Origin of the sequence: Inquilinus limosus, assembly GCF_051487185.1 — a bacterium.
In the GTDB taxonomy this organism is placed as follows: Bacteria; Pseudomonadota; Alphaproteobacteria; order DSM-16000; family Inquilinaceae; genus Inquilinus; species Inquilinus limosus_F.
The window spans coordinates 1-109,958 of record NZ_JAHVDK010000014.1; the positions used below are offsets into that span (position 1 = coordinate 1).

Annotated in this window: 117 protein-coding genes (1 of these 117 running past the window's edge); 69 read left to right on the top strand and 48 right to left on the bottom strand. The window is 69.3% G+C overall.

The window, feature by feature from the left end:
* Window positions 1-1,554: calcium-binding protein (locus KXR53_RS17015; RefSeq protein WP_437376431.1), on the bottom strand; the 1,554-nt coding region annotated here is incomplete at its 3' end.
* A gap of 781 nt (window positions 1,555-2,335) precedes the next feature.
* Window positions 2,336-2,509 carry a hypothetical protein gene (locus KXR53_RS17020; RefSeq protein ID WP_437376614.1) on the bottom strand — a complete coding sequence of 58 codons (174 nt, stop codon included), beginning with the start codon at window positions 2,507-2,509 and terminating at the stop codon, window positions 2,336-2,338.
* Window positions 2,510-2,679: 170 nt separating this feature from the next.
* Here KXR53_RS17020 and KXR53_RS17025 point away from each other — a divergent pair, with 170 nt between their 5' ends.
* Window positions 2,680-3,135, top strand: a complete 456-nt coding sequence (locus KXR53_RS17025) for a VOC family protein (RefSeq protein WP_437376432.1) — start codon at window positions 2,680-2,682, stop codon at window positions 3,133-3,135.
* 265 nt (window positions 3,136-3,400) lie between these two features.
* Here KXR53_RS17025 and KXR53_RS17030 read toward each other — a convergent pair whose 3' ends face one another.
* Window positions 3,401-3,979: a LexA family transcriptional regulator gene (locus tag KXR53_RS17030; RefSeq protein ID WP_437376433.1), complete on the bottom strand. Its 579-nt coding sequence runs from the start codon at window positions 3,977-3,979 to the stop codon at window positions 3,401-3,403.
* Window positions 3,980-4,259: 280 nt separating this feature from the next.
* On the opposite strand from KXR53_RS17030, the gene KXR53_RS17035 reads away from it, so the two are divergent.
* Window positions 4,260-4,592: a hypothetical protein gene (locus tag KXR53_RS17035; RefSeq protein WP_437376434.1), complete on the top strand. Its 333-nt coding sequence runs from the start codon at window positions 4,260-4,262 to the stop codon at window positions 4,590-4,592.
* Window positions 4,592-5,104 carry a hypothetical protein gene (locus KXR53_RS17040; protein ID WP_437376435.1) on the top strand — a complete coding sequence of 171 codons (513 nt, stop codon included), beginning with the start codon at window positions 4,592-4,594 and terminating at the stop codon, window positions 5,102-5,104. Before KXR53_RS17035 ends, KXR53_RS17040 begins: the two co-directional genes overlap by 1 nt.
* A 7-nt stretch (window positions 5,105-5,111) precedes the next feature.
* On the opposite strand, the gene KXR53_RS17045 is transcribed toward KXR53_RS17040, so the two are convergent.
* Window positions 5,112-5,405: a hypothetical protein gene (locus KXR53_RS17045; protein ID WP_437376436.1), complete on the bottom strand. Its 294-nt coding sequence runs from the start codon at window positions 5,403-5,405 to the stop codon at window positions 5,112-5,114.
* Between the two features lie 129 nt (window positions 5,406-5,534).
* Between KXR53_RS17045 and KXR53_RS17050 the strand changes: the two genes are divergently transcribed.
* From KXR53_RS17050 to KXR53_RS17065, 4 genes are all read left to right on the top strand, one after another.
* Window positions 5,535-6,143: a DUF6456 domain-containing protein gene (locus KXR53_RS17050; protein WP_437376437.1), complete on the top strand. Its 609-nt coding sequence runs from the start codon at window positions 5,535-5,537 to the stop codon at window positions 6,141-6,143.
* A gap of 57 nt (window positions 6,144-6,200) precedes the next feature.
* Complete coding sequence (locus KXR53_RS17055; RefSeq protein WP_437376438.1) at window positions 6,201-6,641, top strand: hypothetical protein; 441 nt, start codon at window positions 6,201-6,203, stop codon at window positions 6,639-6,641.
* Between the two features lie 230 nt (window positions 6,642-6,871).
* Complete coding sequence (locus tag KXR53_RS17060) at window positions 6,872-7,585, top strand: phage terminase large subunit (protein ID WP_437376439.1); 714 nt, start codon at window positions 6,872-6,874, stop codon at window positions 7,583-7,585.
* A complete protein-coding gene (locus KXR53_RS17065) occupies window positions 7,512-8,450 on the top strand; it encodes a PBSX family phage terminase large subunit (RefSeq protein ID WP_437376440.1) in 939 nt (312 codons plus the stop codon). The genes KXR53_RS17060 and KXR53_RS17065 overlap by 74 nt, the downstream gene beginning before the upstream one ends.
* Window positions 8,451-8,472: 22 nt before the next feature.
* Here KXR53_RS17065 and KXR53_RS17070 read toward each other — a convergent pair whose 3' ends face one another.
* Window positions 8,473-9,723, bottom strand: a complete 1,251-nt coding sequence (locus KXR53_RS17070) for an acyltransferase family protein (RefSeq protein WP_437376441.1) — start codon at window positions 9,721-9,723, stop codon at window positions 8,473-8,475.
* Window positions 9,724-10,155: 432 nt separating this feature from the next.
* Between KXR53_RS17070 and KXR53_RS17075 the strand changes: the two genes are divergently transcribed.
* The 13 genes from KXR53_RS17075 (at window position 10,156) to KXR53_RS17135 (ending at window position 17,278) form a co-directional block, all read left to right on the top strand.
* Window positions 10,156-11,454, top strand: a complete 1,299-nt coding sequence (locus KXR53_RS17075) for a DUF1073 domain-containing protein (RefSeq protein ID WP_437376442.1) — start codon at window positions 10,156-10,158, stop codon at window positions 11,452-11,454.
* Between the two features lie 115 nt (window positions 11,455-11,569).
* The gene (locus tag KXR53_RS17080) at window positions 11,570-12,580 is read left to right on the top strand and encodes a DUF2213 domain-containing protein (protein ID WP_437376443.1); all 1,011 of its coding nucleotides are present in this window, start codon (window positions 11,570-11,572) and stop codon (window positions 12,578-12,580) included.
* Between the two features lie 34 nt (window positions 12,581-12,614).
* The gene (locus KXR53_RS17085; RefSeq protein ID WP_437376444.1) at window positions 12,615-13,088 is read left to right on the top strand and encodes a structural cement protein Gp24; all 474 of its coding nucleotides are present in this window, start codon (window positions 12,615-12,617) and stop codon (window positions 13,086-13,088) included.
* Between the two features lie 41 nt (window positions 13,089-13,129).
* Window positions 13,130-14,083: a DUF2184 domain-containing protein gene (locus KXR53_RS17090; RefSeq protein ID WP_437376445.1), complete on the top strand. Its 954-nt coding sequence runs from the start codon at window positions 13,130-13,132 to the stop codon at window positions 14,081-14,083.
* A gap of 18 nt (window positions 14,084-14,101) precedes the next feature.
* Complete coding sequence (locus KXR53_RS17095) at window positions 14,102-14,407, top strand: hypothetical protein (protein WP_437376446.1); 306 nt, start codon at window positions 14,102-14,104, stop codon at window positions 14,405-14,407.
* A gap of 2 nt (window positions 14,408-14,409) precedes the next feature.
* Entirely contained in the window at window positions 14,410-14,778 is a 369-nt protein-coding gene (locus tag KXR53_RS17100) for a DUF4054 domain-containing protein (protein WP_437376447.1), read from the top strand.
* A gap of 2 nt (window positions 14,779-14,780) precedes the next feature.
* On the top strand, window positions 14,781-15,134 hold the full coding sequence (locus tag KXR53_RS17105) for a hypothetical protein (protein ID WP_437376448.1): 354 nt from the start codon (window positions 14,781-14,783) through the stop codon (window positions 15,132-15,134).
* Entirely contained in the window at window positions 15,131-15,538 is a 408-nt protein-coding gene (locus KXR53_RS17110) for an HK97-gp10 family putative phage morphogenesis protein (protein ID WP_437376449.1), read from the top strand. Before KXR53_RS17105 ends, KXR53_RS17110 begins: the two co-directional genes overlap by 4 nt.
* Before the next feature lie 22 nt (window positions 15,539-15,560).
* A complete protein-coding gene (locus tag KXR53_RS17115; RefSeq protein WP_437376450.1) occupies window positions 15,561-15,734 on the top strand; it encodes a hypothetical protein in 174 nt (57 codons plus the stop codon).
* The gene (locus KXR53_RS17120; protein WP_437376451.1) at window positions 15,721-16,134 is read left to right on the top strand and encodes a DUF3168 domain-containing protein; all 414 of its coding nucleotides are present in this window, start codon (window positions 15,721-15,723) and stop codon (window positions 16,132-16,134) included. Before KXR53_RS17115 ends, KXR53_RS17120 begins: the two co-directional genes overlap by 14 nt.
* Window positions 16,135-16,215: 81 nt before the next feature.
* Window positions 16,216-16,665, top strand: coding sequence for a phage tail tube protein (locus tag KXR53_RS17125; protein ID WP_437362237.1), 450 nt, complete (start codon window positions 16,216-16,218; stop codon window positions 16,663-16,665).
* Window positions 16,665-17,135, top strand: coding sequence for a gene transfer agent family protein (locus tag KXR53_RS17130; RefSeq protein WP_437376452.1), 471 nt, complete (start codon window positions 16,665-16,667; stop codon window positions 17,133-17,135). The genes KXR53_RS17125 and KXR53_RS17130 overlap by 1 nt, the downstream gene beginning before the upstream one ends.
* Window positions 17,132-17,278, top strand: coding sequence for a hypothetical protein (locus KXR53_RS17135; RefSeq protein ID WP_437376453.1), 147 nt, complete (start codon window positions 17,132-17,134; stop codon window positions 17,276-17,278). The genes KXR53_RS17130 and KXR53_RS17135 overlap by 4 nt, the downstream gene beginning before the upstream one ends.
* A 34-nt stretch (window positions 17,279-17,312) precedes the next feature.
* On the opposite strand, the gene KXR53_RS17140 is transcribed toward KXR53_RS17135, so the two are convergent.
* Window positions 17,313-17,684: a hypothetical protein gene (locus tag KXR53_RS17140; RefSeq protein WP_437376454.1), complete on the bottom strand. Its 372-nt coding sequence runs from the start codon at window positions 17,682-17,684 to the stop codon at window positions 17,313-17,315.
* A gap of 204 nt (window positions 17,685-17,888) precedes the next feature.
* Here KXR53_RS17140 and KXR53_RS17145 point away from each other — a divergent pair, with 204 nt between their 5' ends.
* The 6 genes from KXR53_RS17145 to KXR53_RS17170 are packed head-to-tail and all read left to right on the top strand — an operon-like array spanning window position 17,889 to window position 27,138.
* Complete coding sequence (locus KXR53_RS17145; RefSeq protein ID WP_437376455.1) at window positions 17,889-19,790, top strand: hypothetical protein; 1,902 nt, start codon at window positions 17,889-17,891, stop codon at window positions 19,788-19,790.
* Window positions 19,787-20,452: a hypothetical protein gene (locus tag KXR53_RS17150; protein WP_437376456.1), complete on the top strand. Its 666-nt coding sequence runs from the start codon at window positions 19,787-19,789 to the stop codon at window positions 20,450-20,452. The genes KXR53_RS17145 and KXR53_RS17150 overlap by 4 nt, the downstream gene beginning before the upstream one ends.
* Window positions 20,452-21,057, top strand: coding sequence for a hypothetical protein (locus tag KXR53_RS17155; protein WP_437376457.1), 606 nt, complete (start codon window positions 20,452-20,454; stop codon window positions 21,055-21,057). Before KXR53_RS17150 ends, KXR53_RS17155 begins: the two co-directional genes overlap by 1 nt.
* Window positions 21,042-21,443, top strand: coding sequence for a DUF6950 family protein (locus KXR53_RS17160; protein ID WP_437376458.1), 402 nt, complete (start codon window positions 21,042-21,044; stop codon window positions 21,441-21,443). Before KXR53_RS17155 ends, KXR53_RS17160 begins: the two co-directional genes overlap by 16 nt.
* The gene (locus KXR53_RS17165) at window positions 21,443-24,754 is read left to right on the top strand and encodes a phage tail protein (protein ID WP_437376459.1); all 3,312 of its coding nucleotides are present in this window, start codon (window positions 21,443-21,445) and stop codon (window positions 24,752-24,754) included. Before KXR53_RS17160 ends, KXR53_RS17165 begins: the two co-directional genes overlap by 1 nt.
* 50 nt (window positions 24,755-24,804) lie before the next feature.
* Window positions 24,805-27,138 carry a hypothetical protein gene (locus KXR53_RS17170; RefSeq protein ID WP_437376460.1) on the top strand — a complete coding sequence of 778 codons (2,334 nt, stop codon included), beginning with the start codon at window positions 24,805-24,807 and terminating at the stop codon, window positions 27,136-27,138.
* A 47-nt stretch (window positions 27,139-27,185) separates the two neighbouring features.
* On the opposite strand, the gene KXR53_RS17175 is transcribed toward KXR53_RS17170, so the two are convergent.
* From KXR53_RS17175 to KXR53_RS17185, 3 genes are all read right to left on the bottom strand, one after another.
* On the bottom strand, window positions 27,186-27,989 hold the full coding sequence (locus KXR53_RS17175; protein ID WP_437376461.1) for a class I SAM-dependent methyltransferase: 804 nt from the start codon (window positions 27,987-27,989) through the stop codon (window positions 27,186-27,188).
* A gap of 63 nt (window positions 27,990-28,052) precedes the next feature.
* Window positions 28,053-29,153, bottom strand: coding sequence for an acyltransferase family protein (locus KXR53_RS17180; protein WP_437376462.1), 1,101 nt, complete (start codon window positions 29,151-29,153; stop codon window positions 28,053-28,055).
* Window positions 29,150-30,604: an O-antigen polymerase gene (locus tag KXR53_RS17185; protein ID WP_437376463.1), complete on the bottom strand. Its 1,455-nt coding sequence runs from the start codon at window positions 30,602-30,604 to the stop codon at window positions 29,150-29,152. The genes KXR53_RS17180 and KXR53_RS17185 overlap by 4 nt, the downstream gene beginning before the upstream one ends.
* A 382-nt stretch (window positions 30,605-30,986) precedes the next feature.
* Here KXR53_RS17185 and KXR53_RS17190 point away from each other — a divergent pair, with 382 nt between their 5' ends.
* Both KXR53_RS17190 and KXR53_RS17195 read left to right on the top strand, forming a co-directional pair.
* Window positions 30,987-31,664, top strand: coding sequence for a hypothetical protein (locus tag KXR53_RS17190; RefSeq protein WP_437376464.1), 678 nt, complete (start codon window positions 30,987-30,989; stop codon window positions 31,662-31,664).
* Window positions 31,661-31,921: a hypothetical protein gene (locus tag KXR53_RS17195; RefSeq protein ID WP_437376465.1), complete on the top strand. Its 261-nt coding sequence runs from the start codon at window positions 31,661-31,663 to the stop codon at window positions 31,919-31,921. The genes KXR53_RS17190 and KXR53_RS17195 overlap by 4 nt, the downstream gene beginning before the upstream one ends.
* A 129-nt stretch (window positions 31,922-32,050) precedes the next feature.
* On the opposite strand, the gene KXR53_RS17200 is transcribed toward KXR53_RS17195, so the two are convergent.
* Both KXR53_RS17200 and KXR53_RS17205 read right to left on the bottom strand, forming a co-directional pair.
* The gene (locus KXR53_RS17200) at window positions 32,051-33,226 is read right to left on the bottom strand and encodes an acyltransferase family protein (RefSeq protein WP_437376466.1); all 1,176 of its coding nucleotides are present in this window, start codon (window positions 33,224-33,226) and stop codon (window positions 32,051-32,053) included.
* Window positions 33,227-33,368: 142 nt separating this feature from the next.
* Window positions 33,369-34,223, bottom strand: coding sequence for a pirin family protein (locus KXR53_RS17205; protein WP_437376467.1), 855 nt, complete (start codon window positions 34,221-34,223; stop codon window positions 33,369-33,371).
* A gap of 116 nt (window positions 34,224-34,339) precedes the next feature.
* On the opposite strand from KXR53_RS17205, the gene KXR53_RS17210 reads away from it, so the two are divergent.
* From KXR53_RS17210 to KXR53_RS17225, 4 genes are all read left to right on the top strand, one after another.
* The gene (locus KXR53_RS17210) at window positions 34,340-35,290 is read left to right on the top strand and encodes a LysR family transcriptional regulator (RefSeq protein ID WP_437376468.1); all 951 of its coding nucleotides are present in this window, start codon (window positions 34,340-34,342) and stop codon (window positions 35,288-35,290) included.
* A gap of 67 nt (window positions 35,291-35,357) precedes the next feature.
* Complete coding sequence (locus tag KXR53_RS17215; RefSeq protein ID WP_437376469.1) at window positions 35,358-36,053, top strand: pirin family protein; 696 nt, start codon at window positions 35,358-35,360, stop codon at window positions 36,051-36,053.
* 120 nt (window positions 36,054-36,173) lie between these two features.
* On the top strand, window positions 36,174-36,383 hold the full coding sequence (locus tag KXR53_RS17220) for a hypothetical protein (protein ID WP_437376470.1): 210 nt from the start codon (window positions 36,174-36,176) through the stop codon (window positions 36,381-36,383).
* A 79-nt stretch (window positions 36,384-36,462) separates the two neighbouring features.
* Window positions 36,463-37,470, top strand: coding sequence for a GlxA family transcriptional regulator (locus tag KXR53_RS17225; RefSeq protein WP_437376471.1), 1,008 nt, complete (start codon window positions 36,463-36,465; stop codon window positions 37,468-37,470).
* A gap of 3 nt (window positions 37,471-37,473) precedes the next feature.
* On the opposite strand, the gene KXR53_RS17230 is transcribed toward KXR53_RS17225, so the two are convergent.
* The 7 genes from KXR53_RS17230 to KXR53_RS17260 form a co-directional block, all read right to left on the bottom strand.
* Window positions 37,474-38,313 (bottom strand): hypothetical protein, encoded by an 840-nt coding sequence (locus tag KXR53_RS17230; RefSeq protein WP_437376472.1) that lies wholly within the window; start codon window positions 38,311-38,313, stop codon window positions 37,474-37,476.
* Window positions 38,314-38,407: 94 nt separating this feature from the next.
* Entirely contained in the window at window positions 38,408-39,034 is a 627-nt protein-coding gene (locus tag KXR53_RS17235; protein ID WP_437376473.1) for an NUDIX domain-containing protein, read from the bottom strand.
* Window positions 39,021-39,722: a Crp/Fnr family transcriptional regulator gene (locus KXR53_RS17240; protein ID WP_437376474.1), complete on the bottom strand. Its 702-nt coding sequence runs from the start codon at window positions 39,720-39,722 to the stop codon at window positions 39,021-39,023. Before KXR53_RS17240 ends, KXR53_RS17235 begins: the two co-directional genes overlap by 14 nt.
* Window positions 39,723-39,795: 73 nt before the next feature.
* Window positions 39,796-40,941, bottom strand: a complete 1,146-nt coding sequence (locus KXR53_RS17245; protein ID WP_437376475.1) for an acyltransferase family protein — start codon at window positions 40,939-40,941, stop codon at window positions 39,796-39,798.
* 84 nt (window positions 40,942-41,025) lie between these two features.
* Window positions 41,026-41,523 carry an isoprenylcysteine carboxyl methyltransferase family protein gene (locus KXR53_RS17250; RefSeq protein WP_437376476.1) on the bottom strand — a complete coding sequence of 166 codons (498 nt, stop codon included), beginning with the start codon at window positions 41,521-41,523 and terminating at the stop codon, window positions 41,026-41,028.
* Window positions 41,523-42,554 (bottom strand): type III polyketide synthase, encoded by a 1,032-nt coding sequence (locus tag KXR53_RS17255; protein ID WP_437376477.1) that lies wholly within the window; start codon window positions 42,552-42,554, stop codon window positions 41,523-41,525. The genes KXR53_RS17250 and KXR53_RS17255 overlap by 1 nt, the downstream gene beginning before the upstream one ends.
* A gap of 105 nt (window positions 42,555-42,659) precedes the next feature.
* Entirely contained in the window at window positions 42,660-43,853 is a 1,194-nt protein-coding gene (locus KXR53_RS17260; protein ID WP_437376478.1) for an MFS transporter, read from the bottom strand.
* Between the two features lie 46 nt (window positions 43,854-43,899).
* On the opposite strand from KXR53_RS17260, the gene KXR53_RS17265 reads away from it, so the two are divergent.
* A complete protein-coding gene (locus KXR53_RS17265) occupies window positions 43,900-44,397 on the top strand; it encodes an Lrp/AsnC family transcriptional regulator (RefSeq protein ID WP_437376479.1) in 498 nt (165 codons plus the stop codon).
* Here KXR53_RS17265 and KXR53_RS17270 read toward each other — a convergent pair.
* Window positions 44,394-44,789, bottom strand: a complete 396-nt coding sequence (locus KXR53_RS17270) for a winged helix-turn-helix transcriptional regulator (RefSeq protein WP_437376480.1) — start codon at window positions 44,787-44,789, stop codon at window positions 44,394-44,396. The two genes, KXR53_RS17265 and KXR53_RS17270, sit on opposite strands and share 4 nt — an antisense overlap.
* 98 nt (window positions 44,790-44,887) lie before the next feature.
* On the opposite strand from KXR53_RS17270, the gene KXR53_RS17275 reads away from it, so the two are divergent.
* Window positions 44,888-45,868: a quinone oxidoreductase family protein gene (locus KXR53_RS17275; protein WP_437376481.1), complete on the top strand. Its 981-nt coding sequence runs from the start codon at window positions 44,888-44,890 to the stop codon at window positions 45,866-45,868.
* Between the two features lie 6 nt (window positions 45,869-45,874).
* Here the strand turns inward: KXR53_RS17275 and KXR53_RS17280 are convergent, their stop codons facing one another.
* Complete coding sequence (locus KXR53_RS17280) at window positions 45,875-46,450, bottom strand: dihydrofolate reductase family protein (RefSeq protein ID WP_437376482.1); 576 nt, start codon at window positions 46,448-46,450, stop codon at window positions 45,875-45,877.
* A 100-nt stretch (window positions 46,451-46,550) separates the two neighbouring features.
* Between KXR53_RS17280 and KXR53_RS17285 the strand changes: the two genes are divergently transcribed.
* Together KXR53_RS17285 and KXR53_RS17290 are read left to right on the top strand one after the other, a co-directional pair.
* Window positions 46,551-47,045, top strand: coding sequence for a winged helix-turn-helix transcriptional regulator (locus KXR53_RS17285; protein WP_437376483.1), 495 nt, complete (start codon window positions 46,551-46,553; stop codon window positions 47,043-47,045).
* 96 nt (window positions 47,046-47,141) lie between these two features.
* Window positions 47,142-47,618 carry an SRPBCC family protein gene (locus KXR53_RS17290; protein ID WP_437376484.1) on the top strand — a complete coding sequence of 159 codons (477 nt, stop codon included), beginning with the start codon at window positions 47,142-47,144 and terminating at the stop codon, window positions 47,616-47,618.
* A gap of 135 nt (window positions 47,619-47,753) precedes the next feature.
* Here the strand turns inward: KXR53_RS17290 and KXR53_RS17295 are convergent, their stop codons facing one another.
* The 6 genes from KXR53_RS17295 to KXR53_RS17320 form a co-directional block, all read right to left on the bottom strand.
* On the bottom strand, window positions 47,754-48,491 hold the full coding sequence (locus KXR53_RS17295; RefSeq protein WP_437376485.1) for a GNAT family N-acetyltransferase: 738 nt from the start codon (window positions 48,489-48,491) through the stop codon (window positions 47,754-47,756).
* Window positions 48,492-48,576: 85 nt separating this feature from the next.
* Window positions 48,577-49,842 (bottom strand): ABC transporter substrate-binding protein, encoded by a 1,266-nt coding sequence (locus tag KXR53_RS17300; RefSeq protein WP_437376486.1) that lies wholly within the window; start codon window positions 49,840-49,842, stop codon window positions 48,577-48,579.
* A 29-nt stretch (window positions 49,843-49,871) separates the two neighbouring features.
* Window positions 49,872-50,708 (bottom strand): carbohydrate ABC transporter permease, encoded by an 837-nt coding sequence (locus KXR53_RS17305; RefSeq protein ID WP_437376487.1) that lies wholly within the window; start codon window positions 50,706-50,708, stop codon window positions 49,872-49,874.
* On the bottom strand, window positions 50,705-51,631 hold the full coding sequence (locus KXR53_RS17310) for a carbohydrate ABC transporter permease (RefSeq protein WP_437376488.1): 927 nt from the start codon (window positions 51,629-51,631) through the stop codon (window positions 50,705-50,707). Before KXR53_RS17310 ends, KXR53_RS17305 begins: the two co-directional genes overlap by 4 nt.
* Window positions 51,624-52,778: an ABC transporter ATP-binding protein gene (locus tag KXR53_RS17315; RefSeq protein WP_437376489.1), complete on the bottom strand. Its 1,155-nt coding sequence runs from the start codon at window positions 52,776-52,778 to the stop codon at window positions 51,624-51,626. The genes KXR53_RS17310 and KXR53_RS17315 overlap by 8 nt, the downstream gene beginning before the upstream one ends.
* Window positions 52,775-53,602: a metallophosphoesterase family protein gene (locus tag KXR53_RS17320; protein ID WP_437376490.1), complete on the bottom strand. Its 828-nt coding sequence runs from the start codon at window positions 53,600-53,602 to the stop codon at window positions 52,775-52,777. Before KXR53_RS17320 ends, KXR53_RS17315 begins: the two co-directional genes overlap by 4 nt.
* A gap of 285 nt (window positions 53,603-53,887) precedes the next feature.
* Between KXR53_RS17320 and KXR53_RS17325 the strand changes: the two genes are divergently transcribed.
* Window positions 53,888-56,062: an FUSC family protein gene (locus KXR53_RS17325; protein ID WP_437376491.1), complete on the top strand. Its 2,175-nt coding sequence runs from the start codon at window positions 53,888-53,890 to the stop codon at window positions 56,060-56,062.
* A gap of 62 nt (window positions 56,063-56,124) precedes the next feature.
* Window positions 56,125-56,493 (top strand): GFA family protein, encoded by a 369-nt coding sequence (locus KXR53_RS17330; RefSeq protein WP_437376492.1) that lies wholly within the window; start codon window positions 56,125-56,127, stop codon window positions 56,491-56,493.
* On the opposite strand, the gene KXR53_RS17335 is transcribed toward KXR53_RS17330, so the two are convergent.
* Window positions 56,494-56,877, bottom strand: coding sequence for an ankyrin repeat domain-containing protein (locus KXR53_RS17335; RefSeq protein WP_437376493.1), 384 nt, complete (start codon window positions 56,875-56,877; stop codon window positions 56,494-56,496).
* 31 nt (window positions 56,878-56,908) lie between these two features.
* Window positions 56,909-58,369 (bottom strand): DEAD/DEAH box helicase family protein, encoded by a 1,461-nt coding sequence (locus KXR53_RS17340; RefSeq protein WP_437376494.1) that lies wholly within the window; start codon window positions 58,367-58,369, stop codon window positions 56,909-56,911.
* Between the two features lie 207 nt (window positions 58,370-58,576).
* On the opposite strand from KXR53_RS17340, the gene KXR53_RS17345 reads away from it, so the two are divergent.
* Entirely contained in the window at window positions 58,577-59,728 is a 1,152-nt protein-coding gene (locus KXR53_RS17345) for a porin (RefSeq protein ID WP_437376495.1), read from the top strand.
* 54 nt (window positions 59,729-59,782) lie between these two features.
* Here the strand turns inward: KXR53_RS17345 and KXR53_RS17350 are convergent, their stop codons facing one another.
* Window positions 59,783-61,195, bottom strand: a complete 1,413-nt coding sequence (locus tag KXR53_RS17350) for an Nramp family divalent metal transporter (protein WP_437376496.1) — start codon at window positions 61,193-61,195, stop codon at window positions 59,783-59,785.
* Between the two features lie 200 nt (window positions 61,196-61,395).
* On the opposite strand from KXR53_RS17350, the gene KXR53_RS17355 reads away from it, so the two are divergent.
* From KXR53_RS17355 to KXR53_RS17365, 3 genes are all read left to right on the top strand, one after another.
* Window positions 61,396-62,781 (top strand): NfeD family protein, encoded by a 1,386-nt coding sequence (locus tag KXR53_RS17355; RefSeq protein ID WP_437376497.1) that lies wholly within the window; start codon window positions 61,396-61,398, stop codon window positions 62,779-62,781.
* Window positions 62,778-63,545 (top strand): slipin family protein, encoded by a 768-nt coding sequence (locus tag KXR53_RS17360; RefSeq protein ID WP_437376498.1) that lies wholly within the window; start codon window positions 62,778-62,780, stop codon window positions 63,543-63,545. Before KXR53_RS17355 ends, KXR53_RS17360 begins: the two co-directional genes overlap by 4 nt.
* Window positions 63,546-63,824: 279 nt before the next feature.
* Window positions 63,825-64,085 (top strand): hypothetical protein, encoded by a 261-nt coding sequence (locus KXR53_RS17365; RefSeq protein ID WP_437376499.1) that lies wholly within the window; start codon window positions 63,825-63,827, stop codon window positions 64,083-64,085.
* A 17-nt stretch (window positions 64,086-64,102) separates the two neighbouring features.
* Here the strand turns inward: KXR53_RS17365 and recG are convergent, their stop codons facing one another.
* Window positions 64,103-66,184, bottom strand: a complete 2,082-nt coding sequence (gene recG / locus KXR53_RS17370; protein WP_437376500.1) for an ATP-dependent DNA helicase RecG — start codon at window positions 66,182-66,184, stop codon at window positions 64,103-64,105.
* 46 nt (window positions 66,185-66,230) lie between these two features.
* Between recG and KXR53_RS17375 the strand changes: the two genes are divergently transcribed.
* From KXR53_RS17375 to KXR53_RS17390, 4 genes are read left to right on the top strand one after another with little or no spacing between them, the layout of a single operon-like run.
* Window positions 66,231-66,518, top strand: coding sequence for a succinate dehydrogenase assembly factor 2 (locus KXR53_RS17375; RefSeq protein ID WP_437376501.1), 288 nt, complete (start codon window positions 66,231-66,233; stop codon window positions 66,516-66,518).
* Window positions 66,515-70,000 carry a transcription-repair coupling factor gene (gene mfd, locus KXR53_RS17380; protein WP_437376502.1) on the top strand — a complete coding sequence of 1,162 codons (3,486 nt, stop codon included), beginning with the start codon at window positions 66,515-66,517 and terminating at the stop codon, window positions 69,998-70,000. Before KXR53_RS17375 ends, mfd begins: the two co-directional genes overlap by 4 nt.
* Window positions 70,001-70,059: 59 nt before the next feature.
* Window positions 70,060-70,350, top strand: coding sequence for a type II toxin-antitoxin system ParD family antitoxin (locus tag KXR53_RS17385; RefSeq protein ID WP_437376503.1), 291 nt, complete (start codon window positions 70,060-70,062; stop codon window positions 70,348-70,350).
* Between the two features lie 6 nt (window positions 70,351-70,356).
* Window positions 70,357-70,725 carry a type II toxin-antitoxin system RelE/ParE family toxin gene (locus KXR53_RS17390; RefSeq protein WP_437376504.1) on the top strand — a complete coding sequence of 123 codons (369 nt, stop codon included), beginning with the start codon at window positions 70,357-70,359 and terminating at the stop codon, window positions 70,723-70,725.
* 4 nt (window positions 70,726-70,729) lie between these two features.
* Here the strand turns inward: KXR53_RS17390 and KXR53_RS17395 are convergent, their stop codons facing one another.
* From KXR53_RS17395 to KXR53_RS17405, 3 genes are read right to left on the bottom strand one after another with little or no spacing between them, the layout of a single operon-like run.
* Window positions 70,730-71,386 carry a DsbA family oxidoreductase gene (locus tag KXR53_RS17395; RefSeq protein ID WP_437376505.1) on the bottom strand — a complete coding sequence of 219 codons (657 nt, stop codon included), beginning with the start codon at window positions 71,384-71,386 and terminating at the stop codon, window positions 70,730-70,732.
* On the bottom strand, window positions 71,387-71,629 hold the full coding sequence (locus KXR53_RS17400; protein ID WP_437376506.1) for a hypothetical protein: 243 nt from the start codon (window positions 71,627-71,629) through the stop codon (window positions 71,387-71,389). It lies immediately after the preceding gene.
* A gap of 8 nt (window positions 71,630-71,637) precedes the next feature.
* A complete protein-coding gene (locus KXR53_RS17405; protein ID WP_437376507.1) occupies window positions 71,638-72,129 on the bottom strand; it encodes a hypothetical protein in 492 nt (163 codons plus the stop codon).
* A gap of 195 nt (window positions 72,130-72,324) precedes the next feature.
* On the opposite strand from KXR53_RS17405, the gene KXR53_RS17410 reads away from it, so the two are divergent.
* The 8 genes from KXR53_RS17410 to KXR53_RS17445 all read left to right on the top strand — a co-directional run bounded on the left by KXR53_RS17410 (window position 72,325) and on the right by KXR53_RS17445 (window position 79,419).
* Window positions 72,325-73,029, top strand: coding sequence for a corrinoid protein (locus tag KXR53_RS17410; RefSeq protein ID WP_437376508.1), 705 nt, complete (start codon window positions 72,325-72,327; stop codon window positions 73,027-73,029).
* Window positions 73,030-73,046: 17 nt separating this feature from the next.
* Window positions 73,047-73,658 carry a DUF1638 domain-containing protein gene (locus tag KXR53_RS17415; protein ID WP_437376509.1) on the top strand — a complete coding sequence of 204 codons (612 nt, stop codon included), beginning with the start codon at window positions 73,047-73,049 and terminating at the stop codon, window positions 73,656-73,658.
* Window positions 73,659-73,681: 23 nt separating this feature from the next.
* Complete coding sequence (locus KXR53_RS17420) at window positions 73,682-73,984, top strand: virulence factor (protein WP_437376510.1); 303 nt, start codon at window positions 73,682-73,684, stop codon at window positions 73,982-73,984.
* 72 nt (window positions 73,985-74,056) lie between these two features.
* Window positions 74,057-74,962 (top strand): polysaccharide deacetylase family protein, encoded by a 906-nt coding sequence (locus tag KXR53_RS17425; RefSeq protein WP_437376511.1) that lies wholly within the window; start codon window positions 74,057-74,059, stop codon window positions 74,960-74,962.
* Window positions 74,963-74,980: 18 nt separating this feature from the next.
* On the top strand, window positions 74,981-75,286 hold the full coding sequence (locus KXR53_RS17430) for a hypothetical protein (protein WP_437376512.1): 306 nt from the start codon (window positions 74,981-74,983) through the stop codon (window positions 75,284-75,286).
* A gap of 1 nt (window position 75,287) precedes the next feature.
* On the top strand, window positions 75,288-76,247 hold the full coding sequence (locus KXR53_RS17435; RefSeq protein ID WP_437376513.1) for a CobW family GTP-binding protein: 960 nt from the start codon (window positions 75,288-75,290) through the stop codon (window positions 76,245-76,247).
* A gap of 157 nt (window positions 76,248-76,404) precedes the next feature.
* Entirely contained in the window at window positions 76,405-77,316 is a 912-nt protein-coding gene (locus tag KXR53_RS17440; RefSeq protein WP_437376514.1) for a methyltetrahydrofolate cobalamin methyltransferase, read from the top strand.
* Between the two features lie 57 nt (window positions 77,317-77,373).
* Window positions 77,374-79,419 carry an ASKHA domain-containing protein gene (locus KXR53_RS17445; RefSeq protein ID WP_437376515.1) on the top strand — a complete coding sequence of 682 codons (2,046 nt, stop codon included), beginning with the start codon at window positions 77,374-77,376 and terminating at the stop codon, window positions 79,417-79,419.
* Between the two features lie 8 nt (window positions 79,420-79,427).
* On the opposite strand, the gene KXR53_RS17450 is transcribed toward KXR53_RS17445, so the two are convergent.
* The 3 genes from KXR53_RS17450 to KXR53_RS17460 form a co-directional block, all read right to left on the bottom strand.
* Window positions 79,428-81,107 (bottom strand): ABC transporter permease, encoded by a 1,680-nt coding sequence (locus tag KXR53_RS17450; RefSeq protein WP_437376516.1) that lies wholly within the window; start codon window positions 81,105-81,107, stop codon window positions 79,428-79,430.
* Between the two features lie 44 nt (window positions 81,108-81,151).
* Window positions 81,152-82,177 (bottom strand): Fe(3+) ABC transporter substrate-binding protein, encoded by a 1,026-nt coding sequence (locus KXR53_RS17455; protein ID WP_437376517.1) that lies wholly within the window; start codon window positions 82,175-82,177, stop codon window positions 81,152-81,154.
* A 127-nt stretch (window positions 82,178-82,304) separates the two neighbouring features.
* The gene (locus tag KXR53_RS17460) at window positions 82,305-83,339 is read right to left on the bottom strand and encodes an ABC transporter ATP-binding protein (RefSeq protein WP_437376518.1); all 1,035 of its coding nucleotides are present in this window, start codon (window positions 83,337-83,339) and stop codon (window positions 82,305-82,307) included.
* A gap of 180 nt (window positions 83,340-83,519) precedes the next feature.
* Here KXR53_RS17460 and KXR53_RS17465 point away from each other — a divergent pair, with 180 nt between their 5' ends.
* Window positions 83,520-84,191: a carbonic anhydrase gene (locus KXR53_RS17465; protein WP_437376519.1), complete on the top strand. Its 672-nt coding sequence runs from the start codon at window positions 83,520-83,522 to the stop codon at window positions 84,189-84,191.
* 3 nt (window positions 84,192-84,194) lie between these two features.
* Here the strand turns inward: KXR53_RS17465 and KXR53_RS17470 are convergent, their stop codons facing one another.
* Window positions 84,195-85,085 carry an EamA family transporter gene (locus KXR53_RS17470; RefSeq protein WP_437376520.1) on the bottom strand — a complete coding sequence of 297 codons (891 nt, stop codon included), beginning with the start codon at window positions 85,083-85,085 and terminating at the stop codon, window positions 84,195-84,197.
* A gap of 125 nt (window positions 85,086-85,210) precedes the next feature.
* Between KXR53_RS17470 and KXR53_RS17475 the strand changes: the two genes are divergently transcribed.
* Window positions 85,211-86,092 carry a LysR substrate-binding domain-containing protein gene (locus KXR53_RS17475; RefSeq protein WP_437376521.1) on the top strand — a complete coding sequence of 294 codons (882 nt, stop codon included), beginning with the start codon at window positions 85,211-85,213 and terminating at the stop codon, window positions 86,090-86,092.
* 42 nt (window positions 86,093-86,134) lie between these two features.
* Here the strand turns inward: KXR53_RS17475 and KXR53_RS17480 are convergent, their stop codons facing one another.
* Window positions 86,135-87,439: an aminotransferase class I/II-fold pyridoxal phosphate-dependent enzyme gene (locus KXR53_RS17480; protein WP_437376522.1), complete on the bottom strand. Its 1,305-nt coding sequence runs from the start codon at window positions 87,437-87,439 to the stop codon at window positions 86,135-86,137.
* A 227-nt stretch (window positions 87,440-87,666) separates the two neighbouring features.
* Here KXR53_RS17480 and KXR53_RS17485 point away from each other — a divergent pair, with 227 nt between their 5' ends.
* The 4 genes from KXR53_RS17485 to KXR53_RS17500 all read left to right on the top strand — a co-directional run bounded on the left by KXR53_RS17485 (window position 87,667) and on the right by KXR53_RS17500 (window position 90,730).
* Window positions 87,667-88,203, top strand: a complete 537-nt coding sequence (locus KXR53_RS17485) for an RNA polymerase sigma factor (protein WP_437376523.1) — start codon at window positions 87,667-87,669, stop codon at window positions 88,201-88,203.
* The gene (locus tag KXR53_RS17490) at window positions 88,172-88,819 is read left to right on the top strand and encodes an anti-sigma factor family protein (RefSeq protein ID WP_437376524.1); all 648 of its coding nucleotides are present in this window, start codon (window positions 88,172-88,174) and stop codon (window positions 88,817-88,819) included. The genes KXR53_RS17485 and KXR53_RS17490 overlap by 32 nt, the downstream gene beginning before the upstream one ends.
* Window positions 88,816-90,210, top strand: a complete 1,395-nt coding sequence (locus KXR53_RS17495) for a S8 family serine peptidase (RefSeq protein WP_437376525.1) — start codon at window positions 88,816-88,818, stop codon at window positions 90,208-90,210. The genes KXR53_RS17490 and KXR53_RS17495 overlap by 4 nt, the downstream gene beginning before the upstream one ends.
* A gap of 295 nt (window positions 90,211-90,505) precedes the next feature.
* Window positions 90,506-90,730: a hypothetical protein gene (locus KXR53_RS17500; protein WP_437376526.1), complete on the top strand. Its 225-nt coding sequence runs from the start codon at window positions 90,506-90,508 to the stop codon at window positions 90,728-90,730.
* A gap of 47 nt (window positions 90,731-90,777) precedes the next feature.
* Here KXR53_RS17500 and KXR53_RS17505 read toward each other — a convergent pair whose 3' ends face one another.
* Window positions 90,778-91,902, bottom strand: a complete 1,125-nt coding sequence (locus KXR53_RS17505; RefSeq protein WP_437376527.1) for a 2OG-Fe(II) oxygenase — start codon at window positions 91,900-91,902, stop codon at window positions 90,778-90,780.
* A gap of 190 nt (window positions 91,903-92,092) precedes the next feature.
* Here KXR53_RS17505 and KXR53_RS17510 point away from each other — a divergent pair, with 190 nt between their 5' ends.
* Window positions 92,093-93,622: a trimethylamine methyltransferase family protein gene (locus tag KXR53_RS17510; protein WP_437376528.1), complete on the top strand. Its 1,530-nt coding sequence runs from the start codon at window positions 92,093-92,095 to the stop codon at window positions 93,620-93,622.
* Here the strand turns inward: KXR53_RS17510 and mbfA are convergent.
* Entirely contained in the window at window positions 93,619-94,575 is a 957-nt protein-coding gene (gene mbfA / locus KXR53_RS17515) for an iron exporter MbfA (RefSeq protein ID WP_437376529.1), read from the bottom strand. The genes KXR53_RS17510 and mbfA overlap by 4 nt on opposite strands.
* A 208-nt stretch (window positions 94,576-94,783) precedes the next feature.
* Between mbfA and bmt the strand changes: the two genes are divergently transcribed.
* Together bmt and KXR53_RS17525 are read left to right on the top strand one after the other, a co-directional pair.
* Complete coding sequence (bmt, locus tag KXR53_RS17520; RefSeq protein ID WP_437376530.1) at window positions 94,784-95,800, top strand: betaine--homocysteine S-methyltransferase; 1,017 nt, start codon at window positions 94,784-94,786, stop codon at window positions 95,798-95,800.
* A gap of 311 nt (window positions 95,801-96,111) precedes the next feature.
* Window positions 96,112-97,029, top strand: coding sequence for a manganese catalase family protein (locus tag KXR53_RS17525; RefSeq protein ID WP_437376531.1), 918 nt, complete (start codon window positions 96,112-96,114; stop codon window positions 97,027-97,029).
* 21 nt (window positions 97,030-97,050) lie between these two features.
* Here KXR53_RS17525 and KXR53_RS17530 read toward each other — a convergent pair whose 3' ends face one another.
* The gene (locus tag KXR53_RS17530) at window positions 97,051-97,704 is read right to left on the bottom strand and encodes a GntR family transcriptional regulator (RefSeq protein WP_437376532.1); all 654 of its coding nucleotides are present in this window, start codon (window positions 97,702-97,704) and stop codon (window positions 97,051-97,053) included.
* 123 nt (window positions 97,705-97,827) lie between these two features.
* Here KXR53_RS17530 and KXR53_RS17535 point away from each other — a divergent pair, with 123 nt between their 5' ends.
* The gene (locus KXR53_RS17535; protein ID WP_437376533.1) at window positions 97,828-98,385 is read left to right on the top strand and encodes a biotin transporter BioY; all 558 of its coding nucleotides are present in this window, start codon (window positions 97,828-97,830) and stop codon (window positions 98,383-98,385) included.
* Window positions 98,382-99,383: a biotin synthase BioB gene (gene bioB / locus KXR53_RS17540; RefSeq protein WP_437376534.1), complete on the top strand. Its 1,002-nt coding sequence runs from the start codon at window positions 98,382-98,384 to the stop codon at window positions 99,381-99,383. Before KXR53_RS17535 ends, bioB begins: the two co-directional genes overlap by 4 nt.
* Before the next feature lie 3 nt (window positions 99,384-99,386).
* Here bioB and KXR53_RS17545 read toward each other — a convergent pair whose 3' ends face one another.
* From KXR53_RS17545 to lgt, 5 genes are all read right to left on the bottom strand, one after another.
* Window positions 99,387-100,439 carry a hypothetical protein gene (locus tag KXR53_RS17545; RefSeq protein WP_437376535.1) on the bottom strand — a complete coding sequence of 351 codons (1,053 nt, stop codon included), beginning with the start codon at window positions 100,437-100,439 and terminating at the stop codon, window positions 99,387-99,389.
* A 64-nt stretch (window positions 100,440-100,503) separates the two neighbouring features.
* On the bottom strand, window positions 100,504-101,436 hold the full coding sequence (locus tag KXR53_RS17550) for a ribose-phosphate pyrophosphokinase (protein WP_437376536.1): 933 nt from the start codon (window positions 101,434-101,436) through the stop codon (window positions 100,504-100,506).
* 187 nt (window positions 101,437-101,623) lie between these two features.
* Window positions 101,624-102,400 (bottom strand): peptidoglycan editing factor PgeF, encoded by a 777-nt coding sequence (gene pgeF / locus KXR53_RS17555; protein WP_437376537.1) that lies wholly within the window; start codon window positions 102,398-102,400, stop codon window positions 101,624-101,626.
* Between the two features lie 52 nt (window positions 102,401-102,452).
* A complete protein-coding gene (locus KXR53_RS17560; protein WP_437376538.1) occupies window positions 102,453-103,535 on the bottom strand; it encodes a class I SAM-dependent methyltransferase in 1,083 nt (360 codons plus the stop codon).
* Window positions 103,532-104,365 (bottom strand): prolipoprotein diacylglyceryl transferase, encoded by an 834-nt coding sequence (gene lgt, locus KXR53_RS17565; protein ID WP_437376539.1) that lies wholly within the window; start codon window positions 104,363-104,365, stop codon window positions 103,532-103,534. Before lgt ends, KXR53_RS17560 begins: the two co-directional genes overlap by 4 nt.
* A 120-nt stretch (window positions 104,366-104,485) precedes the next feature.
* On the opposite strand from lgt, the gene KXR53_RS17570 reads away from it, so the two are divergent.
* Together KXR53_RS17570 and KXR53_RS17575 are read left to right on the top strand one after the other, a co-directional pair.
* Window positions 104,486-104,866, top strand: coding sequence for an accessory factor UbiK family protein (locus KXR53_RS17570; protein ID WP_437376540.1), 381 nt, complete (start codon window positions 104,486-104,488; stop codon window positions 104,864-104,866).
* Window positions 104,867-105,048: 182 nt separating this feature from the next.
* Entirely contained in the window at window positions 105,049-105,558 is a 510-nt protein-coding gene (locus tag KXR53_RS17575; RefSeq protein ID WP_026870167.1) for a YbjN domain-containing protein, read from the top strand.
* 330 nt (window positions 105,559-105,888) lie between these two features.
* Here the strand turns inward: KXR53_RS17575 and KXR53_RS17580 are convergent, their stop codons facing one another.
* A complete protein-coding gene (locus tag KXR53_RS17580) occupies window positions 105,889-106,824 on the bottom strand; it encodes a hypothetical protein (protein WP_437376541.1) in 936 nt (311 codons plus the stop codon).
* A gap of 416 nt (window positions 106,825-107,240) precedes the next feature.
* On the opposite strand from KXR53_RS17580, the gene KXR53_RS17585 reads away from it, so the two are divergent.
* Window positions 107,241-108,809 carry a hypothetical protein gene (locus tag KXR53_RS17585; RefSeq protein ID WP_437376542.1) on the top strand — a complete coding sequence of 523 codons (1,569 nt, stop codon included), beginning with the start codon at window positions 107,241-107,243 and terminating at the stop codon, window positions 108,807-108,809.
* Between the two features lie 251 nt (window positions 108,810-109,060).
* The gene (locus KXR53_RS17590; protein WP_437376543.1) at window positions 109,061-109,801 is read left to right on the top strand and encodes a class I SAM-dependent methyltransferase; all 741 of its coding nucleotides are present in this window, start codon (window positions 109,061-109,063) and stop codon (window positions 109,799-109,801) included.
* A gap of 38 nt (window positions 109,802-109,839) precedes the next feature.
* Here the strand turns inward: KXR53_RS17590 and KXR53_RS17595 are convergent, their stop codons facing one another.
* On the bottom strand, window positions 109,840-109,958 hold the 3' portion of the coding sequence (locus tag KXR53_RS17595) for a hypothetical protein (RefSeq protein WP_437376544.1). Its footprint extends 208 nt past the window's final position; 119 of the gene's 327 nt are visible here — the last part of the coding sequence; the start codon falls outside the window, past its right edge — the gene reads right to left on this strand; it ends in the stop codon at window positions 109,840-109,842.

Genomic DNA, 109,958 nt, shown 5'->3' on the forward strand with positions numbered 1-109,958 from the left:
GCTGCCATAGACGAAGCGGTCGGCGCCGGCGCCGCCGGTGAGCGTGTCCTTGCCGCCGGAGCCGGTGAGCACATCGTTGCCGTTCCAGCCCTGCAGGGTGTTGGCACCGCTGTGGCCGACCAGGCTGTCATTGCCCTGGCTGCCGGAGACGTTCTCGATCCCGACCAGCATGTCACCCTGCGCCTCGCCACCGCTGCCGGTGCCGGCGACCAGGCTGACCACGACTCCGGCCGAGCCGGTGAAGTAGCTGGCGGTGTCGGTGCCGGCGCCGCCGTCGAGATAGTCGGCCCCGGCGCCGCCGCGAAGCACATCGTTGCCGTCGCCGCCATAGAGCCCGTCGTCGCCGTTGAGGCCGTTGAGCACGTCGTCGCCGCCGAGGCCGTTGATCTCGTCGCCGACGAGGTCGTGGCCGTAGAGCGTGTCGGCGTCCTCATCACCGGTCACCACCCCGTCGCGCGGGTCGATGATCTGGGTCCGGAGCTCGCTGGGGCCCCGCCAGACCACCACCAGCCGGCCGTCGGCCAGCGCCGAGATGTGGGGGTAGAACTCGCCGCTCGCGCCGTCGGTGGTGGTGTTGACGGTGAACTGCGTGCCGACGCGCGCGCCGAAGGCGTCGAAGCGCTGGCCGACGATGTTATAGTCGCCGCTGTTGACGCCCAGGGAGGAATCGGACCAGACGGCGACGAAGCCGCCGTCCGGCAGGGCCACCAAGTCGGGAAAGGCCTGATGGTTCTTGAACATCGAATTGACCACGAACTCGTTGCCGACCTGCCCCCCGGCGCTGTCGTAGATCTGGGCGTGGATGCTGACGCCCTGCCGGTCCTGCAGCGCGGTCGAGAATTCGTACCAGGCGATGACGAAGCCGCCATTGGCCAGGCCGATCACCACGGCCGGGTGGTCGGCCGACGCGGCGACGCCGGGCGTGTTGTTGACCTGGAGCGAGGCGGTGACGGGGTCGCCGTCCGCCTCGAACACGCGATACCGGTAGTTGTTGCCGCCATTGTGGTCGACCCAGGTGACGACATAGCGATTGGCGCCAGGGATCTCGGCGATGGAGGGCGCCTCCTGGGTGCCGGCCGTCGCATCGTCATTGACGATGGTGTTGCCGATCCTGATGTCGCCGCTGGCCTGGAAGACGAAGCGGATGCCGCCGCTTTCGGACGAGGTGATCGCCCCCTGGCTCTCCTCGACGGCGGGGTCGATGAAGCCCTGCCCGACTTGGAAGGCGCCGTCGGCCGCATAGTGGCTCACCCAGGCATTGCCGCTGCCGTTGGCACTGGTGAAGGTAATGGAGAAACCGCCATCCGATCGCGCCGCCACCTGCGGCTCGGAATAGACCGTGCCGGGCCCGTCGCTGCCGACCACGATCTGGGCGCCGACGGGCTTGCCGAGCGCGTCGAAGCGCTGGGCCAGCACCTGCCGAGGCGTGCTGGTATCTTCCCACACCACGACATAGCCGCCGTCGGCGAGTCCGGCGACATCGAACCCTCGCACCGCGCTGGCGCCGGCCGTGATCCCGACGACCTGCTCGCTGCCCCATTTCCGCACCGGCATGATGACCCCTCCTTGCTCCGGTATCCGCAGGCCCGGCGCTGCGCCCGGCCTGGCGGAGCAAGCCTGCCTCGCAACGGCGCCGGCGACATCTCCCAAACGGGAGGGCGGGCCGGTCAGAAAAAACGCATAACATCGTATTTTCGATAATAATTGTAGCGACCTGCAGGAGAACAGCTCGTCCGGATCGCTTCGCCACGCCCCTTCGGGGCTCACCATGACGAGTCAACGTCTCGGGCGGCTGGTATCAGAAAGCGCACACATCCGGGTGCAAAAGCGGCCCGCGCTTGATCCAGAGCGCGCGCCCGCTTCCCCGACATGCGCCTGGAGATCGATGCCCGCCGGCAGGCGAGCCCAATCCTGCGGATTCATCACCTCGCCACCGGCGACGATGGTGCCGGACACCAGCAGAAGCTCCAGACCGTGGGAGTTTTCGGAGCGGGCGACGCAAGTGCTGGCCACCCGGGGCCATTCTCATGGCGAGCGCGCAAGGCGATCCCGCGATCTTCGATCAGGCGACTGCCGGTCTGATACCGACGAGCGCATGAAAGGATCGTCATTGCGAGGGCAGCGAAGCAGTACAGGGCCGCAAAAGCGGCGGCACGGATTGCTTCGTCGGCTTCGCCTCCTCGCAATGACGGTTCTCTTGCACGGGAGTCCGATCGCAGGCTCGCCGGTCGGGTGTTGATCCCTGGGGCGAAGGGGGCCATCCAGGATCGTGTCCCATCCCGTGATGTAGCTTCGGCGGTATGGTCACCGCGATCTCCGGCTGGAGCCGGATCGGTCAGGCGGCGAGGATGGGCAGGCTGACGAGGGGATCATCGCCCAAGGCTGAGACGCTTTCCCGGGTCATGTAGCGGCAGCGCTGGACGGCCCATTCGTCGTTCTGCTCGAGCAGCAGATCGGCGTCGGCGCTCTTCTCCGTCAGCCCGAGGAGGGCCATCATGTCGTCGGCCATCTTCGGTCCTCGGTCTTGGGGTCGAGTCCGCAAACCCGACCCTACCGAAGACCGCGGATGACCACCGCTGCGCCGCTCGCTCGCTACGGCGCCATGTGGAAGGCGCGCGTCGCGAGCGGCTCCGCTACCGTCCAGCAGCTAGACCATCACCAGGGACACGACCGAAATCCATGACTAAAAGCAAATTGCTGCGAATGCACAATGTCGGCATCGTGGTGGAATCTCTCGATGATGCCATCTCTTTTTTCACCGAGCTTGGCCTGACGCTTGAGGGGCGAGCCATGATTGAAGGAGAATGGGCCGGACGCGTCACTGGACTGGGTAATCAGCGCGTCGAGATCGCCATGATGGTCACTCCCGACGGCCACAGCCGCCTCGAGCTCTCGCGTTTTCTCACTCCGTCTGTCGTCGCCGATCACCGGAACGCCCCGGTGAACGCCCTCGGCTACCTGCGTGCTATGTTCACAGTGAGCGACATCGACGAAACACTCACCAGACTCCGCAAGCACGGTGCGCAGCTCGTCGGCGAAGTGGTTCAGTACGAGGACTCGTATCGGCTCTGCTACATCCGCGGCCCCGAAGGACTTCTCATCGGACTGGCAGAACCACTCGGCAGTAATCGGTAACGGTCAAGGGAGAACCCCGCCCACGTCGGTGGGTGGGGTTCGTGCACGCATGGGAAGGGAGGATCGTGTCCCATCCCGTGATGCAGCTTCGGCGGCGTGGTCACCGCGATCTCCGGCTGGAGCCGGATCGGTCAGGCGGTGCCGCTGGATGGCCACGCCCCTTCGGGGCTCGCCATGACGGTCAACGTTTCGGGCCGCTGGTATCACACCAGCGCATTTCCAAACGGTCTCTTGCAGCCCGGTGAAGAGAGGGCAGGGCCGGCGGTCAGTCCCGCCTGACCCATTTCACCGGCACCACCCATTCGATCACCACATCCTCCATCGGCGGGGCGTTGTAGCTGTCGAGGGTGAAGTAGCCGGGGCTGGAGCCGCGGCGCAGCACCTTGACGAAGGTGCGGCCGTCGGCCAGGCGGACCACGACCTCGCGCCCGATCAGGCTGGCCGGGTCGCCGGTGGCGTCGGCGCGGCGATAGTAGATCGTCTCGCGCTCGAGATAGCGCGGGAACATCGAATCGCCCTCGACGATCACCGCCACCGTCGCATCGTCGGCGCCGGGCGGGGCCTCGACCTCGTCGATCTGCTCGGACGAGGCGTCGCCGTCGAACAGATGCACCTCGGCCCCGGCGCCGACCTTGCCGACCAGCCGCACGGTGCGGGGCGTGCCCATCACCTCCAGCTCGCTGGTGCCGAAGGCCTCGGCCGCCAGCCGGATATAGTCGGCGGTCAGCCGGCGCTCGCCGCGCTCGAGCTTGATGAACTGGCCGCGCGAGACGCCCATGGCCTCCGCCGCCTGCTCATGCGTCCAGCCCCGGGCCTGACGCAGCTGTTTCAGTCCGTTCCCCATTCCGGGGATCATAAGTGATCGAGATTGGCTTGTCATTCCCCATTATGGGGAAAATTGAGTTGACTTAATTCCCCGGAATGGGGAATATTCTCTTCATGTATCGAACCCATTTCAAGCCGTCCGGAGGCTGAGCCGGATGATTCCTCGGCTTCTCGACATTTTGGCCCTGCTGACTCTGCTGGGCCTGACCGCGGCGCTGCTGCGGCTCAGTGGCGCCGGCTGATCCCCTCCGCAACGGACCGTGGCGGCCCGGCTGACCGCTCCCCCTCGGAGTCTCGCAATGTCCTTTGCATCCGCGCTTGCCGGCCCGATGGCCGGCCTCGCCCTCGCTGTGTTCGCCGTCCTGCCGACCCCGGCCGCCGCCCAGGCCGAGAGCCCCTGCGCCCCTTACGAGATCATCGCCGCGGCGCTGAGCGAGCGCTATCACGAGGCTCCGGTCGCGCGGATGCTGTCCGACCGCGGCTTCGTTATCGAGATCCTAGCCTCGGCCGACGGCGCCAGCTTCACGGTTCTCGGCATCCAGGCCGGCGGCGGCGCCTGCGTGCTGGCGACCGGATCCGGCTTCGCCTTGGTCAACCCGGCGGCGGAGCCGGTGCCGGGGACCGACGCCTGATGTGCGACGACTTTCCGATTCCGCTGAGCGACCGGACCCGGTCGCTGTTCGCCGTCATCGCCGCCGCGGCGGCGGAGGGGGCGCAGACGCCCTCGGCCGCCGAGCTGACAGCGGCGCTGCAGGCCGCCGGCCACCGGATCGGCCACAATCCGGGCCTGATCAGCTACGAGCTGGGGCGGCTGGAACGCGCCGGGCGGATCACCGTCATCGGCCGCGGCCGCCGCCGCGTCTTCGAGGTCGCCGGCACCGGCCAGCGCACGGCGCGGCGCCCGCGCCGGTTGAGCCCGGAGCAGATCCTGGATCTGTCCGAGGCCCAGTCCCGGCGGCTGGCCGAGCGCGCGAGCTGGCCGCGGCCGACGAAGGCGAGCGCCGCCAGCTATGATGCCGCCGTGCGGCGCCGCGAATTCGCCCGGCATGAACACCCTGAGCCGCGCGGCCCGTTCGTCCGGATCGGCCCGCCGCCACCACATTCGCCGGCCGGCTGCGCCGCGGCGATGATGGCGCTCTGGTAACACAATCTCAGATGCGGGCGGCGGCCCGGCCGCGGAAATAGGCGTCGCGGAAGGCCGCGAAATCGCGGCGGAACTGCTCCAGCCCATAGGGCTCGGGCGGCTCCACCGGCGCCCGGTGGGTGATCGCGGCCATCACGCAGTCATGAATCCGGCCCAGGCTGCCGCCGTCGCGCGCGATCCGCATGGCGCGGGCGATCCACCCCACCTCCAGCTCGGAGGGGCGGTAACCCTCCTGCCAGTTGAGGAGGTAGATGCGCAGCCAGGCGTGGATCGCCTCCGCCTGCCGTGGGGACTCCGACATGCAACCTCCGGGGCTGCTCCCTCTAGAGCAAGCGGGCGACCCCGGAAGTTGTTCCAGGCCGAGAAGATGGCGGCGGGCGGGCTGCCCGCGCCCGTCATCGCGGCATTCCGAGACCAGCAGAGGGGAATGATGACGCGACACAGGAACGGGCGCGGCAGGACGATCGCGGCCGGGCGGGGCGCCGCCTTGCGGGAGACGCCGGAGCGGGCCCGGCATGCGGCGGGAATCATCGACCGGCCGACCGGCACCGCGATCGGCGCCCCGGTCGGGCGCCTGGTGCAGTCGCCGATCGACCGGCTGGCCGCCCGCGGCACGATCAGCCCGCGCATGCATTCGGCCGGGCAGCGGCTGCGCAGCCAGTTCGAGATCGGCGTCCTTGGCGTGCAGGACCGCGATGGCGAGCTGCCGCCCGGGATCCGCGGCACCGGCATGGTGTTGACCCCAGGCGAGGTGCAGCTCGAAGCGCTGCGAGCCTACAAGGCGGCGCTGCGCTGCCTCGGACCCCATGTCGGAGCGGTGGTCGAGGCGGTGTGCTGCCATGAGCAGGACGTGTCCGCCGTCGCCGCCAGGCAGGGCCGCAGCCGCGAGAAGGTGATGGGCGTGCTGGAGGACGGGCTGAAGACGCTGGCCGACCACTATCGCCTGACCGGCCGTGACGACCCGCCCCCGGGGAGGGGGGTGAGTCGCGAGATGTTCGGCACCGCCGCCGGCAACGCCCGGCGGATCCGCGATGGGTGACGGATCGTTTTTCCGGGCTCGCGTGTTGATTCGACGCAACAGCGCGGAGTGCGGGCCTTGACCAACGGTTTCGGCTTTGCCCGGGCGATGTTCGTGACGGTCGCTGTCGCGGCGTCCGCGCCGCTCGTCGCCGCGTGCCAGCCGGATGGCTACGGCTATGGCGGCTACCCCAGTTACTACTACGGGTCGGGGTATGGCTGGTATGACGATGACGACTACTATTACCGCGACCGATACCGCCGTTACCGCTATCGCGACTGGGACGACGACGACCGCGACCGGTTTCGCCGCCACCGCCGGGATCGGGACGATGACGACGACGATGATCGGCGCCGCTGGCGCCGGGATCGAGACGACGGGCGCACCGACGTCCAGCGGCTCTTCCGGATCCCGCAGTCGTCGGGCGATCGGGATCGTGGTGATCGGGACCGCGGCAGCAGGGGCCGTGGTAACGGGGGCAGCAACCCAGTCAAGCGACTCTTCCAGATTCCGCAGTAATCCGAGCAGCTGACGCCGGCTCGACCTCGTCCGCTCAGGCCCGCCCCGCAACGCCGCGGCGGGCCGTTTCATGCCGAGCAGGCGCCACCGCCCTTCGATGTTCGCTTTTTGTTCTTGACGCGATGCCGCGTCGCGTGGCATAGTTCAGGCACAGTCAGACAGTTGCGCCCGCCCGGCACCGCCGCGGCGGGCGCTTTCGTTCCGATCCCCCGAGTGGAGCGCGATGCGGCATGGCACGGAGTCGGTTGAAGCTGAACTGGAAGCAACGCCGCTTCGTCCGCCACTTGCTCGACTGCGGCAACGGCGCCGAAGCGGCGCGCCGGGCGAAATACATGAACCGCGCGAGCAAGGATTGCGCCGCGAAGCTGCTGAAGAGGCCCTGGCTCCTGGTCTTCGCCCTTCGCTTGGAAGAGCGGCGGCGGCTGCGCCGGCGGCCCGTGGCGGCGAACGCGGTCAAGACGCTGTCGAACAAGATCCCGGTCGTCCTCGACGGCCGCGGGGATGGCAAGCCGAACCCCGAGGAGCAGGCGGAGCTGCTGCGGCATAGGGAGCGGCTGCAGCGCCTGCCGCCCGAGCCCGAGATCCGGCCCGCGCTGCGGGCGCCGGCCCCGCCGCCGCTGGAGCTGGCGCCGGCGTTCCGGGATCTGCTGAAGCCGTCCCGTTACAAGGCCGTCCATGGCGGGCGCGGGTCCGGCAAGTCGCATGTCTTCGCCGAGCTGCTGGTGCGCCGTTGCGTCGACAGGCCGATCCGGGCGGTGTGCATCCGCGAGGTGCAGCGGTCGCTCGACCAGTCGGTCAAGCGGCTGATCGAGGACAAGATTCAGGCGCTGGGCCTGGGCCCCGTCTTCACCGTCCAGGCCGACAGGATTCTTGGTCCGGGGGGACGGCCGGATCATCTTCCAGGGCATGCAGAACCACACGGCCGAGAGCATCAAGTCGCTTGAGGGCTACGACATCGCCTGGGTCGAGGAGGCACAGTCGCTGTCGGCCCGCAGCCTGGAGCTGCTGCGCCCGACCATCCGCAAGAAGGGGTCGGAGCTGTGGTTCTCCTGGAACCCGGTGCGGCCGGAGGACCCGATCGACCAGCTGTTCCGCGGCGGCCCGACGCCGCCCGACACCGTGCTGATCGAGGCCAACTGGACGGAGAACCCGCACTTCCCGGATGTCTTGAAGGCGGAGATGGAGTGGGACCGCGCCCGCGACCCGGACAAGTACCAGCATGTCTGGCTGGGCGGCTATCGGCGGGTCAGCGAGGCGCGGGTGTTCCGCAACTGGCGGATCGAGGCGTTCGAGACGCCGGCCGACGCCCGCTTCCTGTTCGGCGCCGACTGGGGCTTCGCCCGCGACCCGACGGTGCTGCTGCGCTGCTTCGTGCAGGGGCGGACGCTGTTCGTCGACCACGAGGCCTACCGCGTCGGCTGCGAGATCGACCGCACCCCGGCCCTGTTCGACACCGTGCCGGGGTCGCGGCGCGGCCCGATCATCGCCGATAGCGCCCGGCCGGAGACCATCAGCTACATGCAGCGCCACGGCTTCGGCTGCATCCGGCCCGCGGCCAAAGGCGCCGGGTCGGTCGAGGACGGCATCGAGTTCCTGAAGAGCCACGACATCCTGGTGCATCCGCGCTGCCGGCACCTGATCGACGAGCTGGCGCTGTTCAGCTACCGCACCGACCCGAAGACCGGCGAGATCCTGTCGCAGCTGGAGGACCGCGAGAACCACGCCATCGACGCCCTGCGCTATGCCCTCGAGGGACAAAGGCGCAAGCAATACGGCACCTATGACAGCAGCCTGAGATGGGTCGGATGAAGACCGCCGGGACGACGGCCCGCTACGGGCTGGTCGCGCCGCGCAGGTCGTCCACGGCCCGGGCCCAGCCCGCCAGCCGGGACCGCACCTGCCGCCCCAGCGCGATTCCCGGCGCCTCGACCCAGCGATAGGTCACGGCCGAGGCGGCAACGAGCAGCAGCGCGCACAGGCCGCCGACCAGCCAGTACCGGACCGGGTCGGCCATGGCGAAGCCCCGGACCGGCGGCAGCGCGAAGACGAGGGTCAGCACAAGGCCCTGCAGTAGATAAATGCTGTAGCTGATCTCGCTCATGCGCCGGGCGGGGCGCGTCGACAGCAGGCCGAACAGGGTGCAGCCGTCGCAGATCAGGTAAAAGAAGACCGACAGCAGGATGATCTGGACCGGGCCGATCATGTCGCCGAAAGCCAGGAACACCGTGCCCAGGCACGCCACGGCCAGCAGCGAGGCCGCCCGTTCGGGCGCGCGCGGCCGGGTCTCGCGCCGGACCAGGCATGCCGTCGCCATGCCGGAGAAGAATGCAGCGAGGATCGTGGCCAGGGTGGCAATCAGCAGCCCCGGCGTCGGATGGGCGAACGAGATGTCGGCCGACCAGGACGCGATCGCCAGGACGACCAGGCAGAGCAGGAGGCCGCCGCCGGCGAACCGCTGGGGTCGGGCCCCGCGGGCGACGCCGGCCATCAGCCGCAACGACCCGTAGAACAGCCATTCGACGAAGATCGTCCAGGTCACCCCCGCCAGGATCAGCCCGGTGCGGGGATAGCCGTTGACGTCGGGCTGCAGCGGGACGATGCCGAACGCCAGCCATTGCAGCACGGCCGCCGCGACGGTCCAGGCCGGCTCCCGGAGCGTGAACCCGGTCCGCCAGGCGACGATGACGAGCATCAGGCCGGCGGCCAGGAGATACATCGGACCGATGCGGAAGAGGCGGCCGATATAGAGTGCCGTCCAGTCCGGGCGGCCTTTGCCGTCGAGCAGCTTCCCCCAGAACAGGAAGCCCGTGATCATGAAGAAGAGCATGACGCCGGCCTGTCCGAGCAGGGTGTAGAAGCCCGAAGCCGGCAGCTCCCAGAGTCCCGTCTCGATGTACCGGTGGGTGATGACCAGGTGGTGCGCGAAGACGCTCATCGCGAGGAAGCCCCGCAGCCCGTCGAGCGTCGCCGTCCTCCGGTCGTGCCAGAGGGGCTTGTCCGCGGCCCGGAAGATCGGGGTCGCCAGCACCAGCCAGACCGCGGCCATGAGAACGAAATACGGCCACACGGAGAAGATGCCCATCTGCGCCCCCCGGGGACGATCCCGCGCTGCCGGAAACACAGGCGGCGAAAGCCGCCGCCCGTCTAGCTGCAAGATCATGCAGGTCGGCGGCGTCGCGCCCGGGGCCGGCCTGGTCGGACCGGCGCGACTTCGGGGGTTCGCAATGCCGGGAGCTTCCGTCCGCGGTATTGTGTTCGCTTTTTGTTCTTGACGCGATACCGCGTCGCGTGGCATAGTTCAGGCATCGTCAGATAGTTGCGCCCGCCCGGCACCGCCGCGGCGGGATTTTCATGCGCAGCCGCCGTCGGCCCGCAGCCCCTCCCGCGAGGGAAGGGGCTCGTTTTCTTCGGCCGGCGCCGGCCCTCGCGGCCATTCAGAGACCATACCGAAGAGATCTCCCGCAGGCGGGAGAGGCGAAACGACAGCCGGGCCGATGGCCCCGGGAGGCCGGACTTGATCCTGGACACGCTGACCAACCTCGTCGCCGGGCTGTTCACCCCCAAGGACAAGCTGGCGCATGACCGATTCGTTCTGGTCGCGCAGGATCGCGGGCAGCTCGACGCCGCCTATCGCGGCGACTGGATCGCCCGCAAGGTGATCGACGTGCCGCCCTTCGACATGACCCGGGAATGGCGGCGATGGCACGCCGCGCCGGAGCAGATCGCGGCGATCGAGGCGGAGGAGGCGCGGCTGGGCGTCCAGCGCAAGGTGGCGCGGGCGCTGCGCCTGGCCCGGCTGTATGGCGGCGCGGCGCTGGTGCTGGGCGCGGGCGACGATGATCCGGCCCGGCCGCTGCCGGCGCTCGGGCGCGGGGCCTTGCGCTATCTGCACGTCATGCACCGCTGGGAGATCGCGCCCGGCGAGATCGACCGCGACGTGCTGTCGCCCGGCTTTGGCGAGCCCGGCTGGTACCAGGTGGCGTCGGCCGGCAGGGCGGGGCAGGGCGGCGTGCGCCTGCATCCGAGCCGGGTGGTGCGCCTGGTCGGCGCCGAGCTGCCGGACGGGGCCGGCGGCGACGGCTGGGGCGACAGCGTGCTGCAGGCGGTGACGGATGCGATCCGCCAGGCCGGCCTGGCCGCCCAGGGCGTGGCGGCGCTGCTGCACGAGGCCAAGCTCGACGTCATCCGCATCCCGCACCTGACCCAGAACCTGGCCGAGGCCGACTATGCGGCCCGGCTGGTCGAGCGCTTCACCCTGGCGAACACGATGAAGGGGTTGGTGAACGCCCTGGTCATCGACAAGGAGGAGGAGTGGGACCGCAAGCAGCTGAGCTTCGCCCAGCTGCCCGAGGTCATGCAGCAATATCTGCAGATCGCCGCCGGCGCCGCCGACATCCCGGCCACCCGCCTGCTGGGCCAGGCCCCGGCCGGGCTGAACGCCACCGGCGAGAGCGACATCCGCAACTACTACGACCGGATTGCGGCGGAGCAGCGGGTGACGCTGGCGCCCGCGCTGCGCCGGCTGGACGAGGCGCTGATCCTGAGCGCGCTCGGCATCCGGCCGCCGGAGGTGCGGTACGAGTGGGCGCCGTTGTGGCAGCTCGGGGCGGGCGAGGCGGCGACGATCGCCAAGACCAAGGCCGAGACCAGCTCGGTCTACGCCGCGGCCGGGCTGATCCCGCCCGAGGTGCTGGCCCAGGCGGTGCGTGACCAGCTGGTCGAGGACGGCACATATCCCGGCATCGAGGCGGCGTATGGCGCGGCACCCCCTCCCCCCAACCCCCTCCCGCGAGGGGAGGGGGAGAGTTCTTGATCTGAGACGTAGGTCGGGCTCGCGGCGCGAACCCGACGTCGCGCGGCCACTAGGACGAATGTTGGGTTCGCCTGCCGCGAACCCAACCTACGACTGCTCATCACGAGGAAACTCAATGCTCATCACCGACACCGTGGCGCTGGTCGGCGACCGGCGCACCACGCAGGACGGCTATCTGGTCGCGGCCGCCCGCATCGCCCGCACCGGCGTCCAGACCTACAGCGGCGCCGAGATGGGCCGGCCGGAGCTCGCCTCCGTCCGGGTCTGGCGACCGGAGGAGGAGGTGTTCGCCGCCGACGCCATGGCGTCGATGGCGCACCGGCCGGTCACGCTCGACCACCCGGCCGAGCCGGTCACGGCCGCCAACTGGAAGGCCCATGCCGTCGGCCAGGTCGGCGGCGAGGTGGCGCGGGACGGCGACTATCTCCGCGTGCCGCTGGTGCTGATGGACCGCGCCGCGATCGACGCCGTCACCGCCGGCAAGCGGCAGCTCAGCGTCGGCTATTCCGCCGAGATCGACTGGACTCCCGGCGCCACGCCGGCGGGCGAGCCCTATGACGCCGTGCAGCGCCGGATCCGCGCCAACCACCTGGCGGTGGTCGACGCCGCCCGCGCCGGCCCGGCCTGCCGCATCGGCGACGCCGGGGGCGCCGCGCCCACGGCGCCGGCCGCACCTGCCGACGACGTCGCGGCGTTGCGGGCCGCGCTCGAGGCCCGGGACGGCGAGATCGCCGCCCTGACCGCGCGGTTGCGCGACTCAGAGATGACCCCGGCCCGGCTGGACGAGGCCGTCGCCGCCCGCGCCCGGCTGCTCGCGGAGGCCCGACGGATTGCCGGCGACGATCTCGCGGTCGAGGGCCGTGGCGAAGCCGAGATCCGCCGCGCCGCGGTGGCGTCCCGGATCGGCGACGCCGCCCGGGAGATGGGCGACGCGGCGATCGAGGGCGCCTTCCGGGTGCTGGCCGCGGCCGCCCCGTCCGGCCCGTCGCGGCCCGACCCGCTGCGCCAGGCCCTGGCCGGCCGGCCGGTCCCGGGCGACGCGCGCGCCGAGGCGCTGCGCCGGCGCGACACCCGCCTGACCGGGGCTTGGCGAGCCGCCAGTTCCACCGCTTCCACCGCGGCCTGACCGCCGCCAGCCATCAAGGAAAGGAGTGACGGACATGGCCGTCGCGCAGAACAGCTACAGCGAGACCATCCGCCCGGCCGTGGCCGGCATGGTCGCCAACCTGACCAACGCCGATGCCGACAGCCGCATCGTCGAGACCGCGTCCGGCATCGGCTTCGGCTTGGCCGTCGGCCAGGGCGCCGGCGCCAAGGGCGCGGTGCTCGGGGCCTCGGCGGCCGCCGGCTTCGTCGGCATCTCGATCCGCGACGTCGCGCTCGACCCGCGGGACGGCGATGTCTACCGGCAGGGCGCCACCATCGCCGTGCTGACCGAGGGCGACATCTGGGTCACAGCCGGCAGCGCCGTCGCCCCGGGCGACAATGTCGTGTTCGAGGCCGCGACCGGCGTCCTGTCCAGCCTGCCGGGCGACGCCACCCATTTCGCCATCGCCGGCGCCCGCTGGATGACCGGCGCCGCCAGCGGCGGCCTGGCCGTCGTCCGGCTCGGCGGTGCCCTGCCGTCGGCTTGACCGCCGGCTTCCGATTGCCCAGCCCTTTCAAGGAGCCTTCCATGTTCGCATTCGACGCTCAGCAGGCGCTGGGCTTCCTCGTCTCCCAGACCAGCCAGATCGAGGCGCAGGTCTACGAGATCCAGTATCCCGACATCCAGTATCCGGCGCTGGTGCCGGTCGACACCTCGGCCAATCCCTGGGCCAAGAGCGTCACCTTCTTCTCCACCGACCGGGTCGGCCAAGCCGAGTGGGTCAGCCACCTGGCCAAGGACATCCCGCTGGCGGATGTCGAGCGCGCCCAGAGCGAGCATGCGATCGAGATGGCGGCTATCGGCTACCGTTACACCCTGCAGGAGCTGGGCCAGGCGATGATGGTGCCGGGCACCAACCTGTCGGCGGACCGGGCCGCGGCCGCCGTGCGCGCCTATGAGGAGTTCATGGACGGCCTCGCCCTGCGCGGCGTGCCGCCGAGCGGCAGCGCCAAGGGCTGGGCCGGCCTGATCAACGACCCGAACGTCACCGCGGGCCTCGTGGCCAATGACGGCGCCGGGGCGTCCACCCGCTGGGCGGACAAGACGCCGGACCAGATCCTGCGCGACCTGAACGAGCTGCTGACCGGCGTCTACCAGGAATCGCTGACGGTGGAGCTGGCGGACACGCTGCTGCTGCCGATCGACCGGTTCACCTATCTGGCCGAGACGCCGCGCAGCGGTTCGAGCGACCTGACCATCCTCGAATATCTGCGCCGCAGCAACACCTACACCGCGATCACCGGCGCGCCGCTGACCATCCGCGCCGTGCGCGGGCTGGCGGATGCCGGGTCGGGCGGCACCGCGCGCATGGTCGCCTATCGCCGCGATCCCCAGGTGGTGAAGCTGCACCTGCCGATGCCGCATCAGTTCCTGGAACCCTCCCGATCCGGGCCGCTGGCCTTCGACATCCCGGGCATCTTCCGCACCGGCGGGGTCGAGATCCGGCGGCCGAAGGCGTTCCGCTACGGCGACGGTATTTAATCAGGGGAGGGCTCGGCCATGCGCATCGCCAACATCTCGCCGGGGCCGCGCTTCCTCTATGCCCAGGGCCGGGCTCGGCTGATCGAGCCGGGCGAGGCGGTCGAGCTCGAGCTGACCGAGGCCGAGGCGGCCAATGCCCGGCGGCAGGTCGAGGCCGGGCTGCTGGCCTGGGGCGACGAGCCGCCCCGGGCCGCCGGGCCGAGGGCGGTGCATCGGGGGTTCGGCCGGTTCCACATCGTCGGACCCGACGGCGAGGAGCTGGCCGGCCCGCTGCGCAAGGAGCAGGTCGCGACGGAGCTGGCGCGGCTGGGGCAGGGAGGCTGACGATGGATGGTCCGACCCCCGCCGAGCTCAAGGCCCGTTTCCCGGGCTTCGCCGCCGTCGCCGACGCCGTGCTGCAGACGGCGCTGGACGAGGCGGCGCTGCAGGTCGGCGACAACTGGGCGAGCGCAGCCGATGTCCGGCTCGGCCGGCTGCTGCTCGCCGCCCATATCCTGACCCTGGACGGGCAAGGCAGCGGCGCCGAGGCGGCGGCCGTCGCCGCCGGCGGGTTCCGGCGGATGCGCAGCGGCGCGCTGGAGCTGGAGCGGCCCGACACCACCGATGGCAGCCCGGGCGCGCTGGACTCGACCGGCTACGGCCGCCGCTTCCTGGAGCTGATGCGGCGGAACGTCCCAGCCGTGACGGTGGTGTAGCCATGTCCCTGCTCGACAGCACCCTCCGGGCGGTGTTCGGTGCCGCCTTCGCGCCGCTGCTGCTCGACGGCACGCTGCATGTCGCGGCCAAGGATGCGGATGGCCAAGTGATCCTGCCGCCGGCCTTCGCCGATGTCCCGGTCAAGGGCCACCGCGACGATGCCGGTGATCGGCAGCGGACCGACTGGGGGATCCCGGGCCAGGCGGTACGTCTCATCGTACTGCAGGCAGGCGTGGTCTCGGAGCCGACGCTCGACGACGAGATCACGCTGGCCGGAGGCCGCTGGCGGATCAGCTCGATCGAGCGCGACCCGGCCGGCGCCGCCTGGATCGTGACCGGAGTGCCGGCGCGATGACGCGGGTCACCGGCGTCGACCGCCATCTCCGGCGCCTGAGGCAGGCGGGCAAGGCCGTCCGCCGGGAGGCCGGCAAGGCAGTGGCCGCGGCAGCGGAGCTGGTCGCGGCAGAGGCCGTGGCCAGCATCGCCGTCGGCTCGGCGAGCGGGCCGGATCACATCCCGTCCGCGCCGGGCGAGCCGCCGAACGCCGACACCGGCCGGCTGGACGGCAACATCACCGCCGTACGGCGCAGCGAGCTGGCCGCCGATGTGGTCTCGGCCGCGCCCTATGCCGCCGACCTCGAATTCGGCACCTCGCGCATGGCGGCCCGCCCGTATCTGCGGCCAGCGACCGCGAAGAAGCGGGGAGAGGCAGTCGAGCTGATCCTCCAGGCCATCCGCCGGGCCCGGGCGGAGGGATGAGGCCTGCATGGGAGTCCGAAGCATGCCCTGGATCCATTTCATCGCCGATTTCGACTTCAGGCCCTCGCGCCGGGTCGTCCTGGCCTATCGGGCGGGAACGACGCTGCTGGTTCCGACCGCCGCGGCCGAGGCCGTGGAGGCCGCTGGCGCCGGCCGGCGCGTGCCCAAGCCGAAGGACAGCCATGAGCGGCCGTGACCTGTCCGGCCCGCTGCGCCGCGCCGTGACGGCGGCGCTGCAGGCCGATCCCGGCGTGGCCGCCCTGGTCGGCGGCCGGGTCTACGACTACGTCTCCGCAGCCCCGGCCTATCCCTTCCTGCGCTGTGCCGCCGTCATCGCCCAGCCCTGGGAGGCGACCGGCGGGGTGCGTGGCAGCCTGATCCGGCTGCAGGTCGATTCCTTCACTAAAGGCTATGGCCGCGCCTCGGCCGAGCCGCTGGCGGCGACCGTCGTCAGGGCTTTGGACGAGGCCGACCTCGTGCTTCCCGACGGCTTCCTGGTGTCGCTGCAGTGGCGGCAGACCCGCCTGCTCGACGACCCGGCGGAGCAGGGCGTCGTCCATTGCGTGATCGAGTTCGAGTGCATCGCGGCCGAGTGACGCCGCCCCTTTTCGCCCCTGCCGCTTCCGGCATGACCGGCCCCGCCAGCGAGCGGGGTCTTTTCATTCGAGGAGATCCCGATGGCCCAGGCCAAGACCTTCCGCTTTTCCGACGTCATGATCCTGCTCGGTGACGGTGCCGTTCCGACCGAGACCTTCGCCGCGCCCTGCGGCCTGACCGAGCTGGGCATGACCATCGCCAGCGACACCAATGAGAGCGTGATCCCGGATTGCGACAACCCGGACGATCCCGCCTGGAAGATCACCGACATCACCGCCCTGCAGATGACGCTGAGCGGCCAGGGCGTGCTGGACCGCAACGCCCGCAAGACCTGGGAGGACTGGGCCTTCTCCGGCGCCGAGAAGACCGTCCGCTGGGTCTATGACGTCACCGCGGCGGATTTCGGCGGCTATTACCAGGCGCCAGCGATCCTGACCAGCTACCAGGTCACCGCCCAGCGCGGGCAGCGGGCGACGGTGCAGATCGCCATCACGCTCAACGGCAAGCCGGCCTGGACGGCGGTGGCCTGATGTCGGGGCAGCCGAACATTGCCGCCGAGGTCGAGCTGACCTGGGCGGACGGGACCTATCTCTTCGCCCTCAAGCTGAAGCAGATCGAGGAGCTGCAGCGGCTGTGCGGCGCCGGCCTCGGCGAGATCGCCCAGCGCCTCCTGGTCCAGCGGCGCTGGTACGCCGCCGACGTGGTCGAGACCATCCGGCTCGGCTTGATCGGCGGCGGCCTGCCGGCGGTGCGGGCGCGGGAGCTGGTCGATACCTATGTCGACGGCCGCCCGCTGGCCGACCCGCGCGACCCGGCCAATCCGCTGGCGACGGCACAGGCCGTGATCATGGCCGCCTATTTCGGCGTCGCCGAGGCGACGGAGGAGCCGGAGGGAAAAGCCGAGGCCGCGGCGGACGACGGGACGGATGGATCGACGTCGCGGCTTTCTACGGCCAGGGCCTCGCGGTCGGCATCCCGCCGCCCGAAATCGGCCGAATGAGCCTGGCCGAGTTCCTGCTGGCCGGCCGGTCCTATGCCCGAATCGTGGATCCGGCCGGCGCCCCGGCCGCGGCGCCGCCATCCGACGACGCCTTCGACGAGATGCTGGCCCGGGCGCGGGAGAACGGATTCCTGGCCGGGTAGAAGGGGTTTCTCCGGCGCCGTCCGGCAGGCCCGTTCAGGAACAGAGTTCCTGGATCACGATGGAGGCGTCTTCATGCACCTTCGGGTCGGTTTCGCCGGTCAGCGCGTCGGCGATACCGCTCACCTCCTCGGCCACCCTTCGGAGACTCGCGAGATCTTCCTCCTTGAGGTCCGGGTATTGCATCTTCAGGCGCGTGACGGCGGCGAGAATGACCAGATTCTGGTGCAACAGCGTCTTGACCTGTTCCATCCCTCTCTTCTGGTACGTCAGTGCTTCGAGGAACGAGTCCGTGAGCGTCCTGCATTGCTGCGGACCGATCGTAGCGGCGGATGACGGCGAGGCGACCACTGTCGAGAGGATGGCCAGAGCCGGCAGAATCGCGTACCGCCAGGAAAAATTGTTCATCCTGAATTTTCTCCCCCCAAAATAGAATCAGACTGTCCCATATTCCCGTTTGGGGGTCGAGTCCGCTTTCGGCCGGCCCGGCGGGTAAGGCGACGGGCCAAGCTGCCCTGATCCCGTCGCGAAGCGCATCCCGATCCTCAATCGACCTTCAGCCTCCCACACGTCCCGGCCGGATGTCGAGCCGGGTTCACTTCGAGGTGTCCGATGGCCGTCACCGTTGATCAGATCAGCGTCGAGATCACAGCCGTCGTCGGCCAGTACAACCAAGCGATGATTCAGGTCGCCGCCGTCACCACCCGCAACATGGCGGCGGCCGAGGGTGCTGCGAAGAAGGGCTCCGCCGGAATCGAGAAGGCCCTGGAGGCGGTCGCCGCCCGGGTGCCGGGGCTGGTCAAGGGGTTGATCGAGGGGGAGAACGCGCTGCAGCTGTTCCTGGGGGAAGCGGCGCAGTTGCTGCCGATCTTCGGGCCGTGGGGCACCGTCCTGGCTGCCGCCGCCGACGTGCTGAGCGCTCTGATTGAGAGGTTCGATCTGTTCGGCGAGAGCGCTGAGGAGGCGGTGAGCCGCGCGACGCGTGGCTTCGACAAGGTGCGCGAGAGCCTCCGCGGGGTCCTGGACGACATGGAGGTTGCGGGCCTCGGCTTCGATGACCTCGCACAGAAGTCCAAGGACGCTATGGATCGGGCGAAGACCGAGGCCGACAACACGGCAAATGCCATTGCCGCCATCCAGAAGGAGATCGCCGGCGCCGGCTTCGGGATCCGCGGAGGCGCCATCGGCGAGCGCATCCGGGCCTACGGCGGCGAAGCGGCTGATCGGAAGATCCTGTCGCTTCTGGAGGAGATCGAATCCAAGGCGCCGATTTCGGCGCAGCGGCTGGGAGAGATCCGCCAGCGGCTGAGCGAGTTGGGGGCCCAGGTTCTGTCCGGCAAGGACGATGTAGAGGTCCTGACAAGCGCGATCGATCAAAACAAAGACAAGGTCTTCGACCTGGAGAAGTGGCTCGGCACGCTTCTCAGAACGATGGAGCGGCTTCAGTCGATGCAGAACGGCGCGACCGAAGCCGCGTACGGCTTCGGTCGCGGCTTGGAGTATGCGGCCGACCGTGCGGGATTCCTGCGCAACGCGGTCGATGCGCTGGCCGAGGTCCGCGCCTCCATGCTGCCGAAGGGCGGGCTGTCCTTCGGCGGCCAGTCGGCGACTTTCGCGACCACCGATCTGCAGACGGCGCTCGCGGATCTCGCGGGCCGGGGCCTGGGGACCGACAATCCGGGCGCTTTCGGGATCCCGCCGCGCTCCGACGCAGGCGGCCTTCGCCCTAAGGCGCAACGGAAGGAGGAGCAGAAGGAGCAGGACCGGCAGGCCGACCAACTCGACGCCGACCACACGAGAGCCGAGCAGCTGACCAAGAGCGTGATGACGGCGCAGGAGAAGTACAATGAGAGCCTGGCCGAATACAACCGCCTGCGCGACGAAGGATTCATCGGCGAAGAAGCCTATCTGCGCCTCCGCCGCGACCTCAACGCCGAGAACAACGGCTATGTCGAGGGCATCCAGGCGATCGGACAGGCGATCGAGGGCGGCATCCAGGGCGCGACCAGCTTCTCCGACGCCCTGCTGAAGATCGGAACCTCGCTGGCCCAGCTGATCGCCCAGGCCGCGCTCTTCGGCCAGGGGCCGCTCGGCAAGCTGTTCGACAGCCTGTTCGGCACCAGTGGCGGCATCTTCAACCTGGCCGGCGCCATCACCGGCTCGCTCGGCGGCGGTCTCGTGCAGCCGGCGGGATCGCCCATCGCCGTGCCGATTCCCGGACGGCCGCCCGGGATGGCTTCGGGCGGCCAAGCGCTTCCCGGCCGCATCTACGAGGTCGGCGAGACCGGCCGCGAGTGGTTCGCGCCGTCGGTGCCGGGGCAGGTGATCCCGAACAGCGTCATCAAGGCGGCGGCCGGCGGCGGCACCGGGTCCGGCCCGCCGATCACCTTCAACATCAGCCTGGCCGGCGCCAATGGCGACCGGACCATCGCCGAGATCGCCGCCGGGGCGGTGAAGAAGGGGCTGCAGCAGGTGCCCGAGATCAACCGCCAACATCGGATCCGCTTCGCATGATCATCTACGACTGGCCGACGATCCTGGTGGCGAATGCGGAGATGTTCCGGATCGACGCCCGCACCCGCTCCGGCGGCGAGACGATCACCGGCCGCGAGCAGGCGGTGTCGTCCGGCCTCGGCCGTTGGATCGCGCGGCTGACCGTGCCGCTGCACACGCCCGCCAAGATCCGGGCCATGCGGTCGCTGCTGGCGAAGCTCGAAGGGCGGACCAACGGCGTGCGCGTCGGGCCCTGCGACTGCCGCAACGGCAACCGGATCATCCCGATCGTCGGCGACATCCCCTATAGCGATCAGGCCCCCCACACCGACGGCGCCGGCTTCAGCCAGGGGGGCATCGCGCCGACCATTGCGGAGCCGGCAGCCGCCGGCGCGCTCCATGTCGCGATCCTCAACGGCTCGACGCAACTGCCGGTGCTAGAGGGCTCGTTCATCGGGGTCGGCGGCTACCTCTACGTGGTCGTCGGCGTGACGCCGCAGCCGGACGAAACGACCGAGCTGGATATCCGGCCGAAGCTGCGCACGCCGGTCGCGGCGGGCGACGCCGTCGAGTGGTGCCGTGCCCGGGCGCCGATGCGGCTGGTGACGGACGACAGCGGTGAATTCGAGCTGCAGCTGGCCCGCATGGGCACCGCGACGCTCGACCTCGTGGAGGTGTGGTGATGCCGCTCTTCCCCGGCACGATCGCCACCCAGGCGCGGGGGCAGCAGGTCGACTGCGCCCTGTTCGTCACCTTCGAGTTCAAGTCCGGGCCGATGCGGGTCTGGGAGGGCGACGGCCCGCTGGACCGCGGCGGCTTCACCTGGCGCGGCATGGGCCACCGGCAGGACGGGATGGGCAACCCGCTGCAGTCGATCGAGGGGCTGGAGCAGGCGATCAACGGCACCGCGCCGCAGATGACCCTGACCCTGTCGGGCGTCGACAGCACGGTGGTGACCGCCGCGAAGAAGGACGCGGATGCCGACGAGATCGAAGGCCGCAACCTCATCATCTCGATCGGCTTCTTCCAGCGCAGCGCGACCGCCTGGGAGCCGCTGGACAACCTGATTCCGCTGGGCACCTGGGTCATGCAGAAGCCGAGCTTCGCCGCCACCGGCCCGACCCTGCGCACCATCACGCTGCCCTGCGAGACGCTGTTCGCACAGCGCAGCCGGGCGCCGTTCGGCATGCTGACCGACCGCGATCAGCAGCGGCGCTATCCCGGCGACAAGGCGCTGGAGTTCATCCCGAAGATGGTCGACCGGACCGAGACATGGCCCCGCTTCTGACCGCGCTGGCGATTCATTGCCGGGTCGGCGCCTCGAGCGCCTTCGCCTGGGGCCGGATGGACTGCACCTGCTGGGTGGCGGACTGGGTGCTGGCCCGCACCGGCCGTGACGCCATGGCGGCGTGGCGCGGGCGCTACCGCAGCCGGCTGGGCTATCGCCGGCTGCTGCGGCACGAGCCGGAGGGCCTGATCGGCGCCGCGGCCCGCGGCCTCGCCGCCATCGGCGCCCGGCCGATCGATCCGGCCGAGGCCGGACCCGGAGACGTCGGCGTCGTCGACACCACCGACGGCCCGGCCATGGCGATCCGCGGCCAGCTCGGCTGGCTGGCCAAGACCGGTGACGGGCTGTGGCGCTGCCCGGCCGCGACGATGGCGTGGAGGATCTGATGCCGCAGGCGATACCCTTCGTTGTCGCCGTCGCCGGCGCCGCAGCCTCGGCCGGCGCCGTCACCGCTGCGGCGGCAACCACCGGCGTGTTCCTCGGGCTCGGCGTCGCGGCGTGGACTGCCATCGGCATCGGCGTGTCGATCGTCGGCACGTTGGCGCAGACCCTGCTGGCGCCACAGCCGCCGAGGCCGAAGTTCCAGGACGGCAGCCAGACCATAAAGCAGGCGGTGCCGCCGCGGGTGCGCTGCTATGGCCGCTATCGGCTGGGCGGAGCCTATATCGAATACAACAGCAACAATGATCAGGGCGGCCTCAACACCATCCTCTGCCACTGCGCTCATGAGGTCGACGGCAGCGGCCCGACCCCAACGCAGCCCGATCGGGGGCCGAACCCCGAAGAGCATTGGCTGAACGACAAGCGAGTCGAGCGTCGCGCAAGCAACGGGGGCATCATCACCAGCCCCTATTCCAAGTACCGGGCCGGCGACGCCTCGTCCGTCTACGTCACCAATTACCTTGGGACCGCCGGCCAGGAAATTACGGTCCCGATCGACACATGGACTCCGTCCGACCATCCCGGCAAGGGTCTTTGCTGCACCTATATCGGCTACAGCGACCTGAAGGCGGAAGAGCAGCAGGAGGTGTTCCCGAACGGGCCGCCGGCCTATCGCGCCACGCTGCGCGGCGCCAAGATCTTCGACCCGCGCCTGCAGGGGACCGATCCCGGCGACCAGCGCATCGACGATGAGGCGACCTGGACGTGGTCGGACAACGCGGCGCTGGTGATCCTGGACTACCTGACGCGCACCGAACCCGGCTGGGCACCGGACGCCAACGGCAACCTGGTTTTCATGCCCATCCCGGTCGGCTTCGGCTTCGACATCGACGAGCGCATCGACCTGGACAGCTTCATCGTGGCGGCGAATCTCTGCGACCAGGTCATTCCCCGAAAGCCGCACGAGCCGCCCTATCCAGACGAGCGTCGCTGGCGGATCTGGGGCGCCTATGAGCTGACCGAGGACCGCAAGTCGGTGCTGTCCGACCTGCTCGACGCCTGCGGCGGCCGGCTGACCCAGGGCCCGGACGGCAGGCTGGGCCTGACCGTCGGCTCGCCGAATCCGGCCGTCGGCGTGACGATCACCGATGACCAGATCCTGGAATACGACTTCTCTACCGGCAAGGCTGCCATCGAGCGCATCAACGAGGTGCGCGCCACCTATGTCAGCCAGGACCAGGACTGGACCGAGGTCGAGGCCGGCATCCAGCAGGACCAGGCCTCGATCGAGCGCAACGGCATCGAGACCAGCCAGATCAAGCTGCGCTTCGTGCCCTCCGAAGGCCAGGCGCAGCGGATCGCCCGGGCCACGCTGAAGCGCGGCAATCCGAGCTGGGCCGGGCGCATCCGCGGCACGCTGGCGCTGCTCGACGCCTGGGGCGAACGCTGGGTGCGGCTGCAGCTCGCCGAGCTCGGCATCGACCAGATCTTCGAGATCACGTCGATGCGGCTGGACCGCACCACCATGTCGGTGGAGGCGGAGGTGACCAGCTATGACGGCTGGTGGGACTGGAACCCGTTGAAGGACGAGGCCGACCCGGCGCCGATCCCGAAGGAGGACGAGGCCGAGGAGGACATGCCGGAGCCGACCGGCATCACCATCACCATCGATCATCGGGCGATCAACGGCCAGACCTATGCCGCCGTCGGCGTCATCTCGTGGGATCCGCCGCCGCGCAGCGTGTTCGTCGGCCAGGCACGGTATCGGCCGAAAACGCCGCTGAGCTCGCCATGGATACTGCTCACGGCCGAGCAGGACGCCAACCGGGTGGAGACCGGCGCACTGGCTGACGGTCAGATCTACGAGGGGCAGGTGCGCTTTCTCGGGCCGCGCCGGACGGCGGGCCCCTGGGTGCCGAGAGATCCGGATGATGAGGAGAACCCGGACCGTCCGGTCGAGTTCACCGCGGTGGCGGACCCGATCGCGCCGCCCCCGCCGACCGGCCTGACCGCGCAGGCCGGCGCGCCCGGCTCCGGCCAGGTGACGGTGACGGCCACGGCGCCGGACTCGCCGAAGCACGCCGCCATGCGCTTCTGGCGCAACAGCAGCGACAGCTTCGCCGGGGCGGTGCAGGTGGCGGGGCCGTATTACGGGGGCGCCGGGTTGCCGCGCAGCACCGTGGACACGCCCGGCCTGGGCGATTGGTGGTACTTCGCGACCGCGGAGAACTGGTCGGGCGTGCGCAGCGCGCCGACCGACGGCGTGATGGCCGAACTGGCGCCGGCGGCGCCGGTGATCACCGACCCGTCCGGCCCGACCCCGACCTATGACCGGCGACCGCCGGTAAGCGGCAACGGCGCGGTGGCGGGCGCGCTGATCAAGCTCTACGCCAACGCGGTGCTGGTTGGCACCGGCACGGCGGCCGGGGACGGCACCTGGACCGTGACGCCCTCGACCGATCTCGGCCTCGGCGCGAACGCGATGACGGCGACCCAGACCGCCGGCGGCAACGAGAGCGTGGCGTCGGGCTCGGTGACGATCACGGTCAACCCGATCGACGCCGACGCCTGGGCCTATATCGCGGCGATGACGGTGCGGCCGAGCCGTGCCCGGCAGACGCTGATCAAGGCGCTGGTCGAGGCGCTGAAGGCCGCAGGCGTCTGGACCAAGCTGGACTGCCTCTATCTGCTGGCCGCGCATCACCAGCAGGCCTCTCGGCTGAACGCGAAGGCGCCGGGCAGCTTCGTGCTGACGGCGACGACGGCCGGCTCGACCGCGCCGGTCTTCACCGCCGACCGCGGCTGGCAGGGCGGCGGCGCCGGCATCACGGCGGGCGGTTACCTGGCCAGCACCTTCAATGCGACGGTGGGCACCAACCAACTGCAGCAGGACAGCAGCCACCTGGCGGTCTGGGTGCATCAGGCGTCCACGGCGGATGCGGTCGGCACCTATCGGGAGGCTGGCGGCGGCCAGATGCTGATCGCCTGCAAAAGCTCCACGGCCGTGCTGTGGACGATGAACATGAGCGCGAGCGCGGACGCCCCGGCGCAGACGGGCGACGGCACGGGCTTCTACGCCCACAGCCGTCAGGCGTCGACGGGCTACACCTCGTATCAGGGTGAGAGCAGCAACGCCGTCACGCGCGCGTCGGCGGCCCCGGCCGCCGGCGCGTTCCATGTGCTGCGCGGCGGCTCCGGCTTCTCGAACGCCCGCGTCTCGGCCGCCTGCTGGGGCGGTGGGCTGAGCGGCGCCGAGGTCGCCGCCCTGCGCGACGCGCTGCACGACTATCTCGCGGCAATCGGCGCCGCCTCCTGATCCCTGCCGCCGCGGCGGCCTCAACGACAATCTGATGGAGTGACGCGGTCATGGCGATTCCGACCGTCGACCAGGTATGGGCCGACTTCAATGCCGACGGCTCGGTGAAGGAGCCGAACAAGCAGGATATCCGCCGCCTGCTGCGCTTCATCCAGGCCATCGCCGAGGCCAGCGGGATGAAGACCTATCCCAACAAGGCGGTGATGGACGCCGACACGACGCAGCCCGACGGTAAGCCGGCGCTGCTCTGGGCCGACCCGGTCGAGGCGAACAACTACCCGACGGTGTGGGTGTGGGATGATGGGGCCAACCAGTGGATTTCTGGGGTCGACCGGATCGAGCCGATCCGGGAGCAGCAGATTGTTGATGGCCTTCGGCTCGCCGAGCTGGCGCAGGAGACGACGCCGCTCAATTTCGGGGATAGCGGCCAGTTCCGGGTGATCAACACCATCATCACCAACCCCGATACGCGCTACACGTGGTCGATCTCGAATGGGAAGCTGACATTCACTCAGAACTTTGCGGGCCTCCTTCTGATCGGCTTCTTGACACGCTTCCAGGCTGTCAAATCGCGCTCGATCGTCGTTGAATACGAGCCAACATTGGCCGATGCGGTGACGGGATTCGGCGTTTGCTTCAACCCGTCCTCTGGGGATCAGATCGACGCGAACAACTTCGTCGGCTTCGTCTGGCGGCAGACCGGTGTGGTCCAGGCTCTCCGGCAGGATGGATCGACCGTCGCGCCCTACGGCAGCAATGGCATTGTCGATGGCAACACGACTGGCGCGACCTTTGTGGCGGGCGACCGGCTGAAATGGCTCGTTCGCGTCGATGCGGACGGGACGACCGGCGCGTTCACCCGCTGGAAGAACGACCAGTTCGTGTCGAGCTTCACCGTCACAGGTCTTCCGGTGGGTTGGCTCGGCGCTGTGGCGCGGCAGCAAGGGGCGGCCGGGGCGGGCGCGTTCGGACCTGTCCTGGCCGGGGTGATCGAGCCGTTCCCGCGGCGCTTTTACATCGATCCCTCGGTGGGGCAGCCTGGGGGCGTCGGCACCGAAAAGTCGCCGTTCAAGGACTGGACCGAGGGAATCAACTACGTCAATGAGAGCGGTAGGCGAGTGGATATCGCGCTGCGCGGCGGCTTCTATGCGACGCCCCCGGAGATCCGGCCCGGTCGCTTCGACTCCGTTTCCATTCGTGGCGACCAGGGCCGACGCCCCATCATTCGTCCGGGCACCCTGCTGACCAGCGGATGGACGGCCACCCCGGGCTATGCCGATGTGTACGAACGGCCGCATGTCTGGCAAGGGATCATCAACAGCGCGGATGCCTCCGGCGGCTTCGTCGACCTGTCTCAGCCCGACGGCTGGTGGGGCTTCACGATCTACAACCGTATGCCTCCTCTCGGCACCACCCTCGCGGATTTGGCCGCGAAGCCCGCGGGTGAAGGCTGGTACTGGATCTCGGCAGCGGATAAGAAGGAGTACATCCGCACAAAGAACAAGCTGAATCCCAATGGCCTCAGCCTGTTCCGGGCCGAATGGCTAGCCGGCGTCAATCTGATGTCGCCGGCGGCGGCTGATGTTGCCGCGATGGACATCTACATTTCGGGGCTAGAGATCGCATTTCCCTACGGCCATGGCATCCTGGCCGGTCGCACGCGAGGCACGATCGAGGATTGCGACATCTACGGCGCCATGGTGCTCAACGCCGTGTCACCGAATATGATGTCGGGTGCCATCGCCAACGTTCGGGGCTGGCGGTGCTGGAACGATGGCATCAACCACACCGACCCGGCTGACTTCCAGCCGCCCAACCCGACGCCAGACCGCGTCGTCCGGCTTCGCGTGTTCGACTGTGAAATGACCGACATGGTGATCGGCGACGGCTTGTCGAATCACCAGGACCAGGATGTCTCCATTTTCGGCGGCACCTACGCCCGGAACGGTAAGTGCGGCATCGTGCCGGTCGGCAGCGCGACGATCGTCGGGGCGAAGGTCTGGGGCAACGCCGCGGAGGGGATCGGCGTCGTGGTGACCAACGCAGCGGGCGCGAAATCGTCGGTGGTCTCCGTCAGGGGTTGCTACCTTTGGGATAACGCCGTGGGGTACAGCGCGGTAACCCCCGATGTGAATGGCGACGGCAGCCAGAACACGGCGATGATCGAGATCTTGGGCGGGAGCTGCACGGGATCGACGCAGGCGCTCCTCCGGCTGCGCAACGATAGCCCGACGGGCGGCACGATAGGGAACCCCTGCCAGATCCGGGCCCGCAACCTGGCGCGCAGCGGCAACGCCGCTTATCGCCAGGACGTCACCGGTGCCCATGGCCAGGTCGGGTACGTCGATGACGTCGCGATCCCGATCACCCCGGGCGCGGCGTGATCAGCCCGAATGGCGGCGTGAAGTACACGATCGCGCTGGAATGCGCTCTACTTCAGGCGGAAAACGACCAGGAGATCTCCGGCTTCCTCGGCAGCGACGTCCTGGTCGTCCACGTGCATATACACCCGGTCGACCCGATCGCCGAACAGGTCGAGAATGGCGCGCGCTGTGGGGAGACGCTTCGCGCTGCCCACTATGTAGCCGGTGCGCTCGGCGGCGACTTGCTCGGGGCTTTTGCGGCCCCACTCGATGCCGATGGCAACGATGCCGCCAGGCTTTGCGACCCGTGCAATCTCGTCGGCGGCGCGCTGCTTGTCATCGCTGTAGCTGATCACCCAGCCGGCAAGGACAATGTCGAAGCTTGCGTCCCGGTAGGGCATCGAGTGCATGTCGCCGATCTGAACCCATGGCGAATAGGAGATCAGGTCCAGCGCAGTGACGTTCCGGCGCCGAAAGCCGCGGGAGACAAGGTTCAGGATCTCGCCCTCGGTCCTGGGGCCAATCGTCAGGATCCTCAGGTCTGCTAGGCTGATGCGCCGGGCGGCGGCCCATGCGGCCACGGGGTCGATCAGGCGACTTGATCGCTCGACGTGCAGGTCGAGCATACCCCGGATGTTGTGAGCAACGGTGGTCTTCGCGACGCCGTCACCACTGGTGGTACGCAGTCGGCGCGTTAGCAGCACGTACCAGGCATAGCGCGAAGCCGCGACCGCGAAGCGCGCGAGCTTGGTGCGCAGCAGTTCCCGGGGGAAGTCCCCGATGATAGGCCAGAGCCAGTTATGGATCGCACGGCGGAGCGATCGACGGTGTTTGGTGGTGGAGCCGTCGGCCGCGGTCAAATCGGTCGTCATTACAAGGATCCTTCGAATTCGGGTGCACCCTGTTGCGTCGGCTTGGCCCTGTCAACCCGACACCTAGGTGCCAACTTCGCCTTCGACCGCAGGCTCATGCGTCCGACGCCCTTCTCTGATAGCGACGGCGTCAGCGACCCTGCGCCCAATCGTGATCATTGGTCGCTCGATCGACGTGTAGATGGCCCAGGCGGCCAGAACGGCGACTGCAATGGACAATGGAACGCTGGCCCAGGCTGGCAGCCCGGTACCAGCAAAGGCGAAAGCTATCTCAACCACATCCCTCGCATGGACGTGAAAGAGGTAGAGGGAATAACTGATTGCCCCTAACCAAACCGGCAAACGGCTAGAGATCCGGACCGCGGTGGTCAGCGTCGCGAAGATAGCCAGCGCGACCAGATACGAGATCGTGTACCGGACCCAGTTCTCCTCGAGGCCGAGATCAATATTGTAAGCGAGGAGGCTTATGGGCGGTATGAGGCCGACATAAAGCAGGAGCATCCAGATGGCGTACCGGCGGTGCGTCTCCGACCCATTCACGATCGCTTCGCGCCAAAGAGTGCCCCAGAACATGATGGAGAGCGAAAGCGGGAGTGCCACCGGGACCTTTCGCTCCAGGTAGAACCGCGCCACGGCGAACAGGACGGCAATCGCCAGCCAGGCGATGCACGCCCAGAGCGTGAATCGGGCCATACGCAGCAGCCCGGCTGCGAACGCGAGCGCACACAGGATGTAGAAGATCAGTTCGATGAACAGGGTCCAATAGACGCCGATCAGGTTAGGCTGCCCAATCGCTGTCTGGGCCATGCTCAGATTGGCCAGGACGTTGGCGACCGAGGGTAGGTCCGCGCCGGCGAAAAAGAGCAGGGCGAGGTATGCTGCCATTGAAAGCCAGTAGGCCGGGTATAAGCGAAAGAAACGAGAGATCGCGAATTGTCGAAGCGGAGCGGAGCCCTTCGGGAAGCTGAAGGGAATAACGAACCCGCTGATGGCAAAGAACACCACGACGCCGACCTTGCCTGGGTCGATGATATCGTAAATGAGGGTTCGTGTTGGCCCCGTGGCAACGGGCTGGACATTGTGCATCAGCACCACAAGTAATGCCGCGATGCCTCGTAAAGAGTCGATATAGGCGAGGCGGTTAGACTTTCCCCCTGCCATCATGGCCTGGCCTCCTGCGCGAGCCAGGTAGATTGTTTGGTGGACCTGGGCCGAAGGATCGTCACCCCAATCCAGAAGCATATGAACGCGAGATTGAAGAAGATGCCGTAAGCGGCAAGGAACGTGTTGACCACAACTGCCGAGGCAACCTGCATCACGAAGGTAATGTATAATGGAAGTGCGGCGACATCGCCTTGCAGTACGCGCTTGCGGATGAACGAAATAAATCCGCCAAGTGCTAAGCAAAATGCAGGAGCTATCGGTCCGAAATCGACGTAGAATGGTCCAAACATTGTAGTATATATGCCTGCTCTAGGAACGGAAAATACAACAGAGTTCGCGTCATAACCGACACCCCATAGTGCAGATAAGAGTCTCGGAAAAAATGGGAACCCATAAAGGCCCCACTGATCGCCTTTCGTATAATGCTCTACAAGGTATATAAATTCTGGGACGCCGTGCAGTATATATTGTGAAAAAGTAGTTGCAATGAAAGTGCTGTCATTCTGCCAATCAGTTAGTGTTGACGTAAAGTGATAATACTCATTAGTGACCGGGACCAGATGCGTAAAGGCGGAGAATTTGATGACGCCTTCGACTTTCAGGCCGATCTCGGTGAGTCGGGCGATGAACAGGAGGCCTCCGAGATAAATGAGGCTGACAAAGCCGAGGACGATCGCTGCCACAGCCAGTTTGGATGTTCGACGAAATATGATCAGGCGAGCGATCGCGAGCATACCGATGCTCATGAACATGCTTGAACGAGAGCCGATGACGATCGTGAGGAGGGGCCACAGGAGGGCCAAGCCAACGCTTGTCCACGTTCTGCCGACCTGCACTCCGTTGCGCCGAGCGACCGCATAGAGCATGTACGGGACAACAGTGAAGGGGACCAGCATGGTCGACGCCATTGAGAACGCATTGGCACCTGCGGTCTCTATCTTCTCCCGATTTTCCATGAACTCGGTGTCGATCGTGAGGCCGCGCAGGAAGACCCAGTCGGCCACTCGCAGGAAAATGCCAAGGATTCCCAAGACGAAGGCCACCTTGTAAAGCAACCGAAGGCGTTGATGTTCGTCGTCGCGATCAATCAGCAACGTCGGTAACGACTTGGGCTCGAACAACATGAGCCCTCCGAGCAGGGCCGCTAGGCAGACTCCGAGCAGTACGTAGGGGTAGTTCGACGCCGAGGCGTACATCTCGACCGGTGCGACCCAGAAGATGGCCAACCACGCGAGGCACATCCACAACAGCACACTGACCGGCGTCAATGAGCGTGGGTTGATCAAGCTATGTTCGGTAAACCGGGTCATGCGCAATACGCCATTATGAATCGTGCCGATCTTCGCTGGTCCGACTGGCGAATGCCAGCACCTTCGCCCGTCTGGTACGGGCTTTTTCATGCGCGCGCTCTGCGGGCCATCCTTCGGGGGCGGCCGGTCGAAGATGCGCAACGCCCGAGCTCCGGCCGTCGAATCCGTCTCTATCGCAGGACCGGCCGGCGGGATCCTGCCCGGCCACTCAGCGTGGCGGTTGGCTCTGAAACACAATGCCCCCTTGGGGGCCAATCCGTCCCCCGAGCTGCTTCACCACGGGCTCCACGGCACGGTCCAAAACACTGGGTTGCTGAGCTTTCCGCGCGGGAGGGGGCGTTCCTTCGCCGGCGCAGGCCGGCAGCCAGGCCAGAAGCGCAATGCAACCGAGCCTCGCCAGCGTCTCCATACCAACCCCCCTTCGACATCTTCGCCGATCCTAACGCCTGCCGCGGCCGAGCGGCAGCGGCATTCGTTCACCCAGCCCCGCCTCGAGCGGGGCTCTTCGTTTCGGGAGACCAGAATGGCCAATCCGACCCGCGGGGAGCGGAACAACAACCCTGGCAACATCGAGCGAATCGCCGCGAATCCGTGGCAGGGGCGCCTTTCCGAGGCCGAGTACCGCGGCACCGCCGAATTCCAACGGAATGGCGGCCGGTTCGAGGTGTTCTCCGCGCCGGTCTGGGGCATCCGCGCCCTGGCCGCGCTGCTGATCGCGTATCAGGATCGGCACGGGCTGCGCACCATCCGGGGCATCATCTCGCGCTGGGCGCCGGGCCAGGAGAACGACACCGACGCCTATATCGCCCATGTGGCAAGGCTGACCGGCTTCGGGCCCGACGCCGTGCTCGACCTGCACGGCTACGCCCATCTGGCGCCGCTGGTGAAGGCCGTGATCACCCACGAGAACGGCCGGAACATCTATCCGGATTCGGTGATCGACGACGGCCTGCTGCGGGCGGGCGTGCAGCCGCCGGGCCGCGCCGTGGTCAGCCGCGCCGCCGACCGGGCCAAGACCACGGTGGCGGTGGCGGCCGGCGGCACCGCCGTCCTCGGCGCCGCGGTGGACGGGCTGCAGCAGATCGCGCCGGCCCTCCCGGTGGTGCAGCAGATCGCCGCCCTGCCGCCCGCCGCCCTGGTCGTGGCCGGGGCCGTCGCCGCGGCCGGACTGATCGCCTGGTTGGTGTTGAGGCGGCGATGATCGGGATCGTCGCCGGCCTGCTCGGCTCCAGGCTCGGCCGCTGGGCGGCGTTGGCGCTGCTCGGCGCCGCCCTGGTCGTCCTCGTCCTCTGGCGCGTCTTCGCGGCCGGCCAGGCCGGCGTCGCCGCGCAGCAGACCCAGGAGGCCCTGACCCATGTCCTCGAGACCGTCCGGCGCCACAAGGCGCTGCGCTCTCTCAGCCCTGCTGCTCGCCGCGAGTGGCTGCGCCGCTACGCCCGGCGCCGGGACCGCCGATAGCCTGTGCCTGGTGGCGGCCGAGCCGCCGGTCACCCCCGAATGGGTCGAGGGCGCCGACCAGGCCTGGATCGACTGGCTCGCGCCGATTGTCGATTACGGGCAACGCCACTGCGGCTGGCGGTGAAGGGCTCAGGCCGCGGGGGTCGCCACCGGCGCCGGGTCCGGGGGCGGGCCGGACTGGCGGATCCGCTCCGCCCATTGCCGCATCCGCTGGTATCCGGGCTTCTCGATCCACCGATGCGCCGCCCAGGCCACGACGATGCAGACGGCCAGGGCGGCGATCAGGCTCGCGATCACAAGCGTCGGCGATGACGGCCAGCGGCCGAAGACCCACAGCGCCGCGACCTTGTAGACCCGCAGCACGATGAAATGGGTCATGTAGAGGGCGAAGGACCAGACCCCCATCAGATGCATCGGCCGGGCCGACATCACCGCGGCCGGGCCGGGGCCGGCGACCGAGAGGGCCAGGACGATATAGCAGAAGATCGGGCTCGCCACCCAGTCGGCCTCGCCGAAGACGATCACGACCACCATGGCCAGGACCGCGAGCGTGACGCTGACGCCCGATCCCAGCCAGGGGGTGGCGCGGCGGACCGGCGCCGCGTGCGACACCTGCTCGGCAATCATGCCGAGAACGAAGCCGCAGAGGCAGCGCATCACAGCGCCGTCCTCGGTCAGGCTCAGCGTTCCCGACGGGCTGATCGATTCGAGCCAGGCCAGGCCCGCGATCGCTGCGCCGACCACCAGCGTCAGCATCGCCGCGGGGCAGCGGATCAGGGCGACGAACAGGGCGGGGAACAGGAAATAGGCCGCCCACTCGGCGCTGATCGACCAGGCGACGGTGTTCCAGCTCGGGCCGTGGCCGAAGAACCAGACCTGGACCAGGAACAGGTTCTCAAGCCAGGCGCCGACGGTGTTGGTCTCGGAAAAGGGGGGCGTATCGCCGACACTGGTAAAATATTTGATGAACTCGAGTGGGAGCAGGATCGCCAGTGTGGCGGCGTTGAGGGCGAACAGGCGGCCCAGGCGCTTCGTCAGGAAATACCCGTAATCGGCCCGGCGAAGGCTCTGCTCGAACAGATGCCGGTTGGCCCGGCATATGATGAAGCCGCTGAGCACGAAAAAGAAATCCACGGCGAGATAGCCGTCGGATATGATCCCGATGTGACCGGTCTTGAAGCTGATCGGCAGGACTCCGCGATCGGAGAGATCATTGATTATCGCCTGCAGGTGAAACAGTACGACAATAAATGCCGCGACGCCTCGGGCACTGGTCAATGGCTTTATTTCTTCAAGTTCTTTCATAGAAATTCGATAGTGAATGATATTATTTGCATCTTTGCCGGAAGCTGAAGGGCGGTCAAGGCTGACGTTAGGTGCCGGCGAGAGGGCACAGCTTCCTGGCGGCCGATGCCGGGGCGGCCCGACCTGCCGCCCCGGCGATCCCTCAGAACCGCCCCGCGCGGAAGTCCTCGATCGCGTCGACGATCTGGGCTTCCGTGTTCATGACGAAGGGGCCGTACTTCGCCACCGGCTCGCGCAGCGGCTTGCCGGCGACGATCAGCAGCCGCGCCGGACCGCCCTTGGCCGCCGCCCGCACGCCGTCGCCGGCGCCGAGCACGCCCAGGGTGCCGCGTTCCAGCGATTCGCCGCCGATCTCGGCCGCGCCCTGATAGGCATAGGCGAAGCCGGCATGGCCCTCCGGCAGCGGCACATCGACCGCGGCGCCGGCCTCCAGATGGACATCCAGATAGACCGGCTCGGTGGTGCCGCCCTCGGCCGCGCCCGTGGTGCCGCCGAAGCCGCCGGCGATGACGCGGACCGTGGCCCCAGGCGCCGCTGTCACCTCCGGCACCGCCGTGGCCGGGATGTCCTGGTAGCGCGGTGCCGTCATCTTCTCCGCCGCCGGCAGGTTGACCCAGAGCTGGAAGCCCCACATCAGCCCGTCCTCCTGCTCCGGCATCTCCGAATGCACGATGCCGCGGCCGGCGGTCATCCACTGCACGCTGCCGGGACCGAGCAGGCCGACATTGCCCTTGTTGTCGCCGTGCCGCATCCGGCCGGCCAGCATGTAGGTCACGGTCTCGAAGCCGCGATGCGGATGGTCCGGAAAGCCGGCCAGATAGTCGGCCGCGTCGTCGGAGCGGAACTCGTCCAGCATCAGGAAGGGGTCGAGGTCGGGCAGGCCGGGCTGGCCGATCACCCGGGTCAGCTTGACCCCGGCGCCGTCGCTGGCCGGGCGGCCGCGCAGGGTGCGGGTCACGCCGCGCGGGCGGGCGAGGGTGGTGCTGTTGGTCGCCATCATCGTCTCCGTTTCGGGCGCCGGGGTCGGCGCCGCGCTCTGCCACCAAGATCGGGGCGGCGGACGGCGGGGAGAATGCAGCTTTCCCCGAAACCGCCGTTCGCTATGATCGAACGATGCGGTACCGGCTCGACGACATCGCCACCTTCCTGCAGGTGGTCGACAGCGGCAGCATCAGCGCCGCGGCGCGGCGGCTGAACCTGTCGAAATCCGTGGTCAGCAAGCGGGTCAGCGATCTCGAGGCCGCGCTGGGCGGAGCCTTGCTGCAGCGCTCGACGCGGCGGGTGCTGCCGACCGAACGCGGCCTCGCCTTCTACGAGCGCGGCCGCGGCATCCTGCGCCAGCTCGACGAGGCGGCGGAGGAGGTGGCGGAGGGCGACGGCGATCTGCGCGGCTCCCTGCGCGTCGCGGCGCCGATGAGCTTCGGCACGCTCTATCTCGGCCCGGTGCTGTTCGACTTCGCCCGCCAGCACCCGCGGCTGACGCTGACCCTCGACCTCGACGACCGCATGGTCGATCTGGCGGGGCAGGGCTACGACCTCGCCATCCGCATCACCCGGCCGCGCGATTCGGCGCTGATCGCCCGCCGCCTCGCCGCCAGCCGGCGCGTGGTCTGCGCCAGCCCGGGCTACGCCGCGACGGTCGGGCTGCCGCGGAGCCTGTCGGAGCTGCCGCAGCACGAGGCGATCGGCCATGCCGAGGTGCCGTCCACCTGGCTGTGGCAGTTCGAGCCCTTCGCCGCCGGCGGGCCGCCGCGCAGCGTGGCGATGCGCAGTCGGATCAGCGTCAACAACGGCGAGGCGGCGCGGGATGCGGCCGTTGCGGGGCTGGGCCTCGCCGTGCTGCCGACCTTCATCGTCGCCGACGCCCTGCGCCAGGGCCGGCTGCTGGCGGTGGCGCTGGACGCCGAGCCGGTGGCGGATGTGATCCACGCGCTCTATCCACAGACCCGCCACCTGTCGCGCCGGGTGCGGGCGCTGATCGAGCACCTGGCCGACAGCTGCGGCGAGGCCGCGCCCTGGGAACAGGGGCTGTCGTTCGCCCCGGCCGAACGCCGGGTTTCCTGATCCGGCGCTTTCGCGGGCGGCCGCCCGACCCGATCTTCCCGGCGTCACCACCGGACAGGAGATCGCCATGATCACGCTGCACGACCGCATGGCCCGGGGCCGCACCGAGACCGGCCTGATCGAGGCGCGCCACAGCTTCTCCTTCGGCCGGTTCCACGACCCGGCGCGGATGGGGTTCCGGTCGCTGCGCGTGCTGAACGAGGATCGGGTCGTCCCGGGCGCCGGCTTCCCGGCGCATCCCCATGCCGAGATGGAGATCCTGACCTATGTGCTGTCCGGCGCGGTCGAGCATCGCGACAGCCTCGGCGACGCCGCGGTGATCCGGGCGGGCGAGCTGCAGCGCATGACCGCCGGCACCGGCATCGTCCACGCCGAGATGAACGCCTCGGCCACAGAGCCGCTGCACCTGCTGCAGATCTGGATCCATCCGGACCGCCGCGGCCTCGCGCCCGGCTACGAGCAGGCCAGCCTCGAGGGCGGGGCCCTGCGCGGGCTGCGGCTGGTGGCGGGGCCCGAGGCCGGCGACGGCGTCCTGAGGATCCACCAGGACGCTCGGCTCTTCATCGCGCGGCTCGCCGCCGGCGAGACGGTGGAGCATGCGATCGCGCCGGGACGGGCCGCCTTCGTGCAGCTGACCCGCGGAGTCGTCCTGCTCGACGGGCACGAGATGCGGGAAGGCGACGGCGCCGCGGTCGAGGACGAGCCCGGCCTTCGGATCACGGCCGAGACCGAGGCGGAGTTCCTGCTGTTCGATCTCGCCTGAGCGTTCCCCTGCAGCCCGAGCCCAGCGTCCCGGGCCGGGCTGCAGGGGCCCTCGACCGGCTGCCGTCGATCCTGGCAGGATGTCGGCCGGCCTTCTTCGAGAGCATCGCAGCCGCCGACCATGCGCATCGCCCTGCTGATCGCGGCCATCGCCGTGTTCCTGACCGGAATCGGCGTCTGGAGCTTCGCCATCACCGGCAACCTGGCCGGACTCGACGGCGGCCGCGCCATCCGGTTCGCAGCCGGCGCTGCGGTCGCCGCGCTGCTGCTGATCGGCGGTTTCGTCCTCCTGATCCTGCGGACTCGGCCGCGCGGCCGGGATCGCCGCTGACCCGACGGTGCCGGGGGTTGCGCCGGCCGCCGCGCTGTGGCCGGATGCCGGAAATCGCGGGAAGCGCAGCAGACCAGGAATGGCCGACGATCCGATGACCGAGCCGCCGCAGCGGGTGGGGTTCCTCCTGGTGCCGAACTTCTCGATGATGGCCCTGTCGGCAATTCTGGAGCCGTTGCGGGCCGCCAACTGGGTGGCGCGGCGCACGCTCTACGACTGGCGGCTGCTCTCGGTCGACGGCGAGCCGGTCACGGCCAGCAATGGCGGCGTCCTGATGGCCCAGGGCGCGGTCGGGCCGGAGGATTCCTTCACCATGGTGGTGGTGGTCGCCGGGCTGGACCCGCAGAACGGGCGGGACGACCGCATCCTGGCCTGGCTGCGACGGATGGCCCGGCGCGGCACGCGGATCGGCGCGGTCTCGACCGGCACCTATCATCTCGCCTGGGCCGGGCTCCTCGACGGCTATCGCTGCACCATCCATTGGGAGAATCTCAGCGCCTTCACCGAGACCTTCCCGCGGCTCGACGTCACCGGGCGGCTGTTCGAGATCGACCGCGACCGCTTCACCTCTGCCGGCGGCACCGCGTCGCTGGACCTGACCCATTACCTGATCGCCCAGGCCCACGGCATCGACCTCGCCAACCAGGTGGCGGAGCAGTTCCTGCACGCCCGGCCGCGCCAGGGCCATGCGCCGCAGCGGATGGAGCTGCGCGAGCGGCTCGGCGTCAGCCACCCGAAGCTGCTGGCCGCAATCGCCGAGATCGAGGCCAATCTGGCGGAACCGCTGCCGCGGGCGGCGTTGGCCCGGGCCGCCGGGCTGTCGACCCGGCAACTGGAGCGGCTGTTCCGGATCTATCTGAACTGCACCCCCTCGCAGTACTATCTCGAGGCGCGGCTGAAGCACGCGCAGATCCTGCTGGCGCAGACCTCGATGCCGGTGCTGGAGGTGGCGGTGGCCTGCGGCTTCGCCTCGGCCTCGCATTTCGCCAAATGCTACCGCGCCCTGTTCAACCATTCGCCGCGGGCGGAGCGGGCGCCGCGCCCGGTCGGGCCGGCCCAGCTCATGGGCCAGCGCCGGGCATGGTAGGGGCTATGGCAGCTGCACGCGGGCGGCGGTGACGCGGTTCTCGCCCTTCTGCCTGTCGCGGACAACGCCCCAGATGACGTTCTGCTGCGTGCGGTCCCAGGCGATGCCCTGGCCGGCGATGTCGAGCGGCGCGGTGCCGACCCAGCGCAGCACGGAGCCCGCCTCCGGCAGCGTCAGGGCATAGGCCTCCGGCTCGTCATGGCCGGTGATCCAGAGCCGCCCGTCCGGCCCCCAGGAACCGCCGGAATTGCTCATGTCGCCGAACTTCTCCAGCAGTTCCGGCGGCGGCACCCAGGCTTCGGCGACGCGCCAGTCGGCGTCGAAGCGGACGATCTGGGTGTTGTATTTGTTGCCATAGGCGAGGGGGCTGCGGTCGAACACCCGGTTGTAGTTGGCGAAGGCGCCCCACCAGGCTCCGTCATGATAGTCGATCCAGGTCAGCGAGCCGCGGTCGATGCCGAAGCTGTGCGTACCGACATGCTTCAGCGTCGCCGCGTCCCAGATCTCGACCGAGCTGGTCATCGGCCATTCCGGGTAGTTGGAGTGGGCGGTGTAGAGCTTGCCGTCGACGACCACGCCGCTGTCGAGATGGACGATCGGCCCGTCCTTGGCTTCGCTCCAGACGGTTATGCGGGCACCAGTCTTCTTGTCGTAGCGAGCGATCGCCCGGCTGTTGATCGCGTAGAAGGAGTCGGCATCCACCGCCACGGCCTGCCGCGCCTCCGCCGCGGGGAAGGAGGCGACCGCCTCGACCTGGTGCGGCTTCGGTTCGTCCGACCAGGCCGGGACCGACAGGAGGCCGGCGGCGAGAAGCAGGGCTGGAGCACCGGTCATGCGGATCATCGATCGTCCCCTCGCATCTATCGAGGGCGCCGACCCTAGGACGGGGAGCATGACAGGACGATGATGCTTCGTTGATGCTTCGGTTGCCGGTCGGTCACCCGACGGCCTCGGCCTGCCGCAGGATTTCGGCCAGGCCGGCGGGCAGGGTGCGGCTCAGCACCATCACCTGCAGCCGAAGCAGCGCGGCGACGGTCAGCGAATCGGTGATCCGGCCGTCGGCGACCATGGCGAAGGCCTCTTCCAGCGGCACCGTGCGCAGCGCCAGATCCTCCGTCTCCTCCGGCTCGGCTTTGCCCTCGGTCAGACCCCAGGCGACGAACAGATGGGCGGTCTCGGTCGAGACGCTGTTCGACAGGTGCATGGTCAGGAGATCGTGCCAATGCGCCGCCTCCAGCCCGGTCTCCTCGCGCAGCTCGCGCTGCGCCGACAGGATCGGCGGCACCTGCGGGTCGCCGCCGCCCTCCGGGATCTCCCAGCTGTAGACGCCGGGGGCGTAGCGGTACTGCCCGACCAGGGTGATGCGGCCGCGGTCGTCGATCGGGACCACCCCGATCGCCAGATTCTTGTAGGTGACGACGCCGTAGATCCCCGGCGTGCCGGCCGGGGTCAGGACGTCGTGCTCGTCGACCTTGATCCAGGGGTTCTCGTAGACCGGCTTGATCTTCAGCGTCGTCCAGCGGTTCAGGCTGCGATCGCAATTGCCGCCGTCACCATTCGCCACGGACGTCCTCCACCAGCCGCTCCAGCCGGTTCAGGTCGGCGACGTGCAGGTGGTCGGTCGTCCGCACGACGATGCCCGACCGGGCCAGGTCGCTCAGCACCCGCGCCACGGTCTCGCGGGTGGTGCTGACCCGGCTGGCGATGTCGGAATGCACCGGGATCGGCCGGATCGTCGCGGTGCCGTCCGGCTGCGCGCCGTGCAGGGCCAGGCGCAGCAGCTCGGCATGCACCCGGTTGTTGGCGCCGAGCGTGCTCAGATCCATGATCCGTTCATTGGCGCGCCGCACCATGCCGACCAGATGCACCATCAGGGCCAGCGCCAGGGGCGGATGCTCGGTCACGGCGCTGCGGAAGACGGCGGTGGGCAGGGCGGCGACGGTGGCATCGGTCAACGCCATGACGTTCGCCGAGCGCGGCGCCTTGTCCAGCGCCGACAATTCGCCGAACACGGCGCCCGGCGGGAGGTCGTCGAAGGTGATCTCGCGGCCGGAGGCGGAATAGATCACCACCCGGACCCTGCCTTCGACCAGGAAATAGACGTGATCGGGATCGTCGTTCCGGTCGATGATCTGCTCATGCGGCACGAAGCGCTGCCAGCGGCACTGCTTCTGCAGCTCGTCGCGCAGAGCGGCCGGAGCGACCGCGAGGAGGTCGATCCCGTCGAGGGGGCGGGCGTCGTTGACAGGCACGGGTACGTCTCGTTCTGGAAGCGCGCCAGAATAGGGCCGGCGGGCCGCGCCCGCCAGAGCCGATATGCACCCCTCAGCTCGACCGGCCGAAAGCGGGGCGCAGAGCACGTCCCGGGACGGCCCGGCGGAGCCAATCGCGTGCCGGAATCTCGATCCAGCGGTGCAGCAGGGTGGCGAGCGGCAGCAGCGCCACGACCATCACGGCGATGACCGCCAGTGACTGCGCCGCGGAGAACCCTGCATCCTTCAGCTCGCGCCCGGTGACCAGGCGCCAGCCCAGATGCACGCTGTCGAGCAGCAGCATCTGGGCCAGGTAGACGGCGTAGGAGATGTCGCCGAGGAAGATCATCGGGCGGCTGCCCAGCGCCCGGCCCACTCGTGCCGTGTTCTGCGCCAGGCAGAGGATCAAGAGGCCGAACAGCGGCACCACGAAGACGCCGCGCATGTTCAGGTGCATGGCCAGAACGATGGCTGTGATGACCGTCAGAGCCGCGGTGTCGGTCGCCATCCAGCCCGGCGCGTCGTCCTGCCAGAGGCGGTACAGGATCATGCCGCCGACGAAGCCGAGAAAGCAGCGCGGCACGCCCCAGTCGTTCGTCAGGTCGAGATCGAGCTGCGGTCCGGCCGACAGCAGGGCGAAGCCGACCAGGGTTGCCACATACAGCAGAAGCAGCCCTGCCGGGCGCAGCCGGGCGACCACCGGCACCAGCAACGGGAAGGCGAGGCCGACGATCCATTCGGCGCTGATCGACCAGGACGGTCCATTCCAGGTGATGGTGTCGTAAATTCCGGCCGCGTTCAGCAGCAGCAGGCTGCCCGGCAGGGTGGCGAGGGTGTGGGAGCCGCCGAAGGCGTCGAGGCCCGAGCGGTCGACCGCGAGCTTCACCAGCTCCAGCAGAACGAAGCCGCCCAGCACGACCAGGTGCAGCGGGTACAGCCGCGCGAACCGGGCCCGCAGGAAGGGCCCCAGCTTCGCCGCGGACGGCCCGTCGGCGAAACTGCGCCCATAGACATGCATCAGGATGAAGCCGCTGAGCGCGAAGAACAGGTCGACGAAGAGATAGCTCTTGCCGAAGAAGAAGGTCAGATCGGTTGGGTGCAGGTTCGGGAAGGACCCGATCGAATAGTGGAACAGAACGACGCAGAGCGCAGCGATGCCACGCAGTGCGGTGAGGGCGGGAAAGTATTGCTGCTGGCTGCGAAGAGATGCCTCGGCCATGACCCCGGAATGCTGTTGTTGAAGGCGCCTGATGGACCGAACCAACGGGCGGACGGATCGTTCCCCGGGCTGCGGCGTCCCGCCTCAGCCCCGCCCGGCCAGCGCCTGCTCCTCGATGCCGATGCGGTGATGCAGCAGCAGCGCGTTGGCGAGCGAGAAGACGATCGCGATCACCCAGGCATCGAAGGCCAGAGGCAGCACCGCGATTTCGGCCGCGACGATCAGGTAGTTGGGGTGTCGCAGCCAGCGATAGGGGCCGCGTCGCACCAGCGGCGCGCCGGGCAGGCTCAGCACCCGCGTGGTCCAATACGGCCCCAGCGTCGCTACGACCCAGACCCGGGCAACCTGCAGCAGCAGGAACAGGACTAGAAGTGGCCAGAAGGGGGTGCGGTCCGCAGGCACCAGCAGGAAGATCGCCAGCAGCCAGGCGCCGTGCAGCAGGATGAACAGCGGATAGTGCCGGGCGCCGCTCTCGACCGCGCCCCGGGCGCGCAGCCGCGCCTCGTTGCGGCGGGCATAGGCCAGCTCGCCCAGGCGCTGCGCCGCCACCAGCAGCACCATCCATTGCGCCCAGCCGAGCATCAGCCGCAATCCAGCACGGCGAAGCCGGCGCAGAAGCCGGGGCCCAGCGCGCTCAGAAGCCAGCGCCCGGCCATCCGCCGGCGCTTCTCAGCCAGCACGAACAGCACGGTCACGGCTGACATGTTGCCATAGCGGCGCAGCACCGTCCGCTCGGCCGCCAGCGCCGAATCCGGCAGCTCGAAGGCATCGCGCAGCGCCTCGACGACCTTGGTGCCCCCGGGGTGGAACACGAAGCCGGCGAGGTCGTCGAGCCCGAGGCCGTGCCGGGCGAGGAACGCCTCCGTCGCCGGCCGCAGGTCGCGACGCACCAGGGCCGGGATGTCGCGTGAGAAGATCACGCCGAGGCCGTCCGCTTCGACCGACCAGCCCATCACGTCGAGGGTGCCGGGCCAGCGGTGCTCGCCGGTCGGGCCCAGTGCCGGCACGCCGTCCTCCGGCCGGATCAGCACCGCCGCGGCGCCGTCGCCGAACAACGCGGTGGCGACCACGTTGCTCTTGGTCAGGTCGTCGCGGCGGAAGGTCGGGCCGCACAGCTCCACCACCAGCAGCAGCACCGTGCCGCCCAGGGCGCGCGACAGCGCCGCAGCGCGGGCGAAGCCCAGCACGCCGCCGGCGCAGCCCAGGCCGAACACCGGCAGCCGCACCACATCCGGCCGGAACGGAAGCCGCTCCATCAGCCGCGCGTCGAGGCTGGGCGTGGCGATGCCGGTCGAGCAGATGGTGACGATGGCGTCGACCTCGCCGGCGCCGATGCCGCCTTCGTCCAGACAGCGCCTTGCCGCGTCCTCCAGCAGGTCGAGCGCCGTGTCCAGGAACACCGCGCTGCGGTCGTGCCAGTCATGCGGGGCGAAGTACCAGTCCAGCGGCACGGCGGAACGGCGGGTGTCGATTCCGGCCGCGTCGTAGATCGGAGCCATGCGCTCGAACAGCTCCGGCCGTGCCGCGAAAACGCGCCGGGCGCCGTCGCGCGCCTCGGCCTGGGTGATCACATGAGGGGGAACGGCCGTCGCCAGCCCCGCGAGCCTAGGCATGCTCTACCTCCGCGGGGTCGATGCCCGCTCAGCGAGAGACCAGGGAATTGGTCCTCCAAGGCTGTTCGGGTAGAGCGACCGCCGCGTTTCTTGCGGAGGGTGCCGTCAGGATGCCGCAGGGCCGGTGATCCGGCGCGGCCGCAGTGCCGTGGCGGCGACCAGGGCGGCGGCGAGGCAGGCGGCTGCCGCGCCCATCGCCAGGGGCGGGAAGCCGGAAGCGGCATAGCCGATCCCGGCCAGGCCGGTGCCGGTCAGGGTGCCGAGATAGGTGACGGCGCTGTTCAGCCCCAGCACCGCCCCGCGCGCCTCGGGCTTCGCCCGGGACAGCAGCAGCACCAGGATGTTCAGCCCGAAATGGTTGGCGAAGCCCCACAGCCCGGTCAGCGCGGCGATCGCGGCGAAGCTGTGCGCGGCCGGCGGCATCAGCGCGTAGATCGCCGCCACTACCAGCAGCACCATCGGGAAAAGACGACGCGGCCCCAGCCTGTCGACCAGCCCGTCGCCCAGGCTGGCGGCGCCGAAGCCGAGGCCATAGGTCAGCACGATCAGCCCGGCCTGGCCGGCGGTGAGGCCGAGCTCGACCCGCACATGGTCGCCGATGAAGGCATAGACGCCGTAGAAGGCGGCCATGAAGCCGAGGCAGATCGACAGCAGCGCCGGCACGCCGGGATAGGCGAGGGGGGCGATCAGCGCCCCGGGACCCGGCCGGGCCGCCGCCGCTCGGGACGGAAGCGCCGGCAGGCGGGCGATGCCGGCCAGGGCGAGGGTTGCCAGGCCAGCCAGCAGCAGGAAGACGGCGCGCCAGCCCAGCGTCTCGGCGATCAGTGCGGCGGCCGGCACCCCGGCCACCAGCGAGATCGACCAGCCGGTCAGCACCCGGCCCAGAACCCGAGATTCGCGGCCCGGCGGCGCGATCGTGGTGGCCAAGGTATAGATCGAGGGCAGGATCACCCCGGCGCCGAAGCCGGCCAGCGCCTGCGCGACGGTCAACATCAGCCAGTGCACGGCCAACGCCGAGAGGAGCGTCGCCAGGGCCAGCCCGATCATGCCGGCGAACAGCGCCCGGCGCGGGCCGATACGATCGATCTGCGGCGCCAGCAGGAAGGCGGACAGCGCAGTCGCGCCGCCATAGGCGGCAATCGCCCGCGACACCGCCACCGGTGTCGCCGCCATCGCCTCCGCGACATCGCCCAGGATCGGGCTCAGCACCAGCGAGTTCGAGCCGACCACGGCGATGCCGGCGGTCAGGATCGCCGTCTGCAGCGAGATGGCTCTGTGATGTTGATGGTGTTCGGGCATGTGATGATAATCGCCGAACCTGGTTCGGTCATGAAGGGCGATTCTCGTGGTCATCGAAAATACGAAAGCGGTTCGGCGCCGGCCCGCCGAAATCCCCTCCGTCGACGCTGTCGACCGAAAACTGTTAGGGCTGCTCGCGACCGATGCGACGCTGAGCTACGCCGAGCTCGGGCGAGCGCTGAACCTGTCGCCGCCGGCGGTGCATGAGCGGGTGAAGCGGCTGAAGCGCGACGGGGTGATCAGGGCCACTGTGGCGGCGCTGGACGGGCGCAAGCTCGGCAAGCCGATCCTGGCCTTCATCCATGTCAACACGACCGGCTGGGGCAAGACGCCGGAGATGCTCGGCCTGTCGAAGCTGCCGGATGTAGAGGAGATCCACACCGTCACCGGCGACACCTGCGTCCTGCTGAAGGTGCGGACGCAGGACGCACAGGGTTTAGAGGACCTATTGCGGGTGATCTACGACATCCCGGGCGTCCAGGGCACGCGCAGCTACATCGTCCTCAGCTCGCATCTGGAGCGAGGAGCTCTGCCGGCCGACTAGGGAGAGGGCGACACGTCCACGGTTTGCGCGGGCCGCAGGCGGCATTCGGCCAGGCGGTCCAGCTCGTTCAACTCGGCGGCATGGCGCTGGCCCCAGTCGCACAGCGCGCGCAGCACCGGTTCCAAGCTCAGGCCCAGCGCTGTCGCCGAATACTCCACCCGCGGCGGCACCTGGCGGAAGATCTCGCGGTGGACCAGGCCGTGCTCCTCCATCTCGCGCAGCTGCTGGATCAGCACCTTCTGGCTGATCTCGGGCAAGGTCCGCCCGAGCTGCGACAGCCGCCGCGGCCCGTCGAACAGATGGTAGAGGATCACCGCCTTCCAGCGGCCGCCGATCACCTTCAAGGCGCGCTCGACCGGCAGCACCGGCAGCCGCTTGATCGTCTCGGCCATGGTCACCTTCTGGTCAGTATGGAACGAAAGGGTGTGTAGAGCCGTCGAGCGGCATACTGGCAGAAGGCGCTTCATGCTGTCCAACGCCGGGTGACCCCATGAAGGCCGTTCAGTTCAGCCGCTTCGGCGGCCCAGAGGTGCTCGAGATCATCGACCTGCCGATCCCTCAGCCTGGCCCCGGTGAGGTGCTGGTCCGGGTGCGGGCCGCCGGGGTGAACTATTTCGAGACGCTGCTGCGCCGGAACCTCTACGCCGTGACGCCCGAGCTGCCGATGGTCCCGGGTGTCGAGGTGGCGGGAGAGGTCGAGGCGATGGGGGAAGGGGGCGATGTGGCGCTGATCGGTGCGCGGGTCGCGGTGCCGATGTTCGCAACGGGTCGCCCTTTTGGAGGCTATGCAGACTACGTGGTGGTCGATGCCGCCTCGACCGTGCCTCTGCCCAAGGGCCTGTCTTTCGAGGATGCTGCAGCGCTGCTGGTGCAGGGGCTGTCGGCGCTGCATCTGGTGCGGCGGAGCCCACCCCGCGGCCGGACGGTGCTGGTCACCGCCGCGGCCGGCGGCGTCGGCTCGCTGCTGCTGCAGCTGGCCCGGCGCGCCGGCGCGGAGCAGGTGATCGCCGCAGCAGGCGGCCGGGCGAAGCTGGACGTCGCCCGCAGCCTCGGGGCGGATCTCGGCGTCGACTACGGCGAGCCCGGCTGGGCCGCCCGGGTCCGCGACGCCAGCGGCGGCACCGGGGCCGACATCGTCTATGACACCGTCGGCGGCGCGGTGACCAGGGCCTGCCTCGAAGCCCTGGCGCCGCGCGGCGAGCTGGTGTTCGGCGCGCTGGGGCGGTTCGAGCTCGGAGCGGCCGAGCTGGAGGGAATGATCCTCCAGAACCAGTCCCTGAAGGGTTTCGCCCTGCTGCCGCTGCTGACACCCGAAGGTCTACGGACCGATCTGGCGGGACTGTTCGACTTGGCCGCGACCGGCGCGCTGAAGGTGATTCAGGGCGGCCGCTACCGCCTGGACCAGGCCGCGGAGGCGCACCGGGCGCTTGAGAGCCGCCGAAGCACCGGCAAGGTCGTGCTCATCCCGTAGGAAGGCTTAGCCGCGCTCGCGCCGGTAGTGCAGGATCACGGCGCCGGTGTCGAGCGGCCTGGTCTCGGTCAGCTTGAGGTCGATCCGGTCGAAGCCCGGTTCGAACAGCCGCTTGCCGTCGCCGAACAGGTTCGGCGTCACCATCAGCCGGTATTCGTCGAACAGGTCGCGAACGACGAAGCTCTGGGCGATGCCGGCGCCGCCGAACATGAACAGGTCTCCCTCGCCCTCCGCCTTCAGCCGTGCGACGGCGCCCTCCAGGTCGTCGCGCACCACCGTGCCGTTCCAGCCGGGATCGCCGACCAGCGTGGTCGAGAACACGGTCTTGGGCAGGCGGTTCATCACCGCGGCGTAGGGGACGCCGGCGGCCGGGCTGTTCGGGTCGGTCGCCGCCGGCTCCCAGAACGCCTTGTTGAACAGGAAGTTGACCCGGCCGTAGAGCAGGTGCCCGGCCCGCTCCAGGGCATAGCCGGACCAATGCGTCGCCAGGTCGTCGGACCATTCCGGCGCCACGAACTCCCCCTTCGGCCCGGTGATGTAGCCGTCGAGGCTGATGAACATCGACAGAACGGCCTTACGCATCGGTTCCCTCCGAGTTGGATACAAACTGATTGCGAATAGAAACTGGTTGTCTTCTAGATCATCCGATTGCATATTGCAAGCGGAAAGGAGGCGACCCATCATGAGCAGCGAACCGCGATCCGGCTGTCCGATCAATCTCACTCTCGAGGCCCTGGGCGACCGCTGGAGCCTGCTGGTGATCCGCGACATCATGTTCGGCGACCGGCGACATTTCCGGGAGCTGCTGACCCAGTCGGAGGAGGGGATCGCCTCCAACATCCTGGCCGACCGGCTGAAGCGGCTGACCGAGGCCGGATTCCTGACCCGCACCGGCGACGAGAGCCACAAGCAGAAGGCAATTTACAGCCTGACCGAGAAGGCGATCCAACTGGTGCCGCTGCTCGCCCATATGGGCGCCTGGGGCCGCCGCCACCTGCCGGCCACCCGCGACCTGTCGATCCGCGCCCAACTGCTGGAGGAGGGCGGACCGGCGCTGTGGGAGGAGTTCATGGACGATCTGCGCCACCTCCATCTCGGCCAGCCGCGCCGGCGCAGCGGCCCGACGGTCGCCGAGCGGCTGCGCCAGGCGTTTCTGGAGGTCCGCGCGGCCGGCTGATCCGGTCGATGCCGGGGAAAAATTTCGGCAGGATGTCGGTCCGTCGGCGCAGCAGGCGTCCTCGGTGCATCGAACGCTGATCCCAGGAGACCATCCATGACCGACACCCCCAAACCCGCCTCCGACCGCGAGCTGGTGCTGACCCGCCTGATCGACGCGCCGCGCGAGAAGCTGTTCCGGGCCTGGACCGAGCCCGAGCTGATGAAGCAGTGGTTCACGCCGCGGCCCTGGACCACCCCGGTGATCGAGGTCGATCTGCGTCCAGGCGGCTCCAACCTGATCGTGATGCGCGGCCCCGACGGCACCGAATCCCCGATGCGGGGCGTCTATCTCGAAGTGGTCAAGAACGAGCGCATCGTCTTCACCGATGCCTACACCAAGGCCTGGGAGCCGTCGGAGAAGCCGTTCTTCACCGGCGTCATCACCTTCGAGGACGAGGACGGGAAGACCCGCTACACGGCCCGGGCGCTGCACTGGACCGTCGCCGATCGCGAGGAGCACGAGAAGATGGGCTTCCACGAAGGCTGGGGCCAGTGCGCCGACCAGCTGGCGGCGCTGGTCGCCAGGATTTGATACAGGCGAGCCCACGAGAGAGCCGTCATTGCGAGCGCAGCGAAGCAATCCAGGGCAGCGAGAACGGCAGCATGGATTGCTTCGTCGGCTTCGCCTCCTCGCAATGACGGTTCTCTCTGGACAGCGGCCGGCTGATCAGCCGGCCGCCGCTTTGCTGCGATAGTGATAGCGATACAGCTCCGTCCGGAAGCCGAGCGACGCATAGAGGGCCAGGGCCGGCCGGTTGTCGGTCATCACCTGCAGGCAGGCGCCGCCGGCGCCTTGCGTCAGCGCCCAGTCCATCAGATGGCCGACGGTCCGGGCCCCGTATCCGCGCTGGCGATGCTCCGGATGGGTGGCGACGGCCTCGACCACCAGAAGCCGGTCATGCACGACCCCGTAGGCCTTCGCCACCACCTGGCCGTCGATACGGCAGGCCGCGAAGGCCCTGGGCAGGACGATGCTGTCGACCATCCGGCGGAAGATGGGGTCGGCCGGGTCGGACCGCAGGGCGAGCCAATCCTCGCCCGGCCGGTCCATCAGCTCGATCTCAGCACAGTCCCTTGGCCGGTGGTCGGCCAGACCCGCCAGCAGGGTGGTGGTCTCGGCCTCGGCGGCATAGCCCTGCCGTTGCAGCGGCCCGTCCATGCCAGCCGCGATCGACGGCACCCGGAAGATGGCCGGCTGCCCGAGGCCGCGATAGATGCTCTCGGTCGCGGCGATGATGCCGCTCGGGTCGTGCGGACCGCCCCGCAGCGGATTGACCGAGTTGGTCCGGCGCGTGGTTCCGCCCGACGCCCGCAGCAGCCAGCCGCCCAGCAGCACCTGCCGTGGCGACGGCCAGGCGTTCTGGCAGGCTTCCTCCACTCTCCAGGCGATATCGTCGGCGGACATGAGCACTGACCCGAAAACGGAAAGGGCCGGACGGATGTCCGACCCTCGTCCCTTGTAGCGGCGATTCGAGGCCGGTTGCAGCCCTTCAGCGCCGCGGCAGCAGCTTCTGCACCTCGTCGGCGGCGTCGGCCAAGGCTTCCTCCGGCGTCGCGCTCTGCTCGACCACCCGCGACAGGTTGTCGACGATGGTCTGGGTCACCTTCACGCCGTTGCTGCCGGGGAAGGCGTACCAGGGCCGCATCTTCGGCATCTGCTCCAGCCCGGCGCGGAACAGCGGGTTCTTGGCGTAGAAGTCGCCGAGATATTCAGGCGACTTGGCCGCCAGCTCATTGTTCGGGACATAGCCGGTGCCCGGCACCACCACCGAGGCGCCATAGGGGCCGGCGGCGAATTTGATGAACTCCCACGCCGCCTGCTGCTTGGCCGGGTCGCGGGTCAGCATCACCGCGGCGTTGCCGCCGGTCGGCAGCCTGCCCTTGGCCGGATCCAGTAGCGGGATCGGCGCGGTGCGCAGCTCGAACTTGTCGCCGACATTCTTGATGGTGTTGCGCAGCGCGCCCGTGGTCTGGAAGGCGAAGCCGACCTTGCCGGCGACGAAGGCCTGCTCGCCAGCCGACTTGGTGAAGACCGGCATGCCGCCTTCGGTCACCATGCGCTGGACCAGGGTGAAGGCGGCCAGGCCCTCCGGCCCGTCGAAGGCGACCTTCTTCTCGTCCGGCGTCAGCATCTCGCCACCGGCGCCGAACAGGAGGGCGCTGAACATCCAGTCGTCGCCCTGCCAGCGGAAGTCGATGCCGCCGACGCCGTCGCCCAGCGCCTTGATCTTGGCGCCCAGCGCCAGGACCTCGTCCCAGGTCTTGGGCGGCGTGTCCGGGTCGCCGCCGGCTTTCCGCACCAGGTCGGCGTTGTAGTACATGATCGGGTTCGAGGTGGCGAAGGCCAGCCCGGCCTGCTGCCCGCCGAACTGGGCCAGGCCGAGGATATGGTCGCTGAAGCCCTGCTCGGCCATATGGCCGTCCTTCTCGACAAAGGGCCTGAGGTCGACCGAGATGCCGCGCTCCGCCACCACCCGAAGCCGGTTCAGGCCGATGAAGGTGATGTCCGGCATTTCCGCGGTGCCGGCCTGGCGCAGGATCTGCTGCAGCCCGTCCTCATAGGTCGGCGAGGGGCTGGCGAAGACGATCTTCACGTCCGGATGCTCGGCCATGAACTTCTGCGAGATCGTGTCCATCACGTCCTTGAAGAAGCCCGGCATCGGGTAGTGGACGGTCAGGGTGGTTTCGGCCTGCGCGGCGCCGGTCATCGCGGCCGCCAGCGCCATGCCCGCCAGCGCGGTTCGGATCAGTCTCACGATTGCCCCTCTCTGGAAATGCGACCGGGTCAGCCCTTCAGCCCGGTCAGGGTGATGCCTTCGATGAAGCGGCGCTGGGCTGCCAGGAAGGCGGCGACCAGCGGCAGTGTGACGATCACCGTCGCCGCCATCAGCGCGCCGTAATCGTCGCCGGCCTCGGCGGCGCGGAAGAACAGCAGGCCCAGCGGCGGCGTCGCCATCCTGGTGTCGCTGACCACGATCAGCGGCCAGAACAGGTCGTTCCAATGGGCGACGACCGAGAAGATCGCGAAGGCGGTGATCGCCGGCCAGGCGTTCGGCACGATGACGCGCCAGACGATCGCCAGTTCCGACATCCCGTCCAGCCGGGCCGCAGCGATCAGGTCGTCCGGCATCGCCCGAAAGAACTGCAGGAACAGGAAGATGCCGAACACCGAGATGGTGAAGGGCGCGACCAGCGCGACATAGGTGTTCAGCGTGCCGGTGGCCGACAGCGCGACGTAGATCGGCAGGGCGATGGCATGGATCGGCACCAGCAGGCCCAGCATGATCATCGTGACCATGACCTTGGAGCCGCGGAAGCGCAGCTTGGCCATGGCATAGGCGCAGGGCACGGCGACCAGCACCTGCAGCACCAGGATCAGGCCGCAGACGATGACGCCGTTCAGCAGAATCTGCGCCATCGGCACCCGGGTCAGCGCCTTGGTCAGATTCTCGGCCAATGCCCAGCGCTGCGGCAGCAGCGACAGGGAGGAGGAGAAGATCTCGTCCTGCGACTTGGCCGCGACCGACAGCATCCACAGATAGGGCGCGATGAAGACCAGGGCGCCAGCCGACAGCAGGGCCAGGCGCACGATCCGCAGCAGGCTCCAGGGTTGGCGGCTCATGTGTAATGCACCCGCCGGTCGAGCACCCGGTACTGCAGCAGCATCAGCGCCACCAGCACGGCCAGGAACACCACCGTCATCGCCGAGGCGTAGCCGACGCGGAGATAGACGAAGCCCTCCTGGTAGATAGTCCAGAGCAGGACCTCCGACGCCTTGTTCGGGCCACCCTGGGTCAGGGTGCCGACGGTCTCGAACACCTTCACCGCATTGACCACGCTGATGGTGATCACGAAGAGGGTGGTCGGCCCCAGCATCGGCCAGGTGACCAGCCGGAACCGCTCCCAGACGCTGGCGGCGCCGTCGATCTCGGCGGCGGCGTACAGCTCGCGCGGGATCGCGGTCAGCCCGGCCAGGAACAGCACCATGTTGAAGCCGACCGACTGCCACACCCCGATCAGCGCCAGGCTCAGCAGCACGGTCTTGCTGTCGCCCAGCCAGTTCGGGCCGGCGATGCCGAACAGGCGCAGCATCTCGTTCACCGGGCCGATGCTGGGGTGCAGCAGGTACTGCCAGACGGTGGCCATGGCCACGAGCAGCGAGGCGACGGGCAGGAAGTAGACGGTGCGGAACAGCGCCCGGCCGCGCGTCTCCGCCTCGATCAGCAGCGCGACGCCGAGGCCGAGCAGCACCGAGGCCGGAGTGACGATGGCGGTGTAGACCGCGGTGTTCTTCAGCGAGATCAGGAAGGTGCGGTCGCCCAGCAGCTCGGCGTAGTTGTCGAGGCCGATGAACTGCACGCCGTCATAGCCCAGCTCGAAATCGGTCAGGCTGAAGCCCAGCACCGCCAGGGTCGGGGCCAGGATCAGCGCCGCCAGCAGCAGCACCGCCGGGGCGGACAGGCGCCAGGCGGCGAAGCCCTCCGCCCGCGCCGCGGCCCGGGCAGCCCGGCGGGCGGTGCCGTCATCTAACACCAGGTCAGCCATGGGCAGCGATCCGCAGCGGCGTCGCCGTGACCGGCAGACGGCCGCCCTCGGGGCCGAAGACCAGGACGTCGGCGGCGTCGACCGCCAGGGTCGCCGCGGTGCCCGGCGCCAGCTCGGCGGCCAGGGCCGGGGCGGTCTTGGCGACCAGCTCCGCCCCGTCGGCTAGGGTGAGGAAGACCAGCAGCTCGGAGCCCAGGAACTCCAGCCGGTGCACCGTCGCCGCCAAGCCGGGCTGGCCCGGCATCAGGAAGCGCAGCGCTTCCGGCCGCACGCCCAGCGTCACCGCGGTGCCGGGCGCGGCCTCGACGCCGTCGACCAGGATCCGGCCGCCAATGCGGGCGGCGCGCGCTTCGTCCAGCACCGCTTGCAGCAGGTTGATGCGCGGGCTGCCGATGAACTGCGCCACCTCGACATGGGCCGGGTCGGCATAGACCCGGGCCGGGCTGTCCAGCTGCAGCAGGCGGCCGCCCATCATCACCGCAACCCGATCGGCCATGCTCAAGGCCTCCGACTGGTCATGGGTGACATAGAGCGTGGTGACCCCGGCGCGGCGGTGCAGCTCGACGATCTCGCCGCGGGTGTGGACCCGCAGGTTGGCGTCGAGATTCGACAGCGGCTCGTCCATCAGGAAGGCGGCGGGCCGGCGCACCAGGGCCCGGGCCAGGGCTACGCGCTGGCGCTGCCCGCCCGACATCTGGCCCGGCTTGCGGTCCAGCAGATGGTCGATCCTCAGGCTCGCCGCGGTCTCGCGCACCTGGACCTGGATCTCCGTGCGCAGGGCGCGCTGGCCGGGCATCAGGTTGCCGATGAAGGGCAGGCGCTGGGCCGTCGACAGTCGCCGCATCGCCAGCGGCACCGCGATGTTCTGCGCCGCGGTCAGATGCGGGTACAGCGCGTAGGACTGGAACACCATGGCGATATCGCGCGCCGCCGGGCGCAGCGCGGTGATGTCGCGGTCGCCCAGCTGCACCGAGCCGGTGTCGGCATGCTCCAGCCCGGCGGCGATGCGGAGCAGGGTGGTCTTGCCGCAGCCGGACGGCCCGACCAGGGCGATGAACTCGCCCGGCGCGGCGTCGATGGTGACATCCTGCAGAATGCGGTTGCCGCCGAAGGCCTTGCTGATGCGGCGCAGCGCCAGCCCGGTCACGACGCGCCCTCGGCGGGCTGGTGGCGCGGATAGACCTCGTGGATCACATCGTCGATCAGGAAGGGCCGCAGCGCCGGCAGCTCGACGATCTCGCTCGACGCGGTCTCGTCCAGCGTGTGGATCACGGCGCCGAGGATGCGGTCGCCCGGCATGTCGCGCTCCATTGGCCCGACGATGAAGCCGGAGGAGGGGCCCCAGACGTAGCGCGTGCCGGCCTGGACGCCGGTCCAGGCCCGGTGCAGATGGCCGCTGGCGACCAGGGCCACGCCGTGCCGTTCGAACAGCTCCAAGAACCGACGGCGCTGCGCCGGGCGGATGCTCCAATAGCCGGTGTCGCCCTCGTCCGGCTGGTCGACGAAGAGGGGCTTGTGGGTGAACACCACGACGCCCTGGCCCTCGCAAGCCTGCAGCACGCCCTCCAGCCAGGCGAATTGCTCTGCCTCCTCCTCGTCGCCGGCGCCGATGACCTGGCTGTTCAGACCGATCAGGCGCCAGCCGGGCTGGTCGTGCACCCAGCGGTCCGGCCCGACGATGCGGCGCCAGCGCTCCAGCCGCTCAAGGGTCACCGGCTGGCGGGTGCCGGGCAGGTCGCCGACATCGTGGTTGCCGGGCACTGAGAGGACGGGACAGGGCAAGCCGCGGAGCAGCTCGGCGCAGTATTCCAGATCGGCTTCGACATCCGCCCCATCGACGCTGAGGTCGCCGGTGTGGACCACCAGGTCCGGCCGGGCGCCCTGCAGCCAGTCTGCCAGGGGCGCCCAGTTCGGCGCGAAATGCCGCTTGCCGGGGCTGAGATGGGTATCGGTGATCTGGATCACCCGCACGGGTCGGCTCCTTGCTGCTGCCGATCGCGCCGGACGTCATGGCAAATCACCCGCGCATCGGGCGGCCCGACGGGCGGCGGCAATCGGATGTGTCGAAAAGCGAGCGTTGGTGCCGCGGCCGGTGTCCGGTTCCGCTGCGTCTCGCGGCGCGCGGATGATAGGGAGTGGAGATGACGGATCTGTTTCGGCCCGGTGAAGAATCGATGTCCGCCGGACCGGATCGAAGGTCGACGCCCCGGAACATCGGCGGGCATCATGCTTCGGGGGACGACTCGAAGAAGGCAGATGGATGATCGTTCAGGCGCTTGGAGCAGCATGGCGGTGACGGAGGCGGCGCCCCGCCGGCGATCGCCGCTCCTGATGGCACTGGTGCAATGGAACCGTGCCACCATCCCCTGGCCGGTGGCGCTGCGCAACGCGCTGGCCGTGGCGCTGCCGGTGATCCTGGGCGTGATCTTCGGCCAGACCGACGTCGGCCTCGCCGTCGCCGGCGGCGCGCTCAATGTCGTCACCTCGGACGCGCCGGGACCGCATGCGCTTCGCCTGCGTCGCATGATGCTGATCTCGCTCGGCGCCGGGCTCGCGGCGCTGGCCGGCTTCTCGCTTGGTACCCATTGGCCGCTGTTCCTGCCGGTGCTGGCGGTCTCGGCCTTCCTGCTCGCCATGCTGGTGGCGCTCGGCCCGGTGGCGACGCAGGGCGGCACCGCGATCCTGATCGTGCTGGTGGTGACCGCCGGCACCGCCGGCCACGGATTCGATCCCTGGGCGGCTTCCGGCCTGTTCCTCGCCGGCGGTCTGCTGGCGACGCTGCTTTCCGTCGCCGCCTGGCCGCTGCGGATCTACCAGCCGGAGCGCGACGCGCTGGCCTCGGTCTACCGCATGCTGTCGGAGATCGCGCGGGCGATGCCGGAGGACACCGAATTCATGCCGCTGGCCGATTCCCTGGGCGAGGCGCAGCAGCTGCTGGCCCGCAGCGGTGCCGCCCGGATCCGCGGGGTGGAGGCGTTCCGGGTGCTGCTCGGCCTGGCCGAGCGCATCCGGCTCGAGCTCTTGGCGCTGTCCGACCTACGCGGCCAAGTCGACGACCCGGCGCTGCCGGCCGTGATGCGCCAGGCGGCGGTGGTGCTGCGCGGCCTCGGCATGGCGCTGCGCCAAGGCCGGCCGATGGAGGGCGGGGCGGCGCTGAAGGGCTTCGAGGCGGCGCTGGCCGGGCTGCGCGACGCCCGCCACGCGACGCATGATCCGCTCCTGCGGTCGCGCCTGCACCTGGCGGAGGCGCGGGCGATCGGCCTGGCCGGCGCGCTGCGCGCCGCGATCCGCAACACGGCCGAGGCCGGCGTCCGCGGCGACCGGCGGGCGGCCGAGCGCGACGCCCTGCAGCCGCCGGCGCTGCGCCCCGGCGCGCCGCTGGCGACGCTGCGCGCCAACCTGTCGCTGTCCTCGGCCGCCGGCCGCCATGCGCTGCGCTGCGCCGCCTGTGTGGTGGCGGCGGAGGCGCTGGGCCGTGCCGTCGGCCTGCCGCAGTACTACTGGATCGCCATGACGGTGGTGATCGTGCTGAAGCCGGATTTCGGCGGCACCGTCAGCTTCGGCCTGCTGCGCATGTTCGGCACCCTGGCCGGCCTGCTGGTGGCCTCGGCGGTGGTCTATCTCGTGTTCGACCATCCGCTGGCCCAGGCGCTCTTGATCGCACCGCTCTATTTCGGCTTCCGTTACCTGGCGCCGGTGCATTACGGCCTGGCGGTATCGCTGCTGACCGCCGTGGTGGTGCTGCTGCTCGGCCTGGCCGGCCAGCCGGCCGGGCACACGCTGCTGGACCGCGGCGTCGCCACCGTGCTGGGCAGCCTGCTGGCGCTGGCCGCCTATCTGCTGTGGCCGACCTGGGAGCGGGGGCGAGAGCGGCCGGTGATCGCCGCGATGCTCGACGCCTATGCCGCATACCTGAAGGCGCTCCTGGGCGCCGACCCGAAGGCCCAGGCTGATGCCCGTGCCGCCGCCCGCGCCGCCCGTGTGAACGCCCAGGCCTCGGTCGAGCGGCTGCGGGTCGAGCCGGCTGATCCCGGTCAGCCGGCGCGGGCCGAGGCGATCTTCGCCAACGCCAACCGCATCCTGCGCGCCGGCATGGCGCTGGAAAGCGCGCTGCACGACCACGGCGCGGCGGCGCTGGCGAAGCATGCCGCGATCGAGCCCTTCGGCCGCGCCGTCGCCGCCGCCCTGGGCGAGCTGGCCTCCGCCCTGCGCGACCATCGGCCGCCGGCGATCCCATCCGACCTGCCGGCCCGGCACCGGGCCTTGGCGGAGCTGCTCGACCCCGCCGGCCTGCCGGAGACCGACCGGCCGGTGACCATGGCCCTCCTGGAAGCGACCGATCGTATGATCGATGCCGTCGAAACGCTCGCTGGCGTGATCGGGGCCGGGGCGTGCTCACCATCGCAGCCGGAGCGGCGGGCAGTGGCTTAGAGGGGCCGATCTCGGCGACACTGATGGGTCGGGACTCGCCGACCCATCGATGGGGGAACGCCATGACGGTCAAGGGAAGCTGCCATTGCGGCGCGACTCAATTCGAGGTGCCGACGGCGCCGAAGAGCGTCACCCGCTGCACCTGCTCCTTCTGCGCTAAGCGCGGCGCGCTGTGGGCCTATTACCCGGCCGAGCAGTTCAAGCTGCTGACGGCGCGCGACCGTGTGTCGACGTATCAATGGCGCAGCTACACGGTTCAGCATCACCATTGCGCCATCTGCGGCTGCGGCACCTACACCGAGACGCCGGACTGGGTCGACGGCAAGCCCGATTTCACCCGGCTCAAGGTCAGCATCAACGCCCGGCTGCTCGACGATTTCGATCTCGATGTGGTGCCGGTTCAGGTGATCGACGGCAAGAACCTCTGGTAGTCAGCGGCGGCGGAATGGACCGCCGCCCTCCAGCAGCCGGACGAGGCGCCGATTCTGGCGGGAGCGCGCAGCATCCAGCGGTGAGCCACCGAAGCGGTTCTTCCGGTGCGGGTCGGCGCCGCGGTCCAGCAGCAGCTTCGCGGCCTGGATCCGGTTCTGCATCACGGCCTCGTGCAACGGGGTGTTGCCGAGCTCGCCCGACGCATTCGCATCGGCGCCACCGTCCAGCAGCGCCATAATCTCATCGGTCCGGCCGCGGATCGCCGCGATATGAATCGGGGCGTCGCCGAAGATCCCGACCTGGTTCACGTCGGACAGATCGATCCCGGCAAAATCGGGCAGCTCTTCGTCCCTGTAGCGTCTCAGCACGTCGTCCGCGTTCATCAAGGCATTCTCACAGCAGGGCGGTTTCCGATCAGGCCGCGTCGCGCCGCATCGCCGCGGTCTCGACCACGGCGGCGATGGCGTCAAGCAGCGCGGTGTCGTCGCCGGCCATGCCCTCCATCGACGCCATCCGGGCGATCACCATGGCGGCCACCGTCTCCTCCACCGTGCCCTCGGCATAGGCGTAGTAGATCACCGCGCGTTCGCCATCGCGGTGGCAGCGTCCCTCGATCTGCTGCAGCTGGATCGCGCTGTGCCGCATGTCGTGCACCACCAGCGACCGGTCGCGCTCGCCGCCCGGCAGCTCGCCACGATGCAGCGAGATCGACTCGGTCACCGTGAACAGCACGGCGTCCAGCCGACCGGTCTGAAAGGCGACGCGGATGGCCTCGTTGGCCTCGCCGGATTGCGTGCCGTTGATCTCTCCCACCGACCAGCCGCGGCCGCGCAGCGCCTCGGCCAGCATGGCGCTGGTCTCCAGGAAGGCGACGGAGATCGCGACCTGCTGCCCGTTCGCCAGCAGGTCTTCGCAGAACTCGGCGGTGCCGGCGATGCGCAGCAGGCTGGCCTTCTGGCGGAAGCGCAGATCGGCGGCCCAGCCGGTGGCGCGGCGGGTGCTGCCGCCGGCCAGGCCGAGCTCGCGCCGGAACTCGCGCCAGGTGGCCTCGTAGAGCCGCCGAGCCGAGGCGTCCAGCGCCGTGGGGGCCAGCTCGCGCTGCACCTCCGGCCAGCCGGCGATGTCCTCCGGCCGGCGGCGCAGCCCGATCGCCCGCGGCCCCTTGTACAGCAGCTCGGCCATCACCCGGCGGTCCTCCGGGTTCGGCTCCCAGCTCCAGTTCTTCCAGCGGCCTTTGGCACGCCCGATGCGCAGCCGCTTCATCAGGGCGCGGAACCCGTCCAGGTCGCCGGTGCCGCCGCCGGCCGCCTCGGCCAGCAGCCGGCCGAGATAGGACAGCTCGTGCGGTGCCTGGCCTGCGGTGGCGCTCATATAGATGGTGAAGGCCGCGGCTGCGGCCATCTGCCGGCAGACCAACCCTTGCTGGGAGTTCGGGTTGCGGATGCGGTGCGCCTCGTCGATCACCACGATCGGCCAGGTCCGTTTCGGCGTGCCGTGCTTGACCAGCTCGTTGTTCCTGGCGCGGGTCGAGCGCTTGGTGCTGACCGGCGGCGGCGCCAGCAGCGACTTGGTTTTCTCGAAATTGATCAGCGTCACCCGCTTCGCCGGGGTGCCGGAGCGCGCGATGGTGCGCCGCCATTGCGGCATCGCGCCTTTCGGGCAGATCACCAGCACCTCCTCCTCCGGCATCGCGGCGACGGCCAGCCAGGCGGACAGGGTCTTGCCCAGCCCGGTCAGGTCGCCCAGCAGGAAGCCCGGGCGTCCCGCCGCCCGGGCCGCGAGGATGGCATCGCGCGCTACGACCTGGTGCGGCCGCGGTACGAAGTCGGGGCCTTCATCGGCAGGGCGGATCTTGGCCAGATCGAGGGTCTCCATGGCTGCTTTCCTGGCCTGATCTTGGGCGAAGCGCAATGGGACCGGCCAGGACTCCCGGTCGGCTGCTCGGTGGAATACGGAATTCCGCGTTCAGGGACGATCCTATGATATTCTGGTTACAACGTTGTTTTTGCTTTGTTTTTTGATTTTTGCTCGACATGTTGCACTGCGTCATCCCGAAACGATCGCTTGCGATCAGAGGTTTCCATGAGGAAGAGCTTATTCTGCGGGGCCGTGCTGGCCGCGACCGCGGCTGCGGGCGTTGCCCAAGCCGCCGACGCCAACGTCACGTCAGGCCTGCAGCTCAAGATCTCCGGCCGAATCGGCTTCCTGGCCGGCCTGTCGCTGACCGACAACGGCACCGAGAAGTTCGACCGCGACTACGACTTCTCGTCGGGCGCGCGGATGCAGTTCGACGTCAAGAACGTCACCGATTCCGGCCTGGAATACGGCGCCCGCATCCGCTTCAACAACGTCAACCGGCGCCAGGACGTCACAGTCGACCGCACCTATGTGTACGTCAAGGGCGACTTCGGCACAGTGACCTTCGGCGACGCGCCCTACATCGCCGAGGATATCGGCGTGGTCTACGCCCATCAGACGCTGGCCACGAAGTTCGGCCTCGACACCGACTGGGCCGACGGCTTCCGCAGCTCCGCCAACACCTTCAGCGGCAGCGACCGGTTCTTCGCCGTGGCCGCCTACGACAATATCGGCGGGCTGAGCGGCAAGGACACTAAGATCAAATACACCTCGCCGAGCTTCTCCGGCTTCTCCTTCGGCGTCGATTTCACACCCGTTGCCGGCGGCAACGGCCATGCCGGCAATGGCGGCCGCAACGACCTGATCAACGACGGCAGCACCCTCTATGAGAACGTCGTCACCGCCGGCCTCGACTACAGCCAGACCTTCGACGGCACGTCGCTGCGTATCGCCGGCACGGCCAATACCGGCAACGGCGTCAGCGGCAACCACGATTTCGAGGCCTATACGCTCGGCGGCCAGGTCGGCTTCGCCAACGGCATCTGGGCCAGCGTGAACTGGACCCACTTCTCCAGCATCTACGCGACCGACAAGGCGATCGATTCGATTGTCGGCGACCTGTCCTACACCACCGGGCCCTGGCTGGCCTCGGTCGGCTACGCCTACACCACGGCAGAGAAGGGCAACGGGCTGGAGTCCAGCTTCACCGATGGCGAGGACCTGAAGGCCAATCACAGCGTGATCGGCACCCTAGTCTACAATCTCGCGCCAGGGTTCAACCTGTTCAGCGAGCTGCGTTACGAGAAGAACGAGTTCCGCGTGGGCAAGGACTTCGAGACCTCGGCCCTGACCGCCGGCACGGTCCTGACCTTCTGATCCCGACCGGGGCGCGGTTCGCCGCGCCCGGCCGCATCGGTCTGTGCTCCCGCCTCAGGCGAGCTTGATGCCCAGCACGCTCGCGCCGGTATAGATCCCCAGCAGCACGATTGCGATGCTGCTGATCACCAGCAGAGCGTTGAAGGCTGTGCCACCATACAGCTCGGGGTCGGTCTCGGAGCGCCGCAGGTACCAGACCGCCACCACCGCTGCGAGAAGGAAGATGCCGGTCGCCACCCCGCCGATCTGGATCATCAGCACCGGCGACTGCACGGTCATGTAGGCCAGCCCCCAGATGATCGGCAGGGCGACCGTGAAGATACGGATCCAGCGAGTCCGCTCCTGCGTGTCCTGCCAGTTCACCGCGCCGATGACGGCGAGCAGGTTGACATACATCCGCGCCCAGCTCGGAATCGCGGCCCACAGAGTCGAGCCCAGCACCGCGATCGCGCCGACCAGGAACAGGAAGCCGGCCCATTCGCCGAGCGTGTCGGTGTACATGCGCGAGACGGTGGTGATCATCTCGTTGCCGGCCGGCACCAGCCCCTGCGGGTTCAGCACCGCGGCGCCCATGATGTAAAAGGCGATGGTGGAGAAGGTATAGATGCACCAGGACAGAAAGGCGTCCTTGTACATCACGCTGATCCACCCCCGGGCGCGGCGCTTCCAGGCCTCGCTGCCGTCATTGGGACCGACCGACCGCGCATAGCCCTTCTCGACGCACCAGTAGGTATAGAAGGTCAGCTCGTCGGCGCCGACGCCGGTGATGCCGAACATGGCGATCGCTGCGCCCACCGCCCCCGCTGGGATGGTCAGGGCCAGCCCGGTCGCCAGATCGTCGGCGGCGTAGGGATAAGGCGTGAAGGGCAGGCCGAGCGCGATCACCACCGTGACGAGGGAGAAGATCACGACCAGGAACACCGCGCCCCGCTCGATCAGGTTGTAGTTGTTGGAATAGAGCAGCGCGATCGAGACGCAGACCAAGAGCGCCGTCCAGATCCCGAGCGAGACGGCGCCGAGCGGCGGCCCTCCGAGCGGCAGCAGGATCGAGAAGGCCAGGGCCGTGCCGCCCAGCACGCCGCCGACCTGCAGGATCTTCGACAGCGCCATGACGGCCCAGAGCAGGTTGACCCAGCCGACGCGGCCGAAGACCGGCGGCACTTTGTTGTAGCCGGTCAGGGCCGGCTGGCCGGTGGAGATCGTCCAGCGCGCCAGCTCGACCTGCACGGCCACTTTCACGAAGGTCGAGAAGATGACCATCCAGAGGAGTGCGAAGCCCACCTGCGCGCCCAGGGTGGTGGTGGCGACGAGCTCCCCGGACCCGACGATCGAGGCCGACAGGATCAGCCCGGGCCCGAGATGCTTCAGGCTGGCGGCCCAGCCCGTGGGCGGCTCCTGCACGCCTTCGGGCGTGAGGTGATAGGGATCGTCGAGATCGGTGATTTGCCGTTCGGCGATGTCGGTCATGGCCGTTTCCCCTTCTCAGCTCCGTGCATCCGCCCGATCGCCGTCGGGTTTGCTGATGCGTTCGGTTCCAAGGGTATCGTCCGACATTTCGGCGCAGCAGACGAGCCCAAACCGCACCCTCCGGCCCATGGCCCGCCTCAGGGCGCCCATGGCCGGATGGTCCCGGAGCTCCCATATCTTTCCGAAGGGAGCTCGGAAGCGTGAGCGTGTCGCGTGCGGCCCTGTTTGCGGCGGTTCTCGTCGCCGGTGTGATCGCCGCCTCCAGCCCCGCGGCCGCGGAGGATGGCGCGGCCGAGATTGTGCCGTCCGGGCCGGCGCTACTGGTCGCGATCGATGGGCCGATCGGCCCGGCGACGGCGCGCCATGTCCACGACAGCCTGGCGGAAGCGGCAGGGCGGAAGGCCGGGGTCGTCGTGCTGCGTCTCGACACGCCCGGCGGCCTCGCCACCAGCATGCGCGAGATCATCGCCGATGTGCTGGCCTCGCCGGTGCCGGTCGCCGGCTTCGTCGCGCCGTCCGGCGCCCATGCCGCCAGCGCCGGCACCTACATCCTCTACGCCACGCATGTGGCGGCGATGGCGCCGGGCACCAATCTCGGCGCCGCGACGCCGGTGCAGATCGGCGGCGTACCGCCGGGGGCGCCCGGCCCGGGCGACGAGGGCAAGGGCGGGAAAGGCGACGAGGCGATGATGGCGAAGGTGACGAACGACGCCATCGCCTTCATCCGCAGCCTCGCAGAGCTGCGCGGCCGCAACGCCGATTGGGCGGAAAAAGCGGTGAGGGAGGCGGCCAGCCTCTCGGCCAATGCCGCGCTCGCCGCCGGGGTGATCGACCTCGTCGCCCGCGACGCGGCCGATCTCCTGGAGCGGATCGACGGCCGCAGCGTCACCATGGCGGACGGGACCCACCGGCGCCTCGCGACCAGGGATCTCGCGCTCGAGGCGATCGAGCCCGGCTGGCTGATCCGGCTGCTCTCCGTCATCACCAATCCCAATGTCGCGATCATCCTGATGCTGATTGGCGTCTACGGCCTGATCTTCGAATTCACCAGCCCCGGTGCCGTCGCCCCGGGCGTCATAGGGGCGGTCTGCCTGGTGCTCGGCTTCTACGCCCTCGACATGCTGCCGATCGACTACACCGGCCTGGCGCTGATGCTGCTCGGCATCGCCTTCCTGGTGGTCGAGGCCTTCAATCCTACGGTCGTGCTCGGCCTCGGCGGCGTCATCTCCTTCCTGCTCGGTGCCGCCATGCTGCTGCGGATCGAGGGGCCGGGCTACCAGCTCTCCTGGCCGGTCATCGGCATAGCCATCGCGATGATGGCCGGGCTGGTCTTCGCCGTCAGCAACCAGCTCTGGCGGGCCCGGCGGCGCCCGGCGCGGGCGGGCGCTCAGGCGATGCAGGGGTTGCCGGCGCGGATCATCGACTGGAAGGGCGAAGCAGGCCACGTGTTCGCCCGCGGCGAGCGCTGGCAGGCCCGTGGCGAAGCCGGATTGGGCCCCGGCGAAACGGTGGAGGTCGCCGGGATCCAGGGGCTGACGCTCCTGGTCCGGCGCCGGGCCAAGCCTCGCGACGGAGATCGACGATGACCCTTCTCGACAATGTGGCCTACGGCCTGCTGCTGGTGCTTGCGGTCGCGTTCATTGCCGCCGCGATCCGCATCCTGCGTGAATATCAGCGCGCCGTGGTCTTCACCCTCGGTCGCTTCACCGGGGTGAAAGGGCCGGGGTTGGTCCTGCTCATCCCGATCGTGCAGCAGATGGTGCGGGTCGATCTGCGCGTGGTGGTCCAGGATGTGCCGCCCCAGGACGTGATCTCGCGCGACAACGTCTCGGTCAAGGTCAATGCCGTGCTCTACTTCCGCATCGTCGACCCGGAGCGGGCGATCATCGCGGTAGAGGACTTCATGGCCGCGACCAGCCAGCTGGCGCAGACCACGCTGCGTTCGGTGCTTGGCAAGCACGATCTTGACGAGATGCTGGCCGAACGCGACCGGCTCAACGCCGACATCCAGGAGATCCTTGACCAGCAGACCGACGCCTGGGGCATCAAGGTGACCAATGTCGAGATCAAGCATGTCGACCTCAACGAGAGCATGATCCGCGCGATCGCCAAGCAGGCGGAGGCGGAACGGCTGCGCCGCGCCAAGGTGATCAACGCCGAGGGCGAGCAGCAGGCCGCCGAGAAGCTGGTGCAGGCCGGCCAGGCCCTGGCCCGCGAGCCGCAGGCGATGCAGCTGCGCTATTTCGCGGCGCTGCACGACATCGCCGGCGAGCGCTCCTCGACCGTGGTCTTCCCGCTGCCGATGGATCTGCTCGGCCACTTCAACCGCCGGCCGGACGGAGGAGAATGAGCACAATCGGTACTTTCGATATCGGTGCTCTGCCAGGAATGGGCAGTTATGCAGACTATTTGCCGTAGTTCACGGATTATCTACTTATAATGGCTCGCGATTATTCTGCGACTCATACCTCATTTGAGGGATGTGATCGCGATCACTATCGTTTAAGGATTGTCTTGCGATAATCGAAGTGAATGGTCTCCGGCGCTAAGCCCGGGAGACGATCCCGGCCCTTTTCGCCGCAACGACATTCATCAGATTCATGGCCAGGGCTCAGGGGGCCCGTTACCCATGTTCAAAATGCTTTTGCTCGTCTGCGCGACCAGCCTGTCGCCGGCGGATTGTCAAATCGATACCGCGATCGACGTGATCCACGGGCCGGAAACGGCCAGCGCGGCCGCCTGTGCCTTCCAAGGTCAGGCCCAGATCGCGCACACCGCCCTGCCGATCCAGCCGGGCGAGACCTATCTGAAGGTGCGGTGCACGCAGGCGGCCGCGCCGGACACCGCACGCCCCGCCGTTGAGACCGCGGCCACGGCGTTCTATCGCTGATCTCAGAGATCAGGCGGTCACCCCGCCCGCAGATATTTCGCGCTGCCGTCGTGCTCGAACAGATACAGCAGGGTGCGAAGCGCCTGGCCGCGCGGGCCCTCCAGCTCCGGGTCCTTGTTCAGGATAAGGGCGACGTCGTCGCGCGCCGCAGCCAGCAGATCGCCCTGGGACTCGATATCGGCGACGCGGAACTCGGGCAGGCCGCTCTGCCGCGTGCCCAGCACCTCGCCGGCGCCGCGCAGGCGCAGATCCTCCTCGGCGATGCGGAACCCGTCCTCGGTCTCGCGGATCGTCGCCAGCCGTTGCCGTGCCGTCTCCGACAGGGGCGGCGAATAGAGCAGGATGCAGCGCGACGCCGCGTCGCCGCGCCCGACCCGGCCGCGCAGCTGATGCAGCTGGGCCAGGCCGAAGCGCTCGGCATGCTCAATCACCATCACCGTCGCCGCCGGCACGTTGACGCCGACCTCGATCACCGTGGTCGCGATCAGCAGGTCGATGCTGCCCTCGGCGAAGCCGACCATCACCGCATCCTTCTCCGCCGCCTTCATCTTGCCGTGCACGAGGCCGACCTTCTCGCCGAACATGCGGCGGAGGTCGTCGAAGCGATCAGTGGCGGCGGCGAGGTCGCTGGTCTCCGATTCCTCGACCAGCGGGCACACCCAATAGGCCTTGCCGCCGCTTGAGAGATGCCGCCCGATGCCGGCCACCACCTCGTCGATCCGCTCGGCCGAGACGGCGCGGGTGTCGACCGGGGTGCGTCCCGGCGGCTTCTCGGTCAGCTTCGACACCTCCATGTCGCCATAGGCGGTCAGCTGCAGCGTGCGCGGGATCGGCGTCGCGGTCATCACCAGCACGTCGACGCCCTGGCCCTTGGCCGAGAGCTGCAGCCGCTGATGCACGCCGAAGCGGTGCTGCTCGTCGATGACGGCCACGGCGAGATCGGCGAATCCGACGCTCTCCTGGAACAGAGCGTGGGTGCCGACGGCGATCCGGATCGACCCGTCAGCCAGGCCGGCCAGGGTCTCCTTGCGCGCCTTGCCCTTGTCGCGGCCGGTCAGCAGCCCAGGCTCCAGCCCGACCGGCTGCAGCAGCGCCGCCAGCGTTTCGCGATGCTGTCGCGCCAGGATCTCGGTCGGGGCCAGCAACGCCGCCTGGCGGCCGTCCTCCACCGCCGCCAGCATGGCCATCAGGGCGACCACGGTCTTGCCGCTGCCGACATCGCCCTGCAGCAGCCGCAGCATCCGGGTCGGCGCCGCCATGTCGGCATAGATCTCGGCCAGGGCCAGGCGCTGGGCATTGGTCAGGGCGAAGGGCAGAGCGGCCTCGACCGTCGCCCGCAGCGACCCATCGCCCCGGGTCGGCCGGCCGGGGCGCTGGCGGGTGGAGCGGCGGAACAGGGCGAGCGCGAGCTGGTTGGCCAGCAGCTCGTCATAGGCCAGGCGCTGCCGCGCCGGCGCCTGCGGCTCGAGCTCGGCCGGGTCTTCCGGCGCATGGGCGCGGCGCAGCGCCTCACGCCAGCCGGGCCAGCTGCGGCGCTGCAGCCAAGCCGCGCCCTGCCATTCCGGCAACTCGGGCGCTCGCGCCAGGGCCTCTGCGACCGCCTTCGCCAAGGTGCGCGGCGGCAGGCCGGCGGTCAGCGGGTAGACCGGCTCGACCACCGCGATCGCGTCGCGCTCTTCCAGCGTCCCGACCCGGTCGGGATGCGGCATCTGCAGCCCGCCCTGGAACTGCTCAATGCGGCCGGAGACGATGCGCGTCTGGCCGATCGGGAAGGTCGTCTCCAGCCAGTCCGGCCGGGCGTGGAAGAACACCAGGTCGATGCTGCCGGTCGGGTCCGAGGCCCGCACCCGGTACGGGGCCCGGGTGGAAGGCGGGCGGATATGGCCGTCGATCCTCAGCGTCAGGGTGACGATGGTGCCGGTCTGGGCCTCGCGCAGCGTCACCTGCCGGCGCCGGTCGATCACCCCGCTGGGCAGGTGCCACAGCAGGTCCAGCGCCTTCGGCCCGGCCAGCCTTTCGATCAGCCGCGCGGTCTTCGGGCCGATGCCGTGCAGGGATTCGATGGCAGCAAAGAGCGGGAAGAGGATTTGCGGACGCAAGGCTCGGGTCTATATGGGGGCTCACGTGGACACGCACCTTAAGCCAATGACCGAGCCGTTCGATAGCGACGCTGTCGCGCCGCTGCGCCGTCGCCTGCGCTTCCGCAGCTGGCACCGCGGCACCCGTGAAGCCGACCTGCTGCTCGGCGGCTTCGCCGATGCCACGCTGGATCGACTCGACGCGGACCAGCTCGCCCGCTACAGCGAGCTCTTGGAGAACAACGATCCCGATCTGTGGGACTGGGTGACGGAGCGGGCGCCGGTACCGCCCGAGGCCGATAGCGACGTCATGCGGCTGTTGATCGACTATGCCCGGACCCGGGGGCGCGGATGAGTGCCCTGGCTGAACCCGTCGCCGCCCGCGCCGCCGCGCAGCACCGCACCATCGGCGGCGTGCCGCAGGGCCAGGATGCGCGGCTGATCGCCGAGCTGGCGCGCAAGGCCGGCGACAAAGGCCTGCTGCACGTGGCCAGCGACGACGCTCGGCTGCCGGCGCTGGAGGCGGCGCTGGCCTTCTTCGCGCCCGACCTGCCGGTGGTTGTGCTGCCGCCCTGGGACTGCCTGCCCTATGACCGTGTCTCGCCGAACCCGGAGACGGTGGCGGAACGCGTTGACGCGATGACCCGCCTGCTGGCGCCGCGGGAGCCCGGCAGGCCCTTCGTGGTGCTGACCACCATCGGCGCCGCGATGCAGCGGGTGCCGCCGCGCGACGCCTTCGCCGAAGCCAGCCTGTCGGTGGCGCCGGGCCAGCGCGTCGATCTCGAGGCGCTGCAGGGGTTCCTCGCCCGCAACGGCTATCTCCGTGCCCAGACGGTTCGCGAGCCGGGCGAGTTCGCCATCCGCGGCGGCATCGTCGACCTGTTCCCGCCGGGGACGGAGGAGCCGCTGCGGCTCGACCTGTTCGGCGACGAGCTGGAGAAGATCCGCCGTTTCGACCCGATGTCGCAGCGGACGACGGGCGAGGTCGATCGGATCACGCTGAAGCCGATGGGCGAGGTGTTCCTGGACCCGGCCTCGATCGCCCGGTTCCGCAGCGGCTATCGCGAGCTGTTCGGCGCCATCAACGATGACGACCCGCTGTACGAGGCGGTGTCGGCCGGCCGCAAGCAGGCCGGCATGGAGCACTGGCTGCCGCTGTTCTACGACCGCCTCGACACGGTCTTCGACTATCTGCCCGATGCCTCGGTCACGCTCGACTACCAGCTCGAGCAGGCGCGCGACCAGCGCTTGGCCCAGATCGCCGACTTCTACGAGGCGCGGCTGACCCACCAGGCGGCGCAGAAGAAGGCGAAGACGCCGCCCTACCGCCCGATCCCGCCCGACCGGCTGTATCTCGATTCGGCGGAGTGGGAGTCCTGCCTGGCCGGCCGGCCGGTCGCCGATTTCTCGCCCTTTGCCCCGCCGGAGGGCGGCACCGATGCCGGCGGCCGGCGCGGGCACGATTTCGCCGAGGCCCGGGCCAACCCGGAGGTCAATCTCTACGCCGCGGTGCGCCAGCACATCGGCGAGCTGAAGGCGGCCGGCAAGCGCGTGCTGATCGCCGGCTACACCCCCGGCGCCCGCGACCGGCTGCGCTCGATGCTGTCGGAGCAGGGCAAGGCCGACTTCGCCGTGGCCGAGAGCTGGGCCGGGGTGGAGAAGGCCGACCCGCGCAGCGCCGTGATGGTGGTGCTGCCGCTGGAGCACGGCTTCGCCGCGCCTGACCTCGCCGTCATCACCGAGCAGGACATCCTCGGCGACCGGCTGACCCGGCCGCAGAAGAAGCGCCGCAAGTCCGAGCAGTTCATCGCCGAGGTCTCGGCCTTGGCGGCGGGGGACATCGTCGTCCACCAGGACCACGGCATCGGCCGCTACGAGGGGCTGGAGACGCTGACCGTCGGCGGCGCCGCGCATGACTGCCTGCGCATCGTCTATGACGGCGGCGACAAGCTGTTCGTGCCAGTCGAGAATATCGAGGTGCTGTCGCGCTACGGCTCCGCCGACATGGCGGTGCAGCTCGACAAGCTGGGCGGCGCCGGCTGGCAGGTGCGCAAGGCCCGGGTCAAGAAGCGGCTGAAGGACATGGCGGAGGAGCTGATGCGCATCGCCGCCGCCCGCGCCCTGCGCACCACCGCCGCGCTGCCGCCGCCGGAGGGGCTGTACGAGGAGTTCGCGGCCCGCTTCCCCTATGCCGAGACCGACGACCAGCAGCGCGCGATCGACGAGGTACTGGATGACCTGCAGGCCGGCAGGCCGATGGACCGGCTTGTCTGCGGCGATGTCGGCTTCGGCAAGACCGAGGTGGCGCTGCGCGCCGCCTTTGCCGCCGCCGCCAACGGCGTGCAGGTGGCGGTGGTGGTGCCGACCACGCTCCTGGCCCGGCAGCATTTCCGCACCTTCTCGGAACGCTTCAAGGGCTTGCCGCTGCGCGTCGCCCAGCTGTCGCGCATGGTCTCGGCCAAGGACGCGAAGCTGGTGCGGGACGAGCTGGCGGCCGGCACGGTCGACGTCGTCGTCGGCACCCACGCCATCCTGTCGAAGCAGGTGTCGTTCAAGAATCTCGGCCTCGTCATCGTCGACGAGGAGCAGCATTTCGGCGTCAAGCAGAAGGAGAAACTGAAGGCGCTGCGCGAGGACGTGCATGTGCTGACGCTGACGGCGACGCCGATCCCGCGCACGCTGCAGATGTCGCTGTCGGGCGTGCGCGAGCTGTCGCTGATCACCACCCCGCCGATCGACCGCCTGGCGGTGCGCACCTTCGTCCTGCCCTTCGACCCGGTGATTATCCGCGAGGCGGTGCTGCGCGAGCATTTCCGCGGCGGCCAGACCTACTATGTCTGCCCGCGGATCGAGGATCTGGCCGAGGTGCACCAGAACCTGCAGGAGCTGGTGCCGGAGGTGAAGATCGCCGTTGCCCATGGGCAGATGCCGGCGAGCCAGCTCGAGGAGGTGATGAGCGCCTTCTACGACGGCCAGTTCGACGTGCTGCTGGCCACGGCGATCGTCGAATCCGGCCTCGACGTGCCGTCCGCCAACACCATGGTGATCCACCGCGCCGACCTGTTCGGCCTTGCCCAGCTGTACCAGCTGCGCGGCCGCATCGGCCGGTCGAAGCTGCGCGGCTACGCCTATCTCACCTATGCGCCGCGCAAGGCGCTGAGCAAGACGGCGCAGCAGCGGCTGCACGTGATCGAGACGCTGGACACGCTGGGCGCGGGCTTCACCCTGGCCAGCCACGACATGGACATCCGCGGCGCCGGCAACCTCTTGGGCGAGGAGCAGTCGGGCCATATCCGCGAGGTCGGGGCCGAGCTGTACCAGCAGATGCTGGAGGAAGCGGTGCGTGCCGCCCGCGCCGGCGTCAGCACAGCGGAGGAGACAGCGGAGAGCTGGACGCCGCAAATCAATCTCGGCGTGCCGGTGCTGATTCCGGAGACCTATGTCGCCGACCTGCAGGTGCGGCTCGACCTCTACCGCCGGATCTCGGCGCTGGAGGGGCAGGCGGAGCTGGACGGCTTCGCCGCGGAGCTGATCGACCGCTTCGGCGCCCTGCCGGAGGAGGTCGAGAACCTGTTGGAGCTGGTGGCGATCAAGCGCCTCTGCCGCGCCGCCGGGGTGGAGCGGCTGGATGCCGGGCCGAAGGGAGCCATGATCGGCTTCCGCGGCAACCAGTTCGCCCGGCCGGACAAGCTGATCGGCTTCATCCAGCGCATGGCAGGGGCGATCAAGGTCCGGCCCGACCAGAAGCTGGTCTATGCCCGCGGCTGGGAAACGCCGCAGGACCGCGTGACCGGCGCCCGCAAACTGGTCCAGCGCCTGGCCGATCTGGCGGGGTAGGAGATCGGTTGGCAGTCATTGCCAGTATCGCTTATCCTTGTCGGAAGAGGAATCCCGACATGCCCACGCGAAACATCAATCTGACCGACCATCTGGACGATTTCGTGGAAGAGCGCGTGGCTTCTGGCGCCTACCAGAATGCCAGTGAAGTCGTGCGCGAAGGGCTGCGTCTCCTAGAGCAGAGAGACCAGGAGAATACGCTTCGTCTCCGGCGGCTGCGCGAGGCTGCGGAGGTCGGTTTTGCTGATATTGAAGCAGGCCGATATCGCGATGTCTCTCCCGATGAGTTGGAGGACTTCGTCGCGGAAGTCGGTCGACGCGCCAGCGCGACGTTGCGAAGCGCCGGGTAAGGCCGGTTGCGCCGTTATCGTCTTTCGGCGACGGCAGAACGCGAGCTTGGCGAAATCCTCGCTCGTACGGAGCTTCAGTTCGGCGCGACGGCTCGCCTTCGATATCAGGCGCTCATCGTTGCGGCGCTGGGCGACATCGCGGCCGATCCCGATTGCCGAGGCACCAGACCTCGGCCTGAGATCGGGGATGGCGTCCGGATCTATCATCTCCGGCACAGCCGCGAACGTACCCGCTCGAAGCACGGGGTGGTTCGCGCCCCAAGACACTTCCTTCTCTACAAGGTCAAGGCGGACCTGATCGTCGTGGGACGCATCCTGCACGAGGCGATGGACCTCGATCGACACGTCTCCGCGGAAGATTCGGCCCTTTGGTGACCGGCTACGCCCGCTCCGACAGCGGGGCGGAGACGGCGTGCTCGCGGGCGAGGTCGAGCAGCGGCAGGAAGGCGCTCGGCTCCTGCGCACCGGAGACGGCGTAGCGGCCGTCGAAGACGAAGCAGGGCACCGCCTGGATACCGAGCTGTCGGGCCCTCAGGTCGGCCGCCTGGATCTCGGCGATGCCGATCTCACTGGCCAGGACGCCCGATATCCGGCGGCGGTCGAAGCCGAGCTCCTCCGCGATGTCGGTCAGGATCTCGCGGTTGCCGATGTCCAGGCCGCGGACGAAATAGGCGGCGAACAGCGCATCGACCATGCGGTCGGGCTCGCCCAACTCGCCGGCATGGCGGATCAGCCGATGCGCCTCGACCGTGTTCGGTGTGCGGCGGATCGCGCTCTGGTTCAGGGCCAAGCCCTCCTTGCCCGCGGCCTCGGCGACCACGGCATTGATCTGCCGCATCCGTTCGCGCCCACCGAACTTGGCGATCATGTAGCTCTGCCGGTCGACGCCCTGCTTCGGCATCTCCGGATTCAGCTGAAAGGGCTGCCAGCGGATCTCCAGGCCCGGCAGCGGCCGGATCGCCAGGGCGCGCTGCAGCCGGTGCTTGCCGATGTAGCACCAGGGGCAGACCACGTCGAAGAAGATGTCGATCCGCATTCACCCACTATCCCGCGGTGCGCGGTCTTTGGAAATGGGATCGGTTTCCTGCACGGTTGCGGCGGCGTCGCGATCGGCGATCTCCCCGGCCAGGCGGCCGACAGCGAGGGTGTTGCGCTCCGACTCCTGTGCTTCATGGGCGGCCTTCGCCCGGCGGTCGCGCCGCAGCCGGTCCGCCCGTACCGCCCGCTCGACCCTCTCCGGGTCGCGCCGCCCGCCGCCTCGGTTCCGCCAGCTCGGCATGGCGGCTCTCAGGGCCGCTTCGGCTTCGCCTTGCCGGCACCGACCCTGGTCTTCAGGATCTGCCGGGCGGCACGGTACTCGGTGCGGAAGCGCAGCAGCTGCCCGCAGAGGAAGGCGATGCGGCGCTTGAGCTGCTGGTCCGGCGCGGTCTCGCCGCCCAGGATCCGGCCGTCGGCGGGGGTGACGAAATCGCGGATCGCGGCTTCGACTCCCTCCGGCGCCAGATTGTGCGCCAGCCGGTTGCGCAATCGGTTCAGCTTCTCCGCCGCGTCCAGAAGGCCGTCCAGCGTCTCGTTCTTGATCAGGGCGCGGGCGAACTGGGCCTTGGTGAAGAAGTTGAGCTGCAGCCCATCCAGCGCCTCCGGGTTGGGCAGCATCTCCTGCAGCAGGTTGTTGATCTCCTCCTCGATCAGCAGATGGCCCTTGAGGATGATCAGGGTGGTGTCGTCCGTCCGCGGGAAGTGGCGGAGGAAGGTGACGATCGAGTCCTGGAGGTCCATGGCAACCGCGCGGCCGGAGGGAAGCGCATCATCCGGACGGCGGGAGCGACTGGCAAGCGCGACGATGCCGCTGCACCGCCATGACGTGTCGCCGGCTTCGCAGTCGGGGTCGGTTCCAGGCTAGCGGCCGGGGCCGGCATCCCGGTTAATGCGAGCCGTGGCTGATCAGGACCGCAGCCGGCGATCGAGGGCCCCATGGCGGATGACGATATCGACCTGAACGCGCTGAACGACGAAGAGCTCGTCGAGCAGATGTGGGACGACCTCTATGACGGCCTCGCCGACGAGATCGTCGAGGGCGTCAACATCTTGCTCGGCCGCGGCTGGGCCCCCTACGACGTGCTGACCAAGGCGCTGGTCGAGGGCATGCGCATCGTCGGCATCGATTTCCGCGACGGCATCCTGTTCGTGCCCGAGGTGCTGCTGGCCGCCAACGCCATGAAGCGCGGCATGGGCGTGCTGCGGCCGCTCCTGGCCGAGACCGGCGCACCGAAGGTCGGCAAGATGGTGATCGGCACGGTCAAGGGCGACATCCACGACATCGGCAAGAACCTGGTGTCGATGATGATGGAGGGCGCCGGATTCGAGGTCATCGACCTCGGCATCAACAACCCGGTCGAGAACTACCTGAAGGCGATCGAGGAGCATCAGCCCGACATCGTCGGCATGTCGGCGCTGCTGACGACGACGATGCCGTATATGAAGGTCGTGATCGACACGTTGAAGGAGCAGGGGATCCGCGACGACTACGTCGTGCTCGTCGGCGGCGCGCCCCTGAACGAGGAATTCGCACGCGAGATCGGCGCCGACGCCTATTGCCGCGACGCGGCGGTGGCGGTGGAGACGGCCAAGGACTTCATGCGGCGCAAGCACAACCAGGCGAAGACCGCGGCGGGCTGAGGCCCGACCGGCTCGGCGTGGCCGGGGTCGCCCCCGGCCCCGACCGGACCCTGCTGATCGCCTGCGGTGCCTTGGCGCGCGAGACGCTGGCCGTGATCCGCGCCAACGGCATCGCGGACCGTGTCGCTGTCACCTGCCTGCCCGCCATCCTGCACAACCGGCCGGAGCGCATCGCCGACCGGCTGCGCCGCCGCATCCGCACCGCCCGCGCCCTGGGCTGGAGCCGCATCCGCGTCGCCTATGCCGATTGCGGCACCGGCGGCGCCATCGACCGGGTGCTGGCGGAGGAGGGGGCGGAGCGGATCGGCGGCCCGCACTGCTACGCCTTCTTCGCCGGCGCGGCCGATTTCGACCGGCTCATGGAGGAGGAGCCGGGCAGCTTCTTCCTGACCGATTACCTGGCCCGCCATTTCCAGGCACTGATCGTCGAGGGCATGGGGCTGGACCGGCACCCGGAGCTCCTGCCGATGATCTTCGGCCATTACCGCCGCCTGGTCTATCTGGCCCAGACCGAGGATCCGGCCTTACAGACCCGGGCGAAGGCCGCGGCGGAACGGCTGGGGCTGGCCTACGAGTATCGCCATACCGGTTATGGCGAGTTCGCACAGTTCGTGGCGGCCTCCGCCTGATCATTCACTGACCGAGAGATCTCATGGCGCAGCTCATCATCGTTTCCTGGCGCGACATCCCGAGCCAGGTGATCGCCAAGGCCGGGCGGCGCGACCAGGCCAAGGTGCTGCTGTCGCAGCGCTTCCAGGACGCGATCGACCGCGCCGCCATGCGTGGCAAGGCGCGTGACGCCGACAGCTATCTCGAGGAATGGAAGAAATCCGAGCCGGTCGAGTGCGGTGACGACCTGCAGGCCGAGGCCGAGGCGGCGGCGGCGCGGCTCGAGGCGGAGTACGACGATGCCCGGCTACGCGCCCTGGTCGAGTCCGGCGGGATCGAGACCTGAGAAAAAGTCGACGGGTTCCGAACGGATTGATAGGACAGGATGGAGGGGGAGAGCCGGAACTGGAGGCTGAGAATGGCCAAGAAGGACATCATCTGCGCGTTCGGGACCGACATCGATTCGGTGGCAGGCTGGATCGGATCCTATGGCGGCGGCGACTCGCCGTCGGATATCCAGCGGGGCGTATTCGCCAGCGAGGTCGGCAGCATCCGCCTCCTGCGCCTGTTCAAGAAGTACGATCTGAGAACCAGCTTCTTCATCCCCGGCCACTCGATCGAATCCTTTCCCGACCAGGTGAAGCGGATCGCCGATGAAGGCCACGAAATCGGCGCGCACGGCTATCTGCACGAGAATCCGATCGCGATGACGCCCGCCCAGGAAGAGGCGGTGCTGGTCAAGAGCGTCGAGCTGATCGAGAAGCTGACCGGCAAGGCGCCCCGGGGCTATGTCGCGCCCTGGTGGGAGATGTCGAGCTCGACCGCGGCGCTGCTTCAGAAATACGGCTTCAGATACGACCACAGCCAAGGCTATCGCGACTTCCAGCCCTTCTACGCTCGAGTCGGCGACGAATGGACGCTGATCGATTATTCGAAGAAGGCGGAAGAGTGGATGAAACCGATGAAGCACGGCAAGGAGATCGACCTCGTCGAGATCGGCGCCAACTGGTACGTCGACGATCTGCCGCCGATGATGTTCATGAAGAAGGTGCCGAACAGCCACGGCTTCGTTAACCCGCGCGACATCGAGCAGATGTGGCGGGACCAGTTCGACTGGGTCTATCGCGAGATGGACTATGCCGTCTTCGCCTTCACGATCCATCCCGACGTCAGCGGGCGCCCGCAGGTGCTGCTGATGCTGGAGCGGCTGATCGAGCACATCAATGGCCATGACGGCGTCAGGTGGATGACGTTCGAGGAGATCGCGGATGATTTCCGCCGGCGCTATCCCTTCGATAGTGGCCGGCGGCCGGAGGTGATCTGACGCAACGAGGAGGCGTCGATGTGCTCAGGCTGCGGCTTCCCGGCGGCGCCCGGCCACTGGACCGAGGCCGGCGCCGCCACGGCGCCGGACCGGCTGCGGGCGCGCTTCCGGCGGGCCGAGGTACTGAAATCCGTCCTGCGGGTTTACGGCCTGACTGCGCATGACGGCGGGCTGGTGCCCGGCATCCAGCTTTCGACCCTGTACGGCCACCAAACCATCGTACGCGACCTCGAGGACCTGTGGGCGGCGGCCGAGCGCATGGCGGGCCGACCGGTCGATCCGCTCGACCCATGCTTCATCGGCGGCGGAGAGGGAGAGCGCTGAGATGGCCGGGCCGGACGGCCGGCTGCGGCTGACCGTGCTGGGCGGGTTCCTGGGGGCCGGGAAGACGACATGGCTGCGCCACCAGCTTCATGTCGGGCTCTATCGGGATGCCGCCGTGATCGTCAACGAGGCGGCCGAGACGCCGGTCGACGACGCGCTTCTGGGACGATCCCGGTCGCTGGCGGTGCTTGCCGGTGGCTGCGCCTGCTGCACCGCACGGGGTGATCTGGTGCGGCTGCTGCGGCAAATCTGCGACGAGAGGACCCGGGCCGTCTCCCGCGAGCAGTATCTGCAGCGCATCGTGCTGGAGACCAGCGGGCTTGCCGATCCCGGCCCGATCGTCGAGGCCATCCGGTCGGACCCGGTGCTGGTGCACCATATCGTTGTCAACGAGATCGTCGTCCTGGTCGACGCGCTGCACGCGCTTTCGCAGTTGCGGTCCGACCGCCTCGGTCGCCGCCAGATCGAAATGGCGGATCGCCTGGTCGTGGCCAAGGCCGACATGGTCGGGAAGGAGGCGCTGGCCCGGCTGGTCGCGACGCTGCGGCACCTCAATCCCGGGGCCCGGCTGTGCGGTGCGGTCGAGGGAGCCCCCTTCGCGCTGCCGGCGGCCGAGGGGGTGGAGCCCGAACGCCTTCCCGGGCTCGATGGCGGGGCGGAACTGCCGGCCATCTTCCCGGCCAGGCTGACGATCGACGGTGCGGTCGACTGGACCGTCTTCACGGTCTGGCTCTCGGCGCTTCTGCACGCGCGGGGCGACGACGTGCTGCGGGTGAAGGGCGTGGTGCGGACGCCTGCTGGCCGACTGCTGCTGCAGAGCGTGCGCCGGGTCGTGCAGGCGCCCGAAATCCTGCCCGAACAGCCGGATCGCGAGGATGACGCCGTCGTCATCATTGGCCGCGGCTACCGCGCCGCGGATCTGCGGCGGTCTCTCGACCGCTTCGCCGGGAAGCGGGCGTAGGGCGGGGCAACGGACGGCGGCGGCACGAGGCGTGGGCTTCTGACGCGCCTGCGGCAGGCGATGCCGCTGCAAGACGATCCCGGCGGGGGCGTTCCTCCTAGCCTCGATCCCAGGAAACCCAGCATCCGAAGGCGCACAGGGCATGACGGACACAGTGGTGAGCTCGGCGACCAAAGAGATCGCCATCGGTTTCGAGCGGCCCTTCGTCATCATCGGCGAACGCATCAATCCCACCGGCCGCAAGCTGCTGGCCGAGGAGATGAAGAACGGCGACTACAGCCGGGTCCAGTCCGATGCGCTGGCCCAGGTCGAGGCCGGTGCCCAGATGCTGGATGTCAATGCCGGCATCCCGCTGGCGGACGAGCCACGCATCCTGGCCGAATGCATCCAGCTGGTGCAGTCGATCACCGACGTGCCGCTGTCGATCGACAGTTCCATCGTCGCGGCCCTGGAGGCCGGGCTCGCGGTCTACAAGGGCAAGGCCCTGGTCAACTCGGTGACCGGCGAGGAGGAGCGGCTGGAGGCCGTGCTGCCGCTGGTGAAGAAATACGGCGCCGCGGTCGTCGCCATCTCCAACGACGAGACCGGCATCTCCGAGGACCCGGATGTCCGCTTCGCCGTCGCCAAGAAGATCGTCGAGCGGGCGCGCGATCACGGGATTCCCTATTCCGACATTGTCGTCGACCCGCTGGTGATGCCGGTTGGCGCCATCAACACCGCCGGCCGCCAGGTCTTCTCGCTGATCCGCCGGCTGCGCGAGGAGCTGAAGGTCAACACCACCTGCGGTGCTTCCAATATCAGCTTCGGCATGCCGAACCGGCATGGGCTGAACGCCGCCTTCCTGACCATGGCGATCGGCGCGGGCATGACCTCGGCGATCACCAACCCGCTGCACGCCGAAAGCCTGCAGGCGGTGCTCGGCGGCGACGTGATGATGGGCCATGATCCGCATTGCGCCCGTTGGATTCGCAGGTATCGCGAGCCGGCGGCCGAGGGCGCCGAGGCGGCAGTCGGCGCACGCGGCGGCCGTGAGGGGCGCCGGCGCCGGGCGGCGATGGCGGCACAATGACCTGACGGTGCGGCGCCTCGGCCGGGGCGCCGCGAGGGTGACGGGTTGGCGATGAACATGATCGATCCCGGGCAGCCGCCCGGCCAGGATGCGACGCGCACGGCGCTGGTCGTCTTCACCCCGTCCGGCCGGCGCGGCCGCTTCCCGCTGGGCACGCCGCTCCTGCAGGCGGCGCGGTCGCTCGGCGTCGATGTCGACAGCGTCTGCGGCGGCCGATCGATCTGCGGCCGCTGCCAAGTCGAGATCGGCGACGGCCAGTTCGCCAAGCACGGCATCGAATCCCGAGCCTGCCACGCCTCCGAGGTCGGGGCGGCGGAGCTGCGCTATGCCGAGAAGCGCAGCCTGAAGCCGGGCCGCCGCCTGTCCTGCCAGGCGCTGATCCAGGGCGACCTGGTGGTCGACGTGCCACCCGAGAGTCAGGTGCACAAGCAGGTCGTCCGCAAGGATGCCGAGCACCGCGTCATCGAGGTCGACCCGCCGGTCAAGCTCTACTATGTCGAGGTGCGCGAGCCCGACATGCATGACCCCTCCGGCGATCTGCGCCGGCTGGAGGAGGCGCTGGCCGAGCAATGGGGCATCACCGGGCTCGACTGCGACCTGCGGGTGGTGCAGCGGCTGCAGAAGGCGCTGCGTGAGGGCGGCTGGACCTGCACCGTGGCGGTGCGCGAGCAGCGGGTGAAGCGGCTGCTCGCGGTCTGGCCCGGCTTCCGCGACAAGATCTACGGCCTGGCTTACGACGTCGGCTCCACCACCATCGCCTGCCATCTCTGCGACATCGAGACCGGCGAGGTCGTCGCCTCAGGCGGCACCATGAACCCGCAGATCCGCTTCGGCGAGGATCTGATGAGCCGGGTCAGCTACATCATGATGAACCCGGGAGGCGACCGGGCGCTGACCGAGGCGGTGCGCGGTGCGCTGAACGAGCTGGCCGGCCGGGTCACGGCGCAGGTGGGGCTGGAGGTCGAGGACGTGCTGGAGGTGACGCTGGTCGGCAACCCGATCATGCATCACCTGGTGCTGGGCATCGACCCGATCGAACTGGGCGGCGCGCCCTTCGCGCTGGCCACCGACCAGGCGATCAACATCTGGGCCACCGAGATCGACCTCAGGGTCCATCCCAACGCCCGGGTCTATGCGCTGCCCTGCATCGCCGGCCATGTCGGCGCCGACACCGCGGCGGTGATCCTGTCGGAAGAGCCGCACAAGTCGGATGAGCTGCGGCTGATCGTCGATGTCGGCACCAATGCCGAGATCGTTCTGGGCAACAAGGATCGCCTCCTGGCCTGCTCCAGCCCCACCGGTCCGGCCTTCGAGGGCGCGCAGATATCCGCCGGACAGCGCGCCGCGCCCGGTGCGATCGAGCGGGTGCGGATCGACCGCGACTCGCTGCAACCGCGCTTCCGCGTCATCGGCTGCGAGCTGTGGTCGGACGAGGAGGGCTTCGCGCAGAAGGTGCGTCGCACCGGCGTCACCGGCATCTGCGGCTCCGGCATCATCGAGGTCCTGGCCGAGCTGTTCCTGGCCGGCGTCATCACGCAGGACGGGGTGATCGACGGCAGCATGGCGGCACGCAGCGACCGCATCGTCGCCGACGGTCGCACCTTCAGCTACGTCCTGCACCGCGACGGCGAGCGCGAGCTGCGCATCACCCAGAACGACGTCCGCGCCATCCAGCTGGCCAAGGCGGCGCTCTACGCCGGGACGCGGCTGCTGATGGACAAGCTGGGGGTCGACCATGTCGACCGCATCACCCTGGCCGGCGCCTTCGGCAGCCATATCGACGTCAAATACGCGATGGTGCTGGGGCTGATCCCGGACTGCAACTTGGCCAAGGTGGTCGCCGGCGGCAATGCCGCGGGCACCGGCGCCCGCATCGCGCTGGTCAACCGCGCGGCGCGGGCCGAGATCGAGCAGTTGGTGCGCCGGGTCGAGAAGATCGAGACCGCGGTCGAGCCGATGTTCCAGCAGCACTTCGTCGAGGCGATGGCGCTGCCGCACAAGACGGCCGCCTTCCCGAACCTCGCCGCCGTCGTCGACCTGCCGGCACCGAAGGTGATCGAGGGTGGCGACGGGGAAGGGCGGCGCCGGCGCCGGCGCGGCTGAGCTGGGTCTTACGAGCTCGGCCGGCCGACCCGCGCCAGCAGGACGACCGGCAGGATCCCGACCAGGACGATGGCGAGGGCGGCGATCGCCGCCTCCTCATAGGTTCCGCGCGCCGCCTCACCATAGAGATGCGTCGCCAGCGTCTCGAGGTTGAGGGGGCGGAGCAGGAGCGTCGCCGGCAGCTCCTTCATGCAGTCGACGAACACCAGCAGCCCGGCCGCCGCGAGCGCGGCTTTCGACAGCGGCAGATGCACGTGCCGGAAGGCTCCCGTCACGGTCTGGCCGAGGCTGCGCGCGGCATGGTCGAAAGATCGCGGGATGCGGCTGAAGCCGGCCTCGACCGCGCCGGTGGAGATCGCCAGGAACCGCGCCACATACGCATAGACCAGCGCCGCCCCGGACCCGATCAGCAGCAGGCCTGTGGACGCGCCGAGCCACTCGGCCGCGGTTCGGTCGATGATTTGGTCGAGGGCGGCGACCGGGACCAGGATGCCGATGGCGATCACCGTGCCCGGCATGGCGTAGCCGACGGTAGCGAGGCGCTGCAGCGCCGCCCCCACCCGGCCCGGCCGGGACCGTGCCGTATAGGCGACGATCACGCCGAACAGCAGCACCGCGATCGTCGCGACCGCCGACAAGGCCACCGTGTTGAGCGCCTCGGACAGGAGCCGGTCGGAGACCCCGTTGAAGCGGAACCGCTTCCAGGCCTCGACCGCGAGATAGAGCGCCGGGGCGCCGAAGCCGATCAGGATCGGGACCAGGCCGAGGACGAGGGCCGCGAGGCCAGGCAGGGGGGCAAGCCGGTGCGGGGTGAAGCTGCGCGTGCGCTGGGCTGCCGTCCAGTAGCGCTGCCGGCGGCGCGCCCAGCGCTCGATCACCACCAGGGCGACCACCAGCACGAGCATGGCGAGCGCGATCTGCGCCGCGCCGGGCAGGTCGGAGCGCGTCACCCAGGTCGTGTAGACCGAGATGGTCAGCGTACGGACACCGAGGAACTCGGACGCGCCGACATCGTTCAGCGCCTCCATCAGCGCCAGGCTGACGCCGACCGCGATGGCGGGCCGCGCCAGCGGCAGGGCCACCCGCCGGAACACCTGGCCGCGCCGGGTGCCGAGCGTGCGTGAGGCCTCGACCAGATTGGCCGCCTGAGTCAGGAACATCGCCCGGGTGGTGATGTAGACATAGGGGTACAGCACGAAACCCAGCAGCACGATGCAGCCGGTCATCGACCGGATGTCGGGCAGGCGGAACTCGCGCGGGCTGGAATAGCCCAGGATCGCCCGGATCGCCCCCTGCACCACGCCGAGCGGGTGGAGGATGTCGAGATAGGCGTAGGCGATGATGTAGGTCGGCACCGCCAGCGGCAGCAGCAGCGCCCATTCGAGCTGCCGGCGGCCCGGGAAGTCGTAGGCCGTGACCAGCCAGGCGGTCGATGTGCCGATCACGGTGACGAGAATGCCGACGCCGAGCAGCAGCGTCACCGTCTGGCCGAGGGCCGGCGGCACCACATAGGCGAAGAGATGCGACCAGAGCCCGCCCGACCCCTGCAGCGCCTCCCAGGCCAAGGCGAGGACCGGCATGGCGGCGAGCCCGCCGATGACGGCAGCCGCCGACAGCCAGCGCCGCCCGGGGTGGCGCCGGTCGATGGCTGGGGCGGGGGATTGCCGCAGGATGATTTGCGATACCATCGGGAGTGGTCCGGGCGCGGGATTGCCCGCGCCCGGATCCTGCATCAGCTGTCGAAGCCGACCTTCTCGGCCAGCTCGCTCGCCTGCTTGCGGTGCTTGACGATCTCCGTCAGCGGGACGGAATCGACCTTCAGCTCGCCGAAGGACGCGATGATCGGGTCAGCCTGGGCGCCGGCCTTCACCGGATACTCGAAATTGGCCTGTGCGTAGATCTTCTGGGCCTCGTCGGACACCAGGTACTCCAGCAGCTTCACCGCCTCGGCCTTGTTCGGCGAGTTCTTGGCGAGCGCCGCACCGCTCACGTTCACCTGGGTGCCGCCGTCCTTGAACGTCGGCAGGATCACCTTGATCGCATTGCCCCAGGCCACCTGCTCCTCGCCGCCCTTGCCGGAGCGCATCAGCCCGACATAGTAGGAGTTGGCGATGCCGATGTCGCAGATGCCGCCGAGGATGTCCTTGGCCACGTCGCGGTCGCCGCCGCCGGCCTTGCGGGCCAGGTTCGCCTTGATCCCCGTCAGCCAGGCTTCCGTCTTCTCGACGCCGTAATGCGCGATGTAGTCGGCGAAGAGCGCGGTGTTGTAGGGGTGCTGGCCGGAGCGGATGCAGACCTTGCCCTTCCACTTCGGGTCGGCCAGGTCCTCGTAGTTGAAGGCGGTCAGGTCGAGGTCCTTGTCGGCGTAGAGCACGCGGGCGCGCACCGACAGGGCGACCCAGTGGTTGCCGGGATCGCGCAGGGGCGCGGGCACCGCGGCGGTCAGGGTGCTCGACTCGATCGGCTGGGTGACGCCCTTATCCACCAGATCGGCCAGGTTGCCGGCATCGACCGCCATCAGCAGGTCGGCGGGCGAGCTCGTCCCTTCCGCCGCGACGCGCTCGGCGAGGCCGTCCTTGAGGAACACGGTGTTCACCTTGACGCCGCTCTTGGCGGTGTAGGCGTCGAGCAGCGGCTGGATCAGCCCCGGCTCGCGCGTCGTGTAGATGTTCACCTCGGCCGCCGCGGCACCGGCGCTGCCGATCACGGCGGCAATGCCGGTCAGGAGCGCGAGCCGGAACATGGAAACGTCCTTCATGATGCGGAACCCCCTTCTATCGCCTGGTCGGCCTGGCTGCGACCAAGACGCATTAGCTGCGTATCAGCTGCAAGCAAGACGCATTTGCTCCAGCATATATGAGTTCGCGCCGTCAAGCCGCTTGGTTTCACTCGGCGGCGAACACCATGACGCCGCTCGGATCGACGACGAGGCCGACCGGCTCGCCCGACTTCAGCTCGATCCGGCTGGTGGTGCGCAGGCGCAGGAGGTCGGGAACGCCTTCCATCCGGATCGACAACTGCTCGATCTCGCCGAGGAACGAACAACTGACGATGCGCCCCGGCGGGCCTCCGCCCGGCTTCGTCAATGATAACGCCTGCGGGCGGATGCAGGCCACGGCCGGGCTGCCTTCGGGCAGGTCCGATCGGGCCGGGAATGTCCCGAGCGGAGTCTCGACCCGGCCGTCGCGGACGATGCCGGCGATCCGGTTGAGCGGGCACAGGAACTCGGCGGCGTAGAGCGAATTGGGATGGTCGTAGATCTCGTAGCCGGTGCCGACCTGCACGACCCGGCCCTTCTGCATCAGCACGACGCGGTCGCCGGCGGACAGGGCTTCTTCCGGATCATGCGTCACCATGATCGCTGTCGTGCCGAGGGCCCGCAGCGTCGCGATCGTCTCGTCGCGCACCTGCTCGCGCAGGCCGCGATCGAGGTTGGAGAAGGGTTCGTCCATCAGCAGGATGACGGGCTTCGGGGCCAGCGCCCGGGCCAGTGCCACGCGCTGCTGCTCGCCGCCCGACAGCGTGTGCGGATAGCGGCCGGCCAGCGCCTGGATGCCGATGCGGCCGATCACCTCCGCCGCCCGAGCGCGCGCCGCCTCGCGCGGCAGCCGCTTCAGGCCGAAGGCGACGTTCTCCTCGACCGTGAGATGGGGGAACAGCGCGTAGTCCTGGAACATGAAGCCGATGTTGCGGTCCTCGGGTTCGACGAAGCCGCCCGGTCCCGCGATCTCCGCACCGTCCAGGAGGATCCGGCCGCTGTCCGGGGTATCGACCCCGGCGACGATGCGGAGCAGCGAGGACTTGCCGCAGCCAGACCGGCCGACCAGGCAGACGATCTCGCCATGCGCGATCGAGAGCGACACGTCGTCCAGCGCCTGGACCGTCCCGAAGCGTCGGCAGATGCGCTCCAGCGTCAGCATTCCATCCGCACTCTCGATCCTCACCCGTGTTCACGCGCATCCGCGGCGGCTCCGCCTGCTTTAGAGCAGACCGGACGCCGATCCAACCGCGATCCCGCATATTGGCGCGGACGGCGCCGTCTGCTATTGCCACGCTGCCGCCGCAGTTCGTCCTGGCGGCGAGGTGATGTGAGAGCGGCCATGTTTCCCGAACGGCTTACCGATGGCTATCGCGCCTTTCTCAGCGGCCGGTTCGCCGCCGAGCGCAGCCGCTACGAGATGCTGGCGGAGAAGGGCCAGCGCCCCGAGATCATGATCGTGGGCTGCGTCGATTCGCGGGTGTCGCCGGAGGTCATCTTCGATGCCGCGCCCGGCGAGCTGCTGGTGGTGCGCAATGTCGCCAACATCGTGCCGCGCTATGAGCCGGACCGGGAGTTCCAGCACGGCACCAGCGCGGCGCTGGAATTCGGGGTCCAGGCGCTGCGGGTCAAGCACATCGTGGTGCTGGGCCATGCCCATTGCGGCGGCATCCGCGCCTTCGCCGACGAGCAGGAGCCGCTGTCGCCCGGCGACTTCATCGGCCGTTGGATGTCGCAGATCGCCCCGGCGGCGGAGAGCCTCGGCCCCCGCCGGGCGGAGGAGGGGGAGGACTATCTGCGCCGGCTCGAATTCGCCTCGGTCGAGCTGAGCCTGCAGAACCTGATGACCTTCCCCTGCGTCGCGACTCTGGTCGAGCGCGGCAAGCTGAAGCTGCACGGCGCCTATTTCGGCGTTGCCTCCGGCCGCCTGCTGGTGCGCAACCCGGAGACCGGCGAGTTCGAGCCGGTGGCGGAGGAGGGGCGCGGCGGGCTGTCGGCGATCCGCTGCCCCTGATTCTTACCGGGCCATGGCGGCCCGCTGGCTGAGCCACACGCTGGCGACCACCAGGACGAAGCCGCCCAGCTGCAGCGGCGTCAGGCTCTGGTCCAGCAGCAGCCAGCCCAGCAGCGTCGCGACGAGCGGGCTGAGGAAGCCGAGCGAGGCGGCTGCGCTCGGCTCGATTCGCGCCAATCCCCGGAACCAAAGGATGTAGATCAGCGCGGCTCCGATCAGGCCGAGCCAGGCCATGCCGAGCACATTGGCCGTGGTCGGGGCCGGCAGGGCCGGCTCGAGCCACAGCGCCGCCGGGACCAGCAGGATGCCGCCGGCCGTCAGCTGCCAAGCGGTGAAGGTCAGGTTGCTGACCGGTGGCTGCCAGTGGCGAGTCAGCACCGTGCCGCAGGCCATCGACGCGGCGCCGACAATGCCGGCCGCGATGCCGATCGGATCGAGCGCCGCCTTCGGCGTCAGCACCAGCAGCGCGATGCCGATCACGCCGGCGATGCCGGCCACGACGGCGAGCGGCCGCACCGCCCGGCCGAGCACGAGGCGCGCCAGCGCGATCACGATCAGCGGCTGGATCGCCCCGACCGTCGCCGCCACCCCGCCCGGCAGGCGGTAGGCCGAGACGAACAGCATGGCCCAGAAGACCGAGAAGTTGAGGGCGCCGAGGATGAAGGCCCGGGCCCACCAGACGCCCGTCGGCAGGGTCCTGACGAAGGCGAGCAGCAGCAGGCCGGCCGGCAGAGCGCGAAGCATCGCGACCGTCAGCGGGTATCCGGGTGGCAGGAACGCGGTGGTGACGTAGTAGGTGCTGCCCCAGATGGCCGGCGCAACGGCGGTCGACAGGATGGCCGCCACTTGGCCGGCATCCGCCTTCGCATCCTTCTGGGCAATGGAGATCGTCACGGTCGCCTCATGCGAAATCGAGGCCCTCTGCCTCTCGTCCTCGATAACGTACTGTCTTCACTCAACAGAGATAATGGTTGTTATGATGGCAACACTCGCCACCAAGAGTAAATGATATGGATCACATGGTCGCGCTGAAAGTGTTCCGGAAAGTGGTGGAGCTGGAGAGCTTCGCCCGGGCCGCCAAAGCCCTGCAGCTCTCTCCGGCGGCGGTCAGCAAGAACATCGGCGAGCTGGAGCGGCACGTCCAGGCGCGGCTTCTGAACCGGACGACGCGCCGGATGAGCCTGACCGAGGCGGGCTCGATCTACTACCAACAAGTCCGCCGCATCCTCGACGACATCGAGGATGCCGATCGGTCGCTCGGCGCCCTGCAGGCCAAGCCGAGCGGGCTGCTGCGCGTGACCGCGCCGGTCTCGCTGACGCTGCTGACCCTGTCCCCGGCGATACCGGCCTTCCTGGCCCGATATCCGGAGTTGTCGCTCGACCTCAACCTGGACGACCGCCGAATCGACATCGTGAAGGATGGGTACGACGTCGCGATCCGGGGCAGCGACAGCCTGGAGGAATCGAGCCTGGTGGCGCGAAAACTGTTCACCCTCGACAACGTCGTCTGCGGATCGCCGGATTATCTTCGGCGCCGGGGAATGCCCGAGCGGCCGGACGACCTGCGCCGCCACGACTGCGTCCAGTTCACGCTGTCCGGCCATGCCGATGAGTGGGCGTTCCGGCGGGGCGAAGAAGCGGTCCGGGTGCCGATCGAGGGCCGGTACAAGGTCACCTCCAGCATCGCGGTGCGCGACGCGCTGCTCGCCGGTTTCGGCCTCAGCCTCGTGCCCCGCCGCTACGTGGCGGACGATATCGCCCGCGGCGCCCTCACGACCGTGCTTGACGGCTGGTCGGCGGTCGAGACCCCGGTCTATGCCGTCTATCCGTCGAAGCGATACCTCGTCCCGAAGGTCCGCGCCTTTGTCGACTTCATCGTCGAAGTCTTCGCCAAAGGCTAGCCCGGCTGAGCACTCCCGTGAGAAGGGAGAGGGCGGCCCTCGTCAGTGTCCGCCGCCGGACTCGCGCTCGGCCAGGATCACCTCGCTGGCCGCCACCAGCACCGACAGCGCCACGCCCTCCGCCGCCAGGCCGACATTCTCGATCGACGGGAAGGTCGGGGCGATGCGGATGTTGCGGTCGTCCGGATCGCGGCCATAGGGGAAGGTCGCGCCCGCCGGCACCATCGTCACCCCGGCCTCCTGCGCCAGGGCCACGGCCCTCCGGGCACAGCCGCGCCGCACATCCAGGCTGATGAAATAGCCGCCCTCGGGCTCGCTCCAGCGGGCCACGCCGGCACCGCCGAGATGTTCGGCGAACACCGCCTGCACGCGCTGGAACTTCGGCGCGATGATCTGCCGGTGCCGCTCCATATGCGCGGTGATGCCGGCGTCGTCGCGCAGCAGCCGGACATGGCGCAACTGGTTCACCTTGTCCGGGCCGATAGACTGGCGGCCCAGATGCTTGCGCGCCCAGTCCATATTGGCGGTCGAGCTCCCGAACAGCGCCAGGCCGCCGCCGGCGAAGGTGATCTTCGAGGTCGAGCCGAAGATGAGGGGCCGGTTGCCGTGCCCGTGCCGGGCGGAGGCCTCCAGGATGTTCGCCAGGGCGTGCGGCCTGTCGGTCAGATGGTGCACGGCATAGGCATTGTCCCAGAACAGCCGGAAGTCGGGGGCGGCGGCGCGCATCGCCGCCAGCCTCTCCACCGTCTCGGGCGAATAGGTCTCGGCCGTCGGGTTGCTGTATTTCGGCACGCACCATAGGCCCTTGACCGACGGGTCCTCGGCCGTCAGCCGCTCGACGACGTCCATGTCCGGCCCATGCCCGGTCAGCGGCACCGGGACCATGCGGATGCCGAAGCTCTCACAGATGGCGAAATGCCGGTCGTAGCCCGGCACCGGGCATAGGAAGGTCACTGGGGCCTGGGCGGCCCAGGGCTTCTCGCCGTCCGGCACGCCGTGCAGCAGGGCGAAGACGATCAGGTCGTGCATCAACCGCAGGCTGGAATTCCCGCCGACCAGCACCTGCTCGGCTGGGGCGCCCAGCATCGGCGCGAACAGGGCCCGCGCCTCCGGCAAGCCGCGCATGTCGCCGGGATAGTTGCGTCCGTCAGTGCCATCCGCCGCCCGGAAGCCGTCCGGCCCGGGCAGGGACAGCAGCGCATTCGAGAGATCGAGCTGCTCCGGCGACGGATTGCCCCGGCTGCTGTCCAGCTTCAGCCCGCGGGCGCGGAAGGCGGCGTGCCGGTCACCCGCCTGCCGCCGGAAGGCACGGAGGTCGTCTGTCATCATGGTGTCGAGGGGCTGCATGGCCGTCTCCGAAGCGCATCGTGCCGAACGATGCGAGGAGGCTAACGGTGCCTGGGGCGGCAAAGCCAGCAACGAGCCATGCAGGAACATCGGTCCTGACCTGCCGGTTAGGCGTCGGGGTCATGGCGACTTCCTGGGATGAAAATCCGCCCTGCTGCCGTGGACGGGCAGGGGAATAGGGGCTTGCCTCGGTCGTTGTTCCGGAAGCGAGAAGGGGAAGAGACAGCGTGGGGGATGAGGTTCGGTCCAACCTCGCGGCCCATCTGCCGCGGCTTCGGCGCTTCGCCTGGGGCTTGGCGGGATCGCGGGACGAGGGAGACGATCTGGTGCAGGCTGCCTGCGAGAAGGCGCTAGCCCGGGCGCATCAGTTCACGCCGGGCACCCGGCTGGACAGCTGGCTGTTCCGGATCGTCCAGACCACCTGGGTCGACCGGCTGCGCCAGCGCCGGACGCGTCGCACCGAGGCGGACGACGAAGCCCTCGCGGCGATGCCGGACGGGCGCGGTCATGCGGGCGAGGCGCGGCTGGCGCTGGGCACGGTGGAGCGGGCCATCGCCGCGCTGCCGGAGGAGCAGCGCAGTGTTCTCCAGCTGGTCTCGATCGACGGTGCCTCCTATCGCGAGGCGGCAGAGGTCCTCGACATCCCGATCGGCACGGTGATGAGCCGGCTGGCGCGGGCGCGGCTGGCCCTTGGGCGGGCGCTGGACGGTACACGGGAACAGGGGAGAGGTGATGGCGGACGACCGGTCGAAATCCTGGGATGACGCCCTGATCGTCGCCTATCTCGACGGCGAACTGCCGGCGGAAGAGGCGGCGCGGGTCGAGGCGGTCCTGCGCGAGGACCCCGCGGCGGCGGAGGCCGCCCGGTTGATGCGGCTCGGCGGGCAGGCCGCCCGCGGCGCCTATGCCGAGGCCATGACCGCACCGCTGCCACCCGGTCTCGCGGCGCTGGCACGGCCGGGTGCCTCCCGGCGGGCCAGGCCGTCCTTCGACCTGGCGCGATGGCTCGGCCTAGCCGGCTGGCGCGGCGCAGCCGTCGCCGCCCTGGCCGCCGTGGTCGCCTTCGGCCTCGGCGTCATGATTCCTCGCAATGACGAGCCGGGCATCGTCCGGACCGCCGGCGGTCCGGCACCGGACACGGCCGACGAGGCCGCGGCTGCCGCGCTGCTGCAGGCGCTGGAGACCGGGCCCGACGGCGGTACGGTGGCGGCGGGCGACCGGCAGATCCGCATCATCGGGCCGGTGGATCCGGGCTTCCCCGCCCGGTGCCGCGCCTTCCGCATCCTGTCCCCGGCGGCGGAGGACGGCGTCGCCTGCCGCGGCGCCGATGGCGCCTGGGCGGTCCTGACCCTGCCGGCCGCGACGGGTGGCGACCGATGATCCGCGCCGCTTTTCTGGTTGCCGCGGCCCTGTTGGCGATGGAACTGCCGCGTCTCCTGGTCCCGGATCTCGGTCCTGCCTTCGACTGGTCGGCTCGGGCGGACGATGACGGGGGCGATGGTGGCGGCGATGACGGCGGCGGGGATGATGACGGCGGCGGGGATGATGACAGCGGGGGAGGGGATGACGACAGCGGCGACGACCGCGGTGACGACGCCGGCGACGACGATGATAGAGGCGTGGACGATGATCGCGACGACGATGCCGACGACCGCGACGACGCGGCCAACCGCCCCCCGGCATCGCGGCCGACGCGACAGGGCGGTGATCATGACATCGTTGCCGACGAGATCGTGGTGGTCGAGGATGCGGCCCGGTCGCATCTGGCGGAGCTGCAGCGGATCGGCTTCCGGCCGATCGACGAGCGGCCGCTGCGTCAGCTGGACCTGCTGCTGATCCGCCTGCGCATCCCGGGCGGCATGACGCCCGAGATGGCCCGGTCCGTGCTGCAGCGGCGCTTCCCCGATCTGCTGCTGGATCTGCACCACCTTTACCGGCCGTCGGGCACGGCGGCGCTGCCGCCGCTCGACTTCGCCCGATCATTGATCGGCTGGCGGGACGACCTGGCCATGTGCGGCGACGGCATCGCGGTCGGCATGATCGACACCGGCCTGTCCCCTGACATGCGCCGGTCTCTGGGGCGCCGGCTGGTGGCGGCCGACTTCTCGTCTTCGGGACCCGAGGATCACGGCCATGGCGATGCCGTGGCCGCGCTGTTGGCCGGCGGCGGCCGAACCCCGGCCCTCTTGCCGCGAGCCCGGCTGCTTGCCGCCGACGCCTTCGAGCCCGGCGACGCAAATGGTGATGTGGCCAGCGTCGTCGCCGTGGCCCTGGCCCTCGACTGGATGGTGGCGCAGCGCGTGAAGGTGGTGGCCCTCAGCTTCGCCGGCCACGAGAACGCGATCCTGGCCGAGGCCGTCCGCCGCTCATCCCGGGCGGGGCTGGTGCTGGTGGCGGCGGCCGGCAATGACGGGCCCGGTGCGCCGCCGGCCTATCCGGGCGCCCTGCCGGAGGTGGTGGCGGTGACGGCGGTCGACCATCACCGGGCGGTCTATGCCGCGGCCAATCGCGGCGCCTATGTCGACGTGGCGGCGCCGGGGGTGCGGGTGCCGGTGACCGATGCGTCCGGCAGCACCCGCCTGGTCACCGGCACGTCTTTCGCAGTTCCCTTCGTGGTCGCCGCACTGGCCGCCGATCCGCAGTCGGCGGATGGAGAGAAGGCCGCGCTGCGCGGTCTGGCAGCGCGGGCCCAGGATCTCGGCACGCCGGGCCGTGACCCGGTCTATGGCGTCGGGCTGATGCAGGCTCCGCCGCGCTGCCTGGGTGAATGAGGCGGGGGCCGCGGAATAGAGTCCGTGCTGCTTCGTTGTCGTCGCGAAGGCCCGATCCCGCGGGCCGATCGAGAGGACGAGGATCCGATGCAGACCAGACTGTTTGTGTTCGGCGCCCTGCGCACCCTGGCCCTGGCGGGCGCCGCTCTGACCGTGGTGGCGCCGCCGGCGGCCGCCAGCCCCTTCGCGGCAATCCCGGCGGTTCGCCCGGCGCTCGCCGAGAGCGCCACGGCTCGGCCGATCCCGGTCCGGGCGGATGATCTCCACGACGCCTGGGGCGACGACCGGTGGAGCGATGACCGGGACGATCGCCGGTCCGACGGCCGCAGCGGTCGAGACGGCCGGGACGACGACGGCCCGGACGGCGATCGCGATGACGGTGGCCACGACGATGACCGTGACGATGATGGTGGTCGCGATGACGACGGCGGTCGCGATGACGACGGGGGACGGGATGATGACGGTGGCCGCGACGATGATCGCGGCGGCGATGACGGGGATCGCGATGACTGAGCGGTGACCGTCCGTTCGGGATCGGCCGCCGAAGCGGCCGATCCGCCCGGTGTCTCAGCCGGCGGCCGTCGCCTCCTTGCCGAGCAGGTTGCGCTCCAACTCGCTGCGCAGCTTCTCGTCGGCGAAATAGGACAGGTTCTGCTCGCGAATCTTGGCGCCCTCCTCGTCATAGAGGAAGGGCAGGGTGCAGTAGCGCGTGCCCTTGGTCACCGGCAACGCCTCGTGCAGCAGCGAGCAGGAGAACACGATCGCGCCGCCGGTCGGCGCCTTGTAGCTGTGGCGGTCATATTCGGGGAAGCGCAGCTCGCCGCCCTCGAACTCCTCGGCGTTCAGGTTGATGGTGACGGCGAAGCGGCGATGCGCCGTGCCCTTGGTGGTGTTGTCGCGGTGGGCACGGAAATAGCCGCCTTCGCCGGAATCGTAGCAGGCGACGATGTAGCGCTCGATCCGCGTGGCGTTGAACTGGAACACCTTCCTGATCTCCGGCACCAGGCGCCGCTCGATTCGGGCCTTCATGCCCAGGCGCAGCGTCTCGTCCTCGATCGTCGCGTCCTTGCGGCGCTTGTGCGAATGATCGACCGCGGCGGCGGTGCGGCCGTCCGGCAGGGTCTGCATGAAGCCGCTCTCCTCGCCGCCGACCTTCTTGTAGTAGTCGATCAGGGCGCGGCAGAACTCCGGCTCGAACAGATAGGGCACCAGCAACACCGGCGCCCCCAGCGTGCCCGAGCCCAGCGAGGTCAGGGGCGGCAGCCGGCTGACGAACTCCATCAGCGTCTTGGCGTGCGCCGCCCCATCCTCGATGGGAAAGCGGGCCAGCACGCGCAGGCCGGGCGACAGCACATAGCTGACCTTGCGCTGTTCGGCGCCGTAGGTCGTGCTGATCTTGCGGTCGAAATCGTAGAAGTGACGCAGCCCCGGGACCCGGGTCGGCAGCCGCCCCGGCTGGGCGTCGCGCTGGTCCTGGCTGACGCCGAAGAAGGCGGCATGGGCGTCGTTGAACGGCCCGATCTCGGCCGCGATCGCCGACAAGAGCCGCGCTGACTGGGCATCGTCCGCCGAGCCGAAGAAGCTGAGGACGATGTAGCGTCCGGCCACGGTGTCGAAACGGAAATCCGGCCGCTGCGGCGTCGGAACCACGAAGAGCGGGGCGGGATCGCCGGGCTCCAGCAGTCGGGACATTCAATCCTCCACGAAAATACGATCGCAATTGAGATCCGCTCGCATACTACAGCAGGAATATAGCTGTCGTCGTGCCCCATGTCACATGTCGCGCCGAGGCTGCTGCACGGCGAATCCGGGCGGCGCTTCGGCCGCCCTGCTGTGCCACGGTTGAGCGCGAGGATTCGCCCGAGGTCGAGACGAGGTCAGGATGAGCCGCAACCGTACAACCCCCCGCCGCCGCCGCGACGGCGCGGGCGGGCTCCATCAGCTCCCCTGGCAGCTCGTCGAGAATCCGATGCCGCCGGTCGAGGTGCTGCGGCCTGATCAGCTCGAGCGCATCCACGACGCCTCGCTGACCATCCTGGAAGAGATCGGGATGGACTTCCTGCACGACGAGGCGATCGCGATCCTGGGCCGGGCCGGCGCCGAGACCACGCCGGGCAGCCGCCGCGTCCGTTTCGATCGCGGCCTGGTGCTGGAGGCGGTGGCGAAGGCCCCTTCCGCCTACACCTTCCATGCCCGCAACCCGGAACGGAACGTCCGGATCGGCGGCCGCTCGATCGTCTTCGCTTCGGTCGGCTCCGCCCCCAACGTCTCCGATATCGAGGGCGGGCGGCGGGTCGGCAACTATCGCGACTACTGCAACCTGCTGCGCCTCGGCCAGGCGCTGAATGCGATGCACATCTTCGGCGGCTATCCGGTCGAGCCCGTCGATCTGCATCCTGCGACCCGGCATCTCGAGGCGCTGCGCGCCTTCGTCACCCTGTCCGACAAGCCCTTCCACGCCTATGCGCTGGGCCGGGTGCGGATGCGCGACGGCATCGAGATCGCCCGTATCGCCCGCGGCGTCGGCCGGGAGCAGCTGGAGCGCGAGCCCAGCCTGTTCACCGTCGTCAATACCTCCTCGCCGCTGCGCCTGGACGGGCCGATGATCGAGGGGCTGATCGAGATGGCGCGGGCCGGGCAGATTGTCACCGTCACGCCGTTCACGCTGTCGGGCGCCATGGCCCCGGCGACCCTGGCCGGGGCGCTGGCGCAGCAGAACGCCGAGGCGCTGGCGACCATCGCGCTGATCCAGCTGGTCAAGCCCGGGGCGCCGGTGATGTATGGCGGCTTCACCTCCAACGTCGACATGAAGTCGGGGGCCCCCGCCTTCGGCACGCCGGAATACGCCAAGGCGGCTCTGGCGGGCGGCCAACTCGCCCGACGCTACGGCTTGCCCTACCGCTCCTCCAACACCAATGCCTCGAACGCGGTCGACGTGCAGGCGACCTACGAGAGCATGGTCTCGCTGTGGGCAGCGGTGCAGGGCCACGCCAATATGATCATGCACAGCCTCGGCTGGCTCGAAGGAGGACTGCGGGCCAGCTTCGAGAAGATGATCGTCGATGCCGAGCTGGTGCAGACCATGATCGAGTTCCTGCAGCCGCTGGTGGTCGACGATGAGACGCTCGGCCTCAATGCGATCCGGGAGGTCGGGCCGGGCGGCCATTTCTTCGGCGCGCAGCACACCCTGGCCCGCTACGCGACCGCCTTCTACGCGCCGCTCCTGTCCGACTGGCGCAACTTCGAGAGCTGGCAGGAGATTGGGGGGCCGGACGCCACCCAGCGGGCGCACCAGCTCTACAAGCGCATCCTCGCCGAATACGAGCCGCCGCCGCTCGACCTCGCCATCGCCGAAGAGCTCGATGCCTTCGTCGCCCGGCGCAAGGAGGAAGGCGGGGCGCCGAGCGACTAGGCGCTCCCGATCATGATGCCGGTCAGGAACACCAGAAGGCCCCCGACCACGACCTGGAAGGTGGAGGCGAGCAGCGGCGTGTCCATGAAGCGGTAACGGATCCAGGAGATCGCCGCCAGCTCCGCCGCCACAACGGCGATCGCGATGCCGGTGGCGATGCGGAAATCCGGGATCAGATAGGGCAGGGTGTGGCCCAGGCCGCCTAGAGTGGTCATGCCGCCGCAGACCAGCCCGCGCAGCCAGGGCCGGCCGCGGCCGGTCAGGCTGCCGTCGTCCGACAGCGCCTCGGCGAAGCCCATGCTGATGCCGGCGCCGACCGAGGCGGCGAGGCCGACCAGGAAGGTGTCGAAGCTGTCATGCGTCGCGAAGGCCGCGGCGAACAGCGGGGCCAGGGTGGAAACCGACCCGTCCATCAGCCCGGCCAGGCCCGGCTGCACGACCTGCAGCACGAACAGGCGCCGCTCGTCCTCGTCCTCGCGCCCCTTCACCTTGGCCGGAACGTGCTTCGCCTCCAACTGCTCGGCGACGCGTTCGTGGCGTCGCTCCTCCGCCGCCAGATCGCCCAGCAGTTGGCGGATCGAGGCGTCGGTGGCGCGGCTGGCGGCGCGTTCGTAGAAGCGCCGCGTCTCCGCCTCCATCGCCTCGGCCTGCTTGCGCACCGTATCCAGCGACAGCGGCCGCGACAGCCACACCGGCTTGCGGCGGATGAAGCCGCGGACCACGTGGCGGTTGATCAGCGGAATGTGGTCGCCGAACCGCGCCTTGTAGAGGTCGAGCAGGCGGTGGCGGTGCGTATCCTCCTCGCGCCCCACGCCACGGAAGATTGCCGCCGAAGCCGGGAAATCCGGGGCGAGGCCTTCGGCGAAGTCGCTGTAGATCCGCGCGTCCTCCTCCTCCAGCGAGATCGCCAGCGCCAGCAGCTCGCGCTCCGTCAGCTCCGAGAAGTCCTTCATTCATCGCCTCCGTCTCGGCTTCCGCTTCGCTTCTCATCCCCAGCGCGGGCGAAGGCAACGACGAACGACTCGCAAGGCGGCGGGGCCAAGCCGGCCGGCGTCGCAGGGGAGATATAAATTCATAACGATATCCTTATATTTAAGTGGTCTTCGATCCGGCGCGGCGGTACCGTTCCGCCATTGCCGCGGTTTTCCAGAAGGTCCGGCCATGTCCAGCACCCGTTTCCACGATCTTCTCGCCGCCAAGCCGATCCTGTTCGCCGACGGCGGCATGGGCACCGGCCTGTTCGCCCAGGGGCTGGAGACCGGGGACAGCCCGGAGCTGTGGAATGTCGAGCGGCCGGAACGGGTGCAGGCCGTGCATCGCGGCTTCGCCCAAGCCGGATCCGATATCCTCCTGACCAACACCTTCGGCGGCAATGCGCGACGTCTGGCGCTGCACAGCGCCCAGGGCCGGGTGCGCGAGCTGAATATCGCCGGCGCCCGCATCGCCCGCGCGGTGGCGGAGGAGTTCGATCGCCCGATCATCGTCGCCGGCTCGATGGGCCCGACCGGCGACATCTTCCAGCCGGTCGGCGTGCTGAGCCATGAGGAGGGCGTCGCCGCTTTCGCCGAACAGGCGGAAGCGCTGGCCGAGGGCGGCGTCGACGTGCTGTGGATCGAGACCATCTCGGCGGCGGAGGAGATCGCGGCGGCGATCGAGGGCGCGTCGCGCACCGGCCTGCCGATCGTCTCAACCATGACCTTCGACACCAACGGCCGCACCATGATGGGGCTGACGCCGGAGGCGGCGATCACCCATGGCCGCAACTGCGCCTGCCGGCCCAGCGCCTTCGGCGCCAATTGCGGCATCGGCCCCGCCCAGCTCCTCGACAGCATCCTCGGCCTAGTGCGCGCCTCGGAGGCCGACGACATCATCGTCGCCAAGGGCAATTGCGGCATCCCGCAATACCGCGACGGCGCCATCGTCTATGACGGCACGCCGGAGATCATGGCGTCCTACGCCGTGCTGGCGCGCGATGCCGGCGCCCGCATCATCGGCGGCTGCTGCGGCACCACGCCGGAGCATATCCGGGCCATGGTCGCGGCGGTGAACGGCACCGCCCGCGGCCCGGTACCGGACATCGAGACCGTCGAGCGGCTGCTGGGGCCGGTCAAGGCCCAGTCCGGCCGCCCGGCCGAAGGCGGCGGCGAGCGCGAAGGCCGCCGGCGCCGCCGGGCCTGAGAGGTCTTCCGGAACCTGACTGCGGCGAGTTGGCAGGGCGATCGGCGATCCCCTCGCCAATCCGAATCCGGCTCTATCTCACATAGCGGGGCGTGTTCCGCATCCATCGGGAACGGCTGCGCCCTCGGACGGCCTGGTTGGCGGAACCGGCCGACGTGACGGCCGTGGTCCGCGGCCGAAATCACCGCATCCCGCGGCCGACGGCCGCTCCGCCGCCACACCCGGCCGATCCTTCTCGAACAGCTGCCCGCGGCAGAGCGACATGGCCGTGCCGCTGGCCCCCGCAGCGCTCCATCCGGAAGGAGGCTCGCATGTTTCTGAGAATCGACCGCCTGCAGATCGAGCTGCCTCAGCCGTCCAAGGCGGATCCGAATGCGGCCGCCGCCCTGCAAGAGCTGCTCGGCGGCAAGTTCGGCGAGATGTCGACGCTGAACAACTATTTCTTCCAGAGCTTCAATTTCCGCGACAAGGGGAAGCTGAAGCCCTTCTACAGCCTGGTGGCCAACATCACGACGGAGGAGCTCGGCCATGTCGAGCTCGTCACCAACGGCGTCAATCTCGTCGCCCGCGGGCCGGAGATCGACGCCGCCACCTATGACGTGAACGCCGCGCCCTTCGCGGCGCTCCGCGATGCGCGCCTCACCGCCGGCTTCTTCATGGGCGGCGGGGCTGCCCTTCCGGCCGACAGCATGGGCACGCCCTGGAGCGGGGGCTACGTCTTCTCCACCGGCAACATCATCCTCGACCTGCTGCACAACTTCTTCCTCGAGAACGGCGCCCGGATCCACAAGCTGCGCGTCTATGAGACGGTGGACGACCCGGTGTCGCGGGAGATCTGCGGTTATCTCCTCGTGCGCGGTGGCGTCCATGCCCACGCCTATGCGCTGGCCCTGAAGCACCTGACCGGGGTCGACATGACCAAGATGCTGCCGGTCCCGAACATTCCGACCGAGAAATTCGCCGAGTCACGGCGCTACCTGCAGGAAGGGGCCCATCGCCGACTCTACCGGTTCAGCCCGAGCGACTATGCCGAGATCGGCGCCATCTGGGGCAATGGGGCGCAGGCGCTGCCGGGCGAGCCGGCCGGGCCGCTGGAGGTCGTCGACGGTCCTCCCGACGGCGGCAAGGTGCCGGACCTGGCCGGGATCTCGGAGGCGTTCACGCCCAACTATCAGCCGCAGGAGATCTTCGAGATCGCCAACAAGCTGTACCAGGCGTCGAAAGCATAGCTGACCCGGCGGGGCAGGGGCTTACGGTTCCCGGGCGGCCGCGGCGCCGCCCAGGCGTTCCATGGTCTGGATGTGCCGGCCCAGCAGGGCTGCGGCGTGGTCGATGTCGCCGCGCCGCAGCGCGTCCAGGATCTGGCGGTGATCCTGGTTCGAGCGCGGCTGCCACACCGCCGACCGGGTCGCCGCGAAGGCGAAGCGCGAATTGGCGAGCTGCAGCTCCTCCAGCATCGTCAGCAGGCGCGGCATGCGGCAGGCGGCCACCAGCTCGCGATGGAAGGCCCGGTTGGCCGCCTCCCATTCGGCGAAGGACTGCGCCCGGTCGCCCGCGGCGACGGCCTCCGCGATCCGCTCGATCTGCGCCGGCGTCAGCCGGCGGGCCGCGTGCCGCAGCGCCAGCACCTCCAGCGCCGCCCGGATCTCCACCACCTCGCGCATTGACCGTTCGTCCAGCGGCGCCACGCGCATGCCGCGCCGCGGCTCGCTGACGGCGAGTCCCTGGGCCTGCAAGCGCTGGAACGCCTCGCGGACCGGCACATGGCTCGATCCGAACTCATGGGCGACGTGGTCCTGGCGCAGCGGTGCGTCCGGCGGCAGCTCGCCGGTCACGATCCGCTCGGCCAGGATGCGGGCGATCCGTTCGGCGACGGTCTGCGGGGCGGTGTCGGTCTTCGGCATCTCGATTGTAGATTATCTATTGAATAAGGCGATGCGCTCACCCGTCTGAGTTTCTACACTCCTGTGAGTCGCAGTGATCATAGATCACTATTAGAGATTATCTATGATTCTGGGAGCCAGATCATGAAGCCCTCTGTCGAAGCATCTCCGTCCGCCCCCGCCCTGGCCGGCTGGCGCATTCCCGCCGCCATCATCGGCGGCAGTCTGCTGATGGCGCTCAGCGCCCAGATCACTGTCCCGTTCTGGCCGGTGCCGATGACCATGCAGGTCTGCGCCACCTTCCTCCTGGCCGGGCTTGCCGGCGGGCGGCTGGCGGCGGCGATGGTCGCGGCCTATCTGGCGGAGGCGGCGGTCGGCCTGCCGGTCCTCGCCGGCGGCAGCGGCGGGCTGGCGCCGCTCGTCGGGCCGACCGGCGGTTATCTGCTCGGCTTCCTCGTCGCCGCCTTCCTGGCCGGCGAATGGATCCGGCGCCGCCCCGGAGGGCTGGTCGGCACCGCCGTCCCGATGCTGGCGGGGCTGGCCGTGATCTATCTGCTCGGCTGCCTCTGGCTGGCGCAGTTCATCGGCTGGCCGGCCGTGATCCCCGCCGGCGTCGCGCCCTTCCTGGCCGGGGACGTGCTGAAGGTGCTGCTCGCCGCGGCTGTGACCATCGCCCTGCGCCGCCTGCGGAGGGCGGCGTGACGGCGGCCACCGCCGACTCCGGTGCCAGGCCCGCCGTCCGGTTCGACGGGACGCGGGCCGAAGCCGAGGCGCTCTACGCCCTGCCGTTCCCGGAGCTGCTGCACCGGGCCCAGCTGGTCCATCGCGAGAGCTTCGACCCGGCGGCGGTCGAGACCGCCAGCCTGCTCAGCATCAAGACCGGCGGCTGCCCGGAGGATTGCGGCTACTGCTCGCAGAGCGCCCGTCACGACACCGGGGTCAGGGCCACGCGGCTCATGGACCCGGAGTCGGTCGTGGAGCGCGCGGCCCAGGCCAAGGCCGCGGGGGCCGGGCGCTTCTGCATGGGGGCGGCCTGGCGCAGCCCGAAGGACCATGACCTCGACCGGGTCTGCGAGATGGTGGCGGGGGTCAAGGCGCTCGGCCTCTCGACCTGCGTCACCCTCGGCATGCTGACCCGGCCGCAGGCGGACCGGCTGAAGCAGGCGGGGCTCGACTACTACAGCCACAACGTCGACACCTCGCCCGAATTCTACGGCCGGATCATCACCACCCGGACGTTGCAGGACCGGCTGGAGACGCTGGGGCATGTCCGCGCCGCCGGCATCAAGGTCTGCTGCGGCGGCATCGTCGGCATGGGCGAGACGGTGGACGACCGGCTGGGCCTGCTGCTGCTCCTGGCCGGGATGGATCCGCATCCGGAGAGCGTGCCGCTCAACCTGTGGAACGAGGTGCCGGGCACGCCGGTCATGGCCATGGCGGCGAAGCCCGACCCGATCGATTTCGTCCGGCTGGTCGCGGTGGCGCGGATCCTGCTGCCGCGCAGCGTGCTGCGCCTCTCCGCCGGCCGGCAGTACATGAGCGACGAGATGCAGGCGCTGTGCGTCCTCGCCGGCGCCAACTCGATCTTCCTCGGCGATGTGCTGCTGACCACAGCCAATCCAGGCCTCGACCGGGACACCCAGCTCCTGGACCGGCTCGGGCTCAAGGCGGTGACCGGCGGTCTGGCGCCGGCCGCCTGACGCCTATCGCGGCCACTCCGCCATCGGCTGGGCGGACTCGACGATGTGGACGCCGAGCTCCGCCCAGCGGGCGAAGGCCTCCTCGGCGTGCGGGGTGAAGTCCAGCGCCGGGATCGGCCGGCCCTCCGCGTCCAGCCCGACCACGGCCGACATGCAGTCGCGCAGGACATAGACCCGGCGCGGCAGGGCGGGGTCGAGCGCCCGCATCCGGCCGAGGAGGTCGTCGACCGACCAGCGCACGCAATGGCTCGAGGCCTGGCCGGCGACGACGATCCGGTCGGCGCGCAGCAGCTCCAGCAGCGCCAACTCGTCCTGCGGCTTCACCAGCCGGCCGCCGTCCCAGCGGTCCGGCACCTCCGGCGCGAAGGCGGAATAGCTCTCGCTCCAGGGATCGTCGCCTTTGACGATGACGGGCGTCGGCGCGCCGCGCAGCATGGCGTGGAACAGCCACGCCTCCTGGATCAACCCCGGCATGGCGTGGCCCTCCGATCCGATCAGGCAGTGGTCGGGCCAGATGATCAGGACGTTGCGGCCCTGCCGAGCCAGGCTGCGGATATAGTGTCTGAGCTGCCGCTCCACCCAGGCCGCGCCCTCTGCCGCGACGTCGGAGGGCAGCAGCGCCGGCACGCCCGGGCTCGGCCGCAGCGCGCCGTTGGCCACCGCCTCCTCGGTGATGACGGTGAAGGGCTCGGGCGGGCGGCCGTCGGCATCGACCCAAAACGACCGGTGGAAGATCTGCAGCGGCGTGTGGGTGTCGAAGGTCGGGACGATCCGGTCGATGTCCCCGAGGTTGCGGTGGATGAAGGCGGCGATCCGCGCCGTGTCCTCGACCGCGCCACGCCCGGACCGCCCGCCGACATAGAGCGCGCCTTCCGGCAGGCAGAAATCACGCTGCAGGTCGATCAGCAGCAGGTCGGTGCGCTCGTCTCCGGCCGGTTTCACCCGGCCGCGCCATGCCTCGGCCACGGCGCGCAGCCCGGCGATGTCCGGCCGGTACGACCAGTCCCCGGCCCGGGCCGGGTCGAAGAAGGGCGGAAGCTCCGTCGTCGCGCTCATCGCCACCCCCGCTGCCTGTCGCCGTGACGGCGAAGTATAGCAGGGGACAGGCCCGACGGATGCCTTACTGGAACAGGCTGGAGACCGACTTCTCCTCGGCGATGCGCAGGATCGCCTCGGCCATCAGCGGGGCGATGGTGAGCTGGCGGATGTTGTGGCTGAGGCGCACCGCTTCGGTCGCCAGGATGCTGTCGGTCGTCACCATCTCCTTGAGCGGCGAGGCGCCGACCCGGGCGACGGCGCCGCCCGACAGCACGCCGTGGCTGATATAGGCGAAGACCTCGGAAGCGCCGCGCTCCATCAGCGCGACGGCGGCGTTGCACAGCGTGCCGGCGCTGTCGGCGATGTCGTCGATCAGGATGCAGCGGCGGCCCTCGATGTCGCCGATCACGTTCATCACCTCGGACACGCCGGCGCGCTCGCGCCGCTTGTCGATGATGGCGAGGTCGGCGTCCAGGCGCTGCGCCACCGACCGGGCGCGGACCACGCCGCCGACATCGGGCGAGACGATGACCAGGTTGTCGCTGGGGAAGCGGCTGCGGATGTCCTTCACGAACACCGGCGCGGCCACCAGGTTGTCGAGCGGGATGTCGAAGAAGCCCTGGATCTGCCCGGCATGCAGGTCGAGGGTCAGCACCCGGTCGGCGCCGGCGCGGGTGATCAGGTTGGCCACCAGCTTGGCCGAGATCGGCGTGCGCGGGCCGGTCTTCCGGTCCTGCCGGGCATAGCCGTAATAGGGCATCACGGCGGTGATCCGACGGGCCGAGCCGCGGCGCAGCGCGTCGATGGTGACCAGCATCTCCATCAGGTTGTCATTGGCCGGGAAGCTGGTCGGCTGGATCACGAACACGTCCTCGCCGCGGACGTTCTCGAGGATCTCGACGAAGACCTCCATATCCGCGAAGCGGCGGATCTGGGCCTTGGTCAGCGGGATTTGCAAATAGGCGGCGATCGCCTCGCAGAGCGGGCGATTGCTGTTGCAGGCGATGATCTTCATGGAGGGCGGCTCGGTGGTCTCGGGCGGTGGCCGGGGCCGGATGCGGCTGCGTATATCCCGCGCGCTGCGGGGTGTAAACGGACTTCACGCAATCCTGACCCCGAATTGTCACAACATCATCAGCACGCAGCCGCCGAGCAGCGCCACGATGATGAACAGGAACAGCGTGATCAGGTGAGGCATCCTTTCAGCCCGTCAGCAGGATGGCCGAGATCTGCCGGCCGTAATCCGGCTCCTTTCTGAGGGTAGTGCGGCGATAGCTGAAGAACAGGTCCTCGCGCGCCAATGTGTCGAGCCCGCTGACGGCGACCTGGCGCAGCCCGGCGCGGCGCAGTCGTTCGGCGACATAGCCCGGCAGGTCGAAATGCGGCCGCGCCTCGGCGCCGTTGCCGGCGGCGGGGGAATGGAAGAAGCGGGCGCTGTCCGGATCCTCGGCCAGGAAGCGGTCGCGGAACTCGGGGCCGACCTCGTAGCTGCCCGGGCCGATGCAGGGGCCGATCGCGGCGGTGATCCGTTCTGGCACCGCGCCGAGCGCCCGCATGGCCTCGATGGTGGCCTCGATGACGCCGGAGAGCGCGCCCTTCCAGCCGGCATGGGCGGCGCCGACCACCCCGGCCTCGGCATCGGCGAACAGGATCGGGGCGCAGTCGGCGGTGAGGATGCCTAGCGCCAGGCCCGGCCGATCGGTCACCATGGCGTCGGCCTGGGGCGCCGTCTCCGGCGTCCACGGCCCGGTGACCGTGGCCACCCGGGGGCTGTGCACCTGATGGACGGTCAGCAGCGCCTCGGCCGGGCCCAGCTCGCGCCGGCAGCGGTCGCGATTCTCGGTCACCGCCTCGCGCCGGTCGCCGGAGCCGAAGCCGCAGTTGCGCGAGGCGAAGATGCCCTCGCTGACGCCGCCGGTGCGGGGGAAGAAGCCGTGGCCGATGCCGGGCAGGGCGGACAGGGCGTCGACGGTGATCACAAGGCAGGCTCCGAGCGATACGGACGGAGACGGAATAGCATCGCCGGCCAGGTCAGGGAAATCCAGCCGGCGTGCCGAGACCGGGCGCGGTCAGAGCCAGAGCCTTGAACAGCGTGCCCATCTGGTCCGGGCCGGCCAGCCGCTCGACCGCCGACTCGATCCCCTCGGCCCGCGCCGGCGACGCCGTCTTCAGCTGCGCCGCGCGGGCGCGCAGGCCGAGCGCCTCGAGGAAGGCGCCCTGAGGCACCGGCCCATGGGCTTCGGCGCCCGCCTGGGTCGCGGCCTCGGCCAGGGCCTGGAAGTCGACATGGGCGGTCAAGTCGGCCTCGCCCGGCGCCTCCAGCGGGTCGGCGAAGGCATGGCGCCGCACCGCCTGGAAGCTGTCGCCCGGCGCGCTGCGGGCCGGGCCATAATCAATGATCAGCGCGGCGCCGCCCTGCCGCGTCAGGCGCTGGCCGAGAAAGGCGGCGTGCGACAGCCCGGCCGGGCAGGATTCGGCGATCGAGCCTTCCGGCGCATCCCGCACCGCCTCCGGGATCAGCGCCAGGCCCGGATCGGCGCGGGCGGAGAGCTCCCAGCGCAGCCGGCCCGCCGCGTCGTCCCAGCCGACCAGGCGCTCGTGCCAGCCGGCCCGACCGCGCTGCCACTGCCGGATCGGCAGGGCGTCGAAGAACTCGTTGGCGACCACCAGCGCCGGCCCGTCCGGCAGGTCGGCCAGCCGGTCCAGCCAGACGGGAGCGGCATCGGCCAGCCGGGCCGCCTGGGCCGCGCGCAGGGCCGGGCTGGTCTCGACCAGAGTGAGGCGCAGCGCGGCGCGGAAGCCGGGGGCGGCGCGGCCGATCGCGCGCAGCGCGTCCTGCATCAGCGTGCCGCGGCCGGGGCCGAGCTCGACCAGCAGCACCGGGTCGGGCGAACCCAGGCGCTGCCACAGATCGGCGCACCACAGGCCGATCAGCTCGCCGAAGATCTGGCTGATCTCCGGCGCGGTGGTGAAGTCGCCGGCCGCGCCCAGCGGGTCGCGGGTGACGTAGTAGCCGTGCCGCGGATGGCCAAGCGCCTCGGCCATGTACTGCGCCACCGTCAGCGGCCCGTCGACGGCGATGCGGCGGCGCAGCAGGTCCAGCAGCGCGGTCACGTCGTCGGCGACGGGGCCGGGGCAGGGGCCTCGAGCGCCGGCCGCCGGGCGGCCCACAGCATCACGGCGATGCCGATCACGATCATCGGCAGGGACAGCAGCTGCCCCATGGTCGCGTCGAGCCACAGGAAGCCGAGCTGGGCGTCGGGCTGGCGCACGAATTCGACCAGGAAGCGCGACAGGCCGTAGCCGATGGCGAAGACGCCCAGCACCAGGCCCGGCCTGGCCCGGATGCGGGGATTCGTCGCGAGCGGCAGCAGGATCAGGAACAGCAGCAGCCCCTCCAGCCCGGCCTCGTAGAGCTGGCTCGGATGCCGTGGCTCCGGTCCGGCGTTGGGGAAGACAATGGCCCATGGCACGTCGGCCCAAGGCGTTTCGGCAACTGGCCGGCCCCACAGCTCGCCATTCACGAAATTGGCGATGCGGCCGAAGAACAGCCCGATCGGCGTGGCCGCGGCGACCACATCGCCCAGCAGCAGGGGCGAGAAGCCGCGGCTGCGCGCGAATAGGATGATCGCGGCGGTGACCCCGATCAGCCCGCCATGGAAGGACATGCCGCCATGCCAGATCTCCAGGATCGACAGCGGGGCCTTCAGATACTCCTCGAGATTGTAGAACAAGACGTAGCCGAGCCGGCCGCCGAGGATGGTGCCGACCACCGCCCAGGTCAGGAAGTCGTCCAGCGCCGCACGGTCGGGCGGCAGCGTGGTGCGGCGGGTCAGCCACAGGGCGTAGCGCCAGCCCAAGAGGAAGCCGGCGATGTAGGCGAGGGCGTACCAGCGGATCGCAACAGGGCCGATCTGCAGGGCGACCGGATCGAACCAACCCATGTCTGTTTCCGTTCGGGGGCGAAGCGTGCCCTTATAGGCGCGCGGTCCAGGGCGTTGCAACGCAGGGGACCGGCCGCCATATTGCCCGATGATGACGACCTTTGCTGAAAGCCGCCCGCGATGCCCTTCGACACCAAGCTGATCGACGATCTGGTCCGCGTCGCGACCGGAGCCTTCGGTGCCGTCGCCGGCGTCCGCGAGGAGGCGAGGACCCGCCTGCGCGAGCAGTTCGAGCAGATCCTGTCGCGCCTCGACGTGGTCACCCGCGAGGAGTTCGAGATCGTCCGCGCCTTGGCCCAGCGGGCGCGCGAGGAGCAGGAGTTGCTGGCCGCCCGGGTGGCGGCGCTGGAGGCCGCGGCCAAGCCGGCGGCGCCGGAGCCCGTTGCTGCCCCGGCGGCTGCGGCCGGGCCTGCCCGCAAGGCCAAGGCGGCCGCGCCGGCGTCGCCGGCCGGGGCCCCTGCGCCGAAGGGCCGCAGGCCCCGCGCCAAGGCGGCGGACTGATTTTCGTCACAAATCATCCACAACTTTTGTCGTGACGGCGGTGCATATCGGATTGCGCCCAACAATCCCTTGTGCGACCGTTGTCTTGGAAAGGCTGTAATGGACAACACCACTACACGTTGGGTATTGGCCGAGAGCGAGGGCCATAGATGCGCCTCGCCGCGGTACGGGAGCGGAGGATCATGACCACAGCGTCCCAGACCTTCGAGGAAGCCGCCTTCACCCAAAACCCCCTCGACACGCTCGAGGAGATCGTCAGCGCCAATGACTGGAGTTTCGAGCGCGCCAGCGCCGAGGAGATGCTGGCCGAGGTCGCCGGCCGGTGGTGCAGCTACCGCCTGTTCTTCTTCTGGCAGGAGGAGATCAGCGCCATGCAGTTCTCCTGCCAGTTCGACCTGAAGGTGCCGGAAAAGAAGCGCCGCGACGTGGCGGAGCTGCTCGGCATCATCAACGAGCGGATGTGGCTCGGCCATTTCGACGTCGACTCCGAGGAGCAGACGCCGATGTTCCGGCACACCACGCTGCTGCGCGGCGCCCAGGCCGCGAGCCAGGAGCAGCTGGAGGACCTGGTCGACATCGCGCTGACCGAATGCGAGCGCTTCTACCCGGCCTTCCAATTCGTCCTCTGGGGCGGCAAGAGCGCCGGCGAGGCGGTCTCGGCCGCGATCCTGGACACGGTCGGCGAAGCCTGAGCCGACAGGGATAGGCCAATGCGGCCGTGACGACGGGCCCGGCTTCGCGAGAAGCCGGGCTTTTTCGGTGCGCCGGAGGCGGCGGCATGCTGCGCCGCTTCGACACGGCGGCGCCCTCAAGGGGGTGCTCGGCGGCACAGTGCGAATCCCCCTCACCCTCCCATCGCCCTTCGGGCGACGGGCCCCTCCCTCTCCCCGAGGAGAGGGGAGTAAGAGCGCGTCCCCTTCACCTCTCCTCGGGGAGAGATCGAAATCGCGGCAGCGATTTCGGGTGAGGGGATGGCCCCGGCCCATCCGTGGCCAGCGCCGATCGCCGGCTGACGCGGGGCGTCAGCCGTACCGGCCCATGCTGCGGGCAATGATCTGCATCGCGGTCCATTCCCCGCCGACCTGGCGGCGGCCGCGGTCTTCGGGTTTCGGCGGCCCCGGATCGGGCGGCGATGCGGCTGCGGGCGGGCCGGTGTCGGCGGGATCAGGCGGCCGATCGTCCATGGGCAGCTTGCGGAAGAGCTTGCCGCCGGGGGCGAAGATCTCGCCGGTGGTCGTGTTGAGGTTGTAGATCGCGTCCCCCGGCAGGCCGAGATCGGCCGCCGGGATGGTGCGGTAGGTTCCGGGGGTGAAGTCCGTCGTGCGCGGCGGGGGCAGGCCGGAGGAGATCGAGACCGGTCCGGCAGCCGGGCCCCTGCCTTGCCCCTGTGGGGCGGCGGTCCGATCGGTGCCGGCCCTCCCGTCGGGGTCGAGGCCGACGGCGAGGGCGCGGCGGGACAGACCGATGTCGCGGCCGAGGCGCAGGATCAGGGTCTCGAGCGGCAGGGCGGTGTCGGCGAGGTCGGCGTCGATGCGCTCGTCCTCGACCAGGCGGGTCCAGAGCTCGGTGGTCAGCCGCTCCTGCGCCTCGGGCTTGGCCCTGGCGATGGCGCGGGAGACGCGCTGGGCGACGGCGTGGCGCCGGTCGTCCTTCTCGTCGAGCAGATAGTCCCGGCGGTCTTCGGCCGCGCGCTGCGCCTCCTCCTGCTGCTCCCGCAGCCTGGCCTTCAGCGCGACGGCGCGGCGGAGGCCGAGGAAGAGGCGGCTGAAGCCGGCTTCGGCCTGGCCGGCGCGGTCGAGATCGCCGGCCTTGGCGGCGGCGACGCCCTGGGCCTGGAAGGTCCGGGCCAGTCCCAGGGCGAGATCCCGCATCTCGTCCAGCGCCGCGACATCGCAAGCGTCCGGCCCCGTGGCCGGCCCGGCGGCGGACGTCTCGGCTGTGGTGGCGGCATCGACCATCCCTGAATTAGAACAAAACAGGAACATCAAGTCAAGCGAAACCGCGATGGCCTCGCGGTCCGACCGCTCGATGCCGACCTAATACCGGAGCGGAGGCATGGATGGCCTCGCCTCCTCGCCATGACGCTGCGGCTGGAGTCGGCCCTAAGGCGGCCTTCAGCGCATCATGGTTGCTCGCAAGCTGTCTATCGGGCGCTTCTGGCGCAGATGGTCCAGGTATTCCGCTATGTCGGGTCAAATCGATGCGGCCGGACGGTGGGCGAGGCGGGTTACCAACTCGAAGTCGCTCAGTAAGAACGGCGGGGACTACTGCGAAGGGAGCAGGCAGCAGCCGTTTTGGCAGTTTCCGACCCCTGCGGTTCCTGAGCTAAATGATTAGAAATTATGGTGAAAAGTGATTTTTTGGGGAGAAACACATGGCCAATTACATCTTTTCCGTCGACGGGCCGGAAACCGGCACAGTCGGCCAGAATGAATCCGCGCTGGTCTACGATCTCGACTTCTTCGACACGACCGACACGGTCACGGCCCAATCGCCTGCCACACTCGAATTCGATATCAACGGAGATATCGATCTCGACCTTACCGGCTATCCCGGCATCACCGGCTTCTCGAAGGTCATAGCCCGATCTGAAACCGGCGGCGTCCACCTGACCATCGGCGAGGATTTCCGTGTCTCGAATGCGCTGCTTGGATTCTCGGTCATCGCCTCGTCTGGTGCGGACAGCACCATTGTGCTGGACGCCAGCACTCTCATAGGCGGGGTGCGCCTGGACGCCCAATCGGATGGAAACAATGTGCTGATCGGAGGGGCGGGGCGCGATGTTCTCACAAGTGGGGCTGGCGCCGACCAGTTCGACGGCCGCGACGGTTTCGATACCGTGGATTATAGCCACTCATCGGCAGGCGTGAGGGTCGACCTCCTGGCGGATATCGGCACGGGCGGCGATGCCCAGGGCGACACCTATACCAGCGTCGAAGGTGTCGTGGGCTCGGCCTTCGCCGACCGATTAGTCGTCGGTGCCGTGCATGAAATCGTCGATGGAGGCGACGGCAATGACGTGCTGATCAGTGCCGACGGCGAGTACAACGGGTCGAACGTGCTGGCCGGCGGCGAAGGTGACGACGTGGTGATCCCCGGCACCTCAATCAACAAGTGCTGGGGTGGGGCCGGGATCGATCAACTGAACTTACAGAGGTTTGGCCAGGGCGTCGCGGTCGATCTCCTCAATAACGATCAGTATGAGGACCGGTTCGTCGAATTCGAGAATGTGTTCGGTGGTGCGGGCAATGACAGGTTCTACGGCAACGCCGGCGCCAATGTCCTTGAGGGCGCCGGCGGCAACGACGCCCTCAACGGCCGGGGCGGCAGCGATGTGCTCCGCGGCGGGGCCGGCGCGGACCAGCTGAACGGCGGCAGCGGCGATGGCAGCGACACCGTCAGCTACTTTCTCAGCTCCATGGGCGTCACGGTCAACCTTGCGACCGGCACCGGCCACGGCGGCGACGCCGAGGGCGACACCCTGACGGGCTTTGAGATCCTGTCCGGCAGCCAGGGCAATGACCACCTCACCGGTGACGCTCTCGCCAACACCTTGCAGGGCTGGAACGGCAACGATGTGCTCGAAGGGGGCATCGGCAAGGATGTGCTGACCGGTGGCGCCGGAGCGGACCGCTTCGTCTTCACGACGATCGGCGACAGCCTCTACGGGGCCAATGCCGACCGGATCACCGATTTCAGCCATGCGCAGGGCGACAAGATCGACCTGTCGGCGATCGACCTTGGGCCGTACTCGGAATTCTACTTCATCGGCCAGCGTGCGTACTCAATACCAGGACATGCTGGCGCGGTGGAGCTGCGCTTCGCCTTCACCAGCCCGACCACCACGACCATCGCCGGCGACCTCGACGGCGATGCCGTCTCCGACTTCCACATCGTGCTCAGCGGCCATATCAATCTGGTCGAAAGCGACTTCATCCTGTAGCGGCGACGCGTCGGCTTCGTCCGGACGTCCGCCGAACTTCCGCGGACGTCCGCGAAGCGCTCGACAGCGAAGATCCAGGCATCTCTGCGCTTTCCGGTCCGTCGGCAAGGTCCGGACGACGCGGCGCAACTAGCCGGTCAGATACTCAGCATCCACCCTTCGGATTTCGATCCTACAACCGTCGGCTGAATCGTCGGTAGCCGCCTCGTCTCGCTACGCTGTTCCCGATTCCAGAGAGGGGCAGCCTTTCCATGAGCGAAATTTCCGAGATCTCGCAATATGAGCAGAACCAGAATTTCAACAAGCTCACTAGTTTTATTCACTCTGGCAGATACACATCACTCCTCCGCCTGACGGGCGAGCTCAGAGCCACGATCGGGGGGCGCCCGATCAGGGCGCTCGATATCGGATGCGGGCCGGGCACGGCCGTGGGGCCGCTGCTCAGCGCCCATGATGTCGACTACACCGGCATCGACCTCAGCGCCAAGTACCTCGATGCCGCGCGCCGCACCCATGGGCATCGTCCGAACTGCAAGTTCGTGCAGGCGGATGCGGCCGATCCGAGCCAATACCAGCCCGACAGCGCCGACATCGTGTTCGCGCTGGAGACCCTGGAGCACATCCCCGAAGGCGCCGTCGTGCGTATCGTCGAGAATGTCTGCCGCATCGTGCGGCCGAAGCTCTTCGTGGTGACGGTGCCGGTGGAGGTGGGGCCGGCGATTTGGATCAAGAACGGCGGCTCGGCTCTGATGGGCTACAACCGTGGTTCCGGCACCCTGCGCGAGACGTTCTGGGCCGGGCTCTATCAGATGGACCGCATCCCGACGCATACGGTCTGGCATATCGGCTTCGACTGGCGCTGGCTGGCGCAGACGATCCGACACAACGCGCCGATCAGAGAGGTCAGCAGCTTGCCGTTCGCGTGGTTGCCGCGGTGGCTGGCGCCGAACATGCTGATCGTGGCGGAGCCGCAGAACCAACGACGATATTGAGAGGGGCGTCTTGGATCTGACGCGAGCGATCGTCCCAGTTAGCGCATCGACCCGGTTCTTCGTCTCAGCCTGGCGAACGCGGCGAGCGCCTCCGCGTCGATATCCGCGAGCATGGCGGTCCGCTGCCGCCGAGAGAGAGCGCTCCGACCCTGCCGTC

Coding starts and splice junctions, on each gene's coding strand:
- KXR53_RS17125 (WP_437362237.1), top strand. CDS start 16,216: ATGGCCCAGGCCAAGACCTTCCGCTTTTCCGACGTCATGATCCTGCTC.
- KXR53_RS17305 (WP_437376487.1), bottom strand. CDS start 50,708: ATGAGCCGCCAACCCTGGAGCCTGCTGCGGATCGTGCGCCTGGCCCTG.
- KXR53_RS17310 (WP_437376488.1), bottom strand. CDS start 51,631: ATGGCTGACCTGGTGTTAGATGACGGCACCGCCCGCCGGGCTGCCCGG.
- KXR53_RS17200 (WP_437376466.1), bottom strand. CDS start 33,226: ATGAAAGAACTTGAAGAAATAAAGCCATTGACCAGTGCCCGAGGCGTC.
- mfd (WP_437376502.1), top strand. CDS start 66,515: ATGAGTGCCCTGGCTGAACCCGTCGCCGCCCGCGCCGCCGCGCAGCAC.
- KXR53_RS17475 (WP_437376521.1), top strand. CDS start 85,211: ATGGTCGCGCTGAAAGTGTTCCGGAAAGTGGTGGAGCTGGAGAGCTTC.
- KXR53_RS17275 (WP_437376481.1), top strand. CDS start 44,888: ATGAAGGCCGTTCAGTTCAGCCGCTTCGGCGGCCCAGAGGTGCTCGAG.
- KXR53_RS17335 (WP_437376493.1), bottom strand. CDS start 56,877: ATGAACGCGGACGACGTGCTGAGACGCTACAGGGACGAAGAGCTGCCC.
- KXR53_RS17100 (WP_437376447.1), top strand. CDS start 14,410: ATGGATGGTCCGACCCCCGCCGAGCTCAAGGCCCGTTTCCCGGGCTTC.
- KXR53_RS17105 (WP_437376448.1), top strand. CDS start 14,781: ATGTCCCTGCTCGACAGCACCCTCCGGGCGGTGTTCGGTGCCGCCTTC.
- KXR53_RS17360 (WP_437376498.1), top strand. CDS start 62,778: ATGACCCTTCTCGACAATGTGGCCTACGGCCTGCTGCTGGTGCTTGCG.
- KXR53_RS17510 (WP_437376528.1), top strand. CDS start 92,093: ATGAGCCGCAACCGTACAACCCCCCGCCGCCGCCGCGACGGCGCGGGC.
- KXR53_RS17385 (WP_437376503.1), top strand. CDS start 70,060: ATGCCCACGCGAAACATCAATCTGACCGACCATCTGGACGATTTCGTG.
- KXR53_RS17350 (WP_437376496.1), bottom strand. CDS start 61,195: ATGACCGACATCGCCGAACGGCAAATCACCGATCTCGACGATCCCTAT.
- KXR53_RS17505 (WP_437376527.1), bottom strand. CDS start 91,902: ATGTCCCGACTGCTGGAGCCCGGCGATCCCGCCCCGCTCTTCGTGGTT.
- KXR53_RS17025 (WP_437376432.1), top strand. CDS start 2,680: ATGACTAAAAGCAAATTGCTGCGAATGCACAATGTCGGCATCGTGGTG.
- KXR53_RS17115 (WP_437376450.1), top strand. CDS start 15,561: ATGCCCTGGATCCATTTCATCGCCGATTTCGACTTCAGGCCCTCGCGC.
- KXR53_RS17575 (WP_026870167.1), top strand. CDS start 105,049: ATGACCACAGCGTCCCAGACCTTCGAGGAAGCCGCCTTCACCCAAAAC.
- KXR53_RS17290 (WP_437376484.1), top strand. CDS start 47,142: ATGACCGACACCCCCAAACCCGCCTCCGACCGCGAGCTGGTGCTGACC.
- KXR53_RS17045 (WP_437376436.1), bottom strand. CDS start 5,405: ATGTCGGAGTCCCCACGGCAGGCGGAGGCGATCCACGCCTGGCTGCGC.
- KXR53_RS17150 (WP_437376456.1), top strand. CDS start 19,787: ATGATCATCTACGACTGGCCGACGATCCTGGTGGCGAATGCGGAGATG.
- KXR53_RS17425 (WP_437376511.1), top strand. CDS start 74,057: ATGGCCAAGAAGGACATCATCTGCGCGTTCGGGACCGACATCGATTCG.
- KXR53_RS17465 (WP_437376519.1), top strand. CDS start 83,520: ATGTTTCCCGAACGGCTTACCGATGGCTATCGCGCCTTTCTCAGCGGC.
- KXR53_RS17270 (WP_437376480.1), bottom strand. CDS start 44,789: ATGGCCGAGACGATCAAGCGGCTGCCGGTGCTGCCGGTCGAGCGCGCC.
- KXR53_RS17180 (WP_437376462.1), bottom strand. CDS start 29,153: ATGATGGCAGGGGGAAAGTCTAACCGCCTCGCCTATATCGACTCTTTA.
- KXR53_RS17530 (WP_437376532.1), bottom strand. CDS start 97,704: ATGCCGAAGACCGACACCGCCCCGCAGACCGTCGCCGAACGGATCGCC.
- KXR53_RS17165 (WP_437376459.1), top strand. CDS start 21,443: ATGCCGCAGGCGATACCCTTCGTTGTCGCCGTCGCCGGCGCCGCAGCC.
- KXR53_RS17280 (WP_437376482.1), bottom strand. CDS start 46,450: ATGCGTAAGGCCGTTCTGTCGATGTTCATCAGCCTCGACGGCTACATC.
- bmt (WP_437376530.1), top strand. CDS start 94,784: ATGTCCAGCACCCGTTTCCACGATCTTCTCGCCGCCAAGCCGATCCTG.
- KXR53_RS17260 (WP_437376478.1), bottom strand. CDS start 43,853: ATGCCCGAACACCATCAACATCACAGAGCCATCTCGCTGCAGACGGCG.
- KXR53_RS17590 (WP_437376543.1), top strand. CDS start 109,061: ATGAGCGAAATTTCCGAGATCTCGCAATATGAGCAGAACCAGAATTTC.
- KXR53_RS17430 (WP_437376512.1), top strand. CDS start 74,981: ATGTGCTCAGGCTGCGGCTTCCCGGCGGCGCCCGGCCACTGGACCGAG.
- KXR53_RS17020 (WP_437376614.1), bottom strand. CDS start 2,509: ATGGCCGACGACATGATGGCCCTCCTCGGGCTGACGGAGAAGAGCGCC.
- KXR53_RS17525 (WP_437376531.1), top strand. CDS start 96,112: ATGTTTCTGAGAATCGACCGCCTGCAGATCGAGCTGCCTCAGCCGTCC.
- KXR53_RS17395 (WP_437376505.1), bottom strand. CDS start 71,386: ATGCGGATCGACATCTTCTTCGACGTGGTCTGCCCCTGGTGCTACATC.
- KXR53_RS17140 (WP_437376454.1), bottom strand. CDS start 17,684: ATGAACAATTTTTCCTGGCGGTACGCGATTCTGCCGGCTCTGGCCATC.
- KXR53_RS17205 (WP_437376467.1), bottom strand. CDS start 34,223: ATGGCGACCAACAGCACCACCCTCGCCCGCCCGCGCGGCGTGACCCGC.
- KXR53_RS17345 (WP_437376495.1), top strand. CDS start 58,577: ATGAGGAAGAGCTTATTCTGCGGGGCCGTGCTGGCCGCGACCGCGGCT.
- KXR53_RS17295 (WP_437376485.1), bottom strand. CDS start 48,491: ATGTCCGCCGACGATATCGCCTGGAGAGTGGAGGAAGCCTGCCAGAAC.
- KXR53_RS17175 (WP_437376461.1), bottom strand. CDS start 27,989: ATGACGACCGATTTGACCGCGGCCGACGGCTCCACCACCAAACACCGT.
- lgt (WP_437376539.1), bottom strand. CDS start 104,365: ATGGGTTGGTTCGATCCGGTCGCCCTGCAGATCGGCCCTGTTGCGATC.
- KXR53_RS17250 (WP_437376476.1), bottom strand. CDS start 41,523: ATGCTCGGCTGGGCGCAATGGATGGTGCTGCTGGTGGCGGCGCAGCGC.
- KXR53_RS17090 (WP_437376445.1), top strand. CDS start 13,130: ATGTTCGCATTCGACGCTCAGCAGGCGCTGGGCTTCCTCGTCTCCCAG.
- KXR53_RS17195 (WP_437376465.1), top strand. CDS start 31,661: ATGATCGGGATCGTCGCCGGCCTGCTCGGCTCCAGGCTCGGCCGCTGG.
- KXR53_RS17030 (WP_437376433.1), bottom strand. CDS start 3,979: ATGGGGAACGGACTGAAACAGCTGCGTCAGGCCCGGGGCTGGACGCAT.
- KXR53_RS17420 (WP_437376510.1), top strand. CDS start 73,682: ATGGCGCAGCTCATCATCGTTTCCTGGCGCGACATCCCGAGCCAGGTG.
- KXR53_RS17445 (WP_437376515.1), top strand. CDS start 77,374: ATGATCGATCCCGGGCAGCCGCCCGGCCAGGATGCGACGCGCACGGCG.
- KXR53_RS17050 (WP_437376437.1), top strand. CDS start 5,535: ATGACGCGACACAGGAACGGGCGCGGCAGGACGATCGCGGCCGGGCGG.
- KXR53_RS17070 (WP_437376441.1), bottom strand. CDS start 9,723: ATGGGCATCTTCTCCGTGTGGCCGTATTTCGTTCTCATGGCCGCGGTC.
- KXR53_RS17545 (WP_437376535.1), bottom strand. CDS start 100,439: ATGAGCGCGACGACGGAGCTTCCGCCCTTCTTCGACCCGGCCCGGGCC.
- KXR53_RS17060 (WP_437376439.1), top strand. CDS start 6,872: ATGGCACGGAGTCGGTTGAAGCTGAACTGGAAGCAACGCCGCTTCGTC.
- KXR53_RS17145 (WP_437376455.1), top strand. CDS start 17,889: ATGGCCGTCACCGTTGATCAGATCAGCGTCGAGATCACAGCCGTCGTC.
- KXR53_RS17550 (WP_437376536.1), bottom strand. CDS start 101,436: ATGAAGATCATCGCCTGCAACAGCAATCGCCCGCTCTGCGAGGCGATC.
- KXR53_RS17170 (WP_437376460.1), top strand. CDS start 24,805: ATGGCGATTCCGACCGTCGACCAGGTATGGGCCGACTTCAATGCCGAC.
- KXR53_RS17535 (WP_437376533.1), top strand. CDS start 97,828: ATGAAGCCCTCTGTCGAAGCATCTCCGTCCGCCCCCGCCCTGGCCGGC.
- KXR53_RS17155 (WP_437376457.1), top strand. CDS start 20,452: ATGCCGCTCTTCCCCGGCACGATCGCCACCCAGGCGCGGGGGCAGCAG.
- KXR53_RS17570 (WP_437376540.1), top strand. CDS start 104,486: ATGCCCTTCGACACCAAGCTGATCGACGATCTGGTCCGCGTCGCGACC.
- KXR53_RS17035 (WP_437376434.1), top strand. CDS start 4,260: ATGTCCTTTGCATCCGCGCTTGCCGGCCCGATGGCCGGCCTCGCCCTC.
- KXR53_RS17220 (WP_437376470.1), top strand. CDS start 36,174: ATGCGCATCGCCCTGCTGATCGCGGCCATCGCCGTGTTCCTGACCGGA.
- KXR53_RS17130 (WP_437376452.1), top strand. CDS start 16,665: ATGTCGGGGCAGCCGAACATTGCCGCCGAGGTCGAGCTGACCTGGGCG.
- KXR53_RS17405 (WP_437376507.1), bottom strand. CDS start 72,129: ATGGACCTCCAGGACTCGATCGTCACCTTCCTCCGCCACTTCCCGCGG.
- KXR53_RS17580 (WP_437376541.1), bottom strand. CDS start 106,824: ATGGTCGATGCCGCCACCACAGCCGAGACGTCCGCCGCCGGGCCGGCC.
- KXR53_RS17190 (WP_437376464.1), top strand. CDS start 30,987: ATGGCCAATCCGACCCGCGGGGAGCGGAACAACAACCCTGGCAACATC.
- KXR53_RS17095 (WP_437376446.1), top strand. CDS start 14,102: ATGCGCATCGCCAACATCTCGCCGGGGCCGCGCTTCCTCTATGCCCAG.
- KXR53_RS17135 (WP_437376453.1), top strand. CDS start 17,132: ATGAGCCTGGCCGAGTTCCTGCTGGCCGGCCGGTCCTATGCCCGAATC.
- KXR53_RS17460 (WP_437376518.1), bottom strand. CDS start 83,339: ATGCTGACGCTGGAGCGCATCTGCCGACGCTTCGGGACGGTCCAGGCG.
- KXR53_RS17450 (WP_437376516.1), bottom strand. CDS start 81,107: ATGGTATCGCAAATCATCCTGCGGCAATCCCCCGCCCCAGCCATCGAC.
- KXR53_RS17480 (WP_437376522.1), bottom strand. CDS start 87,439: ATGCAGCCCCTCGACACCATGATGACAGACGACCTCCGTGCCTTCCGG.
- KXR53_RS17435 (WP_437376513.1), top strand. CDS start 75,288: ATGGCCGGGCCGGACGGCCGGCTGCGGCTGACCGTGCTGGGCGGGTTC.
- KXR53_RS17255 (WP_437376477.1), bottom strand. CDS start 42,554: ATGCCTAGGCTCGCGGGGCTGGCGACGGCCGTTCCCCCTCATGTGATC.
- KXR53_RS17495 (WP_437376525.1), top strand. CDS start 88,816: ATGATCCGCGCCGCTTTTCTGGTTGCCGCGGCCCTGTTGGCGATGGAA.
- KXR53_RS17085 (WP_437376444.1), top strand. CDS start 12,615: ATGGCCGTCGCGCAGAACAGCTACAGCGAGACCATCCGCCCGGCCGTG.
- KXR53_RS17040 (WP_437376435.1), top strand. CDS start 4,592: ATGTGCGACGACTTTCCGATTCCGCTGAGCGACCGGACCCGGTCGCTG.
- KXR53_RS17285 (WP_437376483.1), top strand. CDS start 46,551: ATGAGCAGCGAACCGCGATCCGGCTGTCCGATCAATCTCACTCTCGAG.
- KXR53_RS17375 (WP_437376501.1), top strand. CDS start 66,231: ATGACCGAGCCGTTCGATAGCGACGCTGTCGCGCCGCTGCGCCGTCGC.
- KXR53_RS17340 (WP_437376494.1), bottom strand. CDS start 58,369: ATGGAGACCCTCGATCTGGCCAAGATCCGCCCTGCCGATGAAGGCCCC.
- KXR53_RS17080 (WP_437376443.1), top strand. CDS start 11,570: ATGCTCATCACCGACACCGTGGCGCTGGTCGGCGACCGGCGCACCACG.
- KXR53_RS17210 (WP_437376468.1), top strand. CDS start 34,340: ATGCGGTACCGGCTCGACGACATCGCCACCTTCCTGCAGGTGGTCGAC.
- KXR53_RS17365 (WP_437376499.1), top strand. CDS start 63,825: ATGTTCAAAATGCTTTTGCTCGTCTGCGCGACCAGCCTGTCGCCGGCG.
- KXR53_RS17410 (WP_437376508.1), top strand. CDS start 72,325: ATGGCGGATGACGATATCGACCTGAACGCGCTGAACGACGAAGAGCTC.
- KXR53_RS17490 (WP_437376524.1), top strand. CDS start 88,172: ATGGCGGACGACCGGTCGAAATCCTGGGATGACGCCCTGATCGTCGCC.
- KXR53_RS17245 (WP_437376475.1), bottom strand. CDS start 40,941: ATGGCCGAGGCATCTCTTCGCAGCCAGCAGCAATACTTTCCCGCCCTC.
- KXR53_RS17230 (WP_437376472.1), bottom strand. CDS start 38,313: ATGATCCGCATGACCGGTGCTCCAGCCCTGCTTCTCGCCGCCGGCCTC.
- KXR53_RS17500 (WP_437376526.1), top strand. CDS start 90,506: ATGACCGGGACGATCGCCGGTCCGACGGCCGCAGCGGTCGAGACGGCC.
- KXR53_RS17325 (WP_437376491.1), top strand. CDS start 53,888: ATGGATGATCGTTCAGGCGCTTGGAGCAGCATGGCGGTGACGGAGGCG.
- mbfA (WP_437376529.1), bottom strand. CDS start 94,575: ATGAAGGACTTCTCGGAGCTGACGGAGCGCGAGCTGCTGGCGCTGGCG.
- KXR53_RS17110 (WP_437376449.1), top strand. CDS start 15,131: ATGACGCGGGTCACCGGCGTCGACCGCCATCTCCGGCGCCTGAGGCAG.
- KXR53_RS17330 (WP_437376492.1), top strand. CDS start 56,125: ATGACGGTCAAGGGAAGCTGCCATTGCGGCGCGACTCAATTCGAGGTG.
- KXR53_RS17215 (WP_437376469.1), top strand. CDS start 35,358: ATGATCACGCTGCACGACCGCATGGCCCGGGGCCGCACCGAGACCGGC.
- KXR53_RS17400 (WP_437376506.1), bottom strand. CDS start 71,629: ATGCCGAGCTGGCGGAACCGAGGCGGCGGGCGGCGCGACCCGGAGAGG.
- KXR53_RS17585 (WP_437376542.1), top strand. CDS start 107,241: ATGGCCAATTACATCTTTTCCGTCGACGGGCCGGAAACCGGCACAGTC.
- KXR53_RS17225 (WP_437376471.1), top strand. CDS start 36,463: ATGGCCGACGATCCGATGACCGAGCCGCCGCAGCGGGTGGGGTTCCTC.
- KXR53_RS17455 (WP_437376517.1), bottom strand. CDS start 82,177: ATGAAGGACGTTTCCATGTTCCGGCTCGCGCTCCTGACCGGCATTGCC.
- KXR53_RS17160 (WP_437376458.1), top strand. CDS start 21,042: ATGGCCCCGCTTCTGACCGCGCTGGCGATTCATTGCCGGGTCGGCGCC.
- KXR53_RS17120 (WP_437376451.1), top strand. CDS start 15,721: ATGAGCGGCCGTGACCTGTCCGGCCCGCTGCGCCGCGCCGTGACGGCG.